General features: G+C 53.4%; 94 protein-coding genes and 2 riboswitches (1 of these 96 running past the window's edge). Of the genes, 49 read left to right on the top strand and 45 right to left on the bottom strand.

Annotation, left to right across the window (positions count from 1 at the left end; all coding sequences use genetic code 11):
* The 6 genes from astA to AYI96_RS03695 all read left to right on the top strand — a co-directional run.
* Nucleotides 1–580, top strand: the 3' portion of a protein-coding gene (gene astA / locus AYI96_RS03720) for an arginine N-succinyltransferase (protein WP_039035546.1). It extends 440 nt beyond the left edge of the window; only the last 580 of its 1,020 coding nucleotides appear in the window; its start codon lies beyond the left edge, outside the window; its stop codon occupies nucleotides 578–580.
* A 10-nt stretch (nucleotides 581–590) separates the two neighbouring features.
* Entirely contained in the window at nucleotides 591–2,051 is a 1,461-nt protein-coding gene (gene astD, locus AYI96_RS03715; RefSeq protein WP_144361027.1) for a succinylglutamate-semialdehyde dehydrogenase, read from the top strand.
* Nucleotides 2,052–2,134: 83 nt separating this feature from the next.
* A complete protein-coding gene (locus tag AYI96_RS03710) occupies nucleotides 2,135–2,935 on the top strand; it encodes a DUF1338 domain-containing protein (RefSeq protein WP_071476526.1) in 801 nt (266 codons plus the stop codon).
* Nucleotides 2,936–3,262: 327 nt separating this feature from the next.
* Nucleotides 3,263–3,655 (top strand): hypothetical protein, encoded by a 393-nt coding sequence (locus AYI96_RS03705; protein WP_101095568.1) that lies wholly within the window; start codon nucleotides 3,263–3,265, stop codon nucleotides 3,653–3,655.
* Nucleotides 3,656–3,707: 52 nt separating this feature from the next.
* Nucleotides 3,708–4,571 carry a hypothetical protein gene (locus AYI96_RS03700; protein ID WP_144361026.1) on the top strand — a complete coding sequence of 288 codons (864 nt, stop codon included), beginning with the start codon at nucleotides 3,708–3,710 and terminating at the stop codon, nucleotides 4,569–4,571.
* Between the two features lie 23 nt (nucleotides 4,572–4,594).
* Nucleotides 4,595–8,053: a zinc-dependent metalloprotease gene (locus tag AYI96_RS03695; RefSeq protein ID WP_144361025.1), complete on the top strand. Its 3,459-nt coding sequence runs from the start codon at nucleotides 4,595–4,597 to the stop codon at nucleotides 8,051–8,053.
* 92 nt (nucleotides 8,054–8,145) lie between these two features.
* Here the strand turns inward: AYI96_RS03695 and AYI96_RS03690 are convergent, their stop codons facing one another.
* The 4 genes from AYI96_RS03690 to crp form a co-directional block, all read right to left on the bottom strand.
* Nucleotides 8,146–9,477, bottom strand: a complete 1,332-nt coding sequence (locus tag AYI96_RS03690) for an ATP-binding protein (RefSeq protein ID WP_039035529.1) — start codon at nucleotides 9,475–9,477, stop codon at nucleotides 8,146–8,148.
* Nucleotides 9,477–10,151, bottom strand: a complete 675-nt coding sequence (locus AYI96_RS03685; RefSeq protein WP_039035530.1) for a response regulator transcription factor — start codon at nucleotides 10,149–10,151, stop codon at nucleotides 9,477–9,479. Before AYI96_RS03685 ends, AYI96_RS03690 begins: the two co-directional genes overlap by 1 nt.
* Entirely contained in the window at nucleotides 10,132–10,479 is a 348-nt protein-coding gene (locus AYI96_RS03680; RefSeq protein ID WP_039035548.1) for a PepSY domain-containing protein, read from the bottom strand. The genes AYI96_RS03685 and AYI96_RS03680 overlap by 20 nt, the downstream gene beginning before the upstream one ends.
* 84 nt (nucleotides 10,480–10,563) lie before the next feature.
* Complete coding sequence (gene crp, locus AYI96_RS03675; RefSeq protein WP_025011303.1) at nucleotides 10,564–11,199, bottom strand: cAMP-activated global transcriptional regulator CRP; 636 nt, start codon at nucleotides 11,197–11,199, stop codon at nucleotides 10,564–10,566.
* A 356-nt stretch (nucleotides 11,200–11,555) separates the two neighbouring features.
* On the opposite strand from crp, the gene AYI96_RS03670 reads away from it, so the two are divergent.
* Nucleotides 11,556–12,338, top strand: coding sequence for a tetratricopeptide repeat protein (locus tag AYI96_RS03670; protein ID WP_025011302.1), 783 nt, complete (start codon nucleotides 11,556–11,558; stop codon nucleotides 12,336–12,338).
* 345 nt (nucleotides 12,339–12,683) lie between these two features.
* Here the strand turns inward: AYI96_RS03670 and AYI96_RS03665 are convergent, their stop codons facing one another.
* The 3 genes from AYI96_RS03665 to AYI96_RS03655 form a co-directional block, all read right to left on the bottom strand.
* The gene (locus AYI96_RS03665) at nucleotides 12,684–13,571 is read right to left on the bottom strand and encodes a phosphoribulokinase (protein WP_025011301.1); all 888 of its coding nucleotides are present in this window, start codon (nucleotides 13,569–13,571) and stop codon (nucleotides 12,684–12,686) included.
* 103 nt (nucleotides 13,572–13,674) lie between these two features.
* A complete protein-coding gene (locus tag AYI96_RS03660; RefSeq protein ID WP_025011300.1) occupies nucleotides 13,675–13,932 on the bottom strand; it encodes a YheU family protein in 258 nt (85 codons plus the stop codon).
* The gene (locus AYI96_RS03655) at nucleotides 13,916–14,893 is read right to left on the bottom strand and encodes a hydrolase (RefSeq protein WP_144361024.1); all 978 of its coding nucleotides are present in this window, start codon (nucleotides 14,891–14,893) and stop codon (nucleotides 13,916–13,918) included. The genes AYI96_RS03660 and AYI96_RS03655 overlap by 17 nt, the downstream gene beginning before the upstream one ends.
* Nucleotides 14,894–15,015: 122 nt before the next feature.
* Between AYI96_RS03655 and AYI96_RS03650 the strand changes: the two genes are divergently transcribed.
* Nucleotides 15,016–15,522 (top strand): hypothetical protein, encoded by a 507-nt coding sequence (locus tag AYI96_RS03650; RefSeq protein ID WP_028779710.1) that lies wholly within the window; start codon nucleotides 15,016–15,018, stop codon nucleotides 15,520–15,522.
* Between the two features lie 19 nt (nucleotides 15,523–15,541).
* A complete protein-coding gene (locus AYI96_RS03645) occupies nucleotides 15,542–17,155 on the top strand; it encodes a GMC family oxidoreductase (RefSeq protein ID WP_144361023.1) in 1,614 nt (537 codons plus the stop codon).
* Here AYI96_RS03645 and AYI96_RS03640 read toward each other — a convergent pair.
* Nucleotides 17,115–17,567, bottom strand: coding sequence for a DUF2390 domain-containing protein (locus AYI96_RS03640; RefSeq protein WP_071239082.1), 453 nt, complete (start codon nucleotides 17,565–17,567; stop codon nucleotides 17,115–17,117). The genes AYI96_RS03645 and AYI96_RS03640 overlap by 41 nt on opposite strands.
* 44 nt (nucleotides 17,568–17,611) lie before the next feature.
* A complete protein-coding gene (locus tag AYI96_RS03635; RefSeq protein ID WP_129979370.1) occupies nucleotides 17,612–19,519 on the bottom strand; it encodes an ABC transporter ATP-binding protein in 1,908 nt (635 codons plus the stop codon).
* Nucleotides 19,520–19,846: 327 nt separating this feature from the next.
* Between AYI96_RS03635 and AYI96_RS03630 the strand changes: the two genes are divergently transcribed.
* From AYI96_RS03630 to fusA, 3 genes are all read left to right on the top strand, one after another.
* Complete coding sequence (locus tag AYI96_RS03630; protein WP_039035537.1) at nucleotides 19,847–20,032, top strand: hypothetical protein; 186 nt, start codon at nucleotides 19,847–19,849, stop codon at nucleotides 20,030–20,032.
* Between the two features lie 51 nt (nucleotides 20,033–20,083).
* Nucleotides 20,084–21,517 (top strand): diguanylate cyclase, encoded by a 1,434-nt coding sequence (locus AYI96_RS03625; RefSeq protein ID WP_238398941.1) that lies wholly within the window; start codon nucleotides 20,084–20,086, stop codon nucleotides 21,515–21,517.
* A gap of 261 nt (nucleotides 21,518–21,778) precedes the next feature.
* On the top strand, nucleotides 21,779–23,869 hold the full coding sequence (gene fusA, locus AYI96_RS03620; RefSeq protein ID WP_039035538.1) for an elongation factor G: 2,091 nt from the start codon (nucleotides 21,779–21,781) through the stop codon (nucleotides 23,867–23,869).
* 337 nt (nucleotides 23,870–24,206) lie between these two features.
* Here fusA and arcA read toward each other — a convergent pair whose 3' ends face one another.
* Nucleotides 24,207–24,923 (bottom strand): two-component system response regulator ArcA, encoded by a 717-nt coding sequence (gene arcA / locus AYI96_RS03615; RefSeq protein WP_039035539.1) that lies wholly within the window; start codon nucleotides 24,921–24,923, stop codon nucleotides 24,207–24,209.
* 560 nt (nucleotides 24,924–25,483) lie between these two features.
* On the opposite strand from arcA, the gene AYI96_RS03610 reads away from it, so the two are divergent.
* From AYI96_RS03610 to AYI96_RS20660, 4 genes are all read left to right on the top strand, one after another.
* On the top strand, nucleotides 25,484–25,918 hold the full coding sequence (locus tag AYI96_RS03610) for a DUF3293 domain-containing protein (RefSeq protein WP_071476533.1): 435 nt from the start codon (nucleotides 25,484–25,486) through the stop codon (nucleotides 25,916–25,918).
* An 82-nt stretch (nucleotides 25,919–26,000) separates the two neighbouring features.
* Nucleotides 26,001–26,178: riboswitch (Lysine riboswitch) on the top strand.
* Nucleotides 26,179–26,314: 136 nt separating this feature from the next.
* The gene (gene lysC, locus AYI96_RS03605) at nucleotides 26,315–27,682 is read left to right on the top strand and encodes a lysine-sensitive aspartokinase 3 (protein ID WP_039035541.1); all 1,368 of its coding nucleotides are present in this window, start codon (nucleotides 26,315–26,317) and stop codon (nucleotides 27,680–27,682) included.
* A complete protein-coding gene (locus AYI96_RS03600; protein WP_144361022.1) occupies nucleotides 27,672–28,778 on the top strand; it encodes a succinylglutamate desuccinylase/aspartoacylase family protein in 1,107 nt (368 codons plus the stop codon). Before lysC ends, AYI96_RS03600 begins: the two co-directional genes overlap by 11 nt.
* Nucleotides 28,779–28,967: 189 nt before the next feature.
* Complete coding sequence (locus tag AYI96_RS20660; RefSeq protein WP_144361021.1) at nucleotides 28,968–32,837, top strand: S8 family serine peptidase; 3,870 nt, start codon at nucleotides 28,968–28,970, stop codon at nucleotides 32,835–32,837.
* Between the two features lie 161 nt (nucleotides 32,838–32,998).
* Here AYI96_RS20660 and asnC read toward each other — a convergent pair whose 3' ends face one another.
* Nucleotides 32,999–33,460 carry a transcriptional regulator AsnC gene (asnC, locus tag AYI96_RS03590; protein ID WP_039035065.1) on the bottom strand — a complete coding sequence of 154 codons (462 nt, stop codon included), beginning with the start codon at nucleotides 33,458–33,460 and terminating at the stop codon, nucleotides 32,999–33,001.
* 108 nt (nucleotides 33,461–33,568) lie between these two features.
* Entirely contained in the window at nucleotides 33,569–34,246 is a 678-nt protein-coding gene (rluA, locus tag AYI96_RS03585) for a bifunctional tRNA pseudouridine(32) synthase/23S rRNA pseudouridine(746) synthase RluA (protein WP_039035058.1), read from the bottom strand.
* Between the two features lie 208 nt (nucleotides 34,247–34,454).
* On the opposite strand from rluA, the gene AYI96_RS03580 reads away from it, so the two are divergent.
* On the top strand, nucleotides 34,455–36,563 hold the full coding sequence (locus AYI96_RS03580; RefSeq protein WP_144361020.1) for a winged helix-turn-helix domain-containing protein: 2,109 nt from the start codon (nucleotides 34,455–34,457) through the stop codon (nucleotides 36,561–36,563).
* A gap of 184 nt (nucleotides 36,564–36,747) precedes the next feature.
* Entirely contained in the window at nucleotides 36,748–36,939 is a 192-nt protein-coding gene (locus AYI96_RS03575) for a hypothetical protein (RefSeq protein ID WP_039035056.1), read from the top strand.
* 204 nt (nucleotides 36,940–37,143) lie between these two features.
* Here AYI96_RS03575 and AYI96_RS03570 read toward each other — a convergent pair whose 3' ends face one another.
* The 3 genes from AYI96_RS03570 to AYI96_RS03560 are packed head-to-tail and all read right to left on the bottom strand — an operon-like array spanning nucleotide 37,144 to nucleotide 38,393.
* On the bottom strand, nucleotides 37,144–37,434 hold the full coding sequence (locus tag AYI96_RS03570; RefSeq protein ID WP_028779462.1) for a hypothetical protein: 291 nt from the start codon (nucleotides 37,432–37,434) through the stop codon (nucleotides 37,144–37,146).
* A 33-nt stretch (nucleotides 37,435–37,467) separates the two neighbouring features.
* Entirely contained in the window at nucleotides 37,468–37,986 is a 519-nt protein-coding gene (locus AYI96_RS03565; RefSeq protein ID WP_101052807.1) for a class I SAM-dependent methyltransferase, read from the bottom strand.
* On the bottom strand, nucleotides 37,983–38,393 hold the full coding sequence (locus AYI96_RS03560; RefSeq protein WP_101052809.1) for a hypothetical protein: 411 nt from the start codon (nucleotides 38,391–38,393) through the stop codon (nucleotides 37,983–37,985). Before AYI96_RS03560 ends, AYI96_RS03565 begins: the two co-directional genes overlap by 4 nt.
* A 397-nt stretch (nucleotides 38,394–38,790) precedes the next feature.
* Here AYI96_RS03560 and fccA point away from each other — a divergent pair, with 397 nt between their 5' ends.
* From fccA to AYI96_RS03545, 3 genes are all read left to right on the top strand, one after another.
* Nucleotides 38,791–40,575, top strand: a complete 1,785-nt coding sequence (gene fccA / locus AYI96_RS03555; protein ID WP_101052811.1) for a fumarate reductase flavoprotein subunit FccA — start codon at nucleotides 38,791–38,793, stop codon at nucleotides 40,573–40,575.
* A gap of 198 nt (nucleotides 40,576–40,773) precedes the next feature.
* Complete coding sequence (locus AYI96_RS03550; RefSeq protein ID WP_071476538.1) at nucleotides 40,774–41,763, top strand: 2-hydroxyacid dehydrogenase; 990 nt, start codon at nucleotides 40,774–40,776, stop codon at nucleotides 41,761–41,763.
* Between the two features lie 179 nt (nucleotides 41,764–41,942).
* Nucleotides 41,943–42,680 (top strand): dienelactone hydrolase family protein, encoded by a 738-nt coding sequence (locus AYI96_RS03545; RefSeq protein WP_144361019.1) that lies wholly within the window; start codon nucleotides 41,943–41,945, stop codon nucleotides 42,678–42,680.
* Here AYI96_RS03545 and AYI96_RS03540 read toward each other — a convergent pair.
* A complete protein-coding gene (locus tag AYI96_RS03540; protein WP_045283018.1) occupies nucleotides 42,677–43,222 on the bottom strand; it encodes a mechanosensitive ion channel family protein in 546 nt (181 codons plus the stop codon). The two genes, AYI96_RS03545 and AYI96_RS03540, sit on opposite strands and share 4 nt — an antisense overlap.
* A gap of 93 nt (nucleotides 43,223–43,315) precedes the next feature.
* Here AYI96_RS03540 and AYI96_RS03535 point away from each other — a divergent pair, with 93 nt between their 5' ends.
* From AYI96_RS03535 to AYI96_RS03515, 5 genes are all read left to right on the top strand, one after another.
* Complete coding sequence (locus AYI96_RS03535; RefSeq protein ID WP_028779458.1) at nucleotides 43,316–44,059, top strand: spermidine synthase; 744 nt, start codon at nucleotides 43,316–43,318, stop codon at nucleotides 44,057–44,059.
* Between the two features lie 89 nt (nucleotides 44,060–44,148).
* A complete protein-coding gene (locus AYI96_RS03530) occupies nucleotides 44,149–45,687 on the top strand; it encodes a leucyl aminopeptidase (RefSeq protein ID WP_144361018.1) in 1,539 nt (512 codons plus the stop codon).
* Between the two features lie 190 nt (nucleotides 45,688–45,877).
* Nucleotides 45,878–46,447, top strand: coding sequence for an alkyl hydroperoxide reductase subunit C (gene ahpC, locus AYI96_RS03525; protein WP_028779456.1), 570 nt, complete (start codon nucleotides 45,878–45,880; stop codon nucleotides 46,445–46,447).
* Nucleotides 46,448–46,551: 104 nt separating this feature from the next.
* Complete coding sequence (ahpF, locus tag AYI96_RS03520; protein WP_071476541.1) at nucleotides 46,552–48,111, top strand: alkyl hydroperoxide reductase subunit F; 1,560 nt, start codon at nucleotides 46,552–46,554, stop codon at nucleotides 48,109–48,111.
* Nucleotides 48,112–48,419: 308 nt separating this feature from the next.
* Nucleotides 48,420–48,668 (top strand): hypothetical protein, encoded by a 249-nt coding sequence (locus AYI96_RS03515; protein ID WP_039035046.1) that lies wholly within the window; start codon nucleotides 48,420–48,422, stop codon nucleotides 48,666–48,668.
* A gap of 80 nt (nucleotides 48,669–48,748) precedes the next feature.
* Here AYI96_RS03515 and AYI96_RS03510 read toward each other — a convergent pair whose 3' ends face one another.
* Both AYI96_RS03510 and AYI96_RS03505 read right to left on the bottom strand, forming a co-directional pair.
* The gene (locus tag AYI96_RS03510; protein ID WP_039035045.1) at nucleotides 48,749–48,949 is read right to left on the bottom strand and encodes a hypothetical protein; all 201 of its coding nucleotides are present in this window, start codon (nucleotides 48,947–48,949) and stop codon (nucleotides 48,749–48,751) included.
* A gap of 164 nt (nucleotides 48,950–49,113) precedes the next feature.
* Complete coding sequence (locus AYI96_RS03505) at nucleotides 49,114–50,514, bottom strand: hypothetical protein (RefSeq protein WP_039035044.1); 1,401 nt, start codon at nucleotides 50,512–50,514, stop codon at nucleotides 49,114–49,116.
* A 288-nt stretch (nucleotides 50,515–50,802) separates the two neighbouring features.
* On the opposite strand from AYI96_RS03505, the gene AYI96_RS03500 reads away from it, so the two are divergent.
* Complete coding sequence (locus AYI96_RS03500; protein ID WP_144361017.1) at nucleotides 50,803–52,695, top strand: methyl-accepting chemotaxis protein; 1,893 nt, start codon at nucleotides 50,803–50,805, stop codon at nucleotides 52,693–52,695.
* A gap of 141 nt (nucleotides 52,696–52,836) precedes the next feature.
* Here AYI96_RS03500 and AYI96_RS03495 read toward each other — a convergent pair whose 3' ends face one another.
* Entirely contained in the window at nucleotides 52,837–53,256 is a 420-nt protein-coding gene (locus AYI96_RS03495; protein ID WP_039035042.1) for a hypothetical protein, read from the bottom strand.
* A gap of 227 nt (nucleotides 53,257–53,483) precedes the next feature.
* On the bottom strand, nucleotides 53,484–53,900 hold the full coding sequence (locus tag AYI96_RS03490) for an organic hydroperoxide resistance protein (protein ID WP_144361016.1): 417 nt from the start codon (nucleotides 53,898–53,900) through the stop codon (nucleotides 53,484–53,486).
* Nucleotides 53,901–54,013: 113 nt separating this feature from the next.
* Between AYI96_RS03490 and AYI96_RS03485 the strand changes: the two genes are divergently transcribed.
* The 3 genes from AYI96_RS03485 to rlmC all read left to right on the top strand — a co-directional run bounded on the left by AYI96_RS03485 (nucleotide 54,014) and on the right by rlmC (nucleotide 56,853).
* Nucleotides 54,014–54,445 carry a MarR family winged helix-turn-helix transcriptional regulator gene (locus AYI96_RS03485; protein WP_039035040.1) on the top strand — a complete coding sequence of 144 codons (432 nt, stop codon included), beginning with the start codon at nucleotides 54,014–54,016 and terminating at the stop codon, nucleotides 54,443–54,445.
* 13 nt (nucleotides 54,446–54,458) lie between these two features.
* Entirely contained in the window at nucleotides 54,459–55,646 is a 1,188-nt protein-coding gene (locus tag AYI96_RS03480; protein ID WP_144361015.1) for an FAD-dependent oxidoreductase, read from the top strand.
* Nucleotides 55,647–55,719: 73 nt separating this feature from the next.
* Nucleotides 55,720–56,853: a 23S rRNA (uracil(747)-C(5))-methyltransferase RlmC gene (gene rlmC, locus AYI96_RS03475; protein WP_144361014.1), complete on the top strand. Its 1,134-nt coding sequence runs from the start codon at nucleotides 55,720–55,722 to the stop codon at nucleotides 56,851–56,853.
* Between the two features lie 11 nt (nucleotides 56,854–56,864).
* On the opposite strand, the gene AYI96_RS03470 is transcribed toward rlmC, so the two are convergent.
* The 4 genes from AYI96_RS03470 to AYI96_RS03455 are packed head-to-tail and all read right to left on the bottom strand — an operon-like array spanning nucleotide 56,865 to nucleotide 59,995.
* Nucleotides 56,865–58,058 carry an ATP-binding protein gene (locus AYI96_RS03470; protein ID WP_144361013.1) on the bottom strand — a complete coding sequence of 398 codons (1,194 nt, stop codon included), beginning with the start codon at nucleotides 58,056–58,058 and terminating at the stop codon, nucleotides 56,865–56,867.
* Nucleotides 58,055–58,765, bottom strand: coding sequence for a response regulator transcription factor (locus AYI96_RS03465; protein ID WP_039035037.1), 711 nt, complete (start codon nucleotides 58,763–58,765; stop codon nucleotides 58,055–58,057). The genes AYI96_RS03470 and AYI96_RS03465 overlap by 4 nt, the downstream gene beginning before the upstream one ends.
* A complete protein-coding gene (locus AYI96_RS03460; RefSeq protein ID WP_082014322.1) occupies nucleotides 58,762–59,136 on the bottom strand; it encodes a DUF3019 domain-containing protein in 375 nt (124 codons plus the stop codon). The genes AYI96_RS03465 and AYI96_RS03460 overlap by 4 nt, the downstream gene beginning before the upstream one ends.
* A gap of 7 nt (nucleotides 59,137–59,143) precedes the next feature.
* Nucleotides 59,144–59,995, bottom strand: coding sequence for a MipA/OmpV family protein (locus AYI96_RS03455; RefSeq protein ID WP_144361012.1), 852 nt, complete (start codon nucleotides 59,993–59,995; stop codon nucleotides 59,144–59,146).
* A gap of 617 nt (nucleotides 59,996–60,612) precedes the next feature.
* Here AYI96_RS03455 and chrA point away from each other — a divergent pair.
* Together chrA and AYI96_RS03445 are read left to right on the top strand one after the other, a co-directional pair.
* Nucleotides 60,613–61,761: a chromate efflux transporter gene (gene chrA / locus AYI96_RS03450; RefSeq protein WP_071476547.1), complete on the top strand. Its 1,149-nt coding sequence runs from the start codon at nucleotides 60,613–60,615 to the stop codon at nucleotides 61,759–61,761.
* 102 nt (nucleotides 61,762–61,863) lie between these two features.
* Nucleotides 61,864–63,522, top strand: a complete 1,659-nt coding sequence (locus tag AYI96_RS03445) for a methyl-accepting chemotaxis protein (protein ID WP_144361011.1) — start codon at nucleotides 61,864–61,866, stop codon at nucleotides 63,520–63,522.
* Nucleotides 63,523–63,608: 86 nt separating this feature from the next.
* Here the strand turns inward: AYI96_RS03445 and fdhF are convergent, their stop codons facing one another.
* Nucleotides 63,609–67,856, bottom strand: a complete 4,248-nt coding sequence (fdhF, locus tag AYI96_RS03440) for a formate dehydrogenase subunit alpha (RefSeq protein ID WP_144361010.1) — start codon at nucleotides 67,854–67,856, stop codon at nucleotides 63,609–63,611.
* A gap of 701 nt (nucleotides 67,857–68,557) precedes the next feature.
* Here fdhF and prfB point away from each other — a divergent pair.
* Both prfB and lysS read left to right on the top strand, forming a co-directional pair.
* Nucleotides 68,558–69,656 (top strand): peptide chain release factor 2 gene (gene prfB / locus AYI96_RS03435; RefSeq protein WP_162206727.1). Its coding sequence is split into 2 segments (ribosomal slippage): nucleotides 68,558–68,632 and nucleotides 68,634–69,656, totalling 1,098 coding nucleotides; the frame shifts between segments, so codons are not numbered across the junction.
* Between the two features lie 17 nt (nucleotides 69,657–69,673).
* Nucleotides 69,674–71,176, top strand: a complete 1,503-nt coding sequence (gene lysS, locus AYI96_RS03430) for a lysine--tRNA ligase (protein WP_028779438.1) — start codon at nucleotides 69,674–69,676, stop codon at nucleotides 71,174–71,176.
* Between the two features lie 73 nt (nucleotides 71,177–71,249).
* Here lysS and AYI96_RS03425 read toward each other — a convergent pair whose 3' ends face one another.
* The gene (locus tag AYI96_RS03425; RefSeq protein ID WP_144361009.1) at nucleotides 71,250–72,179 is read right to left on the bottom strand and encodes a GGDEF domain-containing protein; all 930 of its coding nucleotides are present in this window, start codon (nucleotides 72,177–72,179) and stop codon (nucleotides 71,250–71,252) included.
* A 136-nt stretch (nucleotides 72,180–72,315) separates the two neighbouring features.
* Between AYI96_RS03425 and AYI96_RS03420 the strand changes: the two genes are divergently transcribed.
* Nucleotides 72,316–72,855 carry a hypothetical protein gene (locus AYI96_RS03420; protein WP_071476550.1) on the top strand — a complete coding sequence of 180 codons (540 nt, stop codon included), beginning with the start codon at nucleotides 72,316–72,318 and terminating at the stop codon, nucleotides 72,853–72,855.
* 75 nt (nucleotides 72,856–72,930) lie between these two features.
* Here the strand turns inward: AYI96_RS03420 and AYI96_RS03415 are convergent, their stop codons facing one another.
* A complete protein-coding gene (locus tag AYI96_RS03415; protein WP_071476573.1) occupies nucleotides 72,931–73,788 on the bottom strand; it encodes a DUF72 domain-containing protein in 858 nt (285 codons plus the stop codon).
* A 318-nt stretch (nucleotides 73,789–74,106) separates the two neighbouring features.
* Here AYI96_RS03415 and AYI96_RS03410 point away from each other — a divergent pair, with 318 nt between their 5' ends.
* Entirely contained in the window at nucleotides 74,107–74,544 is a 438-nt protein-coding gene (locus AYI96_RS03410) for a hypothetical protein (protein WP_071476551.1), read from the top strand.
* A gap of 100 nt (nucleotides 74,545–74,644) precedes the next feature.
* On the opposite strand, the gene AYI96_RS03405 is transcribed toward AYI96_RS03410, so the two are convergent.
* Nucleotides 74,645–75,850, bottom strand: a complete 1,206-nt coding sequence (locus AYI96_RS03405) for an aromatic amino acid transport family protein (protein ID WP_071476552.1) — start codon at nucleotides 75,848–75,850, stop codon at nucleotides 74,645–74,647.
* A 367-nt stretch (nucleotides 75,851–76,217) separates the two neighbouring features.
* A complete protein-coding gene (locus tag AYI96_RS03400; RefSeq protein ID WP_039035027.1) occupies nucleotides 76,218–77,108 on the bottom strand; it encodes a LysR family transcriptional regulator in 891 nt (296 codons plus the stop codon).
* A gap of 99 nt (nucleotides 77,109–77,207) precedes the next feature.
* On the opposite strand from AYI96_RS03400, the gene AYI96_RS03395 reads away from it, so the two are divergent.
* Both AYI96_RS03395 and AYI96_RS03390 read left to right on the top strand, forming a co-directional pair.
* A complete protein-coding gene (locus AYI96_RS03395; RefSeq protein WP_071476553.1) occupies nucleotides 77,208–77,675 on the top strand; it encodes a CidA/LrgA family protein in 468 nt (155 codons plus the stop codon).
* A gap of 4 nt (nucleotides 77,676–77,679) precedes the next feature.
* Nucleotides 77,680–78,369, top strand: coding sequence for an LrgB family protein (locus tag AYI96_RS03390; protein WP_083399819.1), 690 nt, complete (start codon nucleotides 77,680–77,682; stop codon nucleotides 78,367–78,369).
* A 128-nt stretch (nucleotides 78,370–78,497) separates the two neighbouring features.
* Here AYI96_RS03390 and AYI96_RS03385 read toward each other — a convergent pair whose 3' ends face one another.
* A complete protein-coding gene (locus AYI96_RS03385) occupies nucleotides 78,498–78,830 on the bottom strand; it encodes a hypothetical protein (RefSeq protein ID WP_144361007.1) in 333 nt (110 codons plus the stop codon).
* A 271-nt stretch (nucleotides 78,831–79,101) separates the two neighbouring features.
* On the opposite strand from AYI96_RS03385, the gene AYI96_RS03380 reads away from it, so the two are divergent.
* A complete protein-coding gene (locus AYI96_RS03380) occupies nucleotides 79,102–80,346 on the top strand; it encodes a dicarboxylate/amino acid:cation symporter (protein ID WP_144361101.1) in 1,245 nt (414 codons plus the stop codon).
* Between the two features lie 57 nt (nucleotides 80,347–80,403).
* Here AYI96_RS03380 and ppa read toward each other — a convergent pair whose 3' ends face one another.
* Nucleotides 80,404–80,931 carry an inorganic diphosphatase gene (gene ppa / locus AYI96_RS03375; RefSeq protein WP_025008962.1) on the bottom strand — a complete coding sequence of 176 codons (528 nt, stop codon included), beginning with the start codon at nucleotides 80,929–80,931 and terminating at the stop codon, nucleotides 80,404–80,406.
* 207 nt (nucleotides 80,932–81,138) lie between these two features.
* Nucleotides 81,139–82,128: a class 1 fructose-bisphosphatase gene (locus AYI96_RS03370; RefSeq protein ID WP_144361006.1), complete on the bottom strand. Its 990-nt coding sequence runs from the start codon at nucleotides 82,126–82,128 to the stop codon at nucleotides 81,139–81,141.
* Between the two features lie 183 nt (nucleotides 82,129–82,311).
* Here AYI96_RS03370 and AYI96_RS03365 point away from each other — a divergent pair, with 183 nt between their 5' ends.
* Entirely contained in the window at nucleotides 82,312–84,549 is a 2,238-nt protein-coding gene (locus AYI96_RS03365; protein WP_144361005.1) for a S9 family peptidase, read from the top strand.
* A gap of 59 nt (nucleotides 84,550–84,608) precedes the next feature.
* Here the strand turns inward: AYI96_RS03365 and AYI96_RS03360 are convergent, their stop codons facing one another.
* The gene (locus tag AYI96_RS03360) at nucleotides 84,609–85,805 is read right to left on the bottom strand and encodes a cation:proton antiporter (protein WP_071476558.1); all 1,197 of its coding nucleotides are present in this window, start codon (nucleotides 85,803–85,805) and stop codon (nucleotides 84,609–84,611) included.
* Nucleotides 85,806–85,912: 107 nt separating this feature from the next.
* Here AYI96_RS03360 and AYI96_RS03355 point away from each other — a divergent pair, with 107 nt between their 5' ends.
* Entirely contained in the window at nucleotides 85,913–86,782 is an 870-nt protein-coding gene (locus tag AYI96_RS03355) for a universal stress protein (RefSeq protein ID WP_039035019.1), read from the top strand.
* 12 nt (nucleotides 86,783–86,794) lie between these two features.
* Here AYI96_RS03355 and AYI96_RS03350 read toward each other — a convergent pair whose 3' ends face one another.
* Nucleotides 86,795–87,676 carry a LysR family transcriptional regulator gene (locus AYI96_RS03350; RefSeq protein WP_071476559.1) on the bottom strand — a complete coding sequence of 294 codons (882 nt, stop codon included), beginning with the start codon at nucleotides 87,674–87,676 and terminating at the stop codon, nucleotides 86,795–86,797.
* A 95-nt stretch (nucleotides 87,677–87,771) separates the two neighbouring features.
* Here AYI96_RS03350 and AYI96_RS20230 point away from each other — a divergent pair, with 95 nt between their 5' ends.
* Nucleotides 87,772–87,912: a hypothetical protein gene (locus AYI96_RS20230; RefSeq protein ID WP_177192603.1), complete on the top strand. Its 141-nt coding sequence runs from the start codon at nucleotides 87,772–87,774 to the stop codon at nucleotides 87,910–87,912.
* A 76-nt stretch (nucleotides 87,913–87,988) separates the two neighbouring features.
* Here the strand turns inward: AYI96_RS20230 and AYI96_RS03345 are convergent, their stop codons facing one another.
* Nucleotides 87,989–88,249 (bottom strand): DUF5062 family protein, encoded by a 261-nt coding sequence (locus AYI96_RS03345; RefSeq protein ID WP_025008966.1) that lies wholly within the window; start codon nucleotides 88,247–88,249, stop codon nucleotides 87,989–87,991.
* A 170-nt stretch (nucleotides 88,250–88,419) separates the two neighbouring features.
* Here AYI96_RS03345 and acnA point away from each other — a divergent pair, with 170 nt between their 5' ends.
* Together acnA and AYI96_RS03335 are read left to right on the top strand one after the other, a co-directional pair.
* On the top strand, nucleotides 88,420–91,092 hold the full coding sequence (gene acnA, locus AYI96_RS03340) for an aconitate hydratase AcnA (protein WP_144361004.1): 2,673 nt from the start codon (nucleotides 88,420–88,422) through the stop codon (nucleotides 91,090–91,092).
* 328 nt (nucleotides 91,093–91,420) lie between these two features.
* Nucleotides 91,421–92,056 (top strand): class I SAM-dependent methyltransferase, encoded by a 636-nt coding sequence (locus AYI96_RS03335; RefSeq protein WP_039035016.1) that lies wholly within the window; start codon nucleotides 91,421–91,423, stop codon nucleotides 92,054–92,056.
* Nucleotides 92,057–92,162: 106 nt separating this feature from the next.
* Here the strand turns inward: AYI96_RS03335 and AYI96_RS03330 are convergent, their stop codons facing one another.
* From AYI96_RS03330 to AYI96_RS03295, 8 genes are all read right to left on the bottom strand, one after another.
* On the bottom strand, nucleotides 92,163–92,603 hold the full coding sequence (locus tag AYI96_RS03330) for a nitrate reductase cytochrome c-type subunit (protein WP_025889974.1): 441 nt from the start codon (nucleotides 92,601–92,603) through the stop codon (nucleotides 92,163–92,165).
* Complete coding sequence (gene napH, locus AYI96_RS03325) at nucleotides 92,600–93,538, bottom strand: quinol dehydrogenase ferredoxin subunit NapH (protein ID WP_144361003.1); 939 nt, start codon at nucleotides 93,536–93,538, stop codon at nucleotides 92,600–92,602. The genes AYI96_RS03330 and napH overlap by 4 nt, the downstream gene beginning before the upstream one ends.
* Nucleotides 93,535–94,278: a ferredoxin-type protein NapG gene (gene napG, locus AYI96_RS03320; protein WP_039035014.1), complete on the bottom strand. Its 744-nt coding sequence runs from the start codon at nucleotides 94,276–94,278 to the stop codon at nucleotides 93,535–93,537. Before napG ends, napH begins: the two co-directional genes overlap by 4 nt.
* A gap of 10 nt (nucleotides 94,279–94,288) precedes the next feature.
* Complete coding sequence (gene napA / locus AYI96_RS03315; RefSeq protein WP_144361002.1) at nucleotides 94,289–96,772, bottom strand: nitrate reductase catalytic subunit NapA; 2,484 nt, start codon at nucleotides 96,770–96,772, stop codon at nucleotides 94,289–94,291.
* A complete protein-coding gene (locus AYI96_RS03310; protein ID WP_025889977.1) occupies nucleotides 96,769–97,068 on the bottom strand; it encodes a chaperone NapD in 300 nt (99 codons plus the stop codon). The genes napA and AYI96_RS03310 overlap by 4 nt, the downstream gene beginning before the upstream one ends.
* Nucleotides 97,069–97,457: 389 nt before the next feature.
* On the bottom strand, nucleotides 97,458–98,636 hold the full coding sequence (locus tag AYI96_RS03305) for a lipocalin-like domain-containing protein (RefSeq protein ID WP_144361001.1): 1,179 nt from the start codon (nucleotides 98,634–98,636) through the stop codon (nucleotides 97,458–97,460).
* Nucleotides 98,636–101,239 carry an ABC transporter permease gene (locus tag AYI96_RS03300; RefSeq protein ID WP_144361000.1) on the bottom strand — a complete coding sequence of 868 codons (2,604 nt, stop codon included), beginning with the start codon at nucleotides 101,237–101,239 and terminating at the stop codon, nucleotides 98,636–98,638. Before AYI96_RS03300 ends, AYI96_RS03305 begins: the two co-directional genes overlap by 1 nt.
* Nucleotides 101,232–101,897: an ABC transporter ATP-binding protein gene (locus tag AYI96_RS03295; RefSeq protein WP_039035010.1), complete on the bottom strand. Its 666-nt coding sequence runs from the start codon at nucleotides 101,895–101,897 to the stop codon at nucleotides 101,232–101,234. The genes AYI96_RS03300 and AYI96_RS03295 overlap by 8 nt, the downstream gene beginning before the upstream one ends.
* 355 nt (nucleotides 101,898–102,252) lie before the next feature.
* Nucleotides 102,253–102,353: riboswitch (glycine riboswitch) on the top strand.
* A 117-nt stretch (nucleotides 102,354–102,470) separates the two neighbouring features.
* On the opposite strand from AYI96_RS03295, the gene AYI96_RS03290 reads away from it, so the two are divergent.
* The 3 genes from AYI96_RS03290 to AYI96_RS03280 all read left to right on the top strand — a co-directional run bounded on the left by AYI96_RS03290 (nucleotide 102,471) and on the right by AYI96_RS03280 (nucleotide 110,711).
* On the top strand, nucleotides 102,471–103,838 hold the full coding sequence (locus tag AYI96_RS03290) for an alanine/glycine:cation symporter family protein (protein WP_144360999.1): 1,368 nt from the start codon (nucleotides 102,471–102,473) through the stop codon (nucleotides 103,836–103,838).
* 455 nt (nucleotides 103,839–104,293) lie between these two features.
* Nucleotides 104,294–109,588: a PAS domain S-box protein gene (locus tag AYI96_RS03285; RefSeq protein WP_144360998.1), complete on the top strand. Its 5,295-nt coding sequence runs from the start codon at nucleotides 104,294–104,296 to the stop codon at nucleotides 109,586–109,588.
* 91 nt (nucleotides 109,589–109,679) lie between these two features.
* Complete coding sequence (locus tag AYI96_RS03280) at nucleotides 109,680–110,711, top strand: two-component system response regulator (protein ID WP_039035007.1); 1,032 nt, start codon at nucleotides 109,680–109,682, stop codon at nucleotides 110,709–110,711.
* A gap of 58 nt (nucleotides 110,712–110,769) precedes the next feature.
* Here AYI96_RS03280 and ygfZ read toward each other — a convergent pair whose 3' ends face one another.
* Nucleotides 110,770–111,732 carry a tRNA-modifying protein YgfZ gene (gene ygfZ / locus AYI96_RS03275; protein ID WP_144360997.1) on the bottom strand — a complete coding sequence of 321 codons (963 nt, stop codon included), beginning with the start codon at nucleotides 111,730–111,732 and terminating at the stop codon, nucleotides 110,770–110,772.
* Between the two features lie 99 nt (nucleotides 111,733–111,831).
* Complete coding sequence (gene serA / locus AYI96_RS03270) at nucleotides 111,832–113,061, bottom strand: phosphoglycerate dehydrogenase (RefSeq protein ID WP_039035005.1); 1,230 nt, start codon at nucleotides 113,059–113,061, stop codon at nucleotides 111,832–111,834.
* Between the two features lie 158 nt (nucleotides 113,062–113,219).
* On the opposite strand from serA, the gene AYI96_RS03265 reads away from it, so the two are divergent.
* Both AYI96_RS03265 and AYI96_RS03260 read left to right on the top strand, forming a co-directional pair.
* A complete protein-coding gene (locus AYI96_RS03265; protein ID WP_071476570.1) occupies nucleotides 113,220–113,825 on the top strand; it encodes a DUF2238 domain-containing protein in 606 nt (201 codons plus the stop codon).
* 210 nt (nucleotides 113,826–114,035) lie between these two features.
* Entirely contained in the window at nucleotides 114,036–114,701 is a 666-nt protein-coding gene (locus tag AYI96_RS03260) for a helix-turn-helix transcriptional regulator (RefSeq protein ID WP_039035003.1), read from the top strand.
* Nucleotides 114,702–115,343 lie beyond the last annotated feature (642 nt).

Raw genomic sequence — 115,343 nt, 5'->3', positions numbered from 1 at the left:
GTTTTTGGCCCAGCATGCCAATCGATTCGGTGAAACTGTTATCGCCGAGATGCGTGGGGTCAGCGATGAGAACGGTAATTCCCCTTTCTACGGCTGGCTGCAGCAAAACTTCCTCGGCATAGATTTTATTCAGGCCGATTACCTCTCAGGTCTGGGACAGAAGGCTTTTATGGCCGAGATGATGCCCCGCAGCCCTGTCTATGTTTGCCTGTTGCCCGAAGCGGCGCAGAAGGTTATCGGTGAAGTGCACACCAATACACGCCCGGCCTTGAGCCTGTTACAGGCGGAAGGTTTCCGCTGGCGCAACTATGTGGATATTTTTGATGGTGGCCCCACGGTTGAATGCAACCTGGCGGACATTCGCTCCGTGCGCGAGAGTCGCTTACTGACGGTGCGTATCGGTGATATGCCTCAATCAAAGGACAGCTTTATTCTCTCCAACACCCATTTGGCAGACTACCGTGCCGGTTCGGCCAAGCTGGCGCTGACAGACGACAGTGAAGAAGTGATCCTGTCGAGCGAGTTGGCCGCCGCACTCTTGGTGGCAGACGGGCAATCGGTCAGGGTATTGGCAATATAGGAACAGCATAATGACACAATTTATCAAGGGCCAATGGCTCGCTGGCGAAGGCCAGGCAATGAGTTCAAGCAACCCGGCCAACGGTGAAACCCTGTGGCAGGGTAATGCCGCTACTCCGGCTCAAGTAGAAGCTGCCGTTGCAGCCGCCAGAGAGGCACAGTTTGACTGGTTTATGCTCGGTTTTGACGGCCGCCTGCAGGTGATAGAGGCTTATCGCGATCAGCTGGAAGCCCATAAGGCGGAAATCGCCGACACCATAGCGCAGGAAACCGGTAAGCCATTGTGGGAAACGGCCACCGAGGCGGGTGCCATGATAGGCAAAATCGGTCTGTCGGTTGCGGCTTATCACAAGCGTACCGGCGAAACTGAAAATGAACTGCCTGCCGGGCGGGCCGTGCTGAGACACAAGCCCCACGGCGTGGTGGCGGTCTTTGGGCCTTATAACTTCCCAGGCCATCTGCCTAACGGCCATATAGTACCGGCTTTGCTGGCGGGCAACACCGTGGTATTCAAGCCATCGGAACTGACGCCAAAAGTGGCAGAGCTGATGTTCAAGCTGTGGGAGAAAGCCGGTCTGCCAGCCGGGGTTATCAACCTGGTGCAGGGCGAAGTGGAAACCGGCAAGGCGCTGGCTTCACATCCTCAGCTTGATGGTCTGTTCTTTACCGGCAGCTCCCGCACCGGCCACTTGCTGCATCAGCAGTACGCCGGTCATCCGGGCAAGATCCTTGCCCTGGAAATGGGTGGTAACAATCCGCTCATCGTTAAAGGGATCAGTGATATCAAGGCGGCCGTGCACGAAATTATTCAATCTGCCTATATCTCCAGTGGCCAGCGTTGTACCTGTGCCCGCCGTCTCTACATAGAGAAAGGTGAGCAGGGCGATGCTTTGATTGCCGCCCTGGTTGCAGCGGTCAAAGCGATAGCTGTCGGCCCCTGGAATGCCGAACCACAGCCCTTTATGGGCTCGATGATCTCTGAAGCAGCCGCCAAGGGCATGGTCGCGGCGCAGCGTAATCTGCAGAATCTCGGCGGGGTTTCGCTGGTGGAACTGACCCATATTGAGAGCGGTACCGGCCTGGTGTCACCTGGGCTGATTGATGTTACCGAGGTGATTGAACTGCCCGATGAAGAGTATTTCGGACCCTTGCTGCAACTGGTGCGCTATAGCAGCTTTGATCAGGCGATTTCGCTGGCCAATGATACCCGTTATGGCCTTTCTGCCGGGCTGCTGGCTGATAGCCGTGAAGACTATGACTATTTCCTGGCACGGATTCGTGCCGGCATAGTGAACTGGAATAAGCAGATCACCGGAGCCTCTGGTGCGGCGCCATTCGGCGGCGTCGGGGCATCGGGTAACCACAGAGCCAGCGCCTTCTATGCGGCCGACTATTGTGCTTACCCCGTGGCTTCCATGGAGGCCGATGGTTTGAGTTTGCCACAGGCATTGAGTCCGGGACTTAGCCTCTGACAGTGAAGGGAAGCGCAGTGGCGCTTCCCTTTTTTGAACATACCATTTGCCTTTGGGCAAACTGCATTACACAGGGAATAACCATGCATACAGATATCAATGCGCTGTTCAATGCCATGTGGCAGGACTATATCAAGATGACGCCTTCGGCGGCCAAAGTGCATCAGCTGTTGGGTCAAGGCAAGGCGATTATTAACGACCATATCGCCTTGCGTACATTTAATCTGCCCAAGGTGGGCTTGGATGTGCTGGCGGCCCATTTCGAAGCGCTGGGCTATGTGGCTTGCGGAGATTATCGCTTTGAGCAGAAAAAGCTGGTGGCGAAGCACTTTGAGCATCCGGATCCGACTCAGCCCAAGGTCTTCATTTCCGAGCTGCTGGTGGAAGAGTTTAGCCCAGAGCTGCAACAACGGGTTACCGACTTGGTTGAGCAGATCCCAACCCAGGCTTTGACCGCAGATAACTTTACTTATTCAGGCAGGCATTGGCAGCTTGATTATGGCACCTACCAAGCCCTGCTTGCCGAGAGTGAGTATGCTGCCTGGGTTGCCGCCTTTGGTTATCGTGCCAATCACTTTACCGTGTCTGTGAACCATCTGGCCGAGTTCAGCACCCTGGCCGCCGTCAATACCGCGCTCAAGGAAGCTGGTTTTATCCTCAACAGTGTGGGCGGTGAGATCAAAGGCTCAGCTGAAGTCTTGTTGGAACAGTCGTCCACCATGGCCGACAGAATCCCCGTCGCCTTTGATGACAAGACGGTAGAGATCCCCAGTTGTTTCTATGAATTTGCCCTGCGTTACCCTAAAGCCGATGGTGAACTCTATACCGGCTTTGTTGCGGCCTCGGCAGATAAGATTTTTGAGAGCACTAACGTCAAAGCATAGCATTGCTTAAATTCTTATAAATGGCCTCCTTAATTAGGGAGGCTTTTTTTATAAACAAAACGACATGCTTAATATTTTGATGCCCCAATGTTTTTATTGTGTTTTAAATATGTTTTGTCATTGGTGTTTTGCATACTTTATTAATTTGTTTTTATGATGTTTTTTATGACGTACACCCAGTTTTTAATCTATTTAGACTAGTCATTAAGTATTGGTGTTGATTGTAAGGTTTTTCATGCCTATGCTTGTTTACATACGTAACAATGTGTATTAAGTGCATTAGTATCAATATCGAGACGCTATTCCACTTGGAACAGCGAAAAAACCATGAACGAGAGAACAAAGTCGAATAATAAATTACTGAGCTTGGTCAAGTTGGCCATGCCTTTGCTATTGTTTTTGGCTTTTTCTAATGCAGCGATATCTAATGAATTTGAAGAAGTTAATACACTGATATCTATTGCCAAACAGAACACATCACAGGTAAATCAGCTGGCAATCTATTCTCTTTCCTTGCCTTGTATTATGGCTGTTAAACTGGCAGATAACGCCGTCTTGGCCGAAGTGTTTAAAGCCATAGCAGTCAGTTGGTTTATTTTGTTCTTCTGCGGGCCCCGTATTCCCAACCTGGGTGTCCCGCAACTTTCCTTTGGTTGGATGCCCTATTGGGCGCAATTACTTCTCGAATGGGTAAAACCTATTCGTGGCAGTACCTCTTAGACTGGAATTAGCTCCAGATTAATTCGTTTTAAATAAATTAAGGCTTTTAAATATGAGATCCGGTATCTATCACCGCGATCTGGCCTTGTCACGCATAATAAAAAGTAAAAAAGCAAAGACGATCTTCCCTTTGCTGGGCTTACTATTGCTTGCGGGACAAGCTCAGGCGGTTAATGAGTTTGAACTCAAACAGGAAGAATTCGGCGAATGGACTGCCTATTTCAATGCGTCTTATACCCGCAATGCCTACAGTGAATCGGCTTTCGATGCTTACCGGGCTTATAGCCTGGATGCCAGGGTCGATTACAACAGTGATTGGGGCAGTGTACTGCTGACCTTTGGCGGTGAAAAAGAGACGCTGCACGGTAAGGAGTCGAGCCTTTTTGACCCCTTGTTCGAGTATCGAACGCCACTCTATTCCCTGACCGACACTCTGTCGCTTAAGGGCAGTGTCGGTGTTTATCTGCCGGCGGCGCATTACACCAAGCTGGATAGACTGGAGTATGCCCCCAGAGTGGCGGCTTATCTCTTCTATCGTCCTGAGGGCAACTTCAGTTTCTACCTGTCTCCCAGATACAGGTACAACGCCTACAAGTACAAGACCGCCGGTGAGCGGGTGCTGATTGAACATCAGGTCGATCTGGTGGCCGATGCCTATTGGCAATTTGCCAGTCATTGGTACCTGGATATCAGCGGCCGCTATCGGATGTCGAAGAACTACCGTGGTCGTCGTATGGATGACCAATTCACCTTTGCCCAGGAACTGGGATGGATGCCTGCCGATAGTTGGACACTGGCCATTGGCCATAACAACAGCGGCCGTTTCTACCACCCGGAACTGGGGCCTTCCGAAGGATTTGAGCTGTATAACAAGCGCAGCTCTACCTTCTATTTCTCAGTAACAAAATACTTATAAACTCAATTTATTCAGAGGATTAAATGAAGAAGTCAAGTCTGAGTCTGGCGATTGCAGCCAGCCTGGCACTCGCAGGATGTGGGGCAGGAGAAGAACCATACAAGGAGTTGCCCAAAGATGAGAAACAGATTAGCAGCGACTCGATAGAGAAGGCCGGTGAGCGCCAATATCTCTATATCCGCAGTGTCGGCAAGGCGCCGCGGTATGCCGCTGCCATCCGCGGCTTTAGCCAAGGTGATCCCAAGTTGGTGACCCTGCACAAGACAGAGAATGGCATACAGGTTCGTCAGTTGGATCGGGACGCCATAGGTCTTGGTCATGACAGCCGCTACCAGGAGGGCATCAACCAGGCGCCAGTGCTGACCATCCCCGGTGAATACATAGACTTCAGATGTACCGAAGACAAGTGGCGAGAATGTATCAACGTCGAGCAGGTCAATACCGATGCCAACCTGACCTGGCAGGACAAGCGCTTTTTTGTGCCTGACTTTGCCGACACCAAGATAGCTGAGCTGGGGATCAACGATATCTTTATGTTTGGTGAGTGTGTCACCGAAACTGAATCTCCAAAACTGGTCAATGCCGGAACCTACAAAGGCTATGAAATGGATCTGGACAAGGGGGTGATCAACTTCGAGATTGAACACACCTACCAGGCATCGGGCCAGTGTTTCAATCAGTTCTACGGTGGCAATCTGGATAACCTGTCGTTCACCACTACGGAATTTATCTCCATAGTGGCGCTGGATCAGCTGGCCAGTGAAGATTATCAAGCCATTCCTTACAGCGAGCATGAGAAGGGCACTTTTGGTTTCTTCAACTCCAGTCACAGCTATCGGGACAGAACCGACTCAGAGGGGGTGGATGGCTATGTTCGAACCTACCTGAACCGCTTCAACCCGGCCAAGGGAGAGTTGGTGTACTACTTGTCCAACAACTTCTATGAAGCCAAGAACAAGCCTTTCCTGGATGCGGCTATCGAGTCTGTGACCGCGATGAATATCGCCAACAGTCGTTATCATACCGGCTTGCCACAGATTAAGCTGGAGCAGGCGGGCGATAAACGCCATGGCGATCTGCGTTATAACCATATCACTCTGTTTGATGAACCTCTGGATAACGGTCTGGCCGGTTACGGTCCATCAGCAGCCAACCCACTGACAGGGGAGATTGTCAGCGCCAGGGTTAACCAATACAGCTCCAACCTCAAGCAAGGCGCGGTGCGTTACTATCGGCAACTGATGCTGGATTATAACCGTGGCAAGCTGGATGCGGCTTCGGTCGAAGCGCTCACCGGCGTGCCTTATCAGCAAGCCGTGGTTAAGCCTGCAGCTTTAGCAACATTGGAAACTGCGCCTGCCGCGCTGGACAAGCCTGCCGATGTGATGGTAGCCGCCACTCCGGCTGCTCTGCCACTCAAACCCGCTGAGCAACAGTTCAACGCCTTGGCCGACTTCGATGAAGCCAGCCGTGACTATTGGTCCGAGCATACTTTGATGCATATCGACACTGTGTTTGCCGCAGGCGGTCAGCAAAGAATGTTGCCGACCGGTGTTAAGGACCACAAGATTGATTGGCAGAATGCCGAATTGTGGGCCAATGGTGAAGTTGGCGGTAAGCTGCAGGCATTCGAGAAGCTGAGCCTGGATCTGCAAGATAGCCTGAGCACTGCGCTGGCCGCCCAAGCCTTTGCCGGTACTCTGACCCATGAACTGGGCCATAACTTCGGCCTGAGACACAACTTCGCCGGTAGCCGCGATGGTGACAACACCTTTAGCCAACAGGAAATGGAAACACTGAACCAGGCTTTTGCCGGTGCCGGTTATTCGGATCTGAAAGTGAACGCCGAATTTTCCAGCCAGATGGACTATAACGTTAACCGCTTTGCGACCACTTTTGAGCCCTATGACCTGGCGGCGCTGCGTTTCGGTTATGCCCGTGAAGTTGAAGCCGAAAATGGTGATTTTGTTTCCCTCAAAGAGGAAGATGCCAAGCGTCGTGAGGAGCTGCAAAAGGGCGTGCTCCAGGGCGAGACTCGTTTCGGTGCGCTCTATAACATTGCCCGCGACCACAAGCTGCGCAGCTATGCCTTCTGTACCGACGAGCATGTGTCGCTCAACAGTAACTGTAACCGCAGTGATGCCGGTCAGAACCTGGATGACATTGCCCAGTTCTATATCGACAGATATCAGGACAGCTATGAAACCAGTAACCTGAGACATAACCGTCAGTCCCTTTATGAAGATCACAGCCTGGGTTACACCATTGCCCGCAAGCGCCAGTTTGATGAGATCCGCCAGTTTATCGAAGATGTCAGCTTCCTCGAGGGGATCTTTGACTTGCCGGAAAACTTCTTCGCCAACGACTGCCAGGTGAAAGAAGCAGCTGGCCAGGATACCTGGTATTGTGCCAACCAAAGGGCGATGAACAAGGCGGCCGACCTGTTTCTGCGCCTTGCCGGTGAAAATGATGCCGTGGTAGATGTCACCTTCCGCACTGCAGATGGCCAGGCAGCGCTGAGACAGCAGTACAACTTTGCCAAGTTGCTGGAGCAATATCGTTTCAAGAGCGCCGACATGACCATGAGGTTTGCTCCGGGTGAAGTGATCAGCCGGTTTGCCGACTCTCCAGAAGCGCTGAAGGAACTGATCATCAACTATGGTATCAAGGAAGAGTTCCGGGATATGCTGAGCGCCGATGTTACCTTCGCCGGTCGTTTGCTGAACGGGGTCAAGGCGCCTGAAGGCTCGCCCAACCATCCTTATGTCAACGAGCGAGATGTGCTTGGGGTATGGCCGGACAAACTGTTGGCAGTGCGTGCCTTGGTGAGCCGCACGACTCCGAGATCGACTTCCAGCCGCGGTCACAAGGCGCTGGTGGATCTGCCACAAACCGGCAAGCTGTTCGAAGAGATGCTTTGCCGCATGGCGCTGGGTAATGGCCCGGATCTGGTCAGCAATGGCAAGCCTTTGTTTGCCGATGCCTGTAACAGCAGCCCTGAGCTGGAAACGTATCTGCCTTACTACAGCGATTTTGCCAGCCAGAGCATAGAGCCTCTGCCCAATTATGACCGCACAGTATCACGCTTCTTTGGTTTTGATACAGTCAATGGTCAACCCAAAGGCAAGAGCAACCTGCTGCAGATGATGCTGAGACAAGTGGTGTTGGCCTCGGTCGACAGCGACTATCAGGGTGAGCAAAAGGCCAGGGTATGGCGTGAATATGTCGGTATTCATCAGGCTGCCCCTGGGCTGGATATGCAGGCCCAAGTGTCCCTGAACGGTAAAATCTATGCCGCCACCGCCGAGAACAAGTTGGCGCTGGCGCTGATTGCCCGCATCAAAGAAGTGCAGCAGTTTATCGCCTCGGCTTCTCCTGAACTGTTGGCGCAGCAGCTCAAGGGCGGCACTGTGGGTGAGATACTCAATGGTCAACTGAGCCGTGATCGTTTGGCTCTGAGCTACCTGCCTGTGCTTGATTGAGCCAAGGTCTGACAGCTTGATAGCAAAGAACCCAGCCTAGTCTGGGTTCTTTATTCTTGTTTCAGTGGCTCTTTGAGGAGCCAGGCTAACCTTCAGGCCTTAAAGGTCAGTGAAACCTTGAGTCCGCCCAGTGCCGGGCTTCTGCTGAAGTCGATATCCAACTGATACTGCTCGGCAATATCCTTGACTATCGATAATCCTAATCCATGACCATTGATCTCTTCATCCAGACGATTGCCGCGGCGGGTGAGGGTTTGCATGTTTTTTTCTGCCACCCCGGGACCATCGTCTTCGACACTGACATATACCTGCCCCTGATGTTGCCATACCCTCACCAATACCAGGCTAGAGGCCCATTTATAGGCGTTATCCAACAGGTTACCGAGCAGCTCCATACCGTCTTCCCTGTGGATTGGCAGCCTGGGAATGCCATCGCTGATATCGAAGCGCCAACTGATTTGTTTGTATCTATGCACCTTATCCAGGGTTTGGCACAGGCTTTCCAGATCCCTTGGCAGTACCAGCTGCGCCGCAGGTAGCATATCGCCGGTTATTCGCGCTGCCGCCAGTTTACGCTCTATCATCTTGTGGATCTGCTCCAACTGCTGTTCCAGTGCCCTGGCGGTGTCGGGATCTTTCAACCCCAGCGCCTCGACCTGCTGACGCATCACCGCCAGTGGTGTCTTCAGACCGTGGCTGAGATTGCCCAGATTATTACGGCTGCGCTGAATTTGATTACTGGTGTATTCAAGTAACTCGTTGTAGGTTTCGGCCAGAGGTTTGACTTCGGGAGGAATAGTCTCCAGTGACAGCGAGTTGATTTCCCCCTCCCTGAGTTTGGCCAGCGCCTGTTTTATCTGCTTAACCGGCTTGAAGGATTGCCTCAATACCAGAAATATCCCCAGGATCATCGCCAGCAGCATAGCCAGGTTGACACTCAGTTTAGTGCCATAAACCTCGGTAAATACCTTACGGCCTATGCTGAGATCCTGTGCCACTGTCAAAGTGGCATTGATCTTCTTGCTGCTGGAGGTCAGCCCCAGTGACAACAACTGAATATCGTGATTTTGTGGCCCCTTGGTTTGCCAGGCGCGGGTTTGCCCTGGCTCCAATTGCACTATCTCCAGGCGTTGATCCCACAAGGAGCGGGAGCGGATCTCCCTATCCGGCAGGTTGAGCTGGTAATAGCGCCCGGAATAGGCGGGTTTGTAGAAGCCGGAAAGCAGGCTCTGATCTATCAGGATCTCACCGTCATTGAGGTGAGTCGCCAGTGCCACCTGTTCCAGATCTTCCTGCAAGCGGTTGATGATAGAGTCGTGAAATGCCTGACGCAGCATGGACTCCATAAACGCCAGGCCTATCAGGGTACTCAGTAACACCAGTGCTGTTAGCCACAGGCTCAGCTTGGTGCGGATGGACATCATCAGGATTGGCTGCCGTGAAAGATATAACCTTGGCCACGACGGGTTTCTATCGCCGTCTTACCCAGTTTCTTACGCAGGTGGGTGACATAGACCTCGACCACATTGCTCTCTTTCTCATCGTCAAATTGATACAGCTTATCGGTAAGCTGTGCCTTGGAAAGCAGTTTCTTGGGTGACATCAAGAAAATTCGCAGCAAGCGAAACTCCATGGCAGTCAGGTCGAAACTTTGTCCATTGACTGTTACTGTCTGTTCGGCTTCATCCAGACTGACGCCGCCGAAGTTCAATTGTTTGCCGGGCACAGTGGCACGGCCATGGGTTCGGTGGATAATTGCCTGCAGTCTGGCCAGCAGCTCTTGGGTATGAAAGGGCTTGCCCAGGTAGTCATCGGCGCCGGCATTGAAGCCTTCGACCTTTTCATGCCACTGACTGCGAGCGGTCAGCATGATCACAGGAGTGGTCAGTCCCTGCTGACGCCATTTTTCCAGCAACTGCAAGCCGTTGCCATCGGGCAGGCCGATATCGAGAATGATGCAGTCATACTGGGTTTCTTTGACCAGATAGTCAGCTTCTATGGCTTTGTCGGTGACATCCGTGACATAGCCTGCTTGCTTTAATTGTTTTGCCAGTTCTTCAACCAGCAGGGCGTTATCTTCAACGAGTAGCAGTTTCATTGGGACGACATTCGCTCGGTAATGGGGTTAGGTTATCGGGTAAACCTGTGCCTGCATTTAGGCTCAGGTTGACGATATGGCCATGTTCGACTTTTATCTGCAAATCATAACGCCATTCACCATCTTTCTGATAGAGATGAGCGTCGATCAATTTGCCATGGCACACCCATTGTAGCTGAGAGAGAGTGGCATCCAAGGAGAGAATCGTCCCGGATTTCACTAATTCCTTGGCGATATCGTGATCGGGTTCCAGGTGGGGACTGGCCACTTCAGCCTTTGCAGTACTCAAAGTCAGGCTAATAAAGCTAATGAAAAATAGCCCTCTCAATTGATGCTCCCGAAAAACAAAAGTGGCCAAGGATATTACCTTGGCCACTCTATAGAATCAGGCTTAAATCAAGCTGAAGCTGGCTTAGCGGGTACCGTAAACCACTATGGTTTTACCGTGCGCCTGGATCAGGTTCTGCTCTTCCAGCATCTTGAGGATGCGGCCCACAGTTTCGCGGGAACAACCAACAATCTGACCGATTTCCTGACGGGTGATTTTGATCTGCATGCCGTCTGGGTGGGTCATGGCATCAGGCTGTTTGGCCAGGTGCAACAGAGTTTGAGCGATACGACCTGCTACGTCGAGGAAGGCCAGGTTGCCCACTTTTTGGCTGGTGCTCTGTAGACGATGTGCCATCTGAGCGGCAAGTTTCATCAGGATTTCAGGGTTAACCTGGATCAGCTGCTTGAACTTCTTGTAAGAGATTTCAGCAATTTCACAGGCTTGCTTGGCGCGAACCCAAGCGGTACGCTCGGCTTGCTCTTCGAACAGACCTAATTCACCGATAAAGTCGCCCTGATTCAGATAAGAGAGGATCATTTCCTTACCTTCTTCATCTTTAATCAATACGGCAACAGACCCTTTAACTATGTAATACAGAGTGTCTGAATCTTCACCAGCATGGATCAGGGTGCTTTTGGCTGGATACTTATGAATGTGACAGTGTGATAAAAACCACTCCAAAGTCGGATCTGGTTTTGGCTTACCAATCAGAGCCATGCCTATGTTCCTCGATTGATTAAAACGAAAGTAAGGATATTCTAAATAAGGATTTTACGTCAATATCAAAGAGTAAACTTTGAACCTGGTCTTAGTTTAGACTAAGTGAATCAACGCAATTAAATCGCTAATCTTGGTTATCATTCTGATACTTTAGTGATACATGTCAACCAATTCAGATTAAAAGCCTCTGGATTCGCTCGAGTCTGTAGGTTAAATCACATCTTCTCAGCCTTGCTCACAATTCGCCAAGCACATTGAGGGCTATTATTAGCATTTTATTGTTGAATTCACCTCGACTTTCACGCCGGGTTCGGGCTAATTTATGAGTCTGTATGCATAGATTATCAAAGGGTATCAGAGTGAAATCTCCCTTAATTGCAGCGGCTGCCATGTTGGCCTTGAGTCTGTTCAGCGGACAGTTACAGGCCTTTGCCATTCCCCAGCCAAGCAAGGAAATTGCCGCCAGCAAACTGGCCTATATTCAGCTCAATGCCGCCAATGGTGAAGTGGAAGCTCAGTACCTGCTAGGTTTGATGTACCTCTCCGGCCGTTTCGTTGCCGAGGACAAAATTGCCGGCCTCGCCTGGTTGACCAAGGCTGCCGAAGGGGGCGAAACCAAGGCGCAGCAAACCCTGGCAGACCTGGCATTTGAAGGCAAGTTGATGCAGCGGGATTTGGCGCTGGCCGAGCGTTGGTATCTGCCGTTGGCGGAGCAGGGCAACCATTGGGCCAGGTTCAGACTGGGTTTCCTCTATGCTTCAGGTGGTGAAGGGGTTAACCGCCATTGCGGCAAGGCGGTGGCGTTTTTCAGCTCGGCCGGTGATGACATCTCTCTTGGTAATGCCGCCTGGATCCTGGCCACTTGCCCCGAAGCCAAGTACCGCGATGGTGGTCGGGCGTTGGCGCTTGCCAAGCAACTACTGGAAGACAACAATCAGGACCCCACCAATCTCGATAACTTGGCGGCAGCTTACGCCGAATTAGGGGATTTTACCGCCGCGGTGGCGACTCAGCAGCAGGCCATTGCAGCGCTGGAGCAGTCGCAGGATCTCAGTAAGGCGCTTGAATTCCGGCAGCGGCTGGAGAGTTATCGCAGTCACAAGCCTTACCGTGAAGTGGTGCCCTTGATGGAATAACGCCCATTGTGAATACTTCAAGCCGATACGGATAATCCCTTTGCCGAACGCTGGGGTTTTGGTTGAAGTTTTAGCTGTGGTTGATTGTGTTTGCGTCAGAGGAAGAAACTGACGCTTGCATGGGGAGCACGAATTCGGGCAATAAAAAATGCCCATTATGGGCATCTAAAATAGGGTAGGTTGTTGACATACTCGAGGGAACAAACAGATCAAGATGGGGGAATCTATCCCCAAGAGTATGTCAACCATCAGTATTTCGCCTGAAATCCCGATGACTGTAATTTACCCCTTTAGACTTAAATCAAACTTAATCGAGTCTGAAGCCAAAGTTTATCTGCATCCAGCCTATTCAATATCCTGCTCCAGCAGGGCTTGGCGCTTATCCATCAGGTCTTTGATCAGCGGTGTCAGAATAAGCTCCATTGCCAGTGACATCTTGCCTCCCGGCACGACCAGGGTGTTAACCCTGGACATAAAAGCCCCCTGGATCATCTTCAAATAATAGGGGAAGTCGACATTGTTGATGCCGCGAAAGCGGATCACCACAAAGCTTTCGTCCAGGCTGGGAATATCCTTGGCACTGAAGGGGTTGGAGGTATCTACCGTAGGGACCCGCTGAAAATTGATATGGGTGCGGGAGAATTGCGGCGTCATATGATTGATATAGTCGTCCATCGAACGCACGATTGAGCCCATCACTTTTTCACGGGTATGGCCGCGCTCAGAGGTATCGCGAATGATCTTCTGGATCCACTCCAGGTTGACTATGGGTACCATGCCAATCAAGAGATCCACGTGCTGGGCAACATTGCTTTCGCCGGTCACTACACCTCCGTGCAGCCCCTCGTAGTAGAGCATATCCGTGTCTTCCGGCAGCGGTCGCCACTGAGTAAAGGTACCCGGCATCTGGTTGTAAGGCACGGCTTCATCGAAGGTATGCAGGTAGGAGCGGGTTTCCCCTTGCCCCGTGCCGGCATAGTCGGAAAAACACTTCTCCAGACGGGCAAAGTCATTGGCTTCCGGGCCAAAATAGCTGATGTTGCGGTTTTCGGCCTTGGCCTTGCGGATCATCACTTCCATTTCGGCGCGGGTATAGTGGTGAAAGCTGTCCCCTTCCACCATGGCCGCATTGATCCCCAGTTGTCTGAAGATGTGACTGAAGGCGGTTGTGGTAGTCGTGGTTCCGGCACCCGATGAACCTGTCACTGCGATAATTGGATGTTTTGCAGACATTTTTCCTACCTGTTTCAAAGAACTTGGGCTGCAGGCCAACACTGTGGTTATCTGACCCGTTAACCTTTAGTTAACTACTTATAAAGGAATGCAGGGGGACGGGTCAATCGTCGACAAGTGGGGTACGCCGCATGATCTCCTCGCGGGAGCGGATGGCAACAGACTCGTCATCTTCGCTGAATTCTACCAGTAAATGGCCGCTCTTGAGCGCCAGGCGGCACTTGCCGATGGCCTGCTCCAACGCCTTGTCACCCAGGGCATCGAAACTGCCGTCTTCCACCTGGGAAAGCAGGTATTCCTTAATCAGGTTATCCAGAGTTTCCTTGGGCAGTTGCAGCAGGGATTCATAGGGTATCAGCATGGGTTGACTCCGTCAGATAACGCAGCAATCGCTGCTCCAGATAATAGCGTGGCTGCCACGGTGTGCCGCCCTCGATAAAGCCCACATGGCCGCCATTGGCATGCAGCTCATATTCGACACAGGCGGGTAGATACTCCAATGAAGGGATTACGGCGTCAGTCATAAAAGGGTCGTCTGCTGCATGCAGTATCAGGGTCGGTTTGGCTATCTTGCCCAATAAAGGCAAGGCGCTGGCCCTTTGATAATAGTCATCGACACCGTTGAAACCGTGCAGCGGTGCAGTCACCTGATGGTCAAAATCATAAAAGGTGTTCAGCCGTTTGATGGCCTCACCATTCAGCGGCAACTGGCTGTTGCCCCGCTCGAGTTTCAGCAGCATTTTTTGCTGCAATTGGCGGATAAGATAACTTTGATAAACTTTGGAGAAGCCTTTCTCCAACCGCTTGGCACAGGATGCCAGCGCCAGCGGTGCCGATACCACGGCGGCGCGGCTGAGCAGGCTTTTCTCAGCAAATTCTCCCTGGTACTTGGCCAGTACATTGCCGCCGAGGCTGTAACCGACCGCCAGCAGAGGCGAGTGGGGATAGCGCTGCTTCAGGGTTTGCAGGCTATGGCTGATATCGGCCGTATCACCGCTGTGGTAACTGCGCGCCAGGCGATTGTCTTCACCCGAACAGCCTCTGTGATGGTGCACAACGGCTGCCAGCTCCTGCTTCTGACACTCGCGCAGCAGGCGGCGGATATAGTGGGAGTCGGCGCTGCCTTCCAGCCCGTGCAGTATTACCAACAAGGGCTTACCTGGGATTGGCGTCTTGAGCCAGTCGAGGTCGATAAAGTCGCCATCCTCCAGCTCCAGCCGTTCACGCCGCAGTGGTAGCCCTGCCACCTTGGTCAAAACAGGTATGATCGTTTGGAAATGGGGGCTCCTGGCCCACCAGGGCGGACGAAAACTACTGCTCATGGGATCTCGCTTGCGAAATGGCCTATTGCCGTGGGCACTTTGCTGTGGTTAATTGGTTATTGGCAGGATTGTAACACAGATGTCAGCACAGCTGAGTGCAGGGGAATGACAGGAGGACAGGCATGCAAAGACGGCAGTTTCTGCTTTGGGCTTTGGGGGGAACCAGTGCATTGGCATTGGGTGTCAGCCTCTATGAGGAGGAGGAAATCGCCAACCTGAGTGAGCACGAAAAGCCCCATGACCTTCTGCTTGGTGCCTTGATCCCCGTGTTGCTGGAAGGGGCATTGCCTGAGATTAACAAACATAGAAGCAGTGCCATCAATCGCACTCTGGATGCGGTCAATCAAACCCTGAAATGGCTACCTAAGGCCCAGCGTCAGGAATTGGAACAGCTGCTCGACATCCTGGAAAACCGCTTTGGTTTACTCTTGCTGAGTGGCAGCATGACGCCTCTGATGCTGCGCAGCCCCAATGAATTGGTCGAGTTGCTGGAATCCTGGCGCAGCTCTTGGATGGAGCTGCTGCAACAAGCTTATCTCGGTCTCAGAGAGTTGTTGATGGCAAGCTATTATGCCTGCCCTGAGCATTGGGACAGACTCAACTATAACAAGCCAAAACTGGCACTCTGATACCCGACTGGAGACACATTTGCCGATAGCTGATCCCATTTTGGCCGGGCTGGCCGCAGGTTGGAAACATACAGATGGAGCCTCTTTGACCGAGGATCTTGAACTGGAGACGGATGTCGTCATCATAGGCACAGGTGCCGGCGGTGGCACTGCGGCTGAAGTATTGACTCAGGCGGGGCTCAGAGTCTTGCTGTTGGAGGCCGGGCCGCTCAAGTCATCCTCTGACTTTGTCATGGAGGAGCGCCGCGCTTATCCAGAACTCTACCAGCAAGCGGCGGCCATGAAGACCCAGGATAAGGGGATCAGTATTTTCCAGGGTAAGTCGGTCGGCGGCTCCACCACAGTCAACTGGACCACTTCGATTCGCACCCCCAAAGCCACCTTGGATTATTGGCAAAGCCTTGGGGTTAAAGGTTTGTCCCGCAGCGAGTTGGATCCCTGGTTTGACAAGATAGAGCAAAGGCTTAATATCAGTCGTTGGCCAATAGATCCCAACCGCAACAACCAGGCCCTCAGGGATGGCTGTGTCGAGCTTGGCTGGGACTACACAGTTATCAAACGCAATGTGCTGGGCTGCTGGAACACGGGGTACTGCGGCATGGGCTGCCCGGTTAATGCCAAGCAATCCATGCTGGTCACCACAATACCGGCTGCCCTGAATGCCGGGGCAGAGCTATACAGCCATGTTCGCGCCGAACGCTTCGAGCATCATGGTGAGCGGGTTTTTGCCCTTAGAGCCGAGGCGCTCGATGGCTATAACACGCCTACAGGTATCAAATTGATGATCCGCGCCCGTCATTATGTGGTGGCGGCCGGGGCAATCCACACTCCGGCATTGCTGCTGCGCTCACAAATGACAGATCCCTATCAGCGCCTCGGCAAGCAGACCTGTTTACACCCAACCGTACTCAGTGGCGCCCGCTTTCGGGAGGCCATCAATGCCCACTCCGGGGCACCGCAGTCGATATATTCGGATCAGTTTGTTTGGCAAGATGGTGCCACTGGTCAACCTGGATATAAGCTGGAGGTACCGCCGGTGCATCCTGTGCTTATCGCCTCCAAGACCTTGGGCTATGGGCCACAGCATGCCGAGCTGATGTCCTGGTTCAATCATCTGCAGGTCACCATAGCCCTGATCCGGGATGGCTTTTCGCCGGAATTGCCCGGTGGCCAGGTATTGCTGACAGATAAAGGCACTGCCCTGGATTACCCTCTGACGCCGGCCCTGTTTGCCGCCGCCAGAAGGGCCTTTGCCAGCATGGCCGAGCTGCAGTTTGCCGCAGGCGCCGAGCAGGTTATGCCCATCAATGAGGGCGCCGGAATTTTGTCCTCCTGGCAAGAGGCCAAACAGGTTATTGCCGACATGCCGCTGGCGCCACTGAAGACCATAGTGGCTTCGGCGCATGTGATGGGTGGCTGCGCCATGGGGGAAGACAGGCAGTTATCCTGGGTGAACAGCGAAGGCCAGGCGCATTACTACAGCAATCTGTCGGTGATGGATGGCTCTGTATTCCCCAGCAGTTTGGGAGCCAATCCACAGCTGAGTATCTATGGTTTGACTGCACGCAACTCCAGCTTGCTGGCTCGGAGGCTCAAGCCTGAGCCAGCAGAGCAGGATGTTGCTGAGGGCTGAGGTTGAACTGTGCCAGATAAGTACTGAGATTGTGTTGCTTGTCTTCAGTGACGCTGCGAGGCAGGCCATTGAGTTTGTGCAATATCAGCTGCTGCCCTCTGCGTTCCATCATCAGCTCGACATCCAACATCTGTTGGTACTCGGCTTGTCCCAGGTTGGGTTTGGCCAGGCGTCTCAGCCGCCGATAGGGGCGCAGAATGCCGCTTTCCCACTGCTCAACTTCGCTGTGGAGCTGGGCCCATGAGCCTTGGTTGAGACTAACGCCTTTGTTGTCCAGGGTCAGCGCCAGCAGCAAGAGGTTGACTATCAGGCCGTGTTCATCCTGCAGCTTTATCAGCAGGCCTTCCAGCGCCGGGTAAAGTGTTTCACATTCCTGCCAAAGACTAGAGGTAAACAGACTCGTATGTGGCACGCTTTTCTCCTTGCTTGCAATCTCAACACCCGGGGTTCCCCGGCTCAAAGGCCTGACTCGGCTTCGATGGTGTCTATCTCTTCCTGAAGTTCCAACCAGTTCATTTCACTCTCTTCCAGCGCCTGCGAAAGTCGGGTGCGCTCGGCGAGGATCTCCGTCAGTTTGGGCTTTTGCTCGGCCTCGTAGAGAGAAGTATCCGCCAGCAGATTTTCCAGCTCCGCCAATCTGTCGGTAGCCTGGCTTTGCTCGGCTTCCAGTTTGGCCTGACGTTTCTTCAGCGGCGATAGTTTTTGCCTCAATTCAGCTTCCAGACGCTTTTGCAGCTTCTTGTCCTGGGCCGGTGAGGCTTCGTCAACCTGAGACATACATGCCGTTGCGGCTTTGGCGGCATCCAGCAACCACTGGTGATAGTCATCCAGATCGCCATCGAACATCCGCACTTCGCCGCCATCGACCAGGTAATAGTCGTTGCAGGTGAGTCTCAGCAGGTGACGGTCGTGGGACACTATCACCATGGCGCCTTCAAAGCCCTGCAGCGCTACGGTCAGGGCGTGGCGCATCTCCAGATCCAAGTGGTTGGTCGGCTCATCGAGCAGCAATAGATTGGGGCGTTGCCAAACCAGCAGCGCCAGCACCAGACGGGCCTTTTCACCACCGGAGAAGGGACGCACTTGGGCCAGTGCCATATCTCCCTGGAACCCAAAACCACCGAGGAAGTCTCTCAACTCCTGTTCGCGGGCATTGGGTGCCAGGCGCTGCAGATGCTGCAGCGGGGTATCATCCAGCTGCAGAAACTCTATCTGATGCTGGGCAAAGTAGCCGATATTGAGCCCGGGATTGGGCTCGTACAGGCCGCGCATGGGCGAGAGTTGCTCAGACAGCAACTTAATCAGGGTGGACTTACCGGCACCATTACGACCCAACAGGCCGATGCGGGCGCCGGGTACCAGATTGAGATGCACCTTGTTGAGAATAGCCTTGTCGCCGTAGCCGACCGACACATCTTCCATCTTCACCAAGGGGTTGGGCAGCGCATCCGGCTCGCGAAATTCCATATAGAAAGGGCTGTCGGCCTTGGAAGGCATCAACTCAGTCATCCTTTCCAGTGCTTTCAGGCGGCTTTGGGCCTGTTTGGCCTTACTGGCCTTGTAACGGAAGCGGTCCACAAAAGACTGCATGTGCGCACGCTCTCGCTGCTGGCGCTCATAGGCCACCTGTTGCTGGGCCATACGCTCGGCGCGAGTGTGTTCAAAGGCGCTGTAGTTACCCTTGTAGAAGTTGAGTTTCTGGTGTTCCACATGGACGATTTCGTCCACTATGGCATCGATAAAGTCACGGTCGTGGCTGATCAGCACCAGCGTACCCTGATAGGATTTAATCCAACCCTCCAGCCAGTACATGGTATCCAGATCCAGGTGGTTGGTGGGTTCATCGAGCAGCAATAATTCTGAGCGACACAGCAGTGCCTGCGCCAGATTGAGACGCATCCGCCAGCCGCCGGAGAAACTCTTCACCGGATGGCTCTGCTGGGCCTCGGTAAAGCCAAGACCTGCCAGCAGGGTACCGGCACGGGCGCGTATGCTGTAGCCGCCTACGGCATCAAGCTTGCCGTGCAGTTCGGCTATCCTGTGGCCATTATCCTCTGCTTCAGCCTTGGCCAGCTGGGTTTCGAGCTCACGAAACTCACGATCGCCATCGAGCACATATTCCAGTGCCGATACCTCCAGCGCCGGGGTTTCCTGGGCAACAGTTGCAATGCGCCACTGGGATGGCACGCTGATCTCGCCTTTGTCCAGGTGTAGTTGCCCTAAAATCAGGGCCAGCAATGAGGACTTGCCCGTACCGTTGGCGCCGACTAATCCCACCTTGTGGCCGGGATAAATAGTCAATGAGGCCTCGTCAAGCAAGGTCTTGGTGCCACGGATCAACTGGGCATCGGAAATGGTGATCATGAATACTGCTTTGGAATACGCTGAATTTATGGGGCCAGATGATAGCCCAGAACCCCGGCCTCAGGCTATAGCAGCAACACTTTGCTGTGAGCTGGCACCTGGGTGTAAAAGTAGGTCATCATTTCGAAGTAAATACTCCCCTCAAAAGTATAGTTTTACGGCTAACGACGCGAAAAATATCGGAAAAAGCCAAAGTTTCAGATATTTCTGAACTGCTGTTTGTAAAAACGTGCAGTACCATCCAAGCGCGCAAAAAAAGCGCCACAGGCAACAAGGAGTTTTACCAAGGGAGCCTAATTACCTTGGGGCAGACAGGGAGAGTCGTAGATGGGTGTGATCCGCGTAGTCAGCATGGCTGAGTTGCATCTCAGCGATGCCGGGCAGATTGAGGCCAACTGGCAAAGCTTGAGCAATGAACAGCTGGTATCTTTGGCGCCGTCCGGATGCTCGCTTGAGCAGCTCAAGCGGGAACTGGCCGATAGCAGTAGAGTGCTCCTCAGAATGAGAGAGTAAAGTTTATGGACTAAAATTCTATGTATTCTGACTCGCCTGAGAGTAAACACTTTGCTGACATTTTTGCGGCCCATATTGTTTGGCAACCTTTTACTGGCAACGGCCGCAGTCAATGCAGTCACGATTCCCTATTGTGTCGACCCCGACTGGATGCCCTATGAAGGCATAGACCAAGGCAAACATGTGGGCATTTCATCCGGCTTTCTTGAATTCATTGAAGAGCAGACTGATTGGCAGTTTCAGTTAGTACCCACCGCCAGCTGGCAGCAGACATTGACATATTTGAAGCAACAACAGTGCGTATTTACTCCCATGCTCAACTATACCTCCAGGCGCGCCGAATATTTATCCTTCACTGATATCTATAGTCGCTCTCCCAATGTGTTGGTTTCCCGCCGCGAGCAACCCTTTCTACAAAGTATGGAACAGGTCGGGAATAGAAGTCTGGTGATCCCCAGAGGTTACCGCTTGCTGGATTATGTGCGTCAGAACTATCCCAAGATCCACATTATGCTGGCCGAGACGGAGCAGCAGGGACTGGAGATGGTATCCAGCGGTGAGGCTGATCTGTTTATTGGTTCTATGTATTCCATCAATGCCCGCATTCAGCAGAGCGGCTTGTTTAACCTCAAAATCGCCGCTTGGGCCGGGCCTGAGGATCAGTTCCGGATGGCGGTGACTGAGAATAGCAAGTGGATGCTGCCCGATCTAAATCGTTTGTTGGCGCAGATTTCTGACGACCACAGGGCCAGGCTGTATCGTCAGTGGAGCAATATGGCGGTGTTGGAGCAGACGGATAGAGGGCTGACTTGGCAGCTTATGGTTGTGATAACACTGGTCTTCGGCGCTTTGTTGGCGCGCTACCGCTGGATTAGTAAGTATAACCGGGAGCTGACAGCCAAGAATCAACAGTTGGAGAAACTGCGTAATCAGCTATTGGAAACCAATAAGGAACTTGAGTTTATTTCGACCCACGATCCTTTAACCAAGTTGTATAACCGTCACTACTTTCATCGACATTTTGCGCCAGAACATCGCAGTGACGCAGCGCAAGGGCATACATCACTGATAGTGATAGACATAGATTTCTTTAAAGATATCAATGATCGCCATGGTCACAGCGTGGGTGATTCCATACTCAGTGATCTGGCTTCTCTGCTCATGGAGGGAGCCCGCGAAATCGACCTGGTGGCCCGTTGGGGCGGTGAGGAGTTTATGATTATTTGCCCGGATACTGATTGTATTCAGGCAAGGCATCTGTGTGAGCGCTTGGCATCGGCGATGACTGTTTATCCCTTTTCTGCCGGTGTTAGCCTTAGCTGTAGTTTTGGCCTGACAGAGCTGAAACCCGGAGAGTCTATTTGGAGCGCATTTGATCGGGCTGACCTGGCTTTGTATCGGGCCAAGTCAGAAGGCCGTAACAGAATTTGCTGCGATCCTGAATATGATCGAGCCAATAAAATCGGGCCAAATTCATCGGTTTGAGGTTAGAGCCGCACTTTTATGAAGTCAATTTCCGTGTTTATGACCCGAATAGTGAAAGTATGTGTGCTCAAGATGTTGAATTTATGGTGTTTTATTTTTTTTATTCGTTAGCGGTGACAAACTGGTGAAAATTGAAACTGCTGATTGCAGCCTATGGGGGTTTCGGTGTTATAATACGCGCCTTATTTATGGGGTTCCGTCTGTCGCAGCTTTGAAGTGGCATACTCCGTCTCCTATTAACTAATCATTTGAAGTTGAATCATGACTGACTTATCAAAATACAGAAACATTGGTATTTTTGCTCACGTTGACGCGGGTAAAACCACTACCACAGAACGTATCCTGAAACTGACCGGCAAAATCCACAAGATGGGTGACAGCCACGACGGTACCACTACTACTGACTTCATGGAGCAGGAAGCCGAGCGCGGTATTACCATTCAGTCTGCTGCGGTAAGTTGCTTCTGGAAAGATCACCGTTTCAACGTCATCGACACACCCGGACACGTTGACTTCACAGTTGAAGTATATCGTTCTCTGAAAGTTCTGGACGGCGGTATCGGTGTATTCTGTGGTTCCGGTGGTGTTGAGCCTCAGTCCGAAACCAACTGGCGTTATGCTAACGAATCTGAAGTTGCTCGTATCATCTTCGTAAACAAGTTGGACCGTATGGGTGCCGACTTCCTGCGTGTTGTAGGTCAGATCAAGCGCGTTCTGGCTGCGACTCCATTGGTTATGACTCTGCCTATCGGCGTTGAAGATGAGTTTAAGGGCGTTGTTGACGTTCTGAACCGTAAAGCTTATGTATGGGATGATTCTGGTCTGCCAGAAAACTACTCTGTAGAAGAAGTTCCAGAAGACATGGTTGATCTGGTTGAAGAATACCGTGAGCACCTGGTTGAGACTGCCGTTGAGCAGGACGACGACCTGATGGAAGCTTACATGGAAGGTGAAGAGCCTTCTATCGAAGATCTGAAGCGTTGTATCCGTAAGGGTACCATCAATCTGTCATTCTTCCCCACTTACTGTGGTTCTGCTTACCGTAATAAGGGTATGCAGCTGGTTCTGGATGCGGTTGTTGACTACCTGCCATCTCCAACAGAAGTTGAGCCTCAGCCTCTGACTGACCCAGAAACTGGTGAAGAAACCGGTGAAGTCGCTACTGTATCTGCCGATGAGCCACTGCGCGCTCTGGCGTTCAAGATCATGGATGACCGTTTCGGCGCCCTGACCTTTATCCGTGTCTACTCTGGTAAGCTGAAGAAAGGTGACACTATCCTGAACTCTGCTACCGGTAAGACCGAGCGTATCGGCCGTATGGTTGAGATGCACGCTAACGATCGTAAAGAGATCGACTCTGCTCAAGCCGGTGACATCATCGCCGTTGTAGGTATGAAGAACGTTCAGACTGGTCACACTCTGTGTGATCCTAAGCACGAATGTACTCTTGAGCCTATGATCTTCCCTGATCCAGTAATCTCTATCGCTGTAACTCCTAAGGACAAAGGCGCTTCTGAGAAGCTGGGTGTTGCTCTGGGTAAGATGGTTGCAGAAGATCCATCATTCCAGGTTGAAACCGACCAGGAAACCGGTGAAACCATCCTTAAGGGTATGGGTGAATTGCACCTGGACATCAAAGTAGACATCCTGAAGCGTACTCACGGTGTTGAACTGACTGTTGGTGCTCCACAGGTAGCTTACCGTGAAACCATCACTCAAGCCGTTGAAGACAGCTACACTCACAAGAAGCAGTCTGGTGGTTCTGGTCAGTTCGGTAAGATCGACTACCGCATCCGTCCAGGCGAAGCTGGTAGTGGCTTCAAGTTCACCTCCAGCGTTGTTGGTGGTAACGTACCTCGTGAATTCTGGCCAGCAGTTGAAAGCGGCTTCGAAGACATGATGAACGAAGGTCCTCTGGCTGGCTTCCCAGTACTGGACGTTGAAGTTGAACTGTTCGACGGTGGTTACCACGCAGTTGACTCCTCAGCGATCGCGTTTGAAATCGCTGCCAAGGGTGCATTCCGTCAGTCTATGCCTAAGGCCAAGCCTCAGTTGCTTGAGCCTGTGATGAAGGTTGACGTGTTTACTCCAGACGATCACGTTGGTGACGTTATCGGTGACCTGAACCGTCGTCGCGGTATGATCAAGGATCAGGAAGCTGGTCTGACTGGCGTACGTGTTAAGGCTGACGTGCCACTGGCAGAAATGTTCGGTTACATCGGTCACCTGCGTACCATGACTTCTGGTCGTGGTCAGTTCTCCATGGAGTTCTCTCACTATGCTCCATGTCCTGCCAACGTGGCTGAGACTGTTATCGCAGAAACCAAGGCTCGTAACGCAGCCAAGAAATAAGGATTAATTATCCTGATAAAAACCCGCCTTGATGGCGGGTTTTTTTATGGGCGAATATCCAGTGCCACTAAGCCAGCAGAATCAAGTTTGTACTCAGTTCGGCGGATGCCGCTGAATATCAATGGGCAATCGTATGGCAACTGTTTCCGAAACTGGTATATGTGGCAAAGGAGCTACCTAAGATAAAGGAGCTATCTAAGATAAAGGCGCTGGGATTGGCAGAGCATTACCGTGAGGAAATCACAGCAAATATCAGTAGAAGGGGGAGTGGTGATAGCAGATAAACAAAAGCCAGCTCGATAAGCTGGCTTTGTTCAGGGCCGATAACGCGTGTTTATCAGTCTTCCAGGTTACCGCAGAAACGGTAGCCTTCGCCGTGGATGGTGGCGATGATTTCCGGTGTATCAGGCACACTTTCGAAGTGCTTACGGATACGGCGGATAGTCACATCAACAGTACGGTCATGTGGCTTAAGCTCACGGCCGGTCATCTTCATCAGCAACTCGGCGCGGCTGAGGATCTTGCCTGGGTTTTCCACAAAGTGCAGCATGGCGCGGAATTCGCTACGCGGCAGCTTGTAAGACTCACCCTGAGGGCTGACCAGTGAACGGCTGTTGATCTCCAGGCTCCAACCATTGAAACGATAATGTTCCACGGCGGCCTTTTCTTCAATTTCAGCACCTGAGCTGTTGACACGAGTCAGCAGGTTGCGGGCACGAATAGTCAACTCACGAGGGTTGAACGGTTTGGTGATGTAATCATCGGCACCGATTTCCAGGCCCAAGATCTTGTCTACTTCGTTATCACGACCGGTAAGGAAGATGAGGCCGATATTGTTGATTTCGCGCAACTCCCGCGCCAACAGCAAACCATTCTTACCTGGCAGATTGATATCCATAACCACCAGGTTCACCTTGTTTTCCTGCAAGGCTTTGTGCATCTCTGCGCCATCATTGGCTTCGGTTACCACATAACCTTCTGCCTCGAAAATACTTCTCAGCGTGTTACGGGTAACGGCTTCATCTTCAACGATCAGAATGTGCGGGTTTTGCATGTTATTTACCTAATTAAATCAGTTTATCTAACCATGAGCGCGGGTGACGCTCCGCTATACTCTCTAAAACGCCAACATTCACAGGGTTCACGTAAGTGCTGTTCAAAACTGAAATGAAACGGCAACACACTTCATGATTAGCAAAAAGTATGCTCTCCACCTGGAGAGGCGCGAACTGTACTCTCTAGGATTCCCAGTGGCGGGATTTAGTTCCTGAAAGACATGGAAAATCCAGAAAATGCGATCTTAAAACCAGATTACATTTGGTACAGAGTCGTTATCATTAGAGACTTATGCTGTCGCGTAATGGCGCTAGCCTGGTCACACGCTTAACTCTAGGTCTCTGTCGATACAATCCATTGTACTAGGATTAGGCATTTGTTAACAAATGAAATGTTAACAAATTAATGTTTAACTATGATCTAAGTCACAAGTTTTTATGTTAGATATTGAAACTTAAGCGTTTTGTGTTTTGTCTTACTGTGAGCTTGCTCACGGGGCTAGGGGATTTCGTAAGCCTTTGCTAGAATAACTCCGGTTCATTAGAGACAGATACTACAATGGATGCTGCATTTGAAAGTCTCTGGCAGTACTACCAGAGCGCATGCTTTTTTTTGACTCAGTCGTTTTCTTCCGCTGTTCCTTTTGCCATTGTCACCGCCCATAACCCTCTGGGGCAAAAATTGACTTCCTGCCAGAACCGTCTTCTCGATCGGCAATTACAAGGTGATATTGATAAGCTCGGCATACCCTATCGGGCTATTATAGGTGCGGCTGAGGATCTCAGTCATATGGAAAAAAGTTGGGCCCTGTTTTTGGATAAGGCTGCGGCAATCGAACTGGCATTCAAGTACCGTCAGAATGCACTTTATTATGTGGATAAAGGCTTACTGACATTAGTGCCCTGCCATAAAGGCAAGCATGAAATAGAGCTTGGATTATTTGCAAGCCGAGCTCGTTTGGTCAATGAATTACCTGAACTTAGTGATAAATAAGTTGAGGATATTTCATCGGATGCAAATTAGCATTGACTTCATAAGGGCTTTATTGCTAATTTTTTCATCCCTTTCGCAAGAAAGGAACAGAAGAGGAGCGTTAACTAGGTAGTGAGTCAGAGGAAACCAATTTCCTATGACGGCTCATGAGGGAGATTAACGCCGAGGTCGGGATGCGTATTGGTAACGCTCTCCGGTCGGTTGGTCAGGCTGAATCCTGGCGGCTGTCACCTGGTTTTTGGTGGAGAGCTTCTGGTGACGATCGCTTTGTCCCTACTTTGGGGTGCGTTATCTCAGCACCAGGCTCTTCGAACGTTATCTGTTCGGAGCTTAACTCATGAAGTCTATTCTCGTTGTCGACCTTTCCCTGTCACCTGCCTGTGGGGGAATGCGCTGATGTCTCTTGTTGTTGCCAAGTTTGGCGGTACCTCAGTTGCCGATTATCAGGCGATGAATCGCTGTGCCGATATAGTGCTTGGAAATTCGGCTACTCGTCTGGTTGTGGTGAGTGCATCCAGTGGCGTAACCAATCTGTTGGTGGAGTTGTCTCAGGCAGACATGGGGGATGAGCGCCGTCTCAAATTATTGAAAGATATTGCCAGCATTCAATATGCGATTCTGGACAAACTTGGTAGACCTGCTGCTGTTGCCGCGGCGCTGGATGCCTTGCTCAGCCGTATGGCAACGCTCAGTGCCAAGCTGTTGCAGGGGCCGAGTAATGCTATGGTTGATGAGATCCTGTCCCTTGGTGAGCAATGCTCTTCAGCGCTGTTTGCCGCGGTATTGAGAGAACGCGGTGCCAAGGCCAGCGCCTTTGATGTGCGTCAGGTGATGCGTACCGATAGCCATTTCGGCAAGGCCGAACCACAAATCGCCGAACTGAAGCGACTGGCGACAGAGAAATTACAACCCTTGCTTGAGCAGCAACTGTTGGTGACCCAGGGGTTTATCGGTGCCGATGCCGAGGGGCGAACAACTACCCTTGGGCGTGGCGGCAGTGATTATTCCGCGGCTCTGTTGGCAGAAGCTTTGCAAGCCGATGCGGTTGAGATCTGGACCGATGTAGAAGGGATTTACACCACAGATCCCAGACTGGCTCCCAACGCCAGGCCTATCGCAGAAATCAGTTTTAATGAGGCGGCGGAGATGGCTACTTTTGGCGCCAAGGTGTTACACCCTGCCACCATCTTGCCGGCGGTGCGCCAACAGATCCAAGTGTTTGTCGGTTCCAGTCGGGCGCCGGAAAAAGGCGGCACCTGGATCCGCCATCAAGTGGAAGATGAGCCGGTATTCAGGGCCGTTGCCGTGAGACGAGATCAGACCCTGCTTAACTTGCATAGTTTGCAGATGTTGCATGCCCAGGGCTTTTTGGCTGAGACCTTTGCTGTGTTGGCGCGGCACAAGATCAGTGTCGATCTCATTACCACCTCAGAGGTGAATGTGTCGCTGACCCTGGACAAAACAGGCTCAGATTCAGCCGGTAAGGGGCTTCTGACGGAAGCTCTGCTGCAGGAGTTATCGCAAAACTGCCGGGTGCGGGTGGAAGACAAGCTGGCCCTGGTAGCGATCATTGGCAACAAGATAGCCACTACCGCAGGGATCTGTCGCCGGGTGTTTGAAGTGCTCGAACCCCATAACGTCCGAATGATCTGTCAGGGTGCCAGTCCACACAATCTCTGTGTCTTGGTGTCTGAAGCCGAAGCCGGTGATGTGGTGGCCGCTTTGCATCGTAACTTATTTGAAGGTGCTCAGGATGCAGCTTGAACACCTGCAGGTTGGGGAGCTGGCCGCAGGTCAGCCTCTGACCATCCCCATATATCGCTTCAAAGGCACCGGTCATTCGGCGCCCAGCGTCTATATTCAGGCCAATGTGCATGGCGCCGAGGTACAGGGCAATGCGGTGATCTTGCAATTGTTGCAGTACTTCAAGGCGCATCCGCCTCTGGGAGATGTCACTCTGGTGCCTTTGGCCAACCCCTTGGGGATCAACCAGAAAAGCGGTGAGTTTACCTTGGGCCGCTTCGATCCCATCACAGGTATTAACTGGAACCGAGCCTATCTTGAGCAGGTCGTCCATCTGGATGACTGGTATCCGCAGTATAGTGAGCTGCCGGAGCAAGCACTGTTTGATGCTTTTCGTCAGCTTCTCATTGCCAACTGTGAACAGGCATTGGCCAATCCCTGGGGAGTGACGACCGGCCAGAGATTGGCGCTCAATCTGCAGAAACTGGCACATGGCGCTGACATAGTGCTGGATCTGCACACCGGCCCCAAGTCCTGTAAACACCTTTATTGTCCCGAGTATGAGCTGTCAGCTGCCGACTACTTTCATATTCCCTACACCTTGGTGATGCCTAAAGGCTTTGGCGGTGCCATGGATGAAGCGGCCTTTAATCCCTGGTGGCAACTCAGCGATTATGCCAAGAGTAGGGGGCGAGATCTAAAAGTCGCAGTATCGGCCTTTACTTTGGAGCTTGGCAGTCAGGAGCGTATCGATCTTGCCGATGCCAGTCGGGATGCGGAAGGGATATTAAGTTATCTGAGTTATAGAGAGGTGATAGCCCAAAGCGTACTGCCGCAGGTGATGCCGCGTTTTGCTTGTTTGCTGAAAGACTATCGAAAGTTTCACGCACCTATGGCGGGTATGGTGGAGTATCTGGCCGAGCCGGGAGTGCCTTTGCCCGCCGGCGCGCCTCTGGTCAATATTCTCAGGCTCGACCGAGTCGATGTTGGCACAGAGGTTACCAAGCTCTCACTTGAGGAAGATGTGATCCCCGTGCTGCATTTTGCCTCGGCGTCTGTGCACCAAGGGACTGAGCTCTACAAGGTGATGACCAACTACTTTACTCTTTCTGATTAAGTTAGGTCCCGGTGTGAGCCGGAATTTAACGTCTATCATTCTGTAAATGGCTGATAAATTGTAATTTTTTGTGTATTTGTTTTTCAATTGTATCCATAGGTGTTACAAATGTTGAGCATCCTTGTGTTTAGGGTGTTTTTAAAACGGAAACATAAAACAACAATAAACAGTCTTAATGGGAGTAGACAATTGAAGAGTCAAGTTGCAATAGCTGTTTCAGCAGCGCTGTTATCCATGTCATGCCATACCCAGGCCGCGCCGTTGAGCGTTTCAGATCCATTTATTTCTTCAGATCTGCTTAGTGCATCCAGCGGTCGCAAAGGACAACAGCAAGAGATGGGGCAACATAAGTTTGTCAGGGAACCAGGACTTGCTGAGGGGAAATACACTTATATAGTGCGCCTTAAAGATCCCTCTGTGGCGAATTATGCCGGTGGTATTGCCGGGCTTGAAGCCACCAGTCCACAGCGAAGTCAAGGGTTGGCGTCCCAAAAGGCCCCCAAGCTGAATACCGCCAGTGTGGCGGTGAAGTCCTACGTGAAGTATTTGAATGCCAAGCAACAGAACTTTTTAATGAGTGCTGCGGCCCAAGGGGTTCAGTTACAGGCTAAGGTCAGGTATCACTATGCCTTTAATGGGCTGGCGGTCACCATGGATCAGCAGCAGGCAGAAGCCCTGTCCAAGTTACCCGAAGTAGCTTTCATTGAGCGGGAAAGCCTTTATTCAATGGATACCGACAGCAGCCAGAACATGATAGGTTCTCCCAAAGTGTGGGACGGCAGTGCTACAGGGACTCAGGCTATGGGGGAAGGGGTCATAGTCGGGGTGATCGATTCGGGGATCAACAGTGATCATCCATCCTTTGCGGATATTGGGGGTGATGGTTATGACCATACCAATCCCTGGGGACAAGGTGTCTACGTCGGTGACTGTGCGGTAGAGTTCTCTGACATGTGTAACGATAAGCTGATCGGAGTCAGAAGTTATCCTGAGATTACCGATAGTTATGATGATGGGGAGGTCTTTGGTCCAACACCTCCTGCCAAGAATGGTGAGGATTATGGTGGTCATGGTTCTCACACTGCCGGTACGGCAGCGGGAAATATCCTTAAGAATGTCCCTTATGTTGTCGGTGAGGTCGGTGAGGCTCAAGGGGATGGCATTGAGACCGGACTCGAGTTTACACAAATCTCCGGGGTCGCTCCCCATGCCAATATTGTTGCCTATCAGATCTGCCGTCCGGGCAACAATGGCGATAGATACTCAGGTTGTCCCACATCGGCGATTCTCAAGGCGTTGGATGATGCCATTGCCGATGGAGTGGATGTGATCAACTATTCCATCAGCGGCGGTGGTTTCCCTTGGGCTAGTTCCACTGAAATGAGCTTCCTGGCAGCCCGTAATGCCGGCATTTTCTCTGCCGTGTCGGCCGGAAATACCTCTGCATCGGTTAATCAAGTTCCCTTTTCTTCACCCAAGAATGCGCCTTGGTATACCTCAGTCGCGGCATCAACCCATAACCGCGAAGTGCGCTCCACTCTCGAATTCAACGGTGACCTGCTGGATTACACTCAGGGAACCGGGCCGGTGATTACTACAGACATCAGCGCACCTTTGGTGTACGCCGGTGACTTGGCTGCTGATAATTTCGAAGGTTGCAACGCCTTTGCCGCCGATGCGTTCAAGGAGCAGTTGGCGCTGATTAAGCGCGGCGGCTGTAACTTTGCCGACAAGGTCAATAATGCCAAAGAGGCGGGTGCAGTAGGGGTTATTGTCTTTAACAAAGACGGTGAAGGCAACGTCAGAAACAAGATGTCCGGACTTGGCAACACCAGTATCCCTTCTGTTTTCATCGGTAATATTGACGGTTTGGCCGTCGTGGATGCGCTGGCGGCTACGCCAGGCTTGGTGGCCAAAATCAATGCCACTCCATCGGCCGTTGAGCGTCAGGCCGATGTGTTGGGAAGTTTCTCTCTACTTGGACCAAACCGTTACTTCGACGTGATTGCGCCGTCGATTTCAGCTCCGGGTGTGGACATCTATGCCGCTTACGCCGATGAACAGTATGGCCATGAAGTGACAGGTACTGATCCTGCTGATTATACCCTGATGTCCGGTACTTCTATGTCGAGTCCTCATGTGGCGGGCGCTGGGGCGCTGCTGAAGTCGGCTCATCCAGAGTGGACGCCGGATAATATCCGTTCAGCCTTGATGCTGACAGCAACAACAGCCAGTGCCATGACCAAGGCAGATGGTAAAACTACCGCGGATCCGTTTGATGTGGGAGCCGGGCGGATACGGGTGGATTTGGCCGCCAAGACTGGGCTTATCATGGATGAGTTGGCGGACAACTATGAGTTTGCCAACCCAGAGCTCGGTGGTGATCCAAGACGTTTGAATCTTCCCAGTATGTCCAGTAGCCAATGTGTTAATAGTTGCAGCTGGAAGCGAAAAGTCACGGCTACCAAAGATGGCGTATGGAGCGCTGCCGGAGTAGCGACGACTGAAGGGTTGAAAATAACGGTTTCACCAGAAAACTTCACTCTGACCAAAGGGCAGTCGCAGGTGGTGACTGTCACCGCCGATATCACTGGGGTGAGCTCAAGTGATTGGGCGTTTGGTAATCTGCTGTTGACCTCGAGCAACCACCCTGATGCGGCTATGCCTGTGGCGGTTAAAGCTGCCCGTGATAACTTGCCGGACAGCTTTACCATCAGGGCGGGACGAGATGCTGACGAGCTGACTTTCAACGAGCTTAAATCGCTTGATATGACTGGACTGGATGCAGAAGTCTCTGCCTTGGCACTGGCCGACAGTTTTGAGGCAGTATTGAAGCAAGATTCGAATGTTGGTAGCTTCCTGGACGACATTACCGATGGTGTCGCCTTCGTCGCCTACAGGGTTGAAGAGGGGGCAAAGCTGTTTAATACGACTATTACTGCCACCAATTCCCCGGATTTGGATCTCTATGTGGCGATAGACAGAGACAGTGACGGGTCGTTGGATGCCCTTGTCGGCCAATCGGCCAGAGCTGGTTCTGATGAATCTGTCAGTATCAGTAATCCAGAAACCGGTGACTATTATATCTTTGTGCAAAACTATGAGGCTTCAGCCGCCAATGCCGAAGATCCCTTCACCCTGAAAACTTCTGTGGTAGAGGCAGGTCCGGCTCAGGACAATTTTACTCTGACCAAGACAGGTGACAACGAGGAGTTCTCACTGAAGTTCGCCTGGAAGGATAATTTTGCCGCTAGCGACCTGGGTTATGCTGTGGTAACTCTGACGTCCAGTGATGCCAATGTCGCCGCCAAGAACTTGCCGGTTGCTTTCAACCGGGTCGTTGATGATGTGCAGATGCCTGCGGCCAGTGTACTCAGTGGTGAGATGACCCCTGGGCAGCCAGTAACCATGACAGTAACTATCGCTGCCAATACTTCCCTTGAGGCTCGGGAGTATCAGCTCAAGGCCATGGTGCCGGAAGGGCATGAAGTCACGGCTATCAGCGACCAAGGGGAGCTGGCTCAAGGAGTATTGAGTTGGACTCATGTGATGCAAACTGGCGATCCGGCCAAAACACTGAGTTTCAAGTTTATCCCGCGTAAACAGGGGCTGGGTAATAAGCTGATACTGAGCAATACCGTTGTCAATGATACCGCCGAGGTATTGACTCAGGAGTATCTGTTTGATGTCAAAGAAGGTGCTCCTGTTATCAAAGTCAATGCACCCGACCGAGTGGCAGAGCGTAATAGCTTTGTTATCGATGCATCAGCCTCGGCCGATCCCAATGGTGATTCGGTCAGCTATCACTGGACTCAGATCGCCGGCGCGCCGCTGAAGTTTGACAGCTCGGCGGCCAAGTTGGAGCTGACAGCGCCTGAAGTGGGTGGTCCTGGCGATTTGCTGACTTTCAATCTGAAGGTGAGTGACTCCAAGGGTAATAGCACCACGGAAACGGTCAGCATAGTGGTGTTTGACTGGGAGCGTGACAGTGGTGGTTCACTGGGATGGTTGTCACTGTTGTTGCTGCCTTTAGGCTGGCTGCGCAGGAAATCGAGCTAAGGAAGGTGCGAACAAAGTCCTATGTGTGCTCTGCGTCGGCTTACAGGCCTGGATGCAAGGTGTGGCTCGCAGCAAATGGCTTTAGTCCTTTGCAATAAGCACTTCCCCGAGTCTTAAACTGAAAAAGGCTGCCAATTTGGCAGCCTTTTCTTTATCTGTTGTTAGGGTTTTACCGCCCTGACAATTGGGTTTTGCAGGCTTATCAGGGTTTCGGTGGACTGAATTTCATCTATCGACTGGATACGATTAATCAGCACGTGTTGCAGGGCATCGATGGACTGGCACATTACTTTGACAAACACACTGTAATTGCCTGTGGTGTAGTAGGCTTCGACCACTTCTTCCAGCTCATTGAGCTTTGAGATGGCGGCGGGGTAGTCACCGGCACTCTTGAGATTGATGCCGATAAAACAGCAGACGTCATAGCCCAGAGCTTTGGGGTTTACCGATATTTGGGCTCCGGTGATAATACCTGCCTGTTTCATCTTTTCTACCCTGACATGAATTGTGCCTGCGCTGACGCTGAAGCGTTTGGCCAGCTCGGCAAAAGGAGTTCGTGCATCCTGCATCAGGGCTTCCAGGATCTGATTGTCCAGTTGATCTCTTTGAAATGATGTATCCACAGCATCACGCCTAAATTGCTTATAATCAGGCATGAATTTACGTGTTTTATTGTAAAATTGCCAGTCTTAAGGCGACTTTTGGCTCAACATCTAGGGTGATGTTAGCGGTTATTGTTCGCCTTCGGGCGTGAGAAAAGGCACAGGTGCACTGAAGCTCATGGGGTCACCCGAGTAGGGATGCTGGATGCTGAGGCTGGCGGCGTGCAGCAGCAATCTGGGAGCCAATCTTTTTGCCCAGGAGTCGGCGTAGAAACCATCGCCCAGAATGGGATGGCCCAGCGCCATCATATGCACCCTGAGTTGATGTGAACGCCCTGTGATGGGGATCAGCTTGACCAGAGTTGAATAGCGTCCCTTGCTGATCACCTCATAGTGAGTCAGTGACGGCTTACCCACTTGATGGTCGACTTTCTGTCTGGGCCTGTTGGGCCAATCGCAAATGAGTGGCAGTTCTATACTGCCTTGGTTGGCCTTGATATGACCGGCGACTCTGGCGTAGTAACTCTTTTGGGTTTCCCTGTCTCGAAACTGGCGTTTCAGCTCACGCTCGGCACTGCGCCTCAGTGCCAATAAGAGTACGCCCGAGGTGGCCATGTCCAGGCGGTGAACCACTTGTGCTTGCGGATGTTCGGCCAACACTCTGGCATAGGCGCTGTCGTGATGGGCCGGATCCCGTCCGGGAACCGAGAGCAGTCCCGAAGGTTTATTGATGACTATGATGTCCTTGTCCTGGTAGAGAATATCCAGCCAAGGCTCGGTTGGTGGATTGTAGACAAAATCTGACATGTCATGGCCTCAATGAAAATGGACGGCAAAGATAACCGCGGCTGTCGGCAGATGCAAGCTCTTGGGCGTTGTTGCATCCAGGCGCGTAAGCCAACGCAGAGCATCATGGGGCTTGTCCATATCTTACCTGGGTTAATTTGAGTGCTTTACTTCTCTTTTACAACCGCGGCAATTAGTATCTTAGTGTTTGAATTGGAAATGGATTGGTATGGGAAGGCGTTCAGGTTACCTGTTGGAAGATTGGTTGGTTGACCCTCAGATGAGTACGTTGAGCCGCGAAGAGGCTCAAGTACGGCTCGAACTCAGGGTGATGCAGGTATTGCTGTGTCTTATCCATCATGCCAACACCTTGGTGACCCGAGAGATGTTGATCCAGGAGGTTTGGCACGGCGGTATTATCACGGATAACGCCATCAACCGCATTATCGGTTTGCTGCGCCAGCATCTGCAGGATAATCCCAGAGCGCCACGTTTTATCAAGACTGTGCCCAAACAGGGCTATGTACTAATAGCGAAAGTGCGTGAAACGACACTCGATGACGATTCGCCGGACGAACTTTTGCCAATAAAACCGATAGGTGCCGAGACTGAGCAAAAGATAGCAGCAGGCGGCAGCAAGTGGGGCTATTGGGGCGGCGCCTTCGGAGTGCTGGCGGCGGGTATCGCCAGTTGGCTCTATCTGGCACCGGCCCAGGAAAACCCCCAGCTTGAGTTGACCGATGTGGCCATCAGGCGTCTGACTCCACTGACTTCACTCAATGGTCAGGAGGTGGACCCCAGCCTGTCCCCCGATGGCAGCATGCTGGCATTTTCCTATCGGGAACTGAACGCCGATAAGTGGCATATTGAGCTGATGTCGCTCGGCGACAGAGTCATCAAAACCATTCCTGTTGTGGATGATTACAGTCTGCGCTACCCGGCCTGGCGCCACGATGGCAAGGCCTTGGCTTATTTGGCATTCAGTGAGACTCAGGGCTGCCGTATCATGGTGACAGAGCTGACGGAAGAAGGGATGCGCAGCCGCATAGTCAGCCAGTGCCATCAGACAACACAGTCGACCAGCATCGCCTGGAGTCCCTCGAACCGCTCGCTGTTTTATGTGGATGCCGAAGGGGTCGAAGGTTTCAAGCGCGTTTTTCTGCTCAGTCTCAGCGACGGCCGGCGCCAGCAATTGAGTCAACCTCATGTGGTGGGACGCGGCGACTATGCACTGGCCTTGTCTCCCGACGGTCACAGTCTGGCGGTGCTGCGTAGTATCAACTGGTTCGACACTCAGATCTTGCTGTTCGATATCGAATCCGGTGATTGGCAAAACCTGCAGCGTGTGGGGTATCCACTGCGCAGTATTGCCTGGGATAAAGGCGGCAACGCCTTGGTATACCGAGGAGAGGAGGGGCAACTTCACCGTTTGCAACTCAAACCCCGTAAGTTAACCCGACTGACGAGCGTGTTGCAGGAAATCAATTCTCCCTCGGCCAATAGTGCCGGACGCATGGCGGCGGTTGTCGGCGAACTGTTTGAAGAGGAGATCTGGTTCTGGTCCTCGCCCTTTGATGAGGCTTCCAAGCCGCAGCGCTTTGTGGCGTCCAGTCGCCGTGATACCGCCGGTACCTTGCGCCACGATGGCAAGGAGTTGATCTTTGTTTCCAATCGCAGCGGCTTGCCACAATTATGGCGTCGGGACGAACAGGGCACGGAGAAACAACTGAGTCGCCTGAGCACTTTTTCTCATATAGATGAACTCAGTTATTCAGCCGATGACAAGCTGGTGGCCGGTAGTCTCAACCAACAGGTGTTTGTCCTTAACCCTGAAAACGGTGAACTCAAGTTTTTCCCTCAGCTGGGCAATGTCCGTAATGTCAGTTGGGGGCGCAGTAGCAATGAACTGCTGGCAGCCGTCAGTGTCGATGGTCGCTGGCAGATAAACAGCCTGATGTTAGACAGTGGCGAGCAGCAGCCTTTGTTGACAGATGGCTTTTCTGCCAAGTACGCCGCCGACGGTACTCTTTATTTTACCCGCCTGTACAAGAAAGGGATTTGGCGTCTGAAGCAGGGCGTCGAAGAACTCTTTTATGACCAGTATACTCCTCACTTCGGTAGCAGTTGGCAACTGGCTGCCGAGGCACTTTGGTTGTTGCGGCCCAACGACAATGCTATGGGCATTCTCAAGATAGATCTCCATACGGGCAAGAGAGAGGAGCGCGACATTCCGATGGAGAAAGTTTCCCCAAGATTGCTGTCGGTGACAGATGACGGCCAGATCTCGCTGGCGTTATTGGGGCCCGCCAATACAGATATAGTCGAAGTAATTAACTGATTTATAAGACATCACCTTTCCATCACTTTTTCATTATGGTGCTTTTCTCTGTCTGAGATAGCTTTAGGGGCAAGCTTGATTGCCTGACTTTTAAAGTGCTTGGTTTTTACTCTGAGTACCAGGCAAAAAGGTCGAAGCAATCTCGGGCGCAGCTTGCGCCCACCCCTTCCCAGCAGGAGAAAAGATGATGAAAAGTTTGAATCAGTTTGTGAAAAATGCGATTGGATTTGCATTGCTTTCTACTCTGTTTGCTTTACCGCTACTGCTGGCGTCGACACCCACCAAGGGCAAGGATGAAGTCAATACGCCATCTCTGTGTGAGCCGTATCCAGAGTGTGTGATTTACAAGATCCCCGATGAGTCCATCAATCTATAACCGTCAGTGGAGGCCATCATGTTACAGGTAACTCTCTATTTGGTCGGTTCACTGAGCGCTTTTGTATTGGTGTACTACCTGTTTTTAAACTTGGTTCTTGCGTCCGAAGAATCAAGCTTGCTCGACCCTAAGGACAAATAACTCTCCCTTTCCAAGCCAAAGGGGCACGGTGTAAACCGTGCCCCTTTTTATTCACCAGGAAGCTTAGGAGAAGCTGTGACCGCCCACATGCATGATGCAAAAGGTCCAGACCACAAAAGCCAGAATACCGTGTACCAAAGCGTAGAAAGCCTGATCCAGGCGACGTAAGCCGGCTGCTTGCCAGATAAGGTGCAGGTGCAGCCCAAGCACCAGAGGGAACAGTAACAACAAGGGATAAAGGGCGAATGGGCTGGCATCTCCCAGCAGAGGCCGGGTCAACAGTGACCAGAGCACCATAAAGGCGGTGATCAACGGGGGCAGGGCAAGCCGATACTGCTCGGGATAGGGAAACATTGCAGGTCCTTGATACAGCTGAATGGAGGCGGATCAGCGGACGGCTCTGGCAATCAATTGTGCCTTGGCTTGCAGCATTCCCGTTTCTCCGCCGGGCATATGGCCTTCAAAGTAATGTAAAGTCTCGAATTTGGCAAATCTGTGTTCTAGCTCACCTTCATTCAATAAAAAGTCCGGGTTGCTGGGACGGCCGAACTTGGCCTGTTCTCGAGTAAAGGTTTCGTAAAACAGCAAGCCTCCTGGCTTGAGTTGTTTGGCAATCCAGGGCAGCGAAGGGCGATGTAGATAGTTGAACACCAATACCACGTCGAAAGGGAGCAGATCGGGCTTTTCACCCTGCTCAAGGTTCCATTCCAGGAATTGGCAGTGAGGAAACTGGCGCCAGAGTTCATCAAAGCTCTCGGGGTTACGGTCGATGAAGGTGACCTCGGCCCCCTGTTTGGCAAACCAATAGCCATTGCGCCCTGAGCCGCAGGCCAGGTCCAGCACCCTGAGCTCAGGTGTTATCTCTGGGTGTCGGTCAAAGGCTGTGATCAGTTCTGCGGTCTTCATCCCTTGATCTCCTTGCGACTGTCGATTCTGCGTCTGTGAACTATAGAGTAATGCCGCAAGCCCGCGGGCCCGTGTGACACTATGACCGAAAGTAAAACCACAGTCACAAGCAACTCGCTCTTGTAGGCTGCCAGGGGGATAAACAACAGGAGCAACAGCAGCTTCACCAGGGTCAATACCCCTTTCAGTTGAATAAGCCAGCGCCAATCCCGGACTATCTCCCACAGCATCAGGCAACTGCCGCTGGCCATGGCCATTATCCAGTAGAGTTGCCAGCTTTCTCTGGGGACAGATAGCAAAATACCGCCACCGGCACCGACTATTCCCAAAATGTGCAGGGCTCTGAGGCTGGTCTTACAAAGGCGTTGCAGCCAAAACTGCTTTTCAGACATCTGTGTTTTAGTCATGGCGATGATATCTGTGATCCAGAATACAAATTTTCCGTTAGCTTAGCAGCATTCGCCAATTGGCGACTATGCTTGATCCTGTATTTGTCGAGTCTTCTCACATGGAAATACAGAACCTCAAAACGTTAACCTCGTCAGCTATACGGTACGCTGACCGTGATTTGTATCAATATGTGACCGGCTAATCTGCAAAAGTGCACAGAAATGCAGATAGCTGTCTGCAACAGGAAATTTTTTGTGACTCAGTTAAATATATGCCTAAAGGGGTAGTGATATCTTCTGCCGTGGGAGATATGACGTGCTACAGCCTTGGTAATTGGTATAAAAAACTAAAAAGCACTGTAGTACGAAATAGCTATATATGAGTATGTGAAATAATATGGTGGAGGAACACTCTATGTTCACGGGAGCACTTAAAAAAACAGCACTGGCTGCTCTGATTTCCGGCATGATGGCCGGTACAGCTTATGCCGGCGCAGATGTATTGGCGGATTTTCATGGTGAGATGGGCGGTTGCGATACTTGCCACGTTTCCGAGAAAGGTCCAACCGATGACAACCTGACCCATGAGAACGCGCAATGCGTTAGCTGCCACGGTGATCTGAATGAGATTGCTGCCGGTGAAAAAGATCTGAAGATTTCTCCACACAAGTCTCACCTTATCGGTGAAATCGCTTGTACTTCTTGCCACATAGGCCATGAAAAATCAGTGGCATACTGTGACGCTTGCCATAGCTTCGGCTTCGATATGCCATTCGGCGGTAAGTGGGAGCGTAAGTTCGTTCCTATCGACGTGCAGAAAGATGCTCAAGACAAAGCCATCGCAGCTGGTCCTCGTGAAACCACTGACGTGGTTATCATAGGTTCTGGTGGTGCCGGTCTGGCCGCTGCAGTATCTGCCCGCGACAACGGTGCCAAAGTGATTCTGTTGGAAAAAGAACCTGTTGCTGGTGGTAACACCAAGCTGGCTGCCGGTGGTATGAACGCTGCTGAAACCAAGCCTCAAGCGGCTCTGGGCATTAAAGACAAGAAAGAGATCATGATTGAGGACACCATGAAAGGTGGCCGTAACATCAACGATCCTGAGCTGGTTAAAGTACTGGCCAATAACTCTTCCGACTCTATCGACTGGTTGACCGCTATGGGCGCCGACATGAATGACGTAGGTCGTATGGGTGGTGCCAGTGTAAACCGTAGCCACCGTCCAACTGGTGGTGCCGGTGTGGGTGCTCACGTAGCTCAGGTTCTGTGGGACAACGCTGTTAAGCGCGGTACCGATATCCGTCTGAACAGCCGCGTTGTTCGCGTACTGAAAGATGATTCAGGTAAAGTGACCGGCGTTCTGGTTGAAGGTAAGTACACTGGTTACTATGTGATCAAGGCTGATGCCGTGGTTATGGCTACCGGTGGTTTTGCCAGAAACAACGACCGCGTTGCCAAGTACGATCCTAAACTGAAAGGCTTTGCTGCTACCAACCACCCAGGTGCAACCGGTGACGGTCTGGATGTTGCCATGCAAGCCGGTGCTGATACCCGTGATCTGGAATGGGTACAGGCTCACCCAACTCTGTCTCCACGTGGTGGTGTGATGGTAACTGAAGCCGTACGTGGTAACGGTGCTATCCTGGTTAACCGCGAAGGTGACCGTTTCGTCAACGAAATCACTACTCGTGACAAGGCTTCTGCAGCCATCCTGAAACAGAAAGGTGCCAGCGCCTTCTTGGTATTCGATGACTCAGTTCGTAAGAGCTTGAAGAAGATTGAAAACTATGTCCACCTGGGCATTGTTGACGAAGGTAAGACTCCTGAAGAACTGGCCAAGAAGATTGGTGTTCCAGGTGCCGAACTGGCCAAGACTATCGCTACCTACAACGGTTTCGTGAAGTCTGGTAAAGACACTCAATTCGAGCGTCCTAACCTGCCTCGTGAACTGGGTACTGCTCCATACTACGCCATCGAAGTTAAGCCAGCTGTACACCACAGCATGGGTGGCGTGAAGATCGATACCAAGACTGAGGTTAAAGCCAAAGACGGTCATCTGATCCAAGGTATGTATGCTGCCGGTGAAGCCACTGGTGGTGTTCACGGTGCCAACCGTCTGGGTGGTAACGCTATCTCTGATATCGTAACCTTCGGTCGTATCGCCGGTGCTGAAGCTGCCAAGTACGCTAAAGAGCACTAGGCCAAGCTAATTCTCCGATAGCACGGAGTCGGGGCGCTTGAGCCCCCATCAAAAAAAGCGGACTGTCAGGAGTCCGCTTTTTTCTTTTTATTGCGCTGCATCATGTTTCCGGTGAGATAGCTATTGCCAAGCAAAGACAAGTTTAGGTAATTCACTTACACTTTTAGCTACCATTCCAATTACCGGGTCATAAACAGCATGAAGATAGGTTTTTTTAGCGCCAAGCGTTACGACATGCAGCATTTCAACCGTACCAATGAAGCCTTCGGGGCGCAAATTGAGTATTTTGATGTGCGCCTATGTATGCAAACAGTGAAACTGGCTTACGGATTCGAAGTGATCTGCGCCTTCGTCAACGATGAACTCAATGAAGAGGTGTTGACAGAACTGGCTGTCAACGGCACCAGGATCATCGCCATGCGCTGTGCCGGCTTTAATAATGTCGACCTGGATGCGGCCAAACGTCTGGGTATGAATGTTGTCAATGTCCCGGCTTACTCTCCAGAATCTGTAGCCGAACATACGGTTGCCCTGATGTTGACCCTGAACCGCAAGATCCATAAGGCGTATCAACGTACCCGGGATGCCAACTTCTCTCTCGAAGGGTTAGTGGGCTTCAACATGTTCGGTAAGACAGTGGGCGTGGTCGGCACAGGGAAAATCGGTATTGCTACCATCAAGGTCTTGCTGGGCTTTGGCTGTAAAGTACTGGCGTTTGACCCTTATCCCAACCCGCAAGTAGAGACGCTGGGGGCTCGTTATGTCACCCTGGATGAGATGTACCAACAGAGCGATATCATCAGTCTTCATTGCCCGCTGACGGCGGAAAACCGCCATCTGCTCAACGCAGACAGCTTTGCCAAGATGAAGCCGGGCATGATGGTGATTAACACCAGTCGTGGTGGCTTGCTCAACGCCATAGATGCCATGGAAGCGCTCAAGCTCGGACAGATAGGTTCGCTGGGGTTGGACGTGTATGAGAACGAGAAAGAGCTGTTTTTTGAAGATAAGTCCAATGAAGTGATCCAGGACGATGTGTTCCGGCGTTTGTCGGCTTGCCACAACGTGATCTTTACCGGTCACCAGGCGTTTTTGACCGAAGAGGCCTTGGGCGCCATCGCCCACACCACACTGTCCAATGTACAGAAACTCCTCAGCGGTGAGCGTTCGGGTAACGAGCTTTTCTAAGGAAGGTACGAATAAGTCCCATGTGTGCTCTGCGTCGGCTTACAGGCCTGGATGCACGTGGTTCGCAGCAAATGGCCCTAGTCCTTTGCAAGAATTCTCTAAAGATAAATACTGACACCCGACTCCCCGATTGCTAGATTGAAATAACCGCATCGGGGAGATGCTCATAGGGAGGTGTCATGCTGGTTACACAGAGTCTTCATCAACTGCCGACGGCAAGCGGCAGCATGCAAACCCGGGTCTATCGTCCCGATAGTGAGGGTTGTTTTCCCGCCATCATTTTTTACTCGGAAATTTTTCAGGAAACCGCGCCAATAAGCCGCATGGCTTGCATGCTGGCCGGTCACGGTTTTGTGGTATTGGTGCCGGAGATTTTTCACGAACTCAATCCGCCGGGCACTGTGCTTGGTTATGATGACAGTGGCAAGGACAAAGGCAACAGCGACAAGCTGAGCAAGCCATTGGAAGCCCACGATGATGATACTCAGGCGCTGGTGGATTTTATTCGGGCTCAGCCCTGGAGCCGCGGACGGATTGGTGCCATGGGCGTCTGTGTTGGCGGCCACCTGGCATTTCGCGCCGCCCTTAATCCCGATATCGCAGCGGCATTTTGTCTCTACGCCACAGATATTCACAGCGGCGCTATCCCGAGTGCGCCGGGGAATGACTCTCTGAGCCGCTGCCGGGATATTCGTGCCGAGTTGATGATGATCTGGGGCAAGCAGGACCCCCATGTGCCGAGTGAAGGGCGCCGTCTCATCCAGCAAAGGCTGGAGCAATGCCAGACCTTATACAGCTGGCAGGAGCTCAATGCCCAGCACGCCTTTATGAGGGATGGCGATCCCCGTTATGACCCGGCATTGGCGTTGCAGATGTATCAGCAGGCGCTGGCGCTGTTTCAGCGCAGGCTCAATTAATCCTGCTTGGTCAGTTGCTCCGGCTCTGTCTCTTGTGCCTGCGGCGCCGAGGCATTGCCGGGTGCCAGCTTCAGCACGGCTTTTTGCAGTATCAGGTTGTTGGGGTAGGTAACAGTATCGCCGTTGTCGCGGCGGATAAGCACGTGGAACAGCCCCACTTCCAACAATACCCCGGTAATATCTTCATCCTTGTCGACGACTTTGATCCGCTCACCGACTTTGTAGGGAAACACAAAAAAGATCAGCACCCCGGCGGTGAGGTTACTCAGTATCGACCACTGGGCCACCAAAGCCACCCCCAGCACGGCAAATGCCGAAGACACGAACAGTGAAACCTCCTGATAGCCGAGTCCCAGAGAAACGGCCATCAACGACAGAGTGACAAAGAACAACAGATAGCTGATAAAGCGGGTCACCAGGCTGGTGCGCGCGGCGCTGACCTGTTTCTTGTCCGCCAGGGTTTGCACCGCATTTTTCAGCGCCCGCTGCAGAAAGAAAAACACCCCGAGATAGAGGCAGGCAATCAGAATATTGTGAGTCATATGGCGTATGCTTCTGTGAGAAATAAGGCATTTGCTGGCATACTAGCGACTTTGTCACAGGGGATAAACTCCCCAACCGAGAATTATTCAAGCATGGCAGATTATCGCACCTTAGTGCAGCAACAGGATGAATGGGGCAGCGTCGCTGTCCTCGATGATGGCGACTGCCGGATCTTGGCCTTCGGCGAACACGACGAGCAGAGCAAACTGTTGAAAAAGGCCCCCCATGTACCGCAGCACACCTATGTGCAGGCCATGCTGCTGGCGCTTTTGTACCTCAAACCCAAGAGTGCCATCATTTTGGGGTTGGGCGGCGGCGCCTTGGTGCATGCTCTGAGGCATTTTGATGCCGCTATCAAGCTGACCGCGGTTGAGTTGCGCCCCCTGGTGCTTGAGTTGGCCAAGAGCCATTTTCAACTGCCACTGTCGAAAAAGCTGAACCTTATCAATCAGGATGCCAATCAGTTTCTGGCCAGTGCCGAGCACAAGAAGGTAGATATTATCTTCGCCGATCTCTACGGCTCTGAAGGGGTGGATGCCGGTCAGCTGAGCCAAGCCTTTATCGAGCAGAGCCTGGCACTGCTCAAGAGTGAAGGTTTGCTGGTGCTCAACTGCTGGAAAGAGCACAGTCAGGACAGAGGCCTGCTGGCTCGCCTGCAGCAACATTTCCCCGATGTGCGGGCCTGCCTCACGGGGGGCGGCAACTGGGTAGTGTTTGCCTCAAGGACACCGAAAAACTTTACCAGTGCCGGGCTCAAGCAGGGCGCCGCCGGCTTGTCTGCTGTGCTGGACTGCGATCTCGGCCGCTCTCTCAGTCGCTTCGAACTCTGGCAGTAGGCTAATTTGTAAGGGATTGTTAAGGGCACTAGTCCGTAAAAGCCCTGATGTTATATTTGTCTGCCCCTCAATAATGATAAGCAGTACAAATGAATAAAAACAAAAGATTAGCAGTAAAACTTCTGACCCTATCCTGCCTTATGGGCGCTGGGACGACACAGGCCGAACAGTATGAGTTTGCCACTCAAGTCGCCCCGGCCAACACCTTGGTGATGTTCCAGCATCAGGATGGCACCCTATACTCGGCCGCCGGATTGCAGGCGGATACCCGCAAACAACTGCAGCGCGCCATTGCGGCCGCTAACTTCAAAGGCCAGGAGGGCGAGCTGCTCGAATTGCTGGCCCCCATTGGTACCCAAGCAGAGCGCCTGCTGCTGCTCGGGCTTGGGGATGCTGAACTGACGCCGGGGGAGACAGTTTTGCTGGGGGGCAAGCTGTCAAATCATCTGGAAGCCGTCAAACAACCCAAGGTGGCGGTATGGGCCGCAGATATACCCAATAGCCAAGGGTTTATCGCCGAATTGACCCAGGGGATCTCCCTGGCAAGCTACCGCTATCGTGACTTTACAGCCAAGCCGCGCACCGAAAAACAGTACCATTTTGCGGTCGCCGAGCCCAAGATAGCCGAGACTAATCACCTCAAGTCAGCAGCGATTGCCGATGGCGTGGCGCTGGCGCGGGATCTGACCAACAAACCTGCCGCCGAACTCTATCCCGAGTCCTTTGCCGATGCGGCCAAGGAACTCAAGCGTCTTGGCGTCAAGGTTAAGGTGTTGGAGCCCAAAGACCTGGCCAAACTCAATATGGGCGCGTTGCTGGCCGTGGGCAAAGGCAGCGAGCGAGGCCCAAGGTTGGTAGTGGCACACTGGCAAGGCAGTGATGATGCTCCGGTTGCGCTGGTGGGGAAGGGGATTACCTTTGACTCAGGCGGCTATAACATCAAGGCGACCGGCACCTCGATTGCGCGGATGAAGTCAGATATGGCCGGCGCCGCCACAGTGTTGGGAACGGTCAAGGCGATGGCCGCCGCCAAGGCGCCGGTTAACCTGGTGGGTATCATGCCGCTGGCGGAAAACATGGTCTCGGGCCGTGCGATGATCCCCGGGGATGTGATCAAGACTGCCCAGGGGCTGACGGTTGAAGTCCTCAATACCGACGCCGAAGGACGTCTGGTGCTGGCCGACGGTCTTTGGTATGCCCGCGAGCAATACCAACCACAAGTGATAGTGGACGTGGCGACCCTCACAGGCTCCAAGGTGCGTGCCCTTGGGGTGGAATATGCCGGCCTGTTCAGTGACTCGGAACCTTTGGTGCAGCAACTGACCTATGCGGGGCAGCAGGTGGGGGAAAAACTGTGGCGCCTGCCGCTGGATCCGGCCTACGGCGAAGAGTTGCATTCCAGCATAGCGGACTTAACCAACACAGGCCGTGAAGGCAGCGCCGGGGCTTCTTCGGCGGCGATGTTTCTCAAGCGTTTTGCCGGTGAGCAACCCTGGGCTCATCTGGACATTGCCGGTAATGCCCTGGTCAGGAGCGACACTCAGTTGGCTCCGGCCGGAGCTACCGGTTATGGTGTACGCCTGCTGAGCCATTGGTTGGAACAGCATAAGTTCAGTGATAACCAATAGATCAATAACTTGCTCGGGAGCGAAGGGTAATCGCTTTTTTTCGCTCCCGATACAAGTTCCTCTGAAAAACCGATTAAGGCAACAGCTTTTATCCGTTATCTTATTTTAAACCCTTTGGTTAATATGACTTCCATCGAGGGGCAGCAATGAAGTTGACCCGGACAATTCAAACTGAAAATGGGAGCATACAATGACTCAGTCAATCATCAACTCTGTAATCAAACCCTTTAAAGCTACCGCCTTCCACAAAGGTGAATTCGTTGAGCTGACCGAACAGGATCTGCTGGGCAAGTGGTCTGTAGTTTTCTTCTATCCAGCCGACTTTACCTTCGTTTGCCCAACTGAACTGGGTGATATGGCTGACCACTACGAAAAACTGCAAGCCATGGGCGTTGAAGTTTACTCTGTGTCTACCGACAAGCACTTTACTCACAAGGCATGGCACGATACTTCCGACACCATCAACAAGATCCAATTCCCAATGATAGGTGACCCAACCGGTGAAATCAGCCGTAACTTCGGTGTGCTGGTTGAGGAAGACGGTGTCGCCCTGCGCGGTACTTTCGTCAGCAACCCTGAAGGTGAAATCAAAGTCGCTGAAATCCATGACCTGGGTATCGGACGTAGTGCCAGCGAACTGGTTCGTAAGATCCAAGCTGCTCAATATGTTGCTACTCACGACGGCGAAGTTTGCCCAGCCAAGTGGCAGCCAGGCGACGAAACTCTGGCTCCTTCTCTGGACCTGGTTGGCAAAATCTAAACTGCCAGTCTGACCCAGAAGGCTCCGAACCTCCCCCTGCAAGGGTTCGGAGCCTCTTTCCCCGCACTATTTCTGTTTTCCTTTAGTCTGATTCTGGAGTCATCATGTTGGATGCGAATCTGAAAAATCAACTGCAAACCTATCTGCAGAACCTCAAGCAACCAGTTGAACTTGTCGTATCTGCAGATGAAAGCCCAAAGTCCAAAGAGCTGTTGGCTCTGGCACAGGATATTGCCTCGCTGTCTTCCCTGGTCAGTGTGACCGAGCAGTCATTGTCCCGTACCCCGGCGATGCAAGTTACCTCAATCAAGGGCTCTGACATACGTTTTGCCGGTTTGCCCATGGGGCACGAATTTACCTCACTTGTGCTGGCTCTGTTGCACACAGGTGGGCATCCCATCAAGCTGGAGGCCGAGCTGATCGAGCAGATCCGCAGCCTGCCAGGGGAATATCATTTTGAAACTTTTGTCTCTCTGAGCTGCCAGAACTGCCCGGATGTGGTGCAGGCGCTCAATATGATGGCGGCGATCAACCCGCGGATCAGCAATACCATGATAGATGGTGCCTTGTTCCAGGATGAGGTTGAGCAGCGCAATATCATGGCCGTGCCTTCGGTTTATCTGAACGGCGAGCCTTTCTCTGCCGGCCGCATCAGCCTGAAAGAGATACTCAATAAACTGGATACCAATGCCTCTGCCCGCCAGGCCGAGAGCCTTAACCAGCGTAAGCCCTACGAAGTGCTGGTGGTTGGCGCCGGGCCTGCCGGGGCATCAGCCGCCATCTACGCCGCCCGTAAGGGACTGCGCACTGGGCTGTTGGCCGACAAGTTCGGCGGCCAGGTCAGCGAAACCGTCGGCATTGAAAACTTTATTTCGGTCAAGGCGACTGAAGGCCCCAAGTTGGTGGCAAATCTGGAAGAGCATGTTCGCGACTATGAAGTGGATGTGATGGATAACCAGAAGGCGGTTCGTCTCGGCAGCAATGGCCTCTATGAAGTGGAACTGGAAAATGGTGCCCTACTCAAGAGCCGCACTGTCTTGTTGGCCACAGGAGCTCGCTGGCGGGAAATGAATGTCCCCGGTGAGCAGGAATATCGTGGCCGCGGTGTGGCTTATTGTCCTCACTGTGATGGCCCGCTGTTCAAGGGTAAACGGGTTGCGGTGATTGGCGGCGGTAACTCGGGTATCGAGGCGGCTATCGATCTGGCCAACATAGTTGAGCATGTGACTGTACTCGAGTTTGACAGTAAATTGCGCGCCGATGATGTGCTGCAGCGCAAGGCCAAATCTATGGGTAACATCACTATTATCACCCAGGCGCAAACGACTGAAGTCCTTGGTGATGGCAGTCGGGTTATCGGCCTTAACTACACAGACAGAGCCAGTGGCGAGCAGCATAATATTGCGCTGGCAGGTATCTTTGTGCAGATAGGTCTGGTGCCCAACACTGAATGGTTGCGTGGTACTGTGGAGTTGACCCCGCGCGGTGAAATCATTGTCGATGAACGCGGTCAGACTTCATTGCCAGGGGTGTTTGCCGCCGGTGACGTGACTAACTCGGCCTACAAGCAGATCATCATCGCTATGGGTAGCGGTGCGACCGCCTCTCTGGGAGCCTTTGACTACCTGATCCGCCATTCAGAGGATGAATCGGCAGCGGCTTGATGGGTTAACCACTCAACAGCCTTTAGCAACACAGAAGCCGGCCAAGTGCCGGCTTCTTTTTGTTCTAAGGAAGGGGGCGAACAAGTCCCATGTGTGCTCTGTGTCGGCTTACAGGCCTGGATGCAAGGCGTGGTTAGCAGCAAATGGCCCTAGTCCTTTGCAAGAAGCACTTCCCTAAGGTAAACCTTTGGTTCAGCTGAGCGTCAGTCTCTGTGGGTTAATTTAAACCGTTTAGGGTCAATGCCGGTTGGTGGAAAATGACCTTGCCACTCGATTGCCTTGGCATTCCGGGTTTGGAGTAAATAACAATGTCTGCATCTTATTTGGTAAAGAGCGCCTTGTTGCCTTTGCTGTTGGGTTTGGAGAGTCTCGGCGGCTGCGCCGATATTCTCTGCTCTGCCCGTTCTGACGAAGCGGTTGCCGATGGTTGGCAGGAGCACAATCAGTGTGTGCGTCAGGCGGAAGACAACTTACGTCGTCATCAGCAGGAACAGCAAAGGCAGCAGGATACCGCGACGCGCCAGGCGCTGAAAGAGGCATTGGCGCAGCATAAGTGAGTCTTAGGTTCACCCATGTATCCACAATAAAAAACCGGCTTTGCCGGTTTTTTGCTTTTATCGCCAGAACCTTGGGAATATCAGGCTGTGGTATTGATATTGTGGCCTATGTTACCAACCGGAGCGGCTGGTTCCTGTGCCGGTGTGGCGGCCTGAATAAGTTGCAGCGCGATTTCGCCTTCGGCTTCCTGTTGCTGTTTGGCCAGTTGCGCGACTTTAACACCGACAGCGCCGGTATCCATATTGACCGGCAGTGGCTGGGAGTTGAGAGAAACTGTCATGGCTTTCCTCTGGGTTAATGAGTCACGTTGGGACTCGGGCATGATACTGTTATCGGCGTCAATAGCCTTAACTTTAGTCTAATTCCCGCTTGTCCGGCAAAAGCCAAGCCACCAATGGGCGACTCGGCTTTGTGCTGCGGGTCTATACCTCAAGGAGTGACCTATCAAGCGGCCTTACGGCGGCGCTCCAACAGTTTTCTAATGCTGACAATCAGTATGGTGACGACTATGGCACCGATAATCAGCCCCAATGCCAGGCTGACGCTCTGCAGCGCCGCCGGGTTGACCGCCAGGGTGCCGCCCAATCCCAACATCATGATGCCGGACATCAGCTTCAGGGTCTGGCCTTCTTTCTCGGTCAGCTTGCGCTTGCCGAGAGTCATGCTGAAGGCGATCACTATGATGGCCAGTGGGATAACGTAGACGATGTTGTACAGCACCAGGTACATATAGCGCTCAAAGCTTGGCAGATTATGCATGGAGAGCACACTGGTGTAGATCATAGGGAAGCCCGCAGTACACAAGAGTTCATAGGCGTTGGCCAGAATCGCCAGTACTGTGGTGCCGGCTATCATGGTCGCTAAACTGGAGGCGCTGGATAGCTTACCCATGCGCTTGATAAGCCCGCTGCGGTTTTCCGCCGACATGGAGAGGGTCACTTCCCCCTTGGTAAAGAAGTAGTCTTTGATGTTGATAGTGCCTGCTATCAGTGCCAGGATCCCCGCCGCCAGAATAATCATCCCGCCATCACTGCCGGCGCCCAATAGCTGGAAGATGTTGAGCCAGGCGGTCATAAACAGGAAGTAAATAAAGCCCGAGAAGAACACGAAGATGCCACCAACCAGCAGCATACGGCCGCGGCTCTTGGCATTGACCATGATGGACAGCAGGAATAAGAGCACAAAGAAGGCGCAGGGGTTAAAGGCATCAACACCGGCCAGAACCAGCGTCAGGATTGGCAGCGACATGGTTTCAGGTGTCACCACCCCAACCAGAGGCAACTCTACCGGCTGAACTTCGGGCTCTGCCGCCAGAGCCGTGGCATCACAGGTGCCGTCGCCACCGTCATTGGCGCAGGTGCCGAATAGCGGCGCCTGGGGTGAACCTGTGCTTGCCTGAGTGCTTGTTTGCCCCGGCATATCTTCCGGGCTCAACTGGCCGCCCGCCTGCAGATAGCAGTTTTTGAGGCGGTTGAGTAGGAACTGGCCCGTCACCTCTTCACTGGAATAACCAACTATCGCCTTGCCACAGGTAGCCATATAGGGCACTGAGCGGGCTTCTGTTCCTGTCTCTGTGGCCAACTGTTGCCACAGCTCCTGAGTGCCTTCGGCGCCCACCATCACAGAGTGCAGCTCTATCCAGGGATAGCGCTTCGGTAGAGAGTCGATGAATGGATGCGCTTCGGCGCAGTGGGGGCAGGTCTTGGACCAGACAAAATATAAAGGAATTTTGATCTGCCCTTGCTGATCCACCTGTTGCCACTGGATCTGCGATGCCGAATTTTCGGTTGCGGCAAGGCCTGCGCTGAAACTCAGTAACAGGCAGAGAAAGAAGGTTCTTAACATAAGCTTACCTGTGTAAGAGGGATTAAATTGTATCTGAATGACCCATAGCCCGGTTCAGGCTACAAGTGCCCTACGAATACTTTACTCCAAGGCCTTGGTATTCATGATAAAGCAGCATCAAAACTGTTAGCAGACTCGAAAAAGTCCCTAAAGTGAGACACATGGACATTTGTTAAGCTTTGAGTAATAAAACCGCATTCGAATAGTGCCATTGTGGTAAGCGACTTCAGTAATTTACTTTTTTGCCGCTAAACTTTTACTTCACCCTAAAAATTTATAGGACCTCTTATGCAGTTCACGCTTAAAACCCGCTTACTGCTGGTCAGTTTGGGCGCCGTTTTGCTTACGGTTGCTGCCCTGGTTGGCCTTTCCTCCTCTTCCATTCGTGATAATGCCATGCAGCGAACCCAGCGCGAGGTCGATCAATTGGCGACCACTTTTGCCGGCGGCATAGGGCAGTGGATGTATGACAGACAACAGGCGGTCAGCAGTCTCAAGGGCACGCTACAGCGGAACTCTGAGGTCAATATCACCCCTTTTCTGATGCAGGCCCATGAGGCCAGCGGTTTTGCGCTGACCTACTACGGCGATGAGCAGGGCAACATGTACCGTCAGGATCCCAGCCTGAATACGGCCGGTTATGATCCCCGGGTTCGCCCTTGGTATCAGGATGCCAAGCGGGAAGGAGCCATGATAATGACGGCGCCTTATGTCAGTGCCACATTGCAAAAACTGGTGGTCACCATAGCCGAGCCGGTAATGAACAGCGGTCGCCTGCAGGGCGTGGTAGCGGCTAACCTCACCATAGATCAACTGACAGATGCGGTGCGAACCCTCAAGGTGCCGGGTGACGGCTATGCCGTGATGCTTGAGCGCTCAGGCTTGATTATCAGCCATCCGGACAAGGAGCTGAACGGCCAGCAGTTCAGCCGCCTTGGCAGTGCCTTCAATCCTCAGTGGCTCAGCGCCAGGATCAGCGCCAATACCCTGGATGAGATGGCATTCGACGGCAGCAGCAAGCTGTTTTACCTGGCGGCTGTGCCTCACACAGATTGGGCACTGATGTTTGTGATGGATAAGGCCAGCATCATGGCCGAGGCCACTGAGCTGGCATGGTGGATGTCGGCGGTGGGCGTGTTGTTTTTGGTGGGCTTTGGTCTGTTGCTGGTATTGGTGTTCAAGAGCCAGTTCCGCGATCTGGAACGTCTGGCCAAGGCGCTCAACGATATTGCTGAAGGGGAAGGGGACCTCTCGGTCCGCATCGAGACCCGTAATCAGCACGATGAGATAGGCATGCTCGCCGCCGGTTTTAATCGTTTTGTTGAACGCCTGCACGGCATGATTTCTCGTATGAGTGATATAGCCCAGCAGTTGGCTGGCCAGGCACAGGAGACCCGCTATTCAGCCGAGAGTAATAGCCAGAGTATCGAAGTACAGCAGGACGAAGTCACTATGGTGGCAACTGCTGTGACCGAAATGGCCAGTGCTACCGAGGAGATCGCCAGCAATGCCGAACTGACGGCACAGACGGCGCAGTCGGCGGTCGGCCTTGCAGGCAGTGGGCAACAGCAGGTGCTGCAGAGCCAGGAGTCGATTCGCGGTTTGGCGCAGGAAGTGGATACCGCCAGTCAGATCATCGCCGAGCTCAATGAGCACTCACAGAAGATCAACAGCATTTTGCTGACCATCAGCGGTATAGCCGAGCAGACTAATCTATTGGCTTTGAACGCCGCTATCGAAGCCGCCAGAGCCGGTGAGCAGGGGCGTGGCTTTGCCGTGGTGGCCGATGAAGTCAGGGTGTTGTCGCAGCGTACTCACGCGTCGACACAAGAGATCCAGACCATGATTGAGACCTTGCAAAAAACCGCTGCCAAGGCAGTGAACTCCATGGCTCAAAGTCATCAGATGGCTGAAACCAGTGTGATGGATGCCGAATCGGCCAGTGCCAGTTTGGCGCAGATAAGCCAAGCGATTACCCAGATATCCGATATGGCCAGCCAGATAGCTACAGCGGCCGAAGAGCAGACCTCTGTTACCAGCGAAATCAACCGTAATACCGAGTCGATTCGTGAGGTTTCTCATACCTTGTCACAGGAGGCCAACAGTGCCACTGTCAAAGCGCAAGAGTTGGCGGAGTTGTCAGACTCGCTGCGCCGTGAAGTGGGGCGTTTTAAACTTTAGTGGCAGTCACTGGCTGCCATCACTCTGGGTTATTCATAACCGAGAGTGATGGCGGATAAGCGCTGATAGTAAGGGGAACGGTTGGGACTATAGGGCCGGTAAGCTCGTCGCCGCTTATCAATATCACCAGAAAAAACGGCGTTACTCGGCGCTGCGCGGTTTTTCTATGGTCGCCATCATTTGTTGGTTATTACACCAATGCAGACTCACTTCGCGATTGTCTTTATGGGTTGCCGTGCGAATACGGGTGACTATGGGGTGAGAGAAGTGTGCTGCGGTTAAATACTCTTTAACCCGTTCAATTCGTCTATTGGCAAGCCACATATTATATTTTTGTAATTCTTCATCACCGATAGAATTATCCATATTGAATTCCAATAACAGATAGCCGCTTGAATTATCACTATTATCGGCAACAATTTTATCCAGTTGCAAAGAATCCCGGCTACTGAAATAAGAGCTGTTCTTGGCATAATCAACATTGCCAAGCAGAACGCTTTTCTCACAGGTGGCTTGGGTCGCGCCGGTAAACAGCAGTAATCCCAGAATCAGGGCGCGCATATCATTCTCCTTTGACTATGACTTTATTATTGTTCTTGTCCACTTTTGAGGCGCAAATTTAATCGATTGTTCAGGGGAAATCAATTTTATATGAATATCAACCTTTGCTGAATGACAGCGTCATAATACAGAACGAATGACGGAAAAATGTCGCAATAAATATAATTTCAATTGCTGCGACATTTATTTATATCTTGCCAAGAAATTGACTGAATAATATCAGAGCTTCAGTTGATCTTAATGTCATTCACAGTGAGCCCCACATCAAGGTTGTTGCGGGTGGCATTGGAGTAGGGGCAAACACTGTGGGCCTTGATCACCAAGGCTTCGGCCTCGGCTTGTGCAAGCGGTAGAGTGACAGTCAGAGATACCTTTAGCCCAAACCCGCCATCTTGACTGACCAGGCCGACATCGGCCATGACAGGAGCGCTGGTAAGCTTGATTTTGCCCAGGCGTGCCACATGTAAAATAGCGTTGGAGAAACAGGCGGCGTAACCGGCGGCAAACAGCTGTTCCGGATTGGCCCCGGCTCCTGTCCCGCCCATCTCCTTGGGATAGCTTAAGGTCAAGGACAGGGCACCGTCATGGGTGGCTACTTCGCCGTTGCGGCCGGCTTTGGCTGTGGCTTGAGTGTGATAGAGCATAATAGTTTCCTTAATTTAAGTTGTGCGCAATATAGTTGCTGGCAATGATATGTCGATATTTGTTTTTGAAGCAAGTATATTGTGCACAATTAAATTGTGTTTAGGGTTTGCATATGTCAAACGAGCCCCTGTGCCTGGAAAACCAGGTTTGCTTTTCGCTATACAGTGCCGCCAATGCTATGGTGCGGGCCTACCGGCCTGTGCTGGATGCCCTGGATCTTACCTACCCGCAATATCTGGCCATGCTGGTGCTTTGGCAACACAAGGGCATCAGTGTCAAGGCGCTGGGTGAGCGTTTGCATCTGGACTCAGGCACCTTGACGCCCTTGCTCAAACGCCTGGAAACAAAAGGCTTGCTGTTAAGAGGCCGCAGTGAACAGGACGAGCGGGTGCGGGTATTGACGCTCACCGATGCCGGACTGGCTTTGCAAGCGCGCGCCGTCGATGTGCCCGAGCAGATGCTGTGTCGCAGCGCCATGCCGCGGGAGGAGTTGCAGCAACTGAAAAGCTTGTGTGACACCCTATGGCAGCAATTGGAACGTTAACGGAAAGAGGCTGATGGAACAGGTTGATCTGGCAATTATAGGTGGCGGCATCTCCGGCGTGGCGGTGGCGCAGTGCGCCGCGGCAGCCGGTTATTCCGTGGTGCTATTGGAAAAGTCCACTCTGGCGGCGGGAACCTCTTCCCAGTCCAGCAAATTGATCCATGGCGGCTTACGTTACCTTGAGTCCGGGCAACTGGATCTGGTGCGTGAATCGCTGCGGGCCCGGCGCGAGTTATTACGTCTGGCGCCGACACTGGTCAAGGCTGTTCCTTTCTTTATCCCGGTTTATCGCGACAGTCGCCGCGGCGCCTTGACCCTCAGGGCTGGTCTCAGCCTCTACGGCTTGCTGAGCGAGTTTGACCGCCTGGGCCGTTTTCGTAGCCTGCCGGCCAGGGCCTGGGGGAGCTTTCCCGGGCTCAAGCTGGCAGGAATGACCCATATGTTCCAATACTGGGATGCCCAGACGGATGATGCCTTGCTGACCAAGGCGGTGGCCGACAGCGCCAGGTTGCTCGGTGCCGATATCCGCGAGGGCGCCGAGTGTTTGACAATAGAGCATGACCCTCAGGGATGTAAGCTGAGTTACCGGGATGCGGATGGCGACAAAATGCTGCACTGCCGCTTTCTGGTCAACGCCGCCGGCGCCTTTGTCAACGAACTGCTGGCGCGGGTGACACCACCCATAGCCCAGACGGCAATAGACTGGGTGCAGGGGAGTCATTTGCTTCTGGATATTCCTGCGCCGCCCGGGGTGCTCTATCTGGAGTCTTGTTTCGATGAACGGGTGGTATTCGTGATGCCTTGGTACGGCAAGACGCTGATAGGCACCACGGAAACCCTCTGCCAGGGACCGGTTCCGCAGATCACCCGAGAGGAGATAGCTTATCTGCTGGGGATCTATCGGCACTATTTTGGAAATTCTGGCAGTTTTATGGGTTCTGTCACTACAGAGGCGCTTGAAGCCAGGGTATTGGCGCATTTCAGTGGCATGCGGGTGCTGCCCAAGGGCGATGGCGATGCCTTTGGGCGGCCGCGGGAGGTACAATTGTACCAGCGTTATTCTCATCCCAGGTTGCTGACACTTTACGGCGGTAAGTTAACCACCTTTCGTGCCACTGCCAAGGCGGTGACGGCAGAGATAAGCAAGGTACTTGGCAAACGCAGTCCCAAAGCGGATGTCGACAAGCTGATGCTGGGATGATTTTTAGGGTGAAACAGGCTAAAGTGTGCCGCTTTTGCCGCCGGGCAAAATTGGAAACTTGGGATATATCAGAGTGAAATGTGATTTTTTTGCGCAGGGCAAGTGCCGCTCCTGTACTCACATAGAAACGCCAATGGCGCAACAACTGGCCGCCAAGAGCGAGCAGTTGGCGCAGCTGCTCAGCCCCTTCACGCCCTTTGAACTCTTGGCTCCTGTCAGCGGGCCGTCCCTGGGTTTTCGTAACAAGGCCAAGATGGTGGCACTCGGCGCCGCCCATCAACCCATTCTGGGGATAGTCTCCCCGAGTGGTGAGGCCGTGAGCCTATGCGATTGTCCTCTCTATCCTGCCGATATGCAGGCCTTGCTGCATCGGCTTGAGCTGTTTGTGCGTCAGGCCGGGATCCCACCCTATCGGGTAGATAAGGCCAAGGGCGAACTCAAGTTTGTGTTGTTGACCCGCGCCGAAATCAGCGGCGACTTTATGCTCAGGTTTGTGTTGCGCTCCAGGCAATCCATCGAGAGGATTGAACGTGAGCTGCCAAAGCTACTGGCCGAGTTTCCTGCCATCAAGCTGGTATCTGTGAATCTGCAGCCGGTTCATATGGCCAGGCTCGAAGGAGAGCAGGAGATTTTTCTTACCGAGGCGCAGCGTCTGGAGGAGTCTTTCAATGGCGTGCCTCTTTATATCCGCCCCAAGAGTTTCTTTCAAACCAACCCACAAGTGGCGGCGGCCCTTTATCAGAGCGCCAAAGACTGGGTCAGTGAGCTGAAGCCTGAGTCGATTTGGGATCTCTTCTGTGGTGTCGGCGGTTTTGGGCTGCACTGCGCCAGCAAAGACACAGAGCTTACGGGGATTGAAATCGAGGCTGAAGCTATCGCCTGCGCCCGATTATCGGCGGAAAAGCTGGGGCTTGAGCGGGTGGACTTCAAAGCGCTGGATTCGGGCAGTTTTGCCGCGGCGCAGTCGGCAGGAGAAGTACCGGATCTTATGATAGTCAATCCGCCGAGACGCGGTATAGGGGCAGAGCTTTGCCAGGCTATTTCGACCTTTGCGCCGCCGCATCTGCTCTATTCCAGCTGTAACCCTGAATCTTTGGCCAAAGATCTGGCGGATATCAGCGGCTATCGTGTGCGCAAGGTGCAGCTATTCGATATGTTCCCGCACACGGATCACTATGAGGTGCTGGTGCTGCTGAGTCGTGACTAGGACTGTGGCGTCTATGCTCTTGGCCAATAAAGGCTGATGGCGGCGCCGCCCAGGGATTGCGAACGGCTCAACTCCAGTCGGCCGCCGTGCCAGATGGCAATTTTGCGCACTATATAGAGCCCCAGGCCAAAGCCGCTGCCATCACTTTGTTTGGCATCTCTGGCAAAGGCCGCCAGTAGTTTTTTCCCCTTATCTTCAAAGCCAGGGCCATCATCCTCGACTCTGAGGCAGTTATGGCTTTGGCTTTGCTCGAAACTCACCTGTATCTCTTTTTCGGCGAAACGCATGGCGTTCTGGATCAGGTTTTGGCAGGCCACATTCATTGCCGTCATATCGAATTGTGCCTGGCCCGGCACCGAGTGAAATCCTATCTGGAAGTCACGGCTATAGAGGCTGTATTTCTGCTCAAGCGCCTGAATAAAGTCAGCGATGGATTGTGATGCATGACATAGCTCTCCCTGTTTATGTTCCAGGCGGGCAAAAGAGAGGTAGTTGGCCGCCAGCTGTTCTATCTCATCTATGTCCTGGGCCAGGCGCGCTGCGTATTGAGGCTCCATCTGTTGCTTGCTCAGCTCAAGGGCAAAGCGCATCCGCGCGAGCGGAGTGCGTACTTCATGGGAGATGGTATGGGATAACTCTTTATGCATCTGGACAAAACTCACTATCTGGTGGCTCATGCTATAAAGCGCCTGAGCCAACGGAAAGATAGCCGAACTTTTACGTATGGTCAGCGGTTGTAGCGAAGGTTGACGGCCAAAGCGAATGGCGCTTTGCTGCAGGGTATGGAGATCGCGAAACACAGGCCAGATAAGCAAGATGGCAACCAGGGTCAGACTGGAGTAGAAACCGAGCAAGATCAAACTGGTGATGTCCTCTTTATCTTGCTTCTCTGTTACCGGGCCAAACCTGAGCAGCTCAGTGCCTGAGCCTTGCTTGTAGTAGTAGAGCTCGCCGCTGGAGTGACGCAGCGCTAAGGTCTGCCCCTCGTTGAGTAGCTGTCTCAGGCTAGTGGGCAGTGCCAGACTGCCGGCGGCAAGAGTCGACAGATGCGCGCCCTGACCCCGGGTCTGCAATAAGTCGTCCACCGAGATCAAATAACTGGCTTCTTCGCTGCGGTATTGTTCTGTTAACTGACCAAAACTCCACAGCAGCAGAGAGCAGGACAGCAGCAGAAATCCGAACAGTCGATAGAACTGAAATTTCATGCCCGAGCCCTGGTCATGGCTTGATTGGGCTGGTAGTTGAACAGGTAGCCCTTGCCATGCACTGTGGTGATCTGCAGACCGCTTATCTGTAGTTCATCCAGGCGTTTACGCAGCCTGCTTACCTTCAAATCTATGGCCCTGTCCAGGCCATCATAGGTACGGCCAATAAACTGCTCAAACAGGTACTCCCGTGACAATATTCGTCCGGCATTGATAACAAACACCCACAGAAGTTCAAACTCCTTGGTGGTAAAGCTCAGCGCCGAGCCTGCCATAAACACCTGCTGCTGGTTAGGGTCAAGCTGTAGATCATGCAGACACAAAGCTTTACGTCCGGGTAGCTGTTGCCGGTTACGAAGTTGAGTACGTATTCGTGCCAGCAGCAAGGGAGGCACCACAGGCTTGAGTAGGTAGTCACAGGCGCCGAGCTCCAACCCCAGGATCTGATCGCCTTCACTATCGCGGGCGGTGAGGAATATCAGCGGGCAGAGATAACAGGCCGCCAAACGAGGGTAGATACAAAAGCCATCTTCACCGGGCAGCATTACATCGCAAAGGATCAGGCTGAAACTGTCACTGTCCTGACGGGCGAGTGCGGCTTCGGCATTGTCCAGATGAACCAGCTCGAAACCTTCGTTGGCCAGATAGGTGCAAATAAGCTCAGCCAGTGGCAGATCATCCTCGATCAGGAGTATTTTTTCTTTCATAGCAGATCCCAACTCAGGCCCCGCCGTCTGCGGCTGACGGGCTCATAGATAGCCACTCTGAGCAAGCGGCTGGCAACTGTGCGGTTTTGCTGATCCCTGAGCTCGATAAGCGTATCCCTGACCAGGCTCAATTGCAGCTTGTAACTGAAGTCTCGGCGTTGATGAAAACAGGTCAAAGGTGCCGTGCTGTGGGCCAGCCAAAGGCACAGAGAGCGAGGCTGTTGGCTGTGAAATTCGAGTTGCAGTTGCAGCCTGCATTCCGATTCCTGATTGGTCATGGCGCAGGTATCCGGTGCCAGCCAAAGCTCTTCTCCCAAGGCGCTTGCCCAGGGGCTTGTCAACATGAGTAACCACAGTAGCCATCGACTCATAGAAGCCTCAAAACCGATAACTCAAACCGATGAAACCTGAGAGATAGCCATCCTTGTCTATCATGGGACTGTTGGTGATCCCCGAGTCAAGCCAGGTGTATTCGGTTATCGCCACCAGGTTGATATCCTGCCATAGTGGCAGATTAACCAGCAGACGGGCGTGATAATTGATACTGACCGAGGGAGTGTAACTCAGTCTCAGCGGGCCGCTTTCTTCCGGCGTAAGCTGATAGTAGTAACGCACCAGGGATTCACTCTTGCGAATCGCGCCCAGCTCAAGCCCAAGGGCTCCCCAGGAATAGAGCAGGCTCTTTTTCAATCTGAATTGCAGCTCATTGCCGTCATGTACCCCGGAAATGTCCTGAAACAAGCCCAGATTGATATCTGTGTAGGGGGTGATCCAAGTGACGGAAACTCCACCCAGGTAGGAGATGTGACGCTTGATTTCGTTAAGGGTAGGTTCGCTGTTACTGTTGGGGCGTACGACCTGTCCCTTGTGGGGAGAGAAGCCTATGATGTCGCTTAAAAACAACTTGTTAAGCCCATCAAACTCGAAAAAGAATCCATCTTCATTGAGCTTGGTTTGCAGGTCGAATAGCAAGTTGTCCGACTCATGAAGGCTGTAGCCCAGTGTGAAGTTTTCCAGATAGAAGCGTTTTGAGTAGTAGCTCCAGGATGGCAGCAGGAAGGTTTCTATCGGCTTGGCATGCACTCTGGGATTGTCCAGCCGACCATATCCCAGGGCGAGGGCGAGTCTGAACTCATCCACAGGGACAGTTTCCGTCGCATTTTCTTCAGCTGCTGCAGTCAGGGGCAACTGAAGGCCAAGCATCAATATCGCGTACCACCAAAGCTTCATAGCTTACTTCTACTTCCTGCTAACTTTCATTGAATCTAAATAAACAATTGTTAAAAGTCTGTAAAAATTTAACCAAGTTACAAAATGCTACAAAAGTATTATGTTTTGGGTTCTTTTGTGGTGATTGTATTTGATGTTTTTGTGAATATCTATGCAATTAAAATTGACAGGTGTCAAAAGTGTTGGTAGTCAGCTCAATGCTGGTTGGTTTACTGTGGGTAGGACTATTATTGGTCGTTGTTTTTGTTGTGGTTTATTTTTAGCCAAGTAGCTTTGGGTTTATGGCCATACTCGGTGTTAGCCGTCATTGAATAAATATTAAATGTTTTGCTTATGTTGCTGGGCCGCGCCTGGCGATGGCGTTAAGACAGCCAAGAGACTGTGGTTGATTCCGAACGGATATACTTGCCTACGTGTGGGAAGGTCGAGATTCAGGGGGGGATTTACCGCTATTTTGTCATAAATACAGCTAGTTGAGAGGCTATGGCTGACTCTCAGTTGCCTGTTCATTTGTTTGTCTTGCCGTACGCCTAAAGACTAAGCCTATGAATATAAGATAAGTGTCACACTTATGTCATACAATGGAGCCAGATCAAACAAGTATAGAGCTAACACAGATGTGGCAGATTTTTGTTCGTTTCTTTTCTTTGGGACTGGTGAGTTTTGGTGGCCCAGCGGCGCATATAGGTTACTTTCGCAAGACTTTTGTCGAAGAGTTGGGCTGGCTTGATGATAAAGATTATGCGTCCTTGGTGGCTTTGAGTCAGTTTCTGCCCGGCCCTGGGTCCAGCCAGGTCGGCTTTGCCATAGGTTACCGCCGCGGAGCCCTTCCCGGGGCGGTACTGGCCTTTATCGGCTTTACTTTACCCTCGTTTCTATTGATGTTTCTGTTGGCTGTCAGCAGCTATCAATATCTCTCCAGCGATTTATTTCAGGGGGTTATTGCCGGGCTCAAGTTATTGGCTGTAGTGGTGGTCGCCGATGCTGCCTGGGGGATGTTCAAGCAATTTTGTCGCAACCGCACCACTCAGGTATTGGCCTTGTTGAGCACAGTGATCCTGCTTTTATGGCCGGGGAATTTGACTCAGTTGCTGTTGCTGTTTGTCGGTGCCATTAGTGGATTGTTCTGGCTCAATCGTGATGCACCAATGCCGGCCAAGCCGGGAAGCATGCAGCTAAACTGGAGTGCTTTATTGATCTTTCTGTTTTTATTGCTGCTTACAGGTCCCTTACTTGCTCACCCTTTGGCTGAACTCTTTAAGCAGTTTTATCAGACCGGCGCTATGGTATTCGGCGGCGGCCATGTGGTACTGCCTTTGCTTGAGAGTCAGTTGGCAAACAGCATAGATCATGACAGGTTCCTTACAGGCTATGCCCTGGCGCAAGCCCTTCCCGGTCCCATGTTCAGTTTGGCTGCTTATCTTGGGGCCGAACTGTGGCCGCAAAATGCCCTTATTGGCGCCTTGGTGGCAACGCTGGGCATTTTTCTGCCCGGTTTCCTGTTGTTGCTGGCGGTGATCCGCGGCTGGCAGGGAATTGCCGAACGCCCGAAAATGGCGGCTATGGTGATGGGGATTAATGCCACAGTCGTAGGTTTGCTGGTGAGCGCTCTCTATCAGCCGGTATTTACCAGTGCCGTGACCCGTCCGGTTGATATCGCCATGGTGTTGACCGGCTTTATGCTGCTTAAACTGTGGCGGTTATCTTTGGTATTTTTGGTATTCGGCTTTGCGGCTATGGGCGCTGTTTTGACTCTCTTTATGTAAGCAAATGGTTTAACTTTGATCTCGGGCATTTATTTATCCGAACTTAAGGTAAACAAAGTTACTATAATTTGTAGAGATTTCATTTCCTGGGGGAAAACCTAAGTGTCCAGTCTAAGTTTACGAAATAAGTTACTCTTACTTGCTCTGTTACCATTGTTGACGGTTTCCATTGTTTTGATGCTGGCGTCCTGGACAGTAGAATCGGATGCGCTTGAAAGCGAAATTACCAACTTCAGAGAAAAGCTGCTTAACGAGCGTCGTCAGGAGTTGATGCATGTGACCGAAGTCGCCAAAGAGATTGTCAGTTTTCAGCGCAGTCAGGGGGGAGACTATAAGGCGGCCTTACGGGATGTTCGCTTTGGCAGCGCAGGTTATTTCTTTGTCTATGATGGTAAAGGTAAAAACCTGTTTCATGCCTTACTGCCTAATCTGGAAGGGACAGATCAGATAGGGATGACAGATCCCAAGGGAACCAAGATCATAGTGGGCTTGCTGAATGCAGCCCGCAATAGTGACGGTATCCTTACTTATTACTATCAAAAACCCGGCACCAACGAGCTGGTGGAAAAAATAGGTTATGCCGCCATGGTTCCAGGCACCGACTGGATCATAGGCACCGGCGCTTATGTCGATGATATTGAGGCTTCTGTAGCCGAGTATCGGCAAACGGCATTGGCAGATATGGAAGAAAAGTTATGGTTGACGCTGATGATAGTCATAATCATCACCCTGATCACCGCTATGCTTATTCTGTTTGCTGCGCAGCGAACAGTGACTCCTATTCGCTACATGCTGGATAACCTCAACGATATCGCTCAGGGGGAAGGGGATTTAACCAAGCGTTTGCAGGTGCGCGGTGATGATGAGATTGCCCAGTTAGGGCAGGCATTCAACCGCTTTGTCGACAAGTTGCAACACATCATCCGTGACGTGACTACCGCTACCCACGAGGTGCAGGATGCCTCTGGTTCCATTCATGCCCAGACTCAGGCGATAGCGGCGCAGTTGGCCAACCATAACAATGAAACAGATCAGGTGGTGACCGCTATTACCGAGATGTCTTCCACTGCCCAGGAAGTGGCGATGAACACCACCCAGGTGGCGGAGGCGACCCATGTGGCGAGCGATGAAGTGGCTAAGGCCCAGGAGTGTGTTGATACTTCGCTGACCGAAATCTCTACCCTGATGGCAGAGATTAACAGCGCCGCCGATCATATTCAGTCGCTCAACGAACAGTCGCAGAAAATTAACAGCGTGCTGTCTGTCATAGGTGGCATAGCCGAGCAGACCAATCTATTGGCACTCAATGCTGCCATTGAAGCAGCTCGTGCCGGTGAGCAAGGGCGCGGCTTTGCCGTGGTCGCCGATGAGGTACGCAGTCTTGCGAGCCGCACTCAGGCCAGCACATTGGAGATCAACGAGATGCTCAGTGAGTTGCATCGTCTGGTAAGCCAGGCGGTGAGTGCCATGGAAGAGAGCCAGCAAAGCTGCCATCGCAGTGTCGAGTCTTCCAGACTGATTTCCGAAAGTCTGGGGGCGGTGACCAGCTCAGTTACTTCCATCAATGATATGAGTACCCAAATTGCCACAGCTGCCACAGAGCAGAGTTCGGTGACTGAGGAGATTAACCGTAATGTTTATGCGATTCAGGAGATAGTCGCCGAGCTGTTGCATTCCAGCGAAGAAGCGGCCAGAGTCAGCCAGACAGTGTCCCACAGTGGCGATAATCTGGGACAACTGGTGAATCAATTCAGGGTTTAATACCTGTAGCCCTCTAATCTCAATAATTGGGAAAAGAAGAAAACAAAAACGGCGCTCTATATAGGCGCCGTTTTTACTGCTCAGTTTCAAGCTGCCGGAGGTGCCTCGGCGCGCTCAGCCTTGACGGCACACACCTTGAACTCGGGAATGTGAGCCACGGGATCCAGCGCATTAATGGTTAGCTTGTTGGCCGCGGCTTCCACGAAATGGAATGGCAGGAACAGCACCCCAGGCTGAGCCCGGCGGCTGACAAAGGCCTGAATGAATATCTCACCACGGCGGCTTTCCAGTTTGAGCCAGTCGCCCTTGCCGACGCCCAAACGCCCGGCATCCTCAACCGAGATCATCACTCTGGGGGAGCCGAGTTCGTCCAGTCCGGCGGTTTTACGGGTCATGGTGCCGGTGTGGAACTGCTCCAGCAGGCGTCCGGTCGACAGCATCAAGGGGTAATCACCGTCCGGCAGCTCAGCCGGTAAACGATAATTGACCGGCTGCAGTCGCCCTTTGCCGTGAGTAAAGCTGTTGCGGTGCAATACCCGGGTACCCGGATGTTGCTCATCTGGGCAGGGCCACTGCAGCCCGGCCGGGTTATCCGTGGTTCTGCGCCAACTGATCCCGGCGTAGCTGGGGGTCAGGGCGGTGACTTCCTGCCAAATTGCCTGTTCATCGCCATAGTGCCAGTCGGCGCCCATGGCATTGGCCAGCAGCTGTAGTATCTGCCAGTCCGGACGGGCACTACCTGGCGATTGCAAGGCGACTTCCAGTCGTTGAACCCGGCGCTCGGTATTGGTGAAGTGGCCGCGCTTTTCGGCAAAGGCCGCTGCCGGCAATACCACATCGGCCATTTCGGCGGTTTCGGTGAGAAAGATATCCTGTACTACCAAAAATGGCAGCTTTTTCAGCGCTTTGAGCACATGGGCTTGGTCAGGGTCGCTCAGTACCGGGTTTTCGCCCATGACAAACAGGCTCTGCAGCCTGCCATCCAAAATCGCCTGCATCATATGAGAGGCTGGAATACCTGTCTCAGGACTCAGCTTATCTGTGCCCCAGGCCCGCGCCAGTTTCAGCCGCGCAGCATCGTTATCCAGACGTTGATAGCCGCTGAAATAGTTGGGCAGGGCACCCATATCACAGGCACCCTGGACATTGCTCTGGCCGCGCAAGGGGTTGATCCCGGCGCCGTCGAGTCCGAGGTTGCCCAGCAATAGCTGCAAGTTGGCAATGGCGGTGACATTGTCATGGCCTGTGGTGTGCTGGGTGATCCCCATGGCGTAGTAGAGAGCGGTCTTTTGGGCTGTGCCCAGCATTTTGGCCATGGCCGCTATTTCGCTGCTGCTGACACCTGTCACCCTGGCGGCTTGCTCCAAGCTGTAATCCGGGCGCAACAACTCTTCGCGCAAGGCCTCAAAGCCTGTGGTGCGGCTGCGGATATAGGCCTTGTCATGCCAGTCGTTGAGCAGTATCTGCTGCATGATGGCGTTGAGCAGCATCACATCTGTGCCGGGGCGATGACGCACAAACAGCTCGGCGCTGTCGGCTATGCTGACTCGCTTGGGATCGGCGACCAGGAGTCTGGCCTTGCCGCGATTGACAACCGACTTGATCCTCGAGGCTATGATGGGGTGAGCGCAGTCGGTATCCGAGCCCAGGATAAAGATGAGATCTGAATCCTCTATGCCGGGAATATCATTGGTCATGGCGCCGCTGCCGAGGGCATCGTAGAGCCCGGTGACAGTGGAGGCGTGGCACAGGCGGGCGCAGTGATCTATGTTGTTGCTGCCGATAACGGCTCTGAACAGCTTTTGCAGCAGGAAGTTTTCTTCATTGGTGGCTTTGGCGGATGCCAGTGCACCGAACGAACTCGGGCCAAACTGTGCCAATTGATCTTGCCAGTGGGCGGCAATATAGCTGATGGCCGTTTGCCAGCTACAGGATTCCAACTTGCCGTTACGGCGTATCAGTGGCTGAGTCAGGCGCTCTTCACTGTTGATAAAGTCGAAGCCGAAGCGGCCCTTGACGCAGAGCATGCCCTGGTTCACAGGTGAGCGCACATCACCTTCGGCCGCCAGGATACGATTCTGGCTAGTGTCTACCTTGAAGCGGATGCGACAACCCACGCCGCAATAGGTGCAGATGGTGCTGGTCACCTTGGTATCGGGTGCTTGTCCTTGGGTCTTGTGGCGGGCATCGACCAGAGCACCGGTCGGGCATACCTGCAGGCAGTTGCCGCACTGAACACAATCGCTGTCGGCCATGGAGACGCTGAAACCGGCTCTGGGGGCCCGGCGTTCGCTATTGCCTCCCGGTAGCGCCGAGAATTGGTCGGCCTCAAAGCTGATGGCCTTGTGGCCGCTGCGACTGTGGCAGATGTCAACACAGGCGCCGCAGCTGATGCAGCGATTGGCGTCGAAACGGATAAAAGGCGCACTCAAGTCCTGGGCAAAGTGTCTGGCCAGCAGCGCCGAGTCGCCACTGCTATCTTGCTCTAGCAAGCCCTGGCTGCTGACCTTGTATTCACTGGCGTAGTCTCGCAGGCGACAGTCCATATTGGCCTGACAGCCGCATTCGAGGCAGCGTTTGGCCTCGGCTTCGGCCATTTGCGGCGTCAGTCCCAGCTCCACTTCGGCAAAGTTACTCAGGCGCTCGGCCACCGGCAGTTCCGGCATCTTGACTCTGGCACTTTTCACCTGTGAGGGGAAAAGACCTTTGGGTAAATCCTGTTGGGACTTGAGCCCTATAGCCTTGCTGGCATTGAACGCCACCGGCGTCAGTGGGCAACTGAGCCCCTGATTGAACAGGGCATCTATGGCCTCGGCGGCGCGGCGACCATCGGCGACCGCTTCCACCGCAGTGGCGGGTCCGCGGCGTACATCACCGATAACAAACAGTTTTTCCAGCCCTGTACTCAGTGTGATGTCGCAGCCGTTGATCGTATTCCAGCGGCTGAGCGCCGGAGCGCCTTGCAGCAGACGGTTTTCGGCCTGTTGCAGAAAGGCCAGATCCGGTGATTGGGACACGGCGGCGATCAGGGTATCAAACTCGCAGTCGAAGGTTTCGCCGCTGGGCTGAGGTCGGCGGCGGCCGGAGGCATCCGGTTCGCCTAAAGACATTTTTTCAAGCGTGACTCGTGCAAGACGGCCGTCACTGCCGGCATGGTTGGCCACAGGATTGGTCAGTAGTAGGAAGTGGATCCCTTCCTGCTCAGCTTCATGAATTTCAAAGGCTTCGGCCGGCATCTCCTCTTTGGTACGCCGGTAGATCAGGGTCACTTCGGCGCCGAGGCGTCTGGCGCTGCGGGCACAATCTATGGCGGTATTGCCGCCGCCGACAACGGCTACCTTTTTACCTGTGACCAGCTGGTGGTCCATTGCCAGATCTTTAAGGTAGTCGACCCCGAGATAGCAGCCGGGCAGGTCACTGCCAGGATAGTCGAGTGGCACAGCCTTTTGCGCGCCCATCGCCAGACAGAGGGCATGATACTCCTCGGCCAGTTTCGGCAGCAGGATATGCTCGCCTATGACTGTGTTGGTGTGAATGCGAATGCCGCTGCGCTCCAGCAGAGCTATCTCTTTATCGAGTATTGCCTTGGGCAGGCGATACTCTGGAATGCCGTATCTTAGCCAGCCACCGGCCTTGGGGGCGGCCTCAAAGATGTCCACTTCATGGCCCTGATTGGCGAGGAAAAACCCGGCGCTGAGCCCGGCGGGACCGGCGCCGATTATGGCGACCTTCTTGCCGCTGGGGTCGGCCTTGGGCGGCTGATAGGGTTCGGCATCGGCCAAATCCAGATCGGCGGCGTGGCGTTTTAGCTGACGTATTGCCAGTGGCTCATCGATTAGGGCGCGGCGACAGGCGCTTTCACAAAATGCCGGGCAGACCCGGCCGATAGACAGCGGCAGAGGCAGCGTCTGCTTGAGGATCCGCACCGCTTCTGTGTGGTTGCCCTGACCTATATGATATAGGTAAGACTGCACATCAACGCCTGCCGGGCAGGCTTGCTGGCAGGGGGCTTCGCAATCGGCGAAGTGATCTTTCAGGATCTGTTTCAGCACTTGCTGCCGATGACTGTGCACTGTCTGGGTATGATTCTTGAGCTGCATTCCGGCGATTGCCGGAGTCGAGCAGGCCAGCAGCGGTCTGTCACCGTCGACCATTACCTGGTCAACTCGGGTCAGTTGGCACAGGTGTTGATCGGCGCCTTCTGTGGTAGCCGCGTGTGCGTCTGTATGGTGACACAGACAAGGAATGTCGATGCCGGCCCGCCGGGCCGCCTGCAACAGGGTCTCGCCCTCAAAGGCGCTGACGGCCTGGCCGTCGATATAGATCTCAAACATGGGCAGCCTTGTTATTTGCTCACCTCGATGGCGGTGAAGTAGGGACTAATTAAGCTGATAACCATGCAGTATATCGATCGAGTGAGTTGCTTCATTGAGCTGGAACAGGCTTTTGCCGGGGAATTCACAAAGCTTGGCGAGTCTGTGCACTTGTCTGAAAAATGGATTTTACTCAGTGTGATCTGGCTCGGCAGGAGATCTTGCTGACAGATATCTGCGCACTAAACTGAGGTGAAGTTGTCGCTTGGGATTTCAATGCGTCAGTCGGGAAAAGCACGCTGGAGTATGTTGCTATTTGGTTGAGGTATGAAGAATACCGGTAGCAGATTCGAGATGATTTGCTCTTGAAAAGGGTACGCATCATTGGCTCGAAGGCCTAGTTTTTGCTGAAAAATCATTGACTCCCTGACAATGGAAATTTCAAATAGATGGCTGCAGGTATCGTTTGTCATTGAAGGCTGCTGCTCGGCATGATCACCTGATTCATTTGTTGATTAAGTTGGCATATTTGATTTTTTGTCACAGTTTTTTCACCGCGGAATTCGCTAGAGTGTGTCAGATGTTTTACCGGAACCGGCTCTGAATGCAGTACCGGCGAAAAAAAATCAAGCTTCTGCCTGCAGTGGCATAGGTTTCAGCGGCTGCTTGGGTTAAAATCCCTCGTTTGCTACGTCCTTAACACCAAAGAAAGTTGAAATCGCATGTTTGAAGTCAATCCGGTAAAAAACAAAATCAAGGAGCTTGCCGACCGCACAATGCTCCTTAGGGGGTATCTTTGACTATGACGCCAAGAAAGAGCGTCTGGAAGAAGTAAGCCGCGAGCTGGAAAGCTCCGAAGTATGGAATGAGCCAGAGCGCGCTCAGGCCCTGGGTAAAGAGCGCTCGGCGCTGGAAGTTGTGGTTAAGACCATAGACGATATGGATGCGGGCCTCGAAGATGTCGAAGGACTGCTGGAGCTGGCCATTGAAGAGGAAGATGAAGAAACCTTCAATGATGCCAACAGTGAACTGGGCGATCTGGAAAAGCGCCTGGAAGAGCTGGAATTCCGCCGTATGTTCTCGGGTCCACAGGACGCTTCCGACTGCTATCTGGATATTCAGTCCGGCTCCGGCGGCACCGAAGCGCAGGACTGGGCCAATATGGTGCTGCGCATGTATCTGCGCTGGGGTGAAGAACATGACTTTAACCCTGAACTTATCGAAGTCTCAGACGGCGATGTGGCCGGTATCAAGAGTGCCACCATCAAGTTCAGTGGTGAATACGCCTATGGCTGGCTGAGAACCGAAACCGGCGTGCATCGCCTGGTGCGTAAGTCGCCCTTCGACTCGGGTGGTCGCCGCCATACCTCATTCTGTTCTGTGTTTGTTTACCCTGAGATTGATGATTCCATCGACATCGATATCAATCCGGCCGATCTGCGTATCGACGTGTACCGCGCTTCGGGTGCCGGTGGTCAGCACGTTAACAGAACTGAATCTGCGGTGCGTATTACCCACCTTCCGACCAATACCGTGGTGCAGTGCCAGAACGACCGTTCACAGCACAAGAACAAAGACACAGCAATGAAACAGTTGAAAGCCAAGCTGTTTGAGTTGGAAATGCAAAAGCAAAACGCCGAGAAGCAGGCGGCGGAAGATGCCAAGTCGGACATCGGCTGGGGCAGTCAGATCCGCTCCTACGTGCTGGATGATTCCCGCATCAAGGATCTGCGCACCGGGGTGGAAACCCGTAATACCCAGGCCGTGTTGGACGGTGATCTGGACAGATTTATTGAAGCCAGCCTGAAGTCCGGGCTGTAACAGAGAAGAAGCGGAAAATGACTGAACAAGTATTGGATGAGAACAAGCTGATCGCGGAACGTCGCGCCAAGCTGGAACATGTACGCCAGGGCTGCCCGGCCAATGGTCACCCTAACACTTTCCGTCGCAGCCACAAGGCTGCCGAGCTGCAGGCGCAGTTCGCCGATAAGAGCAAAGAAGAGCTCGAGTCTCTGGGCTTCAAGACCGCCATTGCCGGTCGGATCATGGCCAAGCGCGGCCCCTTCCTGGTTCTGCAGGACGTATCCGGCCGCATTCAGGCCTATGCCGGCAAAGAAGTACAGGCTGATCTGAAAGAACGCTATCAGGGCCTGGATATCGGCGACATAGTTGGCGTTAAAGGCACTCTGCACCTGTCCGGTAAGGGCGACCTGTACGTTAATATGGAAGAGTATCAGCTGCTGACCAAGGCGCTGCGCCCGCTGCCTGAGAAGTTCCACGGTTTGACCGATCAGGAAACCCGTTACCGTCAACGTTATGTTGACCTGATCGTCAACCAGGATTCCCGTGATGCCTTCGTCATGCGCTCCAAAGTGGTTTCAGCCATACGTAACTTTATGGTGAAAAAAGAGTTTATGGAAGTGGAAACCCCTATGATGCATGTCATCCCGGGTGGTGCCTCCGCGCGTCCATTTATTACTCACCACAATGCGCTGGATATCGACATGTATCTGCGTATTGCGCCTGAGCTGTACCTCAAGCGTCTGGTTGTCGGTGGTTTTGAGCGAGTGTTCGAAATCAACCGTAACTTCCGTAACGAAGGTCTGTCGCCACGCCATAACCCAGAATTCACCATGATGGAATTCTATATGGCCTACGCAGATTACCGCGATCTGATGGATCTCACCGAAGAGATGCTGTCTTCCATCGCTCAGGATCTGCTGGGTGACACCAAGCTGCCTTACGGCGAGCACAGCATAGACTTCGGCGGCCCTTATGCCCGCATGAGCATGCTGGAAGCGATTCAGCACTACAACCCAGACAACGCCACAATTCAGGCCATGACCTATGAAGAGGTCAAGGATCTTGAGTTTATGCGTAAGTTGGCTAAAGACGTAGGGCTGGAAATCGAATCTTTCTGGACCTGTGGTCAACTGCTGGAAGAGATCTTCGGTGAAACCGCCGAGCCTAAACTGATGCAGCCTACCTTCATCACCGGCTACCCAGCGGACATCTCGCCACTGGCCCGTCGCAACGATGACAACGACTTCATCACCGACCGCTTCGAGTTCTTTATCGGTGGTCGTGAAGTGGCCAACGGCTTCAGCGAGCTCAATGACGCCGAAGATCAGGACAACCGCTTCAAGGCTCAGGTTGAAGCCAAGGATGCCGGTGACGATGAAGCCATGTTCTATGATGCCGACTATATTACGGCGCTGGAACATGGTTTGCCACCAACAGCCGGTCAGGGCATAGGTATCGACCGTCTGGTGATGTTGTTTACCAACACTCACACCATTCGTGACGTGATCCTGTTCCCGGCCATGCGCCCACAGGCTTAAGTTCAGTCGCTCGAATTAGTCGAGTCTATGTAATGAAGAAGCCGGCCAAGTGCCGGCTTTTTGTTTCCTGTTTTTAGGGCGATTCAGTGCACTCTGGCCCCTTGGCCAGCACAATCCGGTTGCGGCCCTGTGCTTTGGCTTGGTAGAGGGCTGCATCGGCCCTGGAAACCACGGCATCTATATCGGTATCACTGCACTGAAACTCGCTCAGGCCACCGCTGATGCTGGCGCATTCTTCGGCAATACCCAAGGCTCTGAGGCGCCGGGCACACTCGCTTCGCAAACGTTCTGCAATCGGTTGCGCCTGCTTGGCAGCAGTGTGGGGCATAAGGATGACAAATTCATCGCCGCCGTAACGGGAAGCGCTATCCTGAGCCCTGAGACCGGCCAGGCAGACCTCTCCCAGGGTGACTATCGCCTTGTCGCCCATCAGATGGCCAGAGCTGTCGTTGAGTTTCTTGAGGTTATCGAGATCGAAGATCAATATGCTGGTTGGGGTTCGGTAACGTTGAAATAGGGTTAGGTTTTCTGTTAACAGTTTGAGCAACTTTCGGCGGTTGTATAGTTGAGTGAGCGGATCGCGCTCGCACCTTTCCCTGAGCTCCAGCTCCAAATAATGACGGCGGGTAATGTTGCTGGCGACCCAAATTACGGCATCTTCACCATCGACTTGAAAGTCCAATGCTTGGATCCGACCTTCAAACCAGATGGATTCAGTGGGGCCTTGCTCTGTGAGCCCCATAACATCGTTGCCGCTCAGGCTGTATTCCACCACCCTGAGGCGGCGGCTCAGCAAGGCTTGCGCTATTTGGCTCAGAAACCACTCGCACTTGGGGGGTTGGATGACCTGGGAGATGTATTGCCCTATCAAGGCCGTGCCGTCGTGATAGTAGCGACTGTCGGCACCTCCCAGTACCGCGGCATAGCGGCCACTGCGGGTCAGAATAAATACCGGATCCGGTAAAGCGGCGAAGATAGATAAGGTCTGGGACAGAGAAAACATCTTGTCTCCTCCTGGTTTTTTGATTTTATCTTAGTCCAATATATTGAATTTACGGGGCAAAATCGATTTTTTCTGCAGAAACTATACTGAAGATCTCGGTGTTGTTGTATCCGAGTTCAACCTGGAGGCTGGTTTGATGAAAACTTCAGCTTTAATGTTAACCTTGACTCTTTCTTCCTTCGCCGGTGTTGCCCATGCTGCACTTACGGAAGCGCAACAGATGATGTTGGATGACGCCCTGAGCGCTGCGCCGCCCACCATACGCGCCAGTGTTACTGTTGTCGATTGGGATAAAAACGTGTTGCAACAGGGAGATGGCAGCTACACTTGCTTTCCTACTCCGCCGCAGCTCAAGGGAACGGCTCCTATGTGTATGGACGGCCCTTGGATGGAATGGGCTAATGCCTGGATGGAGAAAAAACCTTTTCAGGCCAATGCAATAGGTATTTCCTACATGTTGGCCGGTGATGGAGGGGCCAGCAATATTGACCCGTATGCGGAAATGGAAACCGCGGATAATCAATGGATAGTCGAAGGACCACACCTGATGATTCTGGTGCCGGATCCCGCCATGCTTGACAGTTTGCCGACAGACCCGGCGCAAGGTGGTCCCTATGTGATGTGGAAGGGCACCCCTTATGCCCACATAATGATCCCGGTCGGAGCCAGAAAATAAAAGTTGATAGTACCAAATGCCGTTCACTTTAATTAAACGGCATTTTTTATGTTTATGGGATCAGAAACTTGCTTGTCAGAGTTCCAGGCCCAGTTGTTTGCTGTGATTTCTTGCATCTTGGGGCTGTTGCAACACAGCTAGAGGTTGGCCGTGTTTGGCTTGCCAACGGTCACTGAGCAGACGCTGTAGACTTATGGCCAGCTCAGGTGCCCGGGCATTATCCGGGGTGTGGATGAACAGATAGGGTTGGCGCCCCTCCTCCAGCCATTGGCATAGCTTGTCCAGCCAAGGCTTGAAGAAACCTTGATTGACCTCGAGCTCCGGGTGGCCGATAAAGCGAACTGTGGGATAGCGACCGGTGGCTATGGCATGTACCGGCACTCTGGGTTTCTTTTCATGGGCGTCGATGACGGCGGCACTGTTTGGCGGCGCGGCAAATACCGGCCGGGTGTCCATTATGATGCGGTTGACCGAGCGCTGCAGCAGCAAGCGATTGAGTCGACGCTCGGTTTCTCCCTTGGCAAAGAAGGCCGGGTGGCGTACCTCGACCCCGAGAGGCAACTCGGATGGCAGTTTGCCAAGAAAGGTGTTCAGCGTCCCCAAGGCGTCAGGGCCAAAATAGCCGGGCAACTGAATCTTCCACAGGCCTGTCTTGGCAAACAGTGGCGACATCACCTGCAGGAACTGCTTGAGTTCATCGTCACAGTGCCTCAGTTGCAACTTGTGAGTGATCTCCTGCGGCAGTTTAAAGGTAAAGCGAAAGTCCTCACCCACGGCATCGCGCCAGTTACTGACATTGTTTGCCGATGGGGTGGCATAAAAGCTGGTGTTGCCCTCTACCGTATTGAAAACCTCGGCGTAGCGCGCCAGACGCTCGGCCTGAGGTGTCCCCCTTCCATAAAGGCTTCGCTGCCACTGGTTATGGGACCACATGGCCAGTCCCAATCTCAGCTCTGGTATCTGTTGCTGACCGCTCACCACGGGCTCCGTCAAATGGGTCTCCGGTGCTATTGTGTCTGCGGTCCCTGGCAGGGTCAAGAGTACCGCTGGCACTATGACTGCCACAAAATGCACAGAATTTCAGCAGAGTTTGAGTTAATAATATATTGAGTTTGCAGTGCTTATTTATGCTTACATATAATGAATCGGTGCATTGTAACCTCAGTGCTCACTGACATAAGGACAGGATGTCATTAAATTGGTTCTACACCGACCCGCATTAGCCTATTCCATTCAAATTAAGGATGATTTATGCCTGATACCCAGAGTGCCTCAGCGCAGGATGAGCCGTCGTTCCTGACTGTGACCCTTGCTGACTTACCCGCCGATATTCAATTGAGATTGCCGACAGATAATGCGCCGAGCGCAATAGCCAGGTTGGCCTTGGGGGTATTACTGCTGAGTGCCTCGATTCTCTGGTGGCTGCTGGATGACGCCAGTGCGCTGCAAATAGGCAATCCCATGATGGCCAATCTGCTGGCGCTGGTTGGAATCTTGCTGGGCAGTGCCAGTTTTATCAGTGGCAGAAGCGCAATGCAGCAAAGGCAGCAGTGGCGCCAACAGGCCCTGGAGCAGCAGTTGGATCAGCGAGTCGTTATCAGTGAGCAAGAGATCCCCGAAGGGTTTGACCTGGTTTTTTCCCAGCTGTCAGCCAGTTGCTTTAGAGTGTCGCTGGAACCAATCAACTGAATGTTGAACCAAGAAAAAACGCAGCCTGAGCGCTGCGTTTTGTGTTTAAAGGTTGGCCCTGGGCGCTGTGCTGGAGCTTCTCCAGTTTATTGCCCCTTGGTTAGCCTATCTTGGTCAGTATCCCGGCCATTTGCAGCAGTTGGCTGAGAATAATCACCACCCCGCACAGCGCTGCCAGCATGAGTGCGGGTTTACCACCAGCGACCCGGTAGCTGCCTGCCGGCATAGGATGGAGCCGCTGTTTCCAGACCATGGCAACGGGCAGGAACACCGCCAATATCACCAAAGCTATCGCCGCATAACCCAGGGCGGCCATAAAGCCCTGAGGGTAGAAGAGGGCAAACCCCAGTGGTGGCAAAAAGGTGATGGCTGCAGTTTGCAGCCTATGGCCGGCACTGTCGTTGCGGCGCAAAATATCACCCATAAAATCAAATAGCCCCAGGCTGACGCCCAAAAAAGAGGTGGCCAGTGCCAGGTCGGCAAATATGGATACTGTCTGGCCTATCATGGGGTTATGCAGCAGTTGCCCCAGGCTATTGATGAATTTGGGCAGTTCTTTGGAAGCCATCAATTCGCTTTGGCTCAAAGCCCCCTGACTGGCCAATTGCCAAAGTAGGTAAACCAGCAGCGGCATAGCTGAGCCGACAATCATGATTTTCTTCAGTGCCTTGAGATCCAGTCCCACATAGCGCACCACAGAGGGGATAGAGCCGTGAAACCCGAAAGAGGTGAAGATTACCGGCAGGGCTGAGATGACCAGGCCTTGCTGCAACGGCAGCTCCAGCAAGTACCCCCCTTGGGCGTGGGGCAACAGCAGCGCCAACATGATGACCAGGGCGACGATTTTGAGGGTGAATAGCACCCGGTTGATCATATCGACTGAATGGGTTCCTATGGCGACCACCAGGGCGATCAGCAGGGCAAAACCTATGGCGCCTACCTGTGGCGGCAGCGTCAGGTCGGCATAACGAACCAGCTTATCGTTGAGCTGGGCACCACCACCGGCGATGTAGGCGGCGCACAGGGCATACAATAGAAACATCATTGCCAGGCTGGCCAGTAACTGCCCCTTACGGCCGAGCAGCTTGTGTGCCAAGGTGTGCAAAGTGGCATGAGCGGGGGCATGTTGATGCACTTCCAGCATCAACAGTGCTGTGTAACTCATCAATCCCCAAAGCAATAGCATTAGTATCGAGGCGACCCCGAAACCCAGGCCGGCAGAGGCCAGCGGCAGCGCCAGCATCCCGGCACCAATTGTGGTGCCTGCTATGATCAGCATGCTACCAAAGGTTTTGTTGTTATTCATTTTATTACATTCTCAACAAGCATTTTCGTAATAGGGACCCAGGCTTTGGATTTGTGGGTACCCAAGAGAACCGGAAAGCCGGTAACGAAACCTGACAGCAAAGCCACAGTGGCTCACAGGAGAGGGAGGTTCAGGTCATTATCCCCGCCCAAGCCACTGTGGCTTGGGATAGAGATAAAGCTTGTGTATTGGCCGCATTGCGAATCTCGGGTTGTGTTTATAAACCCAGGCCAAGCGGGCCCGGAAAAGTGTGATTCACCTTAGCGGCGCGAAAAGAGGGTGTCAATGAGTTTGTACTGCTGTAACGGTACGCTGTGACTTGGTTGGCGAAAATTCACTCGGCTGCAGCACTTGAAGCATAAGGGTTTCACTTCAGCGCCAGTTGTTGTCTGACCAGCTCGACCATTGCTTGGGCGGCAAAAGAGAGTGGTTGCCCCCGGCGCCAGAATAGCGATAGCTCCCAGAGCAGATCGGATGCGGCCAGAGGTATGCTGATCACCCCGGCCACCGCATGGCGCTCGGCAATAAAGCTTGGCAGTATCATGGCTCCTGTGCCTGCTGCCACCAGGGCGATACCAAAGTCGGGATGACTGACCCGAGTCACATCTTTGGGGCTGAAGCCGGCTCTCTGGCAGGCATTGATTACCAGCTCATGCAGGGCGTATTCGGGTTCGAACAGTATCTGTGGGATCTCCGCCAACGCCTTGAGGGTCAGCTCTTGACTACCTGCCAGAGGATGTTGTCTTGGCAATACCACCACCATGGGATCGCGGCGGATCCTGATACCATCAAACTCATCCTCAAAGGAGATGATCCCGGTTGCCAGCTCGATTTCCCCTTTCTTGAGGGCCGCGGTTTGCTCTACGCCGCCGCGTACCAATAGATGCATCTGCACCTTGGGATAGCGATTACGAAAGCGGGCGATGACAGGAGCAAAGAGTTCGGCACTGCCGAGAGGGGCCAGCCCCAGATGCAGTTCACCCGAGTTGAGACTGCGCTGCGCCGCCAACTCTCTGAGCATGTTGCGGCGTACATTCAATAGTTCCTGGCCGTGACGGTAGACGACCTCTCCGGCTGCTGTAGGACGTAACTGGCTGCCACGCTTGCCTCTTTCCAAGAGTACAAGATCCAGTTCCTGCTCCAACTGGCGAATGGACTTGGACAGCGCAGGTTGGGTCAGGTGGATCTTTTCCGCTGCCTTGGCAAATCCGCCGGCATCCACTATTTCGATAAAGTAGCGAACAACTTTCAGATCCAATTGAATAACCTTATGGAATGCAAACTATGCTTAATATTCATTTTTTTTATTTATATTGCAAGCCTAGAATAAACACCAGTTAAGTTATTCGGTAAAGATATGCACTCCCTCTGCAAACGCCTTGCTTCCCCTCAAAAAGTGGCGAAAGTCATTTGGCTCCAAGGCAAATACATCAGCGCGACCTTGCTGCAAATTGCAGCTATCTGTTTGCTGGCATGGGCTACTCATGCCTTGGCCGCCACATTGCACTCACCCATTCCCGGCAGTGTGCTTGGGATGCTGGTAGTGTTGTTGGCGCTGGGGCTCAAGCTTATCCCGGAAAAGGCGTTGCAACTGGGGGCTGCCTGGTTGATTGGCGATCTCTTGCTGTTTTTTATCCCGCCGGTGATTTCAGTACTCAAGTATGAAACCTTACTCGAGGAGTATGGTTTCAATATTATGCTGACCCTGGTGCTCGGCAGCGCTTCAGTATTGCTGGGAACCGGCTTTGTGGTGGACAGGGTATTTCGTTTCGAGCGGCGCCTTAATTTGAAACGCCAGTTGGCCAAACATGGAGTGCAAGGGTAACCCTATGTCTCACAGCTTACTTGCTCTCTTGAGTCTGCTGATCACCCTTATCTGTTATTACGGCGCCAAGGCTTTATACCGCAGGCATCGTAGCTGGTGGTTGGCTCCGATATTTTTGGCGCCTTTGGCCGTGCTGGCTGTGGTGTTGCTGTTGGCGATCCCTCTGCCGACCTATTTTGAGTACACCCATTGGCTGATGGCATTACTGGCTCCGGCGACCATAGCTTTCGCTGTACCTATTTACCGCGAGCGCAAGTTAATCCGCCGTTATCCGATCACCATTAGCCTTGGGGTTATGGCCGGACTCATGTTGGGCCTGGTGTCATCCTGGCTGTTGGTCAAGTTGGTGCCTCTGCCGAGCGAACTGAGCCACAGCGTACTGGTACGCTCTGTGTCGACGCCCTTTGCCATGGAGGCCACTGGTGCCTTCGGTGGCGTGCCGGAGTTAACCGCCATGTTGGTGTTGCTCACCGGCGTGATAGGTATGCTGGTGTGTGAGCCGTTGTTCAAGTTGGCGAGGATAAAAACATCTCTTGGGAAAGGGGTGGCACTCGGTGCTTCTGCCCATGGGGCCGGCGCCGCCAAAGCCAGTGAGTTTGGTCAGCAGGAAGGCGTGATTGCCAGCTTGACGATGATCTTTACCGGCATTGCCATGGTGCTCGGCGCGCCCTTATTTGCGTTGATTTTTGTTTGATTTAATCGATTTGGATTCAAGTAGATGACCTGACCACAAGGGTTACTGCCGTTTTTGAGTCTATCCATCACCCGATGGCCTTTTCTTGTGGTGACCGCCTGCATCGTCAGGCGTTTTTCCTGAGCCTCTCAGGTAATATGTTGCTTGATTTGCCGGTGCGCCCCACCGGCTTTTTTTTGCCCATTTTTTGTCCGTGGGACTATCTTCTCCAATCGCGCTCTGCGGGTTTTCTCCTGCTTGCTTTGGTGCTTCTGCTGCCAACTTTCTCTATGGTTTGCCCCTATGATTTTTTCTGTGGCGGTTTTTCTAGCTTGGGGTTGAGTGAGGCGGAAAGTCACTTTGATGACGAAATTAACAAGCAGGATCTGCAGTAAAATGGCAAGCGGCCTAACAAGCTCACTGCTTTGAATTGAAATTCTGGCTGTTAATGCTGTTATTTTTGTATTTTTAGATATATTCACTGATAAATATTTTGTATTTGTTGTGGATTTGTTGTTGTGCTGTGCGTTTGTAAACGGGGTAATCCATAGGGTAAATTTTTGACAAAATTTAAAATGGTTTTAAATCAAGTTTTTATCGTTGGTTTTTGAGGTTCTTAACATGTTGCGGAGGCACTTTTTGAGCATTTTATCATTGAACTTTTGAGTAGCATGTTTCACTATCCCTTCCCAGAGCGAACAGGGATGATAGTTGTGCATCAGGAACGATGCCGAATTGGAACGTACAATGGCAATACTCAAATCTCTTTCCGGACGGATCTTTATGGGTCTGTTCAGCGGCCTGTTATTGGGCTCTGTGGTGCAATATGGGCTGGGGCATATCGGTTTCTTTTCCGGCACCCTGGTTGAGGTAGCCACCGCGGCGGGCACCATGTTTGTCAATATGATCATGATGCTGGTGATGCCGCTGGTATTTGTCAGCATAGTCTGCGGTGTCTGCGAATTGCAGGACCTCAAGAGCTTCGGTCGCTTGGGCGGCAAGACCTTCAGCTTCTATATCATTAATACCCTGCTCGCTATCCTGGCGGCGGTGTGTGTCTCGTTATTGCTGCAGCCCGGTGTCGGAGTGGATATGAGTGGTGGCACGGATGTGGCCATTACCGCGACCGAGTTGCCCAATTTGATCAGCCTGATTGTCGGCATAGTGCCCAGTAACCCTGTCGATGCCTTTATGTCGGGCAACATGTTGCAGGTGATCTTTATGGCGCTGCTGTTGGGTGGTGTCATCAAGTCGCTGGATGACGCCGGCAGCGCAGCGGTTAGAGGTTTTCAAGTCGCCAATGGGATCATGATGAAGCTCATCATGACTGTAATGCAGCTGGCGCCATTTGGAGTGTTTGCGCTGATGTTCAAACTGGGAGCCACTCTGGAAGCCAAAGTTTTTCTCAGTGTACTGGGTTATATGGCCATCATCCTAACCATGCTGCTGCTGTGGATTTTCATTGTTTATCCTCTGGCTGTGGCTGTGTTTACCCCGGTCAGTGCCAAGAGCTTTCGTGCCAAGACCCAAGAGCAGATCCTGTTTTCTCTGTCGACTGCCAGCTCCAATGCCACCATCCCGGTGACTATGCGAACCTTGACCGAAAAGCTTGGGGTCAATAAGGCGGTCGCCGGGTTCGGTGTGCCTTTGGGAGCCACCATGAATATGGGCGGCGTGTCGATTTATATCACTATCGCCATCTTCTTTGTTGCCAACGCCTTTGGTCAGCCAATCTCCAGCGAACAGCTGCCTACTCTGATATTCAGTATCTTTCTGCTGTCTGTGGGCGCCGGCGGGGTTCCAGGTGGCGGTATGGTGATGATAGGCGTGTTAATCCATCAACTGGGCTTACCCGTGGAAGCTTTTGCGATAGTGGCAGCGCTGGACAGAATCATAGATATGGTGTTGACTTCCTGCAATGTGGTGGGCGACGCTGCGGTGTTGACCATAGTGGACCAAACCGAGAAGGGACATCAGACAGAGGCGGTTAACGCCTAATAAAAAATCCGGCTATTTGCCGGATTTTTTTATGTTGCTGGCGTTGTCGCTCGGGACTTAGCCCTTGTAACGCTCGGCGCTTGACAGGATTTCGGCGCGGGCGGCTTCGGCATCTTCCCAGCCATCAACTTTAACCCACTTGCCGGATTCCAGATCCTTGTAGTGTTCGAAGAACTGTTTGATCTGGGCTTTCAGCAGCTCAGGCAGATCGTTCACATCCTGGATATGACCGTATTCCTTGGAGATCTTCTCGTGTGGTACGGCAACAATCTTGGCATCTTCACCTGACTCGTCGGTCATTTTCAGTACGCCAACTGGACGGCAACGGATAACGCTGCCTGGCTGCAGTGGATACTGGGTAGGAACCAGTACGTCTACCGGATCACCATCCAGGCTCAGAGTTTGGTTCACATAGCCGTAGTTGCAAGGATAGAACATAGGCGCAGTCATCATGCGATCCACAAACAAGGCACCTGTGTCCTTGTCCACTTCATACTTGATAGGGTCGTGGTTTTGTGGGATTTCGATGATCACGTAGATGTCATCTGGCAGGGATTTGCCCGCAGGCACTGCATTTAAGCTCATGGAAGTATCCTTAGACTGTGTATAAATCTATTTCAGGTCCAGCCTGAAGTTCAGTGTGGCGCGTATTATAGCGCGATTTGACGGCTTGCCAATGAAAGGCCGCGGTCTTAAGACTAATTGCCAACAGTTCATCTAAGGCTATCTGTCTCAGGCCCTGGCCCATACCGCCAATTCAAGGCTGCCGACCCCGGCAGCCCCAAGCGGCGTTTAGAGTTCAGGCTCGCCGCTGTAATCCTGTTGATGGTACTCGAGGCAGGCATCGACTTCATTGGCCGAGCCCAGAATGACGGCTACCCGCTGGTGAATTTGCTCCGGTTGAATGTCGAGAATGCGCTGATAACCTGTGCTGGCCTTGCCGCCGGCCTGTTCAACCAGCAGTGCCATTGGGTTGGCTTCGTACATCAGTCTCAGCTTGTAGGGCTTATCCGGGTTCTTGTTGTCAGTTGGGTAGGTAAAGATGCCGCCGCGGCTCAATACTCTGTGCACATCGCCCACCATGGCGGCAATCCAGCGCATGTTGAACGACTTCTCTCTCGGGCCGATTTTGCCGAGCAGCAGATCGGCAATATAGGTCTGCATCGGCGCTTCCCAGAATCTCTGGTTGGACATATTGATGGCAAATTCGGCGGTGTCTTTGGGAATACTCACCGCTTCATTGGTTAACAGATACTCGCCGGTTTCCGGATTCAGGGTAAAGAGTTGCACCCCTTGGCCTGTGGTCAGGGCCAACATGGTCGATGGGCCGTAGAGCACATAGGTCGCCGCCAGTTGCTCGCTGCCTTTTTGCAGGAAACTCTGCTCGCTGATCTCCCCCTCGGGTGCCGGCAGCACAGAAAAAATGGTGCCCACCAGCGAGTTGATGTCTATGTTGGAAGAGCCGTCCAGTGGGTCGAAACACACCAGAAACTCACCGCTGTCACCGACTTCAACAATATGATCTTCCTCTTCCGATGCCAGGGCGCGCACTGTGTTTTCGGCCTTGAGGGCATCTTTGAGCATCTCGTTGGTGATCACATCCAGTTTCTTTTGGGTTTCACCCTGAACGTTTTCCTGGGTGGTGGCACCCAGCACACCGGCCAGTGCGCCGTGTCTTACCGCCTGACTGATGGCGACTGAGCTTTGGGCCAGAGTGAGAAGCAATTGGGACAAGGCTGGGGTGACAGCCTGCTGTTTGAGGGTTTGGGCCAGAGTCTGCATCTTGTTTCCTTAAAAGAGGTCTGAGCTTTTTCTGGGACAGGATCATAACCGAGAACCGGCGATATTTCAGCGGCCAATTGCACGGGTTTGCCGATCCCTTGTCAATTGGGGCAGAATGAGGGCTGTTTTTTGGGCTGTGGCCGGATGCCGTGGCTCTTGTCTCTTATAATTCCGGAAATAATAATGAAAAAAACTTGGATGGCTTCGGCGCTTATGGCGATACCTCTGACACTGGCCAGCGGCCACTCCTTCGCTCTGGAAGGTGGCAAAACGCCCTTAACGGTTGAGCGCCTCTATTCTTCACCGGCACTGGCCGGTGCCAGCCCCCGAGGGCTCAAACTCTCTCCCGACGGCAAGCGGGTCACTTACCTGGCGGGCCGTAAAGACAACCAATACTTCTACGACCTTTGGCAGATGGATGTCGCCACAGGTCAGGTCAGTCTGCTGCTGGACGCCTCTAGGCTCGAAGCCGGTGAACTTTCCGATGAAGAGAAGGCCCGCCGCGAGCGGCAGCGAGTGTATGGCCAGGGGATCATGGAATACTTCTGGGCCGACGACAGTCAGGCGTTGCTGATCCCGGCGGCCGGTAAACTCTACTACTTCAGCCTGGTCGATGCCAAGGTGACTCTGCTGCCCACAGGGAATGCCTTTGCCACAGATGCCAAGCTGTCGCCCAAGGGCAATTTTGTCTCCTTTGTGGCCGAGCAAAATCTCTATGTACTCCAGCTGAAAGACCATAAGCTCACGGCGCTGACCCAGGATGGCGGCGGGGCCATCAAGAACGCCATGGCCGAGTTTGTGGCTCAGGAAGAGATGGACCGTATGACAGGTTACTGGTGGGCGCCGGATGAATCGGCCATCGCCTATACCCGCATCGATGAGTCGGGCGTGGAGCTGGTGACCCGCAATGAGATCTATGCCGATGGCATTAAGCTGACCGAGCAACGTTATCCCTATGCCGGTAAGCCCAATGTTGAGATTGCCCTGGGGGTAGTGTCGCTGGCGTCCGGGAAGACTCAATGGGTGGATCTCGGCAGTGAGAAAGATATCTATCTGCCGCGGGTGAAATGGCTGCCGGACAGCAAGCATTTGTCGTTTCAATGGCAGAATCGCAGTCAGCAGCAGTTGGATCTGCGCCAGGTAGACAGCCGCGAGGGCAAAGGCGCCGTGACTCTGGTTTCCGAGCGTAGCGATGCCTGGGTTAACCTCAACCACGACCTCTATTTTCTCAAGCAGCAGCCGGGCTTTATTTGGGCATCCGAGCGTGATGGCTTCAACCATATCTATCTGTTTGATGACAAGGGCAAGGTCAAACGGCAACTGACTCAGGGGAAATGGGCGGTCGACGAGATAGAACACCTAGATGAAAAGCAGGGTTGGGTCTATTTCAGTGGCCGTAAAGACAGTGTGGTCGAGCGCCATCTGTATCGGGTCAGCCTCAATGGCGGTGAGATAGAGCGCATCAGCCGGCGTGGCGGCATGCACAATGCCGTGTTTGCCGACAAGGAATCTGTCTACCTCGACTATTTCAACAGTCTGTCGCAGCCTCCCCAGGTGAGTCTGCACAACCAAAGCGGTGAGCATCTGGCCTGGGTGGAAGAGAACGCGGTCAAGGCCGGACACCCTCTGTATGACTATGCCGGGCTGTGGCAGTTGCCCGAGTTTGGCACCCTCAAGGCCAAAGATGGCAAGGCGCTGCAATACCGCCTGTTCAAGCCGGTGAATTTCGACAGCAAGGCCAAATACCCCGTGGTGGTAAGGGTTTACGGTGGGCCTCACGCCCAGTTGGTGGTCAATAGCTGGAGTGAGCAGGATTACTACACCCAATATCTGTTGCAGCAGGGCTTTGCCGTATTTCAGTTGGATAACCGGGGGTCGGCGCACAGAGGCAGGGCCTTCGAGCAGGTGATCTACCGCCATCTTGGTGATGCCGAAGTGGCAGATCAGAAGACAGGTGTCGATTTCCTGCGCACCCTGCCCTGGGTCAAGGCCGACAGCATCGCCATCTATGGCCACAGCTATGGCGGCTATATGGCGCTGATGAGCCTGTTCAAGGCGCCCGACTACTTCAAGGCGGCCATCAGTGGCGCTCCTGTAACCGACTGGGCCCTGTACGATACCCACTATACCGAGCGCTACCTCGGCCATCCTGACGACAATGCCCGGGGCTACGAGGCCAGCAGTGTCTTCCCCTATGTGAGCAAGTATCGTTCAGGCTTGCTGATGTATCACGGCATGGCCGATGACAATGTATTGTTCGAGAATAGCACCCGGGTATATAAGGCACTGCAGGATGAAGGCAAGTTGTTCCGCATGATAGATTACCCCGGCTCCAAACACTCGATGCGGGGCGATAAGGTGCGCACTCATCTGTACCGCTCGCTGACCGACTTCCTTGAGACAGAGTTGAAAGGCAACTGAGCCGGTAAGCTGAAATTATCTGGAAGCATAAAATGCCGCGCCTCATATGGCGCGGCTTTTTATGCTTCGCCCTCCTTGGGCAACAGGCGTCTGAGCAGCAAGGGGCCGAGCAGGGTGGTGATGGCTATCACCAACACCAATTCGGTAAATACCTTGGCCGGAATGATATCCAACTGCCGTCCCACTTCAGCAAAGACCAAACCGACTTCTCCTCTGGGCACCATGGCGCTGCCGACTATCAGCTTTTGCCGCCAAGTGCCGCTGACCACCAAACCGGCCGCCAGCTTGCCGATAAATGCCAGCAGTATCATCGCCAGCAAGAGCAACAGGCTGTAGGGGCTGAGGTTCAACTGGCTCAAGTCGAGGCTGATCCCCACATAGACAAAGAACACAGGCGCAAACACATCGGTCAGTGGCTGCATCGATTTTTCCAGCTTGTGGGTAAAGGGAAAGGGGTTTTGCAGATACTTCTGCCAGGGCCAGATAAACTGCCTTGATAGCGCCAAACCGGCGACAAAACCGCCGAGCAGCGCCGGGGCGCCAAAAAGGTGTGCCAGCCAGGCAAACAGGCAGATCAGTGTCAGCATGACCACGGCCTCATAGCCAGGGGTTTGGGATTGATAGCTGAGCACTCGTAGCGGGTAAATTAACATCCTACCAAGTGGCGGTGCCAGCAGTAGAAACAGCAGCAGTAAGCCGCAGAGTTTAATGATTGCCAGCGGTGCCAGTTGGCCTTCACTGGCAAAGTTAAACAGCAAACTGAGCAGTATCACCCCGGCAATATCGTCAAATACCGCCGCTCCCAGGATCAGATGACCGGCACTGGATTGTTGCTGGCCACTGTCGCTTAGTACCCTGAGAGAGATGCCTATGCTGGTGGCCGTCAGGGTACAGCCGTAGAAGAGGGCGGCAAACAGCGATAGCTCCAACCAATAGAAGGCAGCCAGGCCGGTGAGTAGCAGAGGAGCGATTATGCCGATAATGGCCACCGCCACCACCTGACGTCCGGCGCTGTAGAGGCGCTGTATCGAGGTTTCGGCGCCAATGGAAAACAGCAACAGTATCACCCCGAGCTCGGCGATATTGGCCAGCACTTGGGTTGGTTCCAGCCAGCCGAGCACTGAAGGACCAAGCAACAAGCCTGCCCCTATTTCCCCCACTACCGCAGGCCAGCCGATACGGTTGCAGCACTCTCCCAGCACGCGGGAGAACAGCAAGATCAGGAACAAGGCGATCAACAGACTATCCATCGACATTGAGTATCCCCCATAGGTGCAATTGTTGATCGGGATCAGTATGGTTTATCCTGCACCAGATTAGAGTCTAAAAAGTAGACAATTACCAGAAAGTTTGGAGAAAACAAATGGGTAAGCTTTTTATCATCGAACAACATGAAGAGGCTAACACTGATGCGATTGCCAAAGGATTGGAGGTAGCGGAATTACTTGAGATGCAACCTCAAGTATTTGCTTATTGCTACGAATATTTCTCTGGTGACGAATATTACAGTCCACGGCTTGCCGGGGCCGCCCAGCAGCGGCTGATGAAGGAGAAGCAAGCCGAGGTGTCGGCTCATCTCAAAAAGTTGGATGCAGAGGATGTGCCGCTGCATATTATCTGGAGCAAGTATCTCTACGAACATGTCAGCAGCCATGCCGGTCGCTATGGCTTTGATATGGTGGTTAAGACAGTGCACCAGAGCGAGCATTTTCTGCCGACCGATTGGCATCTTATTCGCAGCACCAAGGTGCCCTTGATGCTGCTCAGCGATAACCCGATCAAGAAGGCATCCAGTATTTTGATGGCGGTGGATCTCGATGCCAAAAGTCAGCAAAAACAGCGCCTCAATCAACTGGTGTTGCAGCATGGTCGAGAGCTGGCGAAGGCCAGTGGTGCCAAGTTGCATCTGGCACATATTATTCGGGTGCCTAAGGTGATCCGCGATCTCGAGGTGCTTAACCTGCATGAAATGGTCAAGTCGGCCTGGCGCAGACATCAAACCCTGTTGGAATTAACTGGGCTCCCCAAAGAGCAGATCCATATTATTGCCGGCGATCCTGACCTCTGTCTGTATCAGTTGTCCTGCAGGCTCAAGAGCGACTATCTGGTGATTGGTGCACGTCAGCGCCAGGGCTTGATGGGGCGGGTGATAGGCAATACCGCTGAGCAGATTTTGCGGCGCGTACGCAGCAATGTGCTGGTTATCCCAACCGATGAGGAACAGGCAAGCTAATAGCCTGCCTTCTCACAACCCCTTTTTACTGAGGGCAACCAAGGCCTCGGCAGCCGGGGTCAAGGGCAGGTTGTTGCGCCAAATCAGCCCTAGCTGCCAGGTGATTTCACTCGCCATAGGTCGATAGCTGAGCGTTTGCTCGCCGAGCTTGTCGCAGATGGGCTCCGGCAGCAGCGCCAGCCCCATTCCGGCTTGTACCATGGCGCCGAGAAAGTCCCATTGACCACTGCGAAAAGCGATATTCAACGTGACCCCGGCTTCGCGGCTCAGGCGGGTCAATAACTTTGCCAGTGAAAAGTCCTCGTTGTAGAGGATGAAAGGATACTCGGCCAGATCCCGCCATTCTATCGCCTGCTTGCTGGTCAGTGGGTGACCTACCGGCAGACAGACCTTCAGCGGATAACCCTGCAGTGGCGATGAAGACAACTGCTCTCCATGGGTGGTAGGCAGTGCGGTGAAGGCGATGTCCAGGGTGTCGGCGAGTAGTGCCTGCTCACAACCAAAGCCGCCGTATTCATGCATCTGCAACTCGACCGCCGGATAGGTGCGGCGAAACTCGGTTAACAGATCTATGGTCAGACTGCTCATCATGGGGCAGACCCCCAGGCGCAGGTGGCCGGATTTGAGGCCACTTAAGTTACTCAAGTCCTGCTCCATTCTGTGCCATTGACCTATTATCTGACAGGCGCTGGCATGAAATATTTCTCCGGCTTGCGTCAGCTCTACTTTTTGATTACTGCGGATCAAGAGTTGTTGATCCAGAGTGTCTTCCAGACGCTGGATCATCTTGCTCAGGGTTGGCTGAGTCAGGTACAACTGCTCGGCGGCTCGGGTAAAGTTACCGGTTTCCACCAGGGTCAGAAAGCAGTGTAAGGTCTTGATTGGTATGTTCATGCTTATTTGGAATTCTTGCTATGGAATTAATTCATTTTACTAATAGTCATGGCGGCGTTAATTTGATCAGCGTCCCAAGTAAAGAGGAAATATCGATGAAAGCATATCAAGGTTTGTGGGTTAGCTCCCTGTGGCAAACTGCCACTGAGACTCAGGAACACCAGGCCAAGCCAGTCAAAGCCAAGTCCCAGAGTTTCTGGAAGCTGATGTTCCACAAAAAAGCCAAAGCAGTCTAAAGTGACCCGGCCCGTGCCGGGTTTCTTTTTGTCATTTTAACTATTTTGGCATAGTTATATCCTGCATGATGCAAGGTTATTGTAATAGTGGATGCTCCTTGGGCAATTTGCCGCTGATCCACATTACCAGCCTATGTTTCATATTGGGGCCATCTTCTTTGTCCGATGGCAAAGGCCCTATCAGTTTATCCTGCACCAAGAGGCGATAGACGCACTCGACTTTTTCTTTCTCCGGCACCTTATCCCCAAGAGGGGCAAAGCCACGCTTGAGCGAGTATCCCAAACCTATCTCCAACGCCAGTTTCAACAGAGCCGCTTCATTCTTGTGTTTCTTCATCTGTATCGCTCCCAGCTTATCGCCCCCTGCTTGGGCTCGTTTCTAAACTAGCGCAAAGTGGCTGAGATTACACTTAAAAATACTGCGACAACCTAAGGTGCCCTTGTACCTTATTTGAGCATAACTTAAGCTGGTTGGCGGAACGACAACTCAACTTAGGGAGAGTAGTGATGTCCAAAGTCAAATATCAGGCCAAGGCACAACGCACCTTGACTGTCAAAAACACCTCATTCCAATACTACAGCCTTAATGAAGGGCCCCTGGCGGAAATTGCCGAGGTGGCCGCATTACCCAAGAGTTGCAAGGTGCTGTTGGAAAACATTCTGCGGCATCTGGATACCGACCATTGTGATATCGACGATCTGCAGGCGCTGGCCAAGGGCCGTGGCCGCGGCAGCCAGCAGGAGATCGCTTACCATCCGGCGCGGGTATTAATGCAGGACTTTACCGGCGTCCCGGCGATAGTAGACCTGGCCGCCATGCGGGCGGCGCTGGTGGCCAAAGGGCGCGATCCGCAAAAGATCAATCCTCTGTCCAAGGTGGATCTGGTGATTGACCACTCGGTCAGCATCGACAAGTTTGCCAATCCGGATGCCTATCGGGACAATGTGGCGATTGAGATGCAGCGCAACTTCGAGCGTTATCAATTTCTCAAGTGGGGCCAGGGCGCCTTCGATAACTTCTCCGTGGTGCCACCGGGCACCGGCATTTGCCATCAGGTAAACCTCGAGTATCTGGCCAAAGGTGTCTGGCAAGGACTTGACGAAGAAGGAGCCACTTGGGTCTATCCAGATACACTGGTGGGTACAGACAGCCATACCACTATGATCAACGCCTTGGGGGTACTTGGCTGGGGTGTCGGTGGTATCGAAGCCGAAGCGGCCATGTTGGGGCAACCCATCTCAATGCAGATCCCGGATGTGGTGGGGTTCGAGCTCAAGGGGCAGCTCAGTGAAGGCATTACAGCCACCGACCTGGTGCTCAGAGTCGTGGAGATGCTGCGCCGCCAGGGGGTAGTGGGTAAATTTGTCGAATTCTATGGTGATGGCTTGGATCAGCTGCCGCTGGCCGACCGAGCCACCATCGCCAATATGGCACCTGAATATGGTGCAACCTGTGGCTTCTTCCCGGTGGATGCGCAGACATTGGAGTATCTGCGCCTCAGTGGCCGAGATGAACAGACGCTTGCCTTGGTGGAGGCTTACACCAAGGCGCAAGGGCTGTGGCGAGAGACTGGCGATAGCGCCCCCGAGTTTGCCGATACCCTGAGTCTGGATCTTGCCAGTGTTGAACCCAGCCTGGCCGGGCCCAAGAGGCCCCAGGACAGAGTCGCCGTCAGTCAGCTCAAGCAGGCGGCCGAAGATGCCATTCGTCTCTCGGGGCGCAGCGAGCTTGAGCAGGCGTTTGTACTCGAAGGCAGCGAGCTTGCCATGCACCATGGCGATCTGGTGATTGCCGCCATTACCAGTTGTACCAATACTTCCAACCCGGCGGTGATGCTGGCTGCCGGGTTGCTGGCACAAAAGGCGGTGGAGCTGGGGTTGGAGCGCAAGCCCTGGGTCAAGACTTCGTTGGCCCCAGGTTCCAAGGTGGTGACCCAGTATCTGCAACAGGCCGGATTGCAAACGGCGCTCGATAGCCTGGGCTTTAACCTGGTGGGTTATGGCTGCACTACTTGTATAGGTAACTCGGGCCCCTTGCCGGAGGCGGTCACCAAGGCGGTCAGCGAACAGAAGATCCATGTGGGTTCAGTGCTTTCCGGTAACCGTAACTTCGAAGGGCGGATCCACCCCTTGGTGGAGTCCAACTGGCTTTGCTCGCCTCCTCTGGTGGTCGCCTATGCGTTGGCGGGAACCAGCCGTATCGATCTCAGTCGCGATCCCATAGGCAAAGGCCGCGATGGTAAAGCGGTTTTCCTTAAAGACATTTGGCCCAGCAATGCCGAGATAGCCTCCTTAATGGGCAAGGTGAGTCGCAGCATGTTCCAGCAGCAGTACGCCGATGTGTTTCATGGCGATGATGCCTGGCGCGCCATCGACTCGGGCTCGGGCAAAACCTATGCCTTCGATCCCGCCTCCACTTATATTCAGTTACCGCCCTTCTTCGAAGCCGAATACGGCGGTAATACGGATGACATTAAGGGGGCCGCGATTCTGGCGCTACTGGGGGACTCTGTCACCACAGACCATATCTCCCCGGCCGGGGTGATCCCCAAAAACAGTCCGGCAGCCGATTACCTGCGCGGTCATGGTGTAGCCGACAAGGACTTCAACTCCTACGGTTCACGCCGCGGGAATCACGAGGTGATGATGCGCGGTACCTTCGGTAATATCCGTATCCGCAATGAGATGGTGCCCGGCCATGAAGGTGGTGTTACCCGAATGCAGGGCGAATCCGAGGTGCGCTTTATCTATGACGCTGCCATGGCCTATCGCGCCAGAAAGCAGGCAAGTGTGGTTATTGCCGGTAAAGAATATGGTACAGGTTCCAGCCGTGACTGGGCCGCCAAGGGGACGCTGTTGCTCGGGGTCAAGGCGGTCATAGTGGAGAGCTTTGAGCGTATTCACCGCTCCAACTTGGTGGGTATGGGCGTGCTGCCATTGCAGTTCCTGCCCGGGGAAACCCGTCAGACTCTGGGCCTGACCGGTGATGAGACAGTGGATATTCTCGGCTTGGATGGCGAGCTTAAGCCAAACCAGAAGCTGCAGGCGCAGATCCATTACGCCAATGGTGAGTCCAAAACCATAACGCTGCTCAGCCGCCTGGATACCGGCATGGAGGTTGCTTACTACCGTGCCGGTGGTGTGCTGACCTATGTGCTGGAGCGTTTGGCCACCGAATAGCTCAGCTGGTTCAGTCAAAAACCGCCTTCTGGGGGGGCGGTTTTTGCTATTCCACAACAGCAGAGCAAACATGGGATTTGTTTGCACCTTCCCTAGGAGCCGGGGACGGGGTTTGTTAGAGTAGGTGCAGTTTTTGGCGGCGACTGTTGCGGGAAAGTATGAAAGCTCCTGCCCGATAGCCAACCGCCGAGTCAAAGTAATGAGCCAGGCACTGAGCCAAAGCTCTGAATTAGAGCTCTGAGTTAAAGCCTTTAGGCCAAGGCTGTAAAACCAAAGCTGCAAAACCAAAGTCGTTAAACCAAAGCCGTTAAAGTGAACCGAGTCATAGATGAATCCATGCCCCTTGTGTGCCAACACCCAACCTAAACAGACAGTTCCCGCCAGGGTTGCCAGACGTTATTTTCTCTGCCCAGAGTGTCGGCTCATCTTTCTCGACCCTGTGCATTTGCTGCCCTTGAATGAGGAACAGCAGTTTTACGATACCCACGAGAACAGCATTGACGATCCCGGCTATGTGGGCTTTTTGCAGCGCTTGTTGACGCCGGCGATGACCTTTCTGCGCCCGGGCATGCAGGGACTGGACTTTGGCTGTGGCCCTGGGCCGACACTGTCGAAACTCCTGGCCCGGGAAGGGATAGCGTGTGACGATTTCGACCCGCTGTTTTTCCCCAATCCATTGCAGGCACAGTATGACTTTATTCTCTCCAGCGAGTGTTTCGAGCACTTGCACTGGCCTGCCGCCGAGATAAGCGCGCTGCTGGCACATCTGGTTCCGGGGGGCTATTTAGGCATAATGACAGACCGCTGGCAGAGTGAAGCCCAGTTTTATGACTGGCACTATACCCGGGATCCTACCCATTGCAGTTTCTTCCATCGCGCAACATTGGACTGGCTCTGTGAGATGTTTGCTTTGAGCTTATGTTTTGTCGATGAGCGGCGGATTGCCATTTTTCAGAAAAATTGAGGCATCAAAGTGAAGGGCTGGGAAGGGCAGGCAAGCCCCAATCCCTTTGGGGCTGTACCTTGAAACCGGGGCGCCTCCAGGAAGCAGCGACCCGGTTTTTTCGCTATCAGTTGGCAGCGCCAGTGCTGAAGTTATTTTCCACCAGCGGCTGCTTGTTATCGGCCTGAGGCACATGGCACTGGGTACAGAAATAGTTCTGTCCATTGAGGGTGCCCTTGTCGTCGATAACATGGGACTTGGCCACAGGCGTTGCCTTCATGCGCTTGGCCTTGCTCCAGTCATGGCAGTTCATGCAGCTGTTTTTCTTCAGGCTGATGGGGTAGTCGGCCTTGTGAGGAATGAGGGGCGGCTGCTCGGCGTAGTTGCGCTCTATGGCATTGCCACGCATTGGATAGGAAGGCATGGCATCGGCCGGGCGTACAGAGCTAATCTCTGCATCGCCACCGCCAAGAGAACTGACGTTAACCGGCTGAGCCGTTTCTGCCTGCTGTCCTGAGCAGGCGCTGAGTGCCAGCAGCATCGCGGCTGCGCTGAGTGTTTTTTTCATTGCTTGTTCTCCGCCTTGGTGGCAATTCGGTTGCAATCTATTTTGTTGGATTTGTCTTTGGCTTCACCCTTGGGCGAGAGCCGGGTTAATGGCGTATCAAACTCAAAGACCTTCTTGGCACAGACATCGATACAGCGGCCGCAGAGGGTGCAATCGGTACTGGTTATCGTTGGGTTGCTTCCCTTGAGGGCGGGTTTGAGCACCTGTCGTTCGGGACACACGGTAAAACAGTCCATACAGTTGTTGCAGTCGTTGGCTCTTACCGCCTCGATATTGACCAGTCGCAGCTTGCCCAGCAGGCTGTAGAGGGCGCCACTGGGGCACAGGTGGCTGCACCAGGCGCGCTCGCTGACGAACAGATCCAGCAGCAGCATCGCCAGTAGCAGCCACAGGCCACTGAAGCCACCGAACAACAAGGCCCGGTAGGCCACGGGAACTGGGTTGAGCCACTCCCAGGCCAACAGGCCGGTCAGTGGGGGCAAGAGCAACACCAATACCAGCAGATAGTAGCGCAGCGACCTTGGCAGCTCGGGTAATCTGGGCAGGCCCAACTTGCGTCTGAGCCAGGCGGCCGTATCGGTCACCATGTTGACCGGGCAGACCCAGCTGCAGAACACTCGTCCACCCAGCAGACCATAACCCAGGGCGACAATGGCGGCGCCGAGCAGCAGGCTCAGTTCCGGCAGATGGCCACTGGCCAGGGTCTGCAGCGTCACCAGCGGATCGGCCAGCGGCACTGTGTCCAGTAACAGACTGGCCGACAGGTTGCCTTTCAGCAGCCAGAGGCCAAACAGTGGCCCTATGGCAAACAGCAGCAAAACGCTCAGTTGTGACAGGCGTCTGAGCAGCAGGAACCTGTGTGCCTTCCACCAACCCAGGGTGGCGATGGCATCGGCGGCAAAGGCGTCTGAGCTTTGGTTTTTTCTTCGACTCATATTGCGCCTCCGTTACCCAGTCCAGGCAGCCCTTGATTGAGCATCTCCAGGGTGGTCTTTTCCGTGTCTATGTAAGTGTCGTGCTCGGCGGTCTTGCCGCTGGCGAGTTTCTGCGGCAGCACCTTGATCGCCGCTTCTTCCAAAACGCAGGCATGTTCACACTTGCCGCAACCGGTGCAGATATCGGCATGCACGGTAGGAATAAACATGGCGTGGTGGCCACTGCGCTCATTGCGGGCACGCTCAAGGGTGATGGCCTCATCGATGAGCGGGCAGACGCGGTAGCAGACATCACATCTCAGGCCTTTGAAGTTAAGGCAGTTTTTCTCATCTATTAGTACGGCTGTGCCCATTCTGGCATCCTCGATTTTCTCGAGGCCGGTATCCAGTGCCCCACTGGGACAGGCGCGAGTACAGGGAATGTCCTCGCACATCTCGCAGGGGATACTGCGGGCGCTGAAGAAAGGCGTGCCTGTGGCAGCCCCTTCAAACCAACGCGCCAGTTTCAGGGTGTCATAGGGACAGGCCTCGACACAGAGACCACAGCGAACACAGGCCGAGAGAAAGGCGTCCTCGGCGAGGGCGCCCGGGGGACGTATCGCCTGGGGCGCCAGCGACTGGGACTTGGCCAACGCTGAAATCCCCAGCCCGGCCAACCCCATCACACAGCCGGCTTTGGCCGTGGTCGCCAGAAACTGGCGACGATTGATGTTATTGACACCATTGCGTTTGTCACCCATTACTGCTGCCTCACGCCTTCATCACTTTGACCGGACACTTCTTGTAGTCTGTCTCTTTGGACAGAGGGTCGGTGGCGTCCAGTACCAGCTTGTTGACCAATTGACGGGCATCGAAGAAGGGCATGAACACCACACCTTTGGGCGGCTTGTTACGGCCCTTGGTTTCAACCCGGGTCTTCACTTCGCCGCGAGGCGAGGCGACGATGACTTCATCACCACGCTTGAGGCCACGGCTCTTGGCGTCATCAGGATGCATGAAGATCTGTGCATCCGGATAGGCGCGGTACAACTCGGGCACCCTGGCGGTCATTGAACCTGTGTGCCAGTGCTCCAGCACCCGACCTGTGCTCATCCACAGATCATATTCACTGTTGGGTTCTTCGGCGGCCGGTTCGTAGGGCAGGGCGAAGATCACCGCCTTGCCATCCGGCTTGCCGTAGAACTGATAGCCTGAACCCGGTTTAACATAAGGGTCAGAACCTTCAACGAAGCGGCGCAGGGTTTCCTTGCCATCCACTACCGGCCAGCGCAGACCACGGGTTTCGTGGTAGCGGTCGAACTGGGCCAGATCGTGACCATGGCCGCGACCGAAGGCGGCGTATTCTTCGAAGATCCCCTTCTGCACATAGAAGCCGAAGTGTTCAGATTCATCGTTGAGTTCGGCCTGACAGTCGCTGGCGGGGAACTTGTTGATCACGCCGTTGGCGAACAGCACTTCATAGAGGTTCTTGCCGGCGTATTCAGGTTTCTTGGCAATCAGTTCGGCGGGCCAGACTTCCTCTACCTTGAAGCGCTTGGCGAACTCCATCAGCTGCCACAGATCCGACTTGGCGCCTTCAGGGGCTTTCACCTGCTGGTGCCACATATGGGTGCGGCGCTCGGCGTTACCATAGGCACCTTCTTTCTCGACCCACATGGCGGTAGGCAGGATCAGGTCGGCCGCCATGGCGGTGACTGTTGGGTAGGGATCTGACACCACGATAAAGTTTTCCGGGTTACGGAAACCGGGATAGATTTCATCGTTGATGTTGGGGCCGGCCTGCATATTGTTGGTACACATGGTCCAGTAGCAGTTGAGCTTGCCGTCTTTCAGCATCCGGCTCTGCAACACGGCGTGGAAACCGGGCTTGGGCGGAATAGTGCCTTCAGGCAGCTGCCAGGCCTTTTCTGTGATGGCGCGGTGTTTGTCGTTGTTGACCACCATATCGGCGGGCAGACGGTGGGCAAAGGTGCCGACTTCACGGGCGGTACCACAGGCTGAGGGTTGGCCTGTGAGAGAGAAGGGGCTGTTACCCGGAGTGGCAATCTTGCCGGTCAACAGGTGCAGGTTATAGAGCATGTTGTTGGCCCAAACCCCACGCACGTGTTGGTTGATACCCATGGTCCACAGGCTCATTACCTTGACCTTGGGATCGGCATAGGCCTTGGCCAGCTCCAGCAGGCGCTCTTTTTCCACGCCGCTCATCTCGCTGGCGTATTCCAGAGTGTAGCGGCTGACAAACTTGGCGTACTCATCGAAGCTGATATCGCTGAACTTGCCGTTACCCGGGTTCTTGGCTTTTTTCTCCAGCGGATGATCCGGACGCAGGCCATAACCTATGTCATCCACACCCAGAGCAAACTTGGTGTGCTTGTTGACGAAGTCCTTGTTGACCGCGCCGTTTTGGATAATGTAGTTGGCGATATAGTTGAGGATAACCAGGTCGGACTGAGGCTTGAACACTATCGGGTTGTCGGCCAAATCGAACGAGCGGTTCTCGAAGGTAGACAGTACATGCACCTTGCCGTCGGGGTGGCTCAGACGGCGATCCGACAGGCGGGCCCAGAGGATGGGGTGCATCTCGGCCATGTTGGCGCCCCAGAGCACAAAGTGATCGGCGGCTTCCAGGTCGTCATAACAGCCCATGGGTTCATCGATACCAAAGGTACGCATAAAGCCGACCACGGCCGAGGCCATACAGTGGCGGGCATTGGGGTCGATATTGTTGGTACGGAAACCTGCCTTGTGCAGCTTGGAGGCGGCGTAGCCTTCCCAGATGGTCCACTGGCCTGAGCCGAACATGCCCACAGAAGTCGGGCCCTTGGTGTTGAGCGAGTGCTTCCACTTTTCTGCCATCACATCGAAGGCCTTGTCCCAGCTCACCGGGGTGAACTCACCCTCTTTGGCATACTGGCCGTCTTTCATCCGCAGCAGTGGAGTGGTCAGACGGTCTTTTCCGTACATGATTTTCGACAGGAAGTAGCCCTTGATGCAGTTCAGGCCCTTATTGACCGGGCTCTCAGGATCGCCCTTGGTGGCGACGACCTTGCCCTCTTTTGTGCCTACCAGCACAGAGCAGCCGACACCGCAGAATCGGCAAGGGGCCTTGTCCCATTTGATATTGTCTTTCTGCTCAGCGGCTTCGACGACTTTCACTGGCAGAGTGACTCCAACGGCCGTGGCGGCGGCAACGGCGGCGTTGGCTTTAAGAAACTCGCGGCGGCTTATGCTCATGGTGTTTCCTCACTCTTTATTTCTTTTGTTTGACTGACAGGCTCAGAATCGACCTGATGATAGATAAGACTGCTGGACAGTATCCCGGGCAGACGGTTGATTGCTTCGACGTTATCCAGGATCTCGCCCTGGCTTTCGCCTTCGAGGGTGACTACCAATTTGCCTTCTGGGCTGCTGGCGTGGACTTCGGCGCCTTCAAGGGCCTGGATGGCAGTGGTCACCGCCTCCAGGGTTCCCGGAGCGGCATGCACCACCAGACTGGTGACATGGTATTCCATCTCTGTTTGTTGCTTCATTGAGGCTCACCTCGACAGGTAAGGGCGACAGGCACGGCATGGGCCGAGTCACCGGAACTGAATCAAAGTCTAGACCTCATTAAAAATGTGGGTATACCTCTTGAGAGGTAATGAAAGCGATTGGCGATCCGGATCAACATTTTCAATGTGATCTGAATCCAAGTTTGAAATTTAAACAGATTAGCCGCTTGACTCTTGCAATATTAATGCAACGCCATTTTGAGAATAGTTCTTGTTTACTACCTAAAGAGGGTTATGCAAACGGACGGATGCCATTGCCGATAAGCGATTTTTCAAACTGTCTTTCAGGAGGTTATCTGCCCTAGATGCTTAGCGGCTCGGTTATCGAACACTCATACATCGACAACCTAGCCCGATAGCTGGGTTATTCAATAGCCGGTCAGCTCCATATAACCCATGCCGGTTTGTGTGCCCTTGATGGTGATTGGCCCCTCCCAGTAGGGGATAGACAGGTTCATGGCGGCATTGGGATTGAGGGCTTCCAGAGTCAGTGACAGAGACTCTCCCGGCAGCTCCAGTTGCCAGGCTACAGGGTAACGACCGCTGGCCGTTTGTTGCCAGTCCTTGACGCTGAGGCTGATATCATCGAGCGCCAGCAGGTGGCCACTGCCGTCGGGATACATGCGCTTGCCGCTGAAAAAGGCTTTATTTTCCTGCTCTCTGAGCTGAAACAGCATCAGGGCCGAGCCGTCATCGAGCCGCAAGGCGAACCAGTCCCAGCCCTGTTGGCCGCGACTGAGAAATTCTGAGCTCCACTCCCTATCGAGCCAGGCATTGCCGGATACCTGCAGCCATTGGTCTTTGTGGCGCACTCTGCCTTCGACCCGAATAAAGGGCTGGCTGTAGTAGTAAGAGGCCACGGTGCCGGCGGCATTTTTACGGCTGAAACCCTTGTCTCCCTGAGGCTGCAGCTCGGCTTGGCTATCGAGTTGCAGCTCGAAGGCAAAGTCCTCTTCGCTGACCTGTAAACTGGCGGGAAACAGCCCGCTATTGGGGCCACTTGCCGCCCGGCTTTGCCAGCGCCAGTTATCGAGCCAGACCCTGAGCGGCAAGCCCACGGCTCCGGCTTGAGCTCCCTGGGGATGGGCTGCTTTGCCTTGGGGCGCGGCAAGTGCGCCCCTGGCCCAGCGCTCGGCGCTTTGGTGACTGTTTTGAAAACTGAGTGCGCTGTGAGCCATATAAAGCTGATTCGTCGCCCAGGGAGAGCTGGATTCAGGTTCATCCGGGGAAAGGGCAATACGAAACTGAGTCCATTGCAGTCCGAGGGGCTCACCGCTTTGCGTGGTCAGATTGGCGGTCAGATACCACCACTCCTGGCGAAACTTGGGGTGGGATAAGTGATCTTCCGGAAATTGCAGCGCCGCACCTGGCTCGACTTTCGCATAGCCTTCGCTCGCTGTACCCATCACCCGGCTCATGGCCCGTGAGTCTTGCTGCTGAGCCTGGTCTTGATGAGCCTTATCGCAGCCATTCAGCGCAGCGCCGCCCAGCAGTAGTCCCGCTAACAAGGGCGCGGCGACAGGCCATCGCATTGTAATCAATCGCATTAGAGCACCTCCTGTTGCAGACTGGAGACCAAAGAGCGGCGGCTCTGCCAATAGAGGGGAACTATCACCGCCAGGATGCAGCACAGCAGCGACAAAAGCACCACCCGGCCATAGGCCAGCCAGTCCCACTGCATGGCTATGGTCCAGCCGAAGGCCTGCAGCGTCACCTTATGAATAAGCAGGTAACCGAGAATCGCCCCCATGGGCAGGGCCAACAGACAGGTGAGCAGCACTACCAGCAGCATCTGCAATAGCAACATAGACAAAAGCCGGCCACGGGTAAGCCCGAGCGAGCGTAACATGGCGAGGCTCGCCTGGCGGGACTGGGTCAGCATCAGCACGGCACTGAAAAGCCCCACGGCGGCCACCAGTAAGGTCAAGGTGTTGAGCACCAGGGTAATGCTGAAGGTCTTGTTAAAGACTCGAATCGCCTCATCGCGAATTTTTTGCTGGCTGTAGACCTGTACCGGACTGAGTCCAAGCTCTTGAATGAGGGCGCGCTCTAGGGCGGCAATGCTTGTGAGTCCTGCCCCCTTGGCGCTTTCTGCACTTGTTGCTATGCCACTCACCGCCAGGCTAACGGCTTCAGTTGGCAGCTTAAGCTGTTGCCAGAGGGATTGCGCCAGCAGGACCTCACCCTTGGGATTGCCATAGTCGTAATAGATGGCGCTGATGGGCAGGGTCAGTGGTGTCTTGCAGTCCTTATCCGGGCAGAGGCTGAGCTGGTCGCCCGGCGCCAGCCCCAGGGTCAGCGCCAAGGGCTCGCTGATAGCCAGAGCCTGGCCTTGGATCACAGTCAGCAGCGCTTGCTGTTGCTGGTTTTGGGCTCCTTGCACCTGTTCCTGGGAAGCAACTTGTTCTTTGGAGGCAACTTGGGCCGAGGTCTTCAGCGCCGTGGTGTGGGCGATAGAGTCGGCGTCCCGGCTGATAAGGTTTATCTCCAGCGCATTGCCGCTTCCCTTGGCATAGAAGGGCGCCTGCCATTGGTAGAAGTGAGCCAGTCCGGGGGCTTGCTGCTCAAGAAAATGCTCCAGATTCGCCATATTGCCGGCGCCCGGGCGGATATAAAGCTCGGCATGCAGGCGGGTGTCGAGCCAACTTCTGAGGGTCTTGTCAAAGCTGCCTACCAGGGTATTCATAGCGATATTGGCACACAGGGCCAGTAGCAACGCCATCATGGCCAGCGCCAGCGGTGCCACCAGCTCTCGGGTATCGGCGATGGCGTACTTGCTGAGCCCGGACGGAAACAGCCGCGCCAATAGCCCGAGTAAAGACTGCAACAGTTGCGGTAACAGCAGCGGGATAGCCAGGGTCAAGAGCCCCATCAAGCCCAGGCTGTGTTGGTGGGTTTGGCTCAAGGGGTAAAGCAGCGCCGTCAGGGCAAGCAGCGCAACCCCGATGAGAAACAGGCGTTTGTGCATGCTTCTGTGTCTGTGGGCATGCCATTGGCTCTGGGTATTTTGTGCCAGGCTCTGATGACACAGCTCAAGATACAGGGGCACGCAGGCCAGCAGTGCGGCGATAAGTGTCAGACCGGCGCCTTCGGCCAACCATTGCCAGCGCCAATTCCCCGGCAGCAGAGTCGCACCATAGAGTTGCTCCAAGGTCAGCGCCACCATGGGCTGCAGCCACTGGCTGAGCTGCAGCGCCAGAATAAAGCCGCTGGCCGAGCCGATGAACACCAGCAACAACAACTCCAGCAGCAGTGCCAGCATCAGGGCGCGCCGTCCCAGGCCCTGCTTGAGCAACAAGAGCAACAAACGGCGGCGTTTCATCAGGCTGTAGCGTACGCCGTTGTAGGCGATAAACAGCCCCACCACGAAGGCCAACATCCCCATGGCGTTGAGGTTCAAATGAAAGCTGCGGGTGAGCGCGGTCAGGGCGGCGCCCTTGTCCTGCTCGCTGATATTCAGCTTATCCAGCGGCAGTCCGCTTTGCTTGAGTCGCTCTTTGAGCCTTTGCGACTCGCCAAAGAGGGCGATATAGCTGAGGGTGTCCTCGCGCTTTAATAGTTGCTGGGCCAGCGAGATATCCAGATAGAGGCGGTTACCGAGCTGCTCTGAGTCGGCGAGCGCCAGCACTTCGAGCGTGCGCCCACCGAGGGACAGGGTTGGCGGCGCCTTGAGTCCCTGATGCAGGCTGTCACTCATGACAATGATGGGCTCTCCGGCGAGCAGTCTATTCAAGGGCAGATGGTTGCGGCCATTGCCCCTTTGCTCGAAGGTGCCGAGGGCGGCAATGATATCGCTGCCTTCCACTTGCCACTGGCGGCCCTGAGCGTCGTCAAGGACGCCGCTGATCACCGGCAGTGCTTGGATGCCGCTTTGGCGCAGCTGAAAATAGAGCGCTTCATCGAGGCTGGCCCCGCGGGCCTTGGGGGTGATAAACAAACTGGCTTGTTGTCCCAGGGCTTCGCCCGCCTCACGGTAGCTGTTGATGGCGTTGTCATTGGTGGCCTTGACGCCAATCAGCAGAGTCACCGCCAACACCACTCCCAGCAGTATGGCGCCGGCTTGCAGTGGTGCCTTGCGATAGTGGGCCAGGGTGACTTTCAGGGCCTGCCAGGCCAATTTGATTGTGGTCAGCGCCCCTGTGTCATTCATGAATGCGCCCTTGCTGCAGGTGCCAGCGGCGCTGCATATAGGCGGCGGCCGTTTCGCTGTGGGTGACCATAAGAATGGCACTGCCGGCATCGGCGGCGAGAGAGCACAAAAGCTGCATCACCTCATCACCGGCGGCGGCATCCAGGTTGCCTGTCGGTTCATCGGCCAGCAGCAGTTCAGGCTTATGGGCCAGGGCGCGGGCAATGGCGACTCTCTGCTGCTGACCACCGCTGAGACTTTCGACTTCCCGGTTCAACAGTGGCGTCAGCCCCAGCGCCTGCACCAGGTGATCGCACCAGGTTTGCCAGCCTTCACCGAGCAGCGACAGGGGAAAGAGAATATTGTCGCGAACATTGAGCGGCGTCAGTAGGTTGAATTGCTGGAACACCACCCCCAGATGGCGGCGGCGAAAGGCGCTCCACTGTTTGTCCTGCCAGCGGCTGCTGTCTTGACCTGCCAGCAGAATGCGGCCTTTGTCCGGGTGCTCAAAACCGGCTATCAGATTCAGCAGTGTACTCTTGCCGCTGCCACTGGGGCCGGTCAATGCCACCGTCTCGCCGGGTTTGATCTCCAGGCTGAGATTTTCCAGCACCCTGTGGGGGCGATCGCCGTCCAAAAATCCTTTGCTTACCCCTTCCAGCAACACCTGGCTCTGCATTTGAACTCCTGTGAACCGCAGTAATCTGCTACAGCATAACAAGTTTTTTCAATCGGTGAACTCGACTTTCAGCTGTTGTTATTGCGTAAACCGAACCGGGTTCGGTCGCTCGGGGTGTAGGTCGAGGTCAAATTTTTTGCAGCAAACAGGATTAGGGGGGGCTTTGCCCCTTGAGCCGGAGGCCATTTAGGCGCAAACTGTGTCACCTGCCACGAATAACGTGGCAATCCGTTCGGATGAAGGTAGCAGGAGAGTGGGGAATCGCCCCCACACCGACGAGGCAATTTCCACCGGTTAACCCGGTTGGAGGTACTCTTTCAGGTGCCGGTCAGCATTGACGGCGTGGACTGTTACTGGACGAGCCTCTGGAGAGACCGGGCATGCCCCGGCGCCGAAGGCGAAAGTGCTGGCTTAGGCCAGCGCGAAACGCTCAGGCAAAAGGACAGAGGAGAGGATGATTGCACCGCCTTGCCTCTGGTGATCTTTCGCTTTTGGCCTTTGCTGCCGCGGTTTCGCAGCCATTTCTTTTCCTCCTCCGTTTATTAATTTAGATGTTTAATAACTGAGGAATCTATGGATTTTCATGCACTTCTTACCCAGATAAACGCTATTGTCTGGGGACCTGCCACCTTACTCTTGCTGGTGGGAACCGGTATTTATCTGAGCTTCAGGCTGGGATTCATTCAACTGTTGCGTCTACCGCTGGCGCTGCAATTGCTGTTCAAACCCGCCAATGGCAAGGGGGAGCTCTCCTCTTTTGCCGCCCTCTGTACCGCACTGTCTGCCACCATAGGCACGGGTAATATTGTCGGGGTGGCTACTGCCATCAAACTCGGTGGCCCCGGAGCTCTGTTCTGGATGTGGGTTGCTGCCTTGTTTGGCATGGCCACCAAGTACGCCGAGTGTCTATTGGCGCTTAAGTTTCGCACCACAGATCGCCACGGTAATATTGCCGGTGGCCCCATGTACTACATAGAAAAAGGCCTGGGGCTCGGTTGGTTGGCCAAGCTGTTTGCGGTTTTCGGTGTCGGAGTGGCATTTTTCGGTATAGGGACTTTTGCCCAGGTCAACGCGATTTCCGAAGCCATGACCATTGCCTTTGATGTGCCAGCCTGGATCACGGCTGTGGTACTGACCTCGCTGGTGGCTGCCGTGACCTTAGGGGGAGTTAAACGGATTGCGGCTGTGGCACAAAAGTTGGTGCCCACTATGGCTATAGGCTATGTGGTTGCCTGTCTTTGGGTGCTGCTGAGCGCCAGTGAGGCGATTCCGGATGCGATAGCGCTGGTGTTGCATTCCGCCTTCAATCCAGTGGCGGCTGGCGGTGGCTTTTTGGGGGCCGGTATCGCCCTGGCGATTCAAACCGGGATTGCTCGCGGAGTGTTCTCCAACGAGTCGGGTTTAGGCAGTGCCCCGATAGCGGCGGCAGCCGCCAAGACCAAGGAACCGGTTGAGCAGGGGCTGGTGAGCATGACGGGTACCTTCTTCGATACCATTATTATCTGCACCATGACGGGTTTGGTACTTATTCTTACCGGTGTTTGGAATGGCGATAGCGCCGGGGCCGGTATGACCAGCGCTGCTTTCTCCAGTGCTACCACACCGCTGATTGGCCAGTATTTGGTGACTGTGGCGCTAGTGTGTTTTGCCTTTACCACCATTCTTGGCTGGAACTATTATGGCGATCGCTGCTGGAGCTATCTCACCAAGGGCCGCTGGATCCCGCTCTATCGTTGGGTTTTCCTTGGGCTCATTGCTTCGGGCGCCTTTATCACGCTGGATCTCATCTGGCTGCTCGCAGACATAGTCAACGGCTTGATGGCGATACCCAATCTGATAGCCATCATAGGTCTGCGCCACCTGGTGCTGGCAGAAACCCGCAGTTATTTTCAGCGTCTGCGCGGCTGCAGTGATGAGGTTTTGCCTCAGACCGATGCCTGAGTCTTGAGCGAAGCAATCAAGGCCAGCAACCAGTCTTCAAACCGCCTTATTCTGGCTAATGTGGCAGGCGGTTTAAGGTTATCACTAGTTAGCGGCTGCTATTCGGTAGCTGTTGCTTATATATTGCTGGGCTATCTGGCGGAAAGGGGCTGATAGCTCAGTGTTATGCACCATGTCAGCAAGAGTCTATTTCACGCCGTGAGTTTAGTTTGCTGTTAGTCGGCAGTGTATTATCCGGCGCTCGCCGATGGATGAATTTTATGTAAATTCGCGCCGAGTTACTTGTGTAACATTATGGCTAATGCTTAAATGACAAGGTTAATTTTTGACCTTTAATCAGTTGGTTGACTTCAGTCGCCTGATGTACTTCGGCATTGAATGCCCAAGAGGGGGGTGCCTGACAATAGGACTTTGCTGTTGCAGAGTCGCAAGGAAATCGTCAGAGAGGCAGATTTATGCCGGATACCGCGACACTCAGAACTTTTCGCAGCCGTATTCTGTTGCAGATAGCCATTCCCTTAATCACTATCATGACTGTGATTTCGGGGGTTACCGGCTGGTATAACTATCAGGATGAAGAAAAGGCCTTCTTTACCGATCTGGCTGAAAAGGCCGACTTTGCTGCCAAGCGGCTTGAGTTTGAATTGTCTCTGGCGCAGCGCAATACCCAAACTCTGGCCTACAGCATTGGGCATCTTGAGTCATTCGAGCGTCTGCAGCAAGCTGACAATCTTTATCAACTGCTTAAAGACAGATTGCAGCGCAACCCCAACTTTTACGGCAGCGCCATCGCCTTTCAGCCCGGATTTCTGCCCGGGCAAAAACGCTTCGCGCCCTATGCTTTCCGCCAGGATCTTTCTATTGCGATTATGGACATAGGTCAGGAAGCCTATGATTACACCAGCGGCGAATGGGGATGGTGGACCGAGGCGCTCAAGCATCCTGACGGTTATTGGTCTCCTCCTTATTTCGACGAGGGTGCCGGCAATGCTTTGATGATCACCTTCTCACAGCCTTTCGGCAGTGAAGCGGCACCTTTGGGAGTCATAACCACAGATCTGGCGCTTTCCAGCTTACCGATTCGCTTGGGAATCGATCCCAAAAAGCTGTTGGTGTTGGATAACCAGGGGCGGCTCATTTATCACCCGGACAATAACCTTAGCCGCAATGCCAAATTGGAAGATTGGCTCGCCAATACCGCTGCAGGAAAGGAAGCGGCGCAACATATCTACGCCGCCGACACCCCTGAAGTGGCTCTGAGTGACCTCAATGGCGTGCAGTACCTTGCCAGTGTTGCCAGAGTGGCACCATTGGAATGGCGGGTATTGGTGATTACCCCACAAAAACAGTTGCTGCGTTCTTTCCTGCAGGATTTCAGCTCGTTAACAATCAATCTGTTGTTATTGGCTATATTGCTGCTGGTGACCAGTTACTGGAGTGCCAAGCGTCTCACCCAGCCCCTGGAGCTGTTGGAAACCGGGATAGTGGACTTCAGCAAGGGGTTGATAAAACGCTTGCAAAAGCCTGAAGGCGTGGTGCGGGAAATTGCTACTCTCAGTAATAAATTCAATGAGATGGCTGAAATTCTCGAAGAGAGGGAACAAGCACTGCTCGACTCCCGTGGCAACAGGTTTGCCAAGCTTATCGATGGCATGAGTGATAAGTCCTTTTACTGCTCTATGGATCCTTACGGCGCCATAGTGCAGGCCAGCGACGGTGTGGAGAAGGTATTGGGCATCTCCCCTGAGGTGCTCAGGCGCAAGTATCAGCGGCTGTTTTCCAGCAACAGTATCAATGAAGCCAACTGGCAGTATATGGAACAGGCGCTGGCCGGTGAGTCCGTACCGCCACATCAGGTGGAGTTGGCCGACGCCGAAGGTGGCTTGAGACGTTTGGATCTGTTTATGCAGCCCTTGCTCGATGATGAAGGTAAGCTGATTTCGGTGGAGATGTTGTTCAACGATGTTACCGAGCAGTTTTCCGCCGCGGCCTGGTCCAACGCAGTGCTGGAAGCGGCGCCGGAGGCGATGCTGATTGTCGATGAAAATGGCATGCTGGTGTTCTCCAACAGCCGCTGTCAGGAGCTATTCGGTTATAACGCTGAAGAGATGCTCAAACTCAACATAGATCAATTGTTGCCGGAAGTCGATCGTTTGCAGCATGCGGCCAAGCGTCATACCTTTGTGACTGACGGTAAGGATCGCATGATGGCCAAGGGCAAGGCGCTGCAGGCGCTCAAGTGTGATGGCTCCCAGTTTCCGGTGCAGATAGGTTTGAGCCTGTTACCGGCCGATCAGAAGGGTAAACACCAGGTGGCGGCATCGATTCGGGATCTGACCGAGCAACTGGCAGTAGAGCGTAAAATTCGCGAGAGCGAAAGCCGTTTTCGCGGTCTGGTATCCAACATCCCCGGCGCTGTTTATCGTACCCGGGTCGATGAACATTGGACCATGGAGTATGTCAGCGACAATATCACTGAGATAAGCGGTTATCCGGCCTGGCACTTTATCGACAGCAAGAAGCGCAGTTATGGCTCCCTGGTTATTGATGAAGACAAGCAACTGTGTATTGACACCATAAATTCGGCTCTGGCCGAGCAGCAAGCCTTCGATGTTGAGTATCGTATTCGCCACCGGGATGGCAGCGTGCGTTGGATCCATGAAAAGGGTAAGGCCAGTTACGACGAAGACGGCAATCCACTGTGGTTCGATGGCAGCCTCAACGACATTACCGACAGCAAGCTGGCTCAGGAAAAGATGGAGCAGTCGCGGGAGCAACTGGAAACCATCACAGAGTCTGTGCCCAGTACTGTGTATCAACTATTTTGGCAAAGCCCGCAGCAACGCAGATTCACCTTCCTTTCCAGTGCAGCCATTGCCACTCTGGGCCACCACAAGAATGAGGTAATGGCCGACTTTGATCTGGTGGCCGAGCGGATTGTTGCCGAAGACAGGGGCAGCATTATTCGGCTGCTTTCCGGTGAGGGGGGGCTGCAGTGGATCAAAGAGTTTCGCTACCGTCACCCTTCCGGCGAGGTGCGTTGGCTCGAGGCCGGTGCCAAAGGCAGCAAACAGCAGGATGGCATGCTCTGGAACGGTTATCTGACCGATATCAGCGGCCGTAAAAAGATGGAAACCGAACTGGCCCAGAGTGAGGCACACTTCCGGGCCCTGTTTGATAACGCAGGCATAGGCATAGTCAACCTGGATGATCGCGGCACCATAATGGATTGTAATGGTCAATTCTGCACTGATATGGGCATGAGTGCCGAACAGCTGAAACGTCGCTCGTTTGCCGATCTGATGGTGCCGGAAGACAGAAGCAAAGCCAACGAGTTGTACGAGCGCTTGCAACAGAGTGACGATCACAGTGTCAGCGGCGAGTGGCGCCTGCTCAGTGCTTCTGGCGAGCCGATGTGGATGGCCGTCAACGCTTCTGAAATTGAGGAAGAAGGTGATCGTGAACGCTCAGTGGTTATGAGCATTGCCAACATCACCCGCTTGAAACTCTTGTCCAATGAGCTGATGACGGCCAAGGATGAAGCCGATGCTGCCAACAAGGCCAAGAGTGACTTTCTTGCCAATATGTCCCACGAGATACGCACCCCGATGAATGCCATTATCGGTATGTCACAACTGTGTCTGCAGACCAAGCTGGATAACAAGCAGCGTAACTATGTGGAAAAAATTGAACGGGCTTCGCAATCCCTGCTGGGGATCATCAATGACATTCTCGACTTTTCCAAGATTGAGGCCGGCAAACTGGATATCGAAGTGGTGCCGTTCCAGCTCGACAATATTCTGGAAGATCTCGGGGATATGTTCTCGGAGCGTGCCGCCGAAAAACAATTGGAGCTGTTGTTTGCCGTGGCCCCCAGTGTGCCCAGCTATCTGGAAGGGGATCCGCTACGCCTCAGTCAGGTGTTGATTAACCTGATGAACAACGCCATTAAATTCACCGAGCGCGGTGAAGTGATGCTGTCGATAACTGAGCTAAGCCGCGAGCAGAATGAGGTGCTCCTGAGATTCGCAGTGCGTGACAGTGGCATAGGTCTGACGGCCGAGCAGCAGGCCAGATTATTCAAGTCTTTCAGCCAGGCGGACACTTCAACCACACGTAAATACGGTGGTACCGGGCTTGGGCTGGCGATCTCCAAACAGCTGGTGGAACTGATGGGCGGTGAAATCGGCGTTGAAAGCCAGTTTGGTAACGGCAGTTGTTTCTTCTTTACCGTGCGACTCAAGGTTGCGGAAAACGACAAGCTCAATGTAGAGCAGGAACTGGAAGGTATGCCGATTCTGGTGGTTGATGACAACGGCACCGCCAGAGATATATTGCGTACTACGCTCGAGAGTATGGGCTTTGCCGTCGACTGTGCCCGCAGCGGCATGGAGGCGCTGGAGAAGGTGAAGCGCAAGTCCTACAAGATGGCCCTGATCGATTGGAAGATGCCTGAGCTGGACGGCATGGAAACCGCCCGGCAAATATTGCAGCTAAAGGAGCCGCCACTGATCCTCATGGTATCGGCCCACGCCAACAATGACTTTATCGAACAGTTGGAGCAACTCGGGATCAACGGCTATATCACCAAGCCGGTCAGTGCCTCCAGGCTGCTGGACGGCATTATGTTGGCGCTTGGACGTCAGGGCCATATTCCCGTCAGGCGCAAGGTACTGGATCTTGAATCGCTGCAATTGGCGGCTCTTGCCGGCAAACGAGTGCTGCTGGTGGAAGACAACGAGATGAATCAGGAGGTGGCGACCGAGTTTCTCGAGCAGGTAGGCATAGACCTGTCTATCGCAGAAAACGGCCAGATAGCGCTGGAGAAGTTGGCGCAGCAGCAGTTTGATCTTGTGCTGATGGACTGTCAAATGCCTGTGATGGACGGCTATCAGGCCACAGAAGCGCTGCGTAAGATGCCAGGGCTTGAGCAGTTGCCAGTGGTCGCCATGACGGCCAACGCCATGGCCGGTGACAAGGAGATGTGCCTGATGGCCGGCATGAATGATCACATTGCCAAGCCGATAGAAGTCAGCCTCTTGTATCAGGTGTTGTTGCAGTATCTGGGAGGGGGGCAAGCCCCTGCTGCAGGGAATAATAACACTGGGATGGCCGATGGTGATGCTCCTGATGATCTGGTGAGCTGGCCGGAACAAGAGAGCTTGGATATCGACCGGGGCTTGCAGCTGGTGCAGCATTCAGAACGCCTCTATCGACGCATCCTCGAGCGTTTCCTCGCTAGTCAGGGCAATGTTGGCAAACGGATCCGCAAAGCGCTCAAGGAACAGCAGCAGGAAGAAGCGGTTAGGGCGGCGCATACTTTGAAGGGACTGGCGGGCAATCTTTGCTCTGAGGCTTTGGTGGAAGAGGCTCGGCAATTGGAAGCTAAGTTGGCGGCCGCTGAAGAATGTGAGCAAGAGTTGCAGGCAGTGGAAAAGCGGGTCGCCGTCATTGTCGACGCCATTGCAGATTGGATGGGTGATAAGCCACAAAGCGCTCTTCAGACGCAAGCCGATGCGGCCGAGGAGATGGATGTCGAGACGCTTAAAACCGCTTTGAAGCAACTGCAAAGCAGTCTGGAAGATGCCGATGCCGATGCCGTCGTTCAACTGGAAGCATTGAGCCGCCGGGTGAGTAAACCTTTGTGGCAGCGCTTGAAACCTGTCAGCAGCATGGTCGGCAGCTACCAATTTGATGATGCTGCCGACCTTATTCGCGAATTACAGCAAGAGCTGAACGAGGCGGAATAAGCCTGACTATACTCAACGGGTAATTACGGGCTACGGCGGAACCTGCTGTGCCGAGATGCAAATCGGTGTCTGGAGCAAGAGGGAGATTGGGATGGAAAAAGCCACTGTGTTGGTGGTGGATGATACACCGGAGAATATTGATATTCTGCTCGGGATCCTCGGCGATGACTATAAGCTCAAGGTGGCGATAGATGGCCCAAGAGCGCTGGCGTTGGCGCAGAAGAGCCCTCCGGATCTGATCCTCCTGGATGTGATGATGCCGGGTATGAATGGCTATGAAGTCTGTAAGCGTCTCAAGCAAGAGCCTATGACTTGCCATATTCCGGTGATCTTTGTCACTGCTCTCTCTGAAGTGGCCGATGAGACCCAGGGCTTTGATTTGGGCGCTGTCGACTACATCACCAAGCCTGTCAGTGCCCCGATAGTTAAGGCGCGGGTGCGGAACCACCTGGCCCTCTATGATCAGCAGCGCTTGCTGGAACAACAGGTGCGTGAACGCACTCACGAGCTGGAACAGACCCGTTTCGAGATCATTCGTCGTCTGGGCCGCGCTGCCGAATACAAGGATAACGAAACCGGCTTACACGTTATTCGCATGAGCCACTACGCCAAGCTACTGGCGCAGCAAGCCCAGTTGCCGGAACACTTCTGTGAACTACTCTATAATGCGGCGCCCATGCATGATATCGGCAAGATAGGTACGCCGGACGCCGTGCTGAAAAAGCCGGCCAAGCTGGATGCCGAAGAGTGGAGAATCATGCAACAACACGCCGAAATTGGCGCCGAGATTATTGGTGAACACCCGGATCCTCTGTTGCAGATGTCCCGGAGGATAGCATTGACCCACCACGAAAAGTGGGACGGCTCAGGTTATCCCAAAGGTTTAAAAGGCGAAGATATTCCCATTGAGGGGCGAATCGTCGCCATTGCCGATGTCTTTGATGCCCTGACTTCGATTCGACCTTACAAGAAGGCCTGGAGCATAGAAGATACCATGGCGTTACTGGAGTCTGAGGCAGGGAAACACTTTGACCCTGAACTGGTGGAGCACTTCAAACAGATATTGCCCCAGGTGATTGAAGTGCGTGACACTCATATGGAAACCGAGTCCGACGCCGAATAGCGACAAACTGCTGATAAAAATAAAGGCGCCGACGGCGCCTTTATTGGGTGATTTATTGTTACTCCTGCTCTTCCAGAGAGTAGGGTAGAGGCATTACCGTCAGTTCGCTGTTTTCATCATCGGCGATACGGAATTTGGCACCGACTTCTGTGTCATTGGCCAGTACTGCGGTCAGCAGTAACTCGCCATTTCGTTGTACGGCTTCAATAATGCTGCCACCCTTACGAAAACCTCCTTCCAGCGCCATCTCCAGCGTGGTTTCCGGGGTGACATCGACAGTGGCTTTGCCCTTGAGAATATAGAGGGCTCGCTTGTTGCCGCCGCGATACTTCATTCTGGCCACGGTTTCCTGGCCCATGTAGCAACCCTTGGTGAAGCTGATGCCGTTGATGGCTTGCAGGTTGCACATTTGCGGTACAAATTGGCCCATGTGTGCTGCCGGCAGGTTAGGGTAGGCGGCAAGGATTTCCAGCTCTTGCCAGGCACTGGCATCGACTGGAGGCTGCTGGCAGATGGCATCGGCCTGGGCTTTGGGCAGTACCAGAATAAAGCGCTCGCCGTCCTGCAGCACTGCGCCGCCATCGACAGCGCTGACTTGTTGCTCGGCGTTGAAGCCCGGAAGCTGCTCTGTCAGCCAAGTGCTCGCCTTGGCACCGGCAACACCCAAGAGGCTGTAATCGTCGCTGACATCGACCAGTTCGGCCTTACTGAATACCGCATACTTCTTCAATTGCGGCAAGTCGGCTGCCAGGGTATCTTTTGGCATCATCAATATCAGGGCATCACCCAGAGTAAAGGTTCTGAAGCTTGAAAGCATCTTGCCTTTGGGGTCGCAGTGAGCGCCCCAGCGCCACTGCTCTGTCGTGAGAGAGCTGATATCTGTGGTGACCTGACCGTGGATAAAGCTGCGGCCCTGTTCACCGGTAACGGCAAGCAGACCCAAGTGAGAGAGGCGGGAAATAAGCAGATCCGGAATGCCGGCATCCAGAGGCCAATCGGGCTGAGAAACGCAAATGCTCATAACAAGATCCTGAGATTGAAGGCATTAAGAGATCTGCGATTGTAGCGGATTTGACAGAAATAAACAGGGCGCCAAGGGTAATAAGGCGCCCTGTGAAAATCAGAACAGCAAACGAGTACGGATAGTGCCTTCGATAGACTTGAGTTCTGTTAGTGCTTCTTCTGCCTGAGTGGTATCCACTTCCATTACCACATAACCTATGGTCGGCGTGGTTTGCAGGTACTGGGCTGAAATGTTGATGCCTTTTTCTGAAAACGCCTGGTTAATCTTGATCAGAATACCTGGACGGTTATGGTGAATATGCAGCAGGCGAGAGGCATCTTTATGCTGCGGCAGCGATACTTCCGGGAAGTTGACTGCCGACAGGGTAGAGCCGTTGTCTGAGTATTTGGCCAGCTTGCCGGCAACCTCAATACCTATGTTTTCCTGAGCTTCTTCTGTGCTGCCACCTATGTGAGGGGTCAGCAGCACATTGTCCAGACCGCGCAGCGGGCTTTGGAATTCATCTGTGTTGGACTTGGGCTCAGCCGGAAACACGTCGATGGCAGCACCAGCCAACTGCTGCTCCTTGAGGGCGACGGCCAGGGCGTCGATATCCACCACTGTGCCGCGGGAAGCGTTGATCAATATGCTCCCTTTGCGCATCATCGCCAGTTCGGCCTGGGCAATCATCTCTTTGGTCTGTGGTGTTTCAGGTACATGCAGGCTGACCACATCGGCCTGAGACAGCAGTTGCTCCATGGAGTGAACTTGTTGGGCGTTACCCAGCGGCAGCTTATCTTCGATATCGAAGAAGATCACTTTCATCCCTAAAGTTTCGGCAAGGATCCCAAGCTGGGTGCCGATATGACCATAACCTATAACCCCAAGGGTTTTGCCGCGGGCTTCAAAGCTGCCATTGGCGCTCTTGAGCCAGCCACCACGATGGGCCAGGGCGTTGCGCTGCGGGATCCCGCGCAGCAACATGATGATTTCACCGAGTACCAGTTCGGCCACGCTGCGGGTATTGGAGAAGGGTGCGTTGAATACTGGAATACCCAGTTGCTCGGCAGCCTTGAGATCGACCTGGTTGGTACCGATACAGAAACATCCTATGGCAACCAGCTTTTCAGCTTGTTGCAAGACTTCTTGGGTTAGTTGGGTACGGGAGCGGATTCCGACGAAATGGGCATCTTTGATCGACTGCTGCAGCTCAGTGCCGGAAAGTGATGCCTTATGATACTCGATATTGGTGTAGCCAGCCCTTTCCAGCACATCAACGGCTGATTGGTGGACGCCTTCCAACAACAGGATTTTAATTTTATCCTTGTCCAGCGAGTGTTTCGCCATGATATAGGTACCCTCTTGATTATTAACTAATGTACGTATGCTATGATATTTTCGCTCATGCCCAACCAAAGTAGCACTTTTTTCAGATTAAGTGGAGGGCTAGATGGCTAAAGTATTTTTTCCTAATAGAGAACAATCACTGGCATAAGGAAAGTGGCTTGAAAAACACAATTATCTGGCTGGTCATTTATTTTGCGGTACTTATCTGGTCGGCGATAGCCCCCAAAGATAATTTTACTTGGTGGCTGGAAGCGCTGCCGGGTATGCTGGCGCTGCCGATACTGTTTTTTACCCGTAAGCGTTTCCCGTTGACTCCACTGCTTTATGGCCTGATTTTGGTGCACTGCCTGATCCTCTTTGTCGGTGCCCACTACACCTACGCCGAGGTGCCACTGTTCGATACCTTGGCACAGTGGATGGGTTCTGAGCGCAATAACTACGATAAACTGGGTCACTTGGCGCAAGGGTTTATCCCGGCCATGATTGCTCGGGAGATACTGCTGCGTAATCGGGCAGTGAAGCCGGGTGCCTGGTGTGCCTTTCTAGTCAGTTGTTTTGCCTTGGCCTTATCGGCTTTCTATGAACTGATAGAATGGTGGGTCGCCGTTGCCACCGGAACCGGCGCCGAGGCCTTTCTCGGCACCCAAGGCTACGTTTGGGATACCCAGTCGGATATGCTGATGGCCCTTGTCGGTGCTATCGCTGCCTTGTTCTTCTTATCCTCATTTCATGACCGTCAATTGCGGCATTTAAACGTAGATTGACAGTTGGAACAAAGAGTTTTGAATACACTCTTTACAATCTTCCGTCTGAAAAAGCTGTTAAAGATTGTTAGAATAATACTTTATGGTGATGAAAACCGGACGTTATCTGGTCAGAATCGTCTGATGCTTTTTGTGTAGTCGCACTTAAAGTGATTAAGGAAGCTATCCCTTTAGGGATATAAGCAAGACTTTTCAGGGAGAAGAGTAAAAATGAGTAGTATCAATGAGTTGGTTTTTATAAATCAAATAGCCGCCCCTTGTCATTTGGCCATACTGGCCGAGTCCATCGGTCTTAAGACTCGTATAGTACGCCACCCGGAGCAGTTGGAACCGCAGAAGAGTGATAGTACTTTTTATCTAATCTCTCAGAAGGGGGCAGCGCTGGATAATAAGGGGATCCCTTTATTGGCCAGTCGTTTGGTTTCTCATGTTCCGGTCGCCCTTTATCAAGTCAGCAGAGGGTCACTGGATCAGGAATCAGCGATGTTGCTGGGGATCCGCGGAGTGCTCTACTCAGATCAGCGTATCGATCTTATGCTCACTGGTCTACGCAAGATGGTGGCCGATGAGCTCTGGTACGACAGAACCCTTATCAGTAAGATGTTCCGTAAGTTGGTCAAAACTCTGGACACTGGCAATGAGATGTCGGCCGATACGGTTTCCATGCTGCAGATGTTGACCCGGCGTGAACGTACCATTATTCAGCTGGTTTCCAGTGGTGCCAGGAATAAAGAGATAGCCCAGCGTCTGTGTATCAGTGAGCATACGGTCAAGGCGCATATCTCATCGATTTTCCGCAAGACACAATCTCGTAATCGAGTCGAATTGTTGCGTTGGGCCCAGACCTATCAGAGTCACTTCGATCTCATCAGTTGATTTGTCGCTGGATTCAGCCTGAACTTGGCCCCGAATGGGGCTTGTTTATGTTTTGATGGCTTTTTATGTAAGCCAAGTCAGTGGAAAATTCCTGTCAGAGTGCGGCAATCGCCGCTGCTTTGTGCTTTTTTACGCGTTGGGAATGGCTTTCAGCCAAAGCTATGATAGTTGTTGTGCCTGTGGCGAAAGTCGTGGGGCTTAAGCATTCCAATCTGTTCATAGCTTGCGTTCATAAGCACGCTCGCCACCGGCGAGCATTCGCCCTCAGCCACGTTATTTGCGCCAACGGCTGTCGGCGACACCGAGGAGGGATTGGAGCAATTCTGTGAGAGCTAACTTGTTTGAAGTTACCTATATGCCTGCGGACATACGCCTCATTTTCAGGCACAGGCGGAACTGTGACCTTCCGAGCCAGGGATGGCGAGGCAGAGCTTACAGGGACGTACTCGCAGCGAGTCACAGGATCGCCTGTGCGAAAAGCGCACCGCAGGTGGTTGACTACATCGTGGCTGGAAGCACGGCCAATACTAACTTAGGAACTTTTAGCTGGAAGCTATGATAGCCGCTGTGCCAGCGGCCTAAAGTCGTGGTGTAAATGCCTCCATGCACAACGGCCAGTTCGCCATCCCTGGCTCTCGCTCG

The organism is Shewanella sp. MSW, assembly GCF_007636515.1.
Classification (GTDB): Bacteria; Pseudomonadota; Gammaproteobacteria; order Enterobacterales; family Shewanellaceae; genus Shewanella; species Shewanella indica.
The sequence above is the reverse complement of the archived record's forward strand: the minus strand, read 5'-3'. Positions and strand labels throughout refer to the sequence as shown.

Bases quoted from the DNA above. Each gene is read 5' to 3' on its own strand.
- AYI96_RS03545 (WP_144361019.1), top strand. From the start codon at position 41,943: ATGCTGGTTACACAGAGTCTTCATCAACTGCCGACGGCAAGCGGCAGC.
- AYI96_RS03350 (WP_071476559.1), bottom strand. From the start codon at position 87,676: ATGAACATACCAATCAAGACCTTACACTGCTTTCTGACCCTGGTGGAA.
- AYI96_RS03685 (WP_039035530.1), bottom strand. From the start codon at position 10,151: ATGAAACTGCTACTCGTTGAAGATAACGCCCTGCTGGTTGAAGAACTG.
- AYI96_RS03710 (WP_071476526.1), top strand. From the start codon at position 2,135: ATGCATACAGATATCAATGCGCTGTTCAATGCCATGTGGCAGGACTAT.
- AYI96_RS03530 (WP_144361018.1), top strand. From the start codon at position 44,149: ATGAATAAAAACAAAAGATTAGCAGTAAAACTTCTGACCCTATCCTGC.
- AYI96_RS03410 (WP_071476551.1), top strand. From the start codon at position 74,107: ATGCCTGATACCCAGAGTGCCTCAGCGCAGGATGAGCCGTCGTTCCTG.
- acnA (WP_144361004.1), top strand. From the start codon at position 88,420: ATGTCCAAAGTCAAATATCAGGCCAAGGCACAACGCACCTTGACTGTC.
- AYI96_RS03420 (WP_071476550.1), top strand. From the start codon at position 72,316: ATGAAAACTTCAGCTTTAATGTTAACCTTGACTCTTTCTTCCTTCGCC.
- AYI96_RS03505 (WP_039035044.1), bottom strand. From the start codon at position 50,514: ATGTTAAGAACCTTCTTTCTCTGCCTGTTACTGAGTTTCAGCGCAGGC.
- chrA (WP_071476547.1), top strand. From the start codon at position 60,613: ATGTGGCAGATTTTTGTTCGTTTCTTTTCTTTGGGACTGGTGAGTTTT.
- AYI96_RS03295 (WP_039035010.1), bottom strand. From the start codon at position 101,897: ATGCAGAGCCAGGTGTTGCTGGAAGGGGTAAGCAAAGGATTTTTGGAC.
- AYI96_RS20230 (WP_177192603.1), top strand. From the start codon at position 87,772: ATGAAAGCATATCAAGGTTTGTGGGTTAGCTCCCTGTGGCAAACTGCC.
- AYI96_RS03630 (WP_039035537.1), top strand. From the start codon at position 19,847: ATGGGTGTGATCCGCGTAGTCAGCATGGCTGAGTTGCATCTCAGCGAT.
- lysS (WP_028779438.1), top strand. From the start codon at position 69,674: ATGACTGAACAAGTATTGGATGAGAACAAGCTGATCGCGGAACGTCGC.
- fdhF (WP_144361010.1), bottom strand. From the start codon at position 67,856: ATGTTTGAGATCTATATCGACGGCCAGGCCGTCAGCGCCTTTGAGGGC.
- AYI96_RS03665 (WP_025011301.1), bottom strand. From the start codon at position 13,571: ATGTCTGCAAAACATCCAATTATCGCAGTGACAGGTTCATCGGGTGCC.
- AYI96_RS03515 (WP_039035046.1), top strand. From the start codon at position 48,420: ATGTCTGCATCTTATTTGGTAAAGAGCGCCTTGTTGCCTTTGCTGTTG.
- AYI96_RS03500 (WP_144361017.1), top strand. From the start codon at position 50,803: ATGCAGTTCACGCTTAAAACCCGCTTACTGCTGGTCAGTTTGGGCGCC.
- AYI96_RS03280 (WP_039035007.1), top strand. From the start codon at position 109,680: ATGGAAAAAGCCACTGTGTTGGTGGTGGATGATACACCGGAGAATATT.
- AYI96_RS03705 (WP_101095568.1), top strand. From the start codon at position 3,263: ATGAACGAGAGAACAAAGTCGAATAATAAATTACTGAGCTTGGTCAAG.
- AYI96_RS03345 (WP_025008966.1), bottom strand. From the start codon at position 88,249: ATGAAGAAACACAAGAATGAAGCGGCTCTGTTGAAACTGGCGTTGGAG.
- AYI96_RS03635 (WP_129979370.1), bottom strand. From the start codon at position 19,519: ATGATCACCATTTCCGATGCCCAGTTGATCCGTGGCACCAAGACCTTG.
- fusA (WP_039035538.1), top strand. From the start codon at position 21,779: ATGACTGACTTATCAAAATACAGAAACATTGGTATTTTTGCTCACGTT.
- rluA (WP_039035058.1), bottom strand. From the start codon at position 34,246: ATGTCAGATTTTGTCTACAATCCACCAACCGAGCCTTGGCTGGATATT.
- AYI96_RS03485 (WP_039035040.1), top strand. From the start codon at position 54,014: ATGTCAAACGAGCCCCTGTGCCTGGAAAACCAGGTTTGCTTTTCGCTA.
- ygfZ (WP_144360997.1), bottom strand. From the start codon at position 111,732: ATGAGCATTTGCGTTTCTCAGCCCGATTGGCCTCTGGATGCCGGCATT.
- AYI96_RS03550 (WP_071476538.1), top strand. From the start codon at position 40,774: ATGAAGATAGGTTTTTTTAGCGCCAAGCGTTACGACATGCAGCATTTC.
- AYI96_RS03495 (WP_039035042.1), bottom strand. From the start codon at position 53,256: ATGCGCGCCCTGATTCTGGGATTACTGCTGTTTACCGGCGCGACCCAA.
- AYI96_RS03355 (WP_039035019.1), top strand. From the start codon at position 85,913: ATGGGTAAGCTTTTTATCATCGAACAACATGAAGAGGCTAACACTGAT.
- ahpC (WP_028779456.1), top strand. From the start codon at position 45,878: ATGACTCAGTCAATCATCAACTCTGTAATCAAACCCTTTAAAGCTACC.
- AYI96_RS03360 (WP_071476558.1), bottom strand. From the start codon at position 85,805: ATGTCGATGGATAGTCTGTTGATCGCCTTGTTCCTGATCTTGCTGTTC.
- AYI96_RS03335 (WP_039035016.1), top strand. From the start codon at position 91,421: ATGAATCCATGCCCCTTGTGTGCCAACACCCAACCTAAACAGACAGTT.
- AYI96_RS03470 (WP_144361013.1), bottom strand. From the start codon at position 58,058: ATGAAATTTCAGTTCTATCGACTGTTCGGATTTCTGCTGCTGTCCTGC.
- AYI96_RS03695 (WP_144361025.1), top strand. From the start codon at position 4,595: ATGAAGAAGTCAAGTCTGAGTCTGGCGATTGCAGCCAGCCTGGCACTC.
- AYI96_RS03480 (WP_144361015.1), top strand. From the start codon at position 54,459: ATGGAACAGGTTGATCTGGCAATTATAGGTGGCGGCATCTCCGGCGTG.
- ppa (WP_025008962.1), bottom strand. From the start codon at position 80,931: ATGAGCTTAAATGCAGTGCCTGCGGGCAAATCCCTGCCAGATGACATC.
- AYI96_RS03370 (WP_144361006.1), bottom strand. From the start codon at position 82,128: ATGCAGACTCTGGCCCAAACCCTCAAACAGCAGGCTGTCACCCCAGCC.
- AYI96_RS03465 (WP_039035037.1), bottom strand. From the start codon at position 58,765: ATGAAAGAAAAAATACTCCTGATCGAGGATGATCTGCCACTGGCTGAG.
- AYI96_RS03425 (WP_144361009.1), bottom strand. From the start codon at position 72,179: ATGTTTTCTCTGTCCCAGACCTTATCTATCTTCGCCGCTTTACCGGAT.
- AYI96_RS03570 (WP_028779462.1), bottom strand. From the start codon at position 37,434: ATGTTTCCCTATCCCGAGCAGTATCGGCTTGCCCTGCCCCCGTTGATC.
- AYI96_RS03560 (WP_101052809.1), bottom strand. From the start codon at position 38,393: ATGACTAAAACACAGATGTCTGAAAAGCAGTTTTGGCTGCAACGCCTT.
- AYI96_RS03510 (WP_039035045.1), bottom strand. From the start codon at position 48,949: ATGACAGTTTCTCTCAACTCCCAGCCACTGCCGGTCAATATGGATACC.
- AYI96_RS03330 (WP_025889974.1), bottom strand. From the start codon at position 92,603: ATGAAAAAAACACTCAGCGCAGCCGCGATGCTGCTGGCACTCAGCGCC.
- AYI96_RS03365 (WP_144361005.1), top strand. From the start codon at position 82,312: ATGAAAAAAACTTGGATGGCTTCGGCGCTTATGGCGATACCTCTGACA.
- astD (WP_144361027.1), top strand. From the start codon at position 591: ATGACACAATTTATCAAGGGCCAATGGCTCGCTGGCGAAGGCCAGGCA.
- AYI96_RS03390 (WP_083399819.1), top strand. From the start codon at position 77,680: ATGTCTCACAGCTTACTTGCTCTCTTGAGTCTGCTGATCACCCTTATC.
- AYI96_RS03565 (WP_101052807.1), bottom strand. From the start codon at position 37,986: ATGAAGACCGCAGAACTGATCACAGCCTTTGACCGACACCCAGAGATA.
- AYI96_RS03535 (WP_028779458.1), top strand. From the start codon at position 43,316: ATGGCAGATTATCGCACCTTAGTGCAGCAACAGGATGAATGGGGCAGC.
- serA (WP_039035005.1), bottom strand. From the start codon at position 113,061: ATGGCGAAACACTCGCTGGACAAGGATAAAATTAAAATCCTGTTGTTG.
- AYI96_RS03540 (WP_045283018.1), bottom strand. From the start codon at position 43,222: ATGACTCACAATATTCTGATTGCCTGCCTCTATCTCGGGGTGTTTTTC.
- AYI96_RS03575 (WP_039035056.1), top strand. From the start codon at position 36,748: ATGATGAAAAGTTTGAATCAGTTTGTGAAAAATGCGATTGGATTTGCA.
- AYI96_RS03700 (WP_144361026.1), top strand. From the start codon at position 3,708: ATGAGATCCGGTATCTATCACCGCGATCTGGCCTTGTCACGCATAATA.
- crp (WP_025011303.1), bottom strand. From the start codon at position 11,199: ATGGCTCTGATTGGTAAGCCAAAACCAGATCCGACTTTGGAGTGGTTT.
- napH (WP_144361003.1), bottom strand. From the start codon at position 93,538: ATGAGTCGAAGAAAAAACCAAAGCTCAGACGCCTTTGCCGCCGATGCC.
- AYI96_RS03285 (WP_144360998.1), top strand. From the start codon at position 104,294: ATGCCGGATACCGCGACACTCAGAACTTTTCGCAGCCGTATTCTGTTG.
- AYI96_RS03660 (WP_025011300.1), bottom strand. From the start codon at position 13,932: ATGCTGATACCCTATGAATCCCTGCTGCAACTGCCCAAGGAAACTCTG.
- AYI96_RS03395 (WP_071476553.1), top strand. From the start codon at position 77,208: ATGCACTCCCTCTGCAAACGCCTTGCTTCCCCTCAAAAAGTGGCGAAA.
- napA (WP_144361002.1), bottom strand. From the start codon at position 96,772: ATGAGCATAAGCCGCCGCGAGTTTCTTAAAGCCAACGCCGCCGTTGCC.
- AYI96_RS03290 (WP_144360999.1), top strand. From the start codon at position 102,471: ATGGATTTTCATGCACTTCTTACCCAGATAAACGCTATTGTCTGGGGA.
- AYI96_RS03655 (WP_144361024.1), bottom strand. From the start codon at position 14,893: ATGAGCAGTAGTTTTCGTCCGCCCTGGTGGGCCAGGAGCCCCCATTTC.
- arcA (WP_039035539.1), bottom strand. From the start codon at position 24,923: ATGCAAAACCCGCACATTCTGATCGTTGAAGATGAAGCCGTTACCCGT.
- AYI96_RS03415 (WP_071476573.1), bottom strand. From the start codon at position 73,788: ATGTGGTCCCATAACCAGTGGCAGCGAAGCCTTTATGGAAGGGGGACA.
- AYI96_RS03600 (WP_144361022.1), top strand. From the start codon at position 27,672: ATGCAGCTTGAACACCTGCAGGTTGGGGAGCTGGCCGCAGGTCAGCCT.
- AYI96_RS03405 (WP_071476552.1), bottom strand. From the start codon at position 75,850: ATGAATAACAACAAAACCTTTGGTAGCATGCTGATCATAGCAGGCACC.
- AYI96_RS03690 (WP_039035529.1), bottom strand. From the start codon at position 9,477: ATGATGTCCATCCGCACCAAGCTGAGCCTGTGGCTAACAGCACTGGTG.
- napG (WP_039035014.1), bottom strand. From the start codon at position 94,278: ATGGGTGACAAACGCAATGGTGTCAATAACATCAATCGTCGCCAGTTT.
- AYI96_RS03610 (WP_071476533.1), top strand. From the start codon at position 25,484: ATGGATGCTGCATTTGAAAGTCTCTGGCAGTACTACCAGAGCGCATGC.
- AYI96_RS03490 (WP_144361016.1), bottom strand. From the start codon at position 53,900: ATGCTCTATCACACTCAAGCCACAGCCAAAGCCGGCCGCAACGGCGAA.
- fccA (WP_101052811.1), top strand. From the start codon at position 38,791: ATGTTCACGGGAGCACTTAAAAAAACAGCACTGGCTGCTCTGATTTCC.
- ahpF (WP_071476541.1), top strand. From the start codon at position 46,552: ATGTTGGATGCGAATCTGAAAAATCAACTGCAAACCTATCTGCAGAAC.
- AYI96_RS03305 (WP_144361001.1), bottom strand. From the start codon at position 98,636: ATGCGATTGATTACAATGCGATGGCCTGTCGCCGCGCCCTTGTTAGCG.
- AYI96_RS03310 (WP_025889977.1), bottom strand. From the start codon at position 97,068: ATGAAGCAACAAACAGAGATGGAATACCATGTCACCAGTCTGGTGGTG.
- AYI96_RS03650 (WP_028779710.1), top strand. From the start codon at position 15,016: ATGCAAAGACGGCAGTTTCTGCTTTGGGCTTTGGGGGGAACCAGTGCA.
- lysC (WP_039035541.1), top strand. From the start codon at position 26,315: ATGTCTCTTGTTGTTGCCAAGTTTGGCGGTACCTCAGTTGCCGATTAT.
- AYI96_RS03580 (WP_144361020.1), top strand. From the start codon at position 34,455: ATGGGAAGGCGTTCAGGTTACCTGTTGGAAGATTGGTTGGTTGACCCT.
- AYI96_RS03300 (WP_144361000.1), bottom strand. From the start codon at position 101,239: ATGAATGACACAGGGGCGCTGACCACAATCAAATTGGCCTGGCAGGCC.
- AYI96_RS03455 (WP_144361012.1), bottom strand. From the start codon at position 59,995: ATGAAGCTTTGGTGGTACGCGATATTGATGCTTGGCCTTCAGTTGCCC.
- AYI96_RS03260 (WP_039035003.1), top strand. From the start codon at position 114,036: ATGAGTAGTATCAATGAGTTGGTTTTTATAAATCAAATAGCCGCCCCT.
- AYI96_RS03460 (WP_082014322.1), bottom strand. From the start codon at position 59,136: ATGAGTCGATGGCTACTGTGGTTACTCATGTTGACAAGCCCCTGGGCA.